The sequence below is a fragment of the Leptospira fainei serovar Hurstbridge str. BUT 6 genome, from assembly GCF_000306235.2.
In the GTDB taxonomy this organism is placed as follows: Bacteria; Spirochaetota; Leptospiria; order Leptospirales; family Leptospiraceae; genus Leptospira_B; species Leptospira_B fainei.
In genome coordinates this window covers 1,381,677-1,497,019 of the sequence record NZ_AKWZ02000010.1, presented here as the reverse complement: position 1 = coordinate 1,497,019, position 115,343 = coordinate 1,381,677, and the positions used below count along the sequence as shown (strand labels likewise).

Sequence of the window (115,343 nt, the reverse complement as noted above, 5' to 3'; positions counted from 1 at the left end):
TACACCGCATCAATTATCCGAATTGATCAACCAGAAACTGAACCTCGGTTTTTTCTCCCTGGTCAATCGGTATAGAGTCGAAGAAGCAAAGCGTTTATTGGCCCAAACGGATAAGACGGTTTTGGAAATTGCATACGAAGTAGGTTTCAACAATCGGTCCTCCTTCAACGAATCGTTTCTAAAATTCGCAGGCGTCACTCCGATCGTCTATAGAAGAAAAAATAAATCGTAGGATATTATAACTACCGATAAAAAAAATCGAAAGACTTTATAACCTCCGTCGACTCGGACCTTCGATCCGAATATAATCCTCTTTATCAATCATCCAGATAAGGAAGGAAATGGATATGCAAACGCATACTCTTGAACTCGAAGACTCCAAAAACGAACCTCGTTCGAAATTACTTACGCTGATCTCTAAAGGATATTTGTTTTTAAATTTAGCGGTCTACTTCGCTTTTGCCGTTAGTTTCTTTATCGCACCGACGACACTCGCCAACCAGATCGGATTTTCGATACATTCGACCGCTGCACTTGCCGATTTCCGTGCGATGTACGGCGGCCTGTGCTTGGGAATAGGCATCCTGATCTTACTAGGGATACTCCGGCAAAAAACTCGAATTGCAGCGATTCAAATCTCCGTTTTCACGGCAGGCGGACTTCTTCTCGGCAGGCTGGTTACTTTACTTCTCGATGGTTCGGGAAATGAATACATTTATATTAGCATGTTAACTGAAGTATTCGGGGTCGCATTGGGATTCTTCCTTTTACGGAAGTGATTTGTAATGGATTCGGACGACCGAGCCGTCGTCCGAATCTCAGGTTATCGGATAATTTCGAACGAACTTTATAAGAGGAGAAACGCAGTTTCCAACTTAGATATATTTCAGTCGTATTTAACGGAACATCCGTACGGCTGAGACGTGGAAACGCTGATCTGTTTTCCCGTTAACGCTTCTCCAACCGCAGCCACAATATAATTTTTCGCTAAAGGAATATCTGACTGGTCAGTGGATGGTCTGTCATCAATTGCACCGTTATATAGTATTTTTCCCTCAGGGGAAATAAGCACCATCTGCGGAGTTGTCTTTGCTCCGTATGCCTTCCCCATTGTCCCATCCGGATCGAATAGAACTGCGGAAGGAACCGCTTGGGATTTTTTTAGATACTCTTTTTCTTCCTCAGGCGTAACATAACCCTGCTTTCCCGGTGCGGACGATATTACACTCAACCAAACCACTCCCTTTGCAGTTATTTCCTTCTGCAATTTCTGCATGTTTCCGGATCCATAATGCTTTTTAACGAAAGGACATCCCTGATTATGCCATTCAAGAACTAAAAACTTACCCTTAAACTCGGATAAATTACGCAGCTTTCCGGAGATATCCTTTTCCGAAAATTCCGGAGCAATGTCTCCGGGCTTGATTGCGTACAATGAATAAACGAATATCGAAAGTATCGAAAATAGAAAAAACGCCCGTTTCATTTTATAGCCTACCGATCAAATAGAATGGTTACTTTTAGACCTGAATCTCGTTAGGCGGGTTCGCCATTTATTCGGATCGCCACGACCTAAGAGTCGAAAATTCCATCAAAATGCTCAGACTCGACTTTTCCATCGTCGTTCTACGATCCGTTATTCCGATTCTTAATCGATACTTCCGACATTTTTTCAGCATTCTATCTTTCCCTATCCTATATTAATCATTGATCCGTTTTAAGAATCGTATACATATACCAAATCCACCCGAATATTTCGGAAAAAAATCGTTATTATACGACGGCACTTTAATTAACCAAGGATACTAGCATGCAGGATAATATTGAACTTTTTGTAAGAAGACTTCCCCATATATTCTTTATTCTTTTTTCGATACCGATCTTATTTTACTTATATACCGGCTATAAAGAACGCAAACGGTTAAAATTCTTCATTTCTTGGCAGGCGATTGTTTCTTACATATTGATTACCAGCGGATTCGTTTTAATTGTTCTTTCCGCTTATCTTTCCATCGACGACATATTGACGATCTTCCGGGAGCTCACTACCTTATTTGCCTTCATTTACGGCGTTTTTGCGACGATCCACGATTTCCATGAAAAGGATAATGAAACGGGCAAAAGGGTCGTCACTAATGTAGGAAAGATCGGGGTCATGGTTTTGACCGTGAACATCTTATTGTCGATGAGCACGGATTACGTCAACCAGGCTCTTGCAAATATCGATAAGGATCATTTGGATTCCAAAATTAAGATTCTCGAGCAGGAATACATAACGCAAACCGGGGAAATTAAAGGCGATACCTCTCTTTTACTTTCAAATTATCAGCAATATATCGAATTATCGCATCGAAAAGTCGGAGAGTTAGAAGCGGAAATCGAGAAGTTGAGAACGGAATCGCAAAACACCGCCCAGGCGTTGAAAGAAACGCAAGGAAGACTAGCTCAATCTTTACAGGAAAACCAAGAAAGAGTGAAAGAACTCGAAACGGTCAACGGTCAACTTACCGTTAAAACCCAGGACGCCGCCGTATATGCATCTAAATTTTCCGACGCCTCGCAAAAACTGGAAGATCGACAAAAGACGATAACCCAAATTAATGCCGACCTACAATCCAAAACGATCGAGATAGCTACTTTAACTCAGAGAGGAAACGTCTGCGGCGCCGATCTAATCGCTTCGAAAAAAACAATCGGTGATTTAAGCGGCCAAATTCAAAGCAAAATCGGAGATATAAATGCTTGCGGTGCGAAACTCTCCGAATCGTCGAAAACGATAACCGAATTAAAGAAGAACGTAGCCGACGCGAATCTTTCCTTAAATTCCAAAATCAACGAGTGGAATTTGTGCTCTTCCCAGCTTGCTGAATTAAAAGTTCAGATTTCCGAAAAAGCCAAATCCCTATCGGACGCGACTGCGCTCGCGAATCAAAGGGCCACCGACCTTCGAAACTGTCGTGCCACCATAGACAAGGAAGTGGGAGGAATAACGCAAAGGTTATCGGGAATAGAGGACTTTCTAAAAGCAAAATCGGCAACCCAGGAATCGAAACCATGATTTTAAAATAAATCACAATATTAGCAATAGGAAGAGCGGAATCGACCTCAATTAGAAATTTAAAATAATTGAATATATAAACACTTATTTATAAACGAAAATAGAATACGAGAAATCGATCAATACGGTCTCTCAATCGGTTTCTCAAATATGAAGTTTGCAAGGCCTCTGGCAGATTTCATATTTTAGAAAGAAACCGTTATTCACACATAGTCAGTCATTTACTATTCGGAACTCATACGAAAACTTCGGAATTTTGCACCGATTTTCGATCAAACGCATATCCCGATAAAAAATAAAACATCAACGAATCAAAGCGATGATCGACGCTTTTTTGTGGAAAATATATTATATAAGTAACGACCTACGATTTTTCCGGTTCGAAAATTATACTTTTATAGGAATTTCTGTATAGATAAATGAGATACCCTTCCGAGAAGACCAGGAAAATACTCATCGCTATAGGGAGAAAGCCTATCCCTCTCTGCAATATAAGCAGGTAAAAGACGATATTGGTGATGATTGGAGCTAAAATTAAGAGGGCTAAAGGCACTTTACGACGTAAAATTACCATTAATCCGGCTATCGTTTCGATTGCTCCGATCAAATACCAAAGATACCCCGTTCCGATTAAGGCTGCAATGAAGTTAGCTGCTTGAGGATTCATAGGCGGAATCGGCATGAAGGGATAGAATTTGCTTAACCCAAAAAGAAGGAATATCCCCCCAAATAATACGTGAACGCTGAAAGTGAAAAGTTTCATCAGAATCTCCTAATAAGTTGTCCAGACAACTATAATTTGATAGAAATGAATATTTTGTAAACTAAAAATTGTTCGGACAAGTAAATAGTTGATTTTTTCCGGTATGACTTAACATTCGTTTATGCTTATTTTAGAAGATCAATTAGGATTTAATCTAAATAGGGTCGCAGTATTGTTCAGACGGGAATTGATACGTGCATTAAAAGATTATCATCTTTCTCCCGAACAATGGCAAGTACTGGCGACGCTCTGGTCCAAAGGGCCTCTTACCCAAAGACAAATCATAGATGTTACCCTACAAGATGCCCCTTCCACATCGAAAATGATCCGGAGGATGATTCAGCGCGGATATGTCGATCTATCGATTTCAGAAGAAGATCGAAGAGTCACGCTGATCAAACTAACGAAACTCGGCGAATCTTATAAAAAGGAAGTTCCAAGAAAGCTCGTAAATCACTTCGAGTCGTTACTTAAAAATTATCCTCAAAAAAATAGGGAAATCCTCCTATTCCAATTGAAGGAATTGCGGAAAGTCTTAAACGACGAAATGGGAGAACAATAAATAATCGATGTTTTTTGCTTTTGCCGCTCAGCGACTTCCATCGCAAAAGAAACTAATCGTTCTGGGAAAGTCATTACCTGTGCGATAAAGATCATAAACATCTAGAACCGCTTCACGATCATTGCAAATAGGCTACTATTTCCGACACTCGTCGAAACATTCCGTAATTTTAAGTTAAAATAAAACGAATAAAGCCCGATTTCTTTACTTTAAACTTCTAAATCTGCGTATTAATTCTTCGTAAAATTCTTTTAACGCCGCCTCTTTGTTTTCTTTAACAATCGCATCATCGTCGATCCAACCCAGCGGCCTGGTGACGGATTTTTCCGATTCGGACTCAGCCGTTACATACAGATATTCGTTCCGAACGTCCCAAAGAGTACCCTGAAATGAGAAAACCGAATCTCGGTGAGAGCCCGGAACTAACCAAATTCCCACAAGCGTAAGATACAGCATGCTTAGATAGTTGGCGTCCTTTTTATAAACGTTCTTCGGTTTAACGACTAACACTGCATCCGCGCCGTAACGTGCCGCCAAGATCCGGATTTTCTTAATATTATCCAGGCTCCTGCTCCTCTCTTTATAATAGTTCCGAAATGATCCGCTATTGTTACCGTCCAAGTCATATACCGATTCGGTAATTAAAAACATCTGAGATATGATTCCTTCAGACTTTAGGATCTTTTCGGCGTCTAGAATCGTAGTTTTATTGTTACTATCGATTCTATAGTGATCGGATTGAGAATCCAAAATATATACACCGAGACGAAACGGAAACTTTAATTGGGGCTTGATGGAAAGATATTTTTTTATCTCCGAATCATCGATCACAATCTCGTGATTTTGAACGTTCGGAATCGGGCCCCGATCGAAGCCTGAGCTAGAACAGTAGAATACGGATGTAAATACAAGAATCGTAAATATGTTTTTTACAAGCTGACGCATACCGTATTAAGCGACATCACCGTAAATCGCCAAGAAAATTAAAGGCCCGAATCAAAGTAATTTCGAAAACGAGCTATGTCCGTAATTTTACGAAAACGATAGAACCGGAATCAACGGACAAATAACGCGATCTTCGGATGAAAATCGTAACCTGAAGATCAGTTTCATAAAATGCAAAAATTTTTATGTAGAACGCTTCCAACTCAGGATGCCGATACAAAACATCCAAATCAATAATAGAAAACTGGCCGGCATGTTTATAATCATGGAAAGTTCCGAGAAGCCGGTGTACCCGATTACGATTCCTGCAACGCAAGTAGGAACTCCACTTAGAAGAGCCAGGAATCCTACCCATTTCGGAAAAATTGAATCGAATAGCAACGCAAAACCAAATAAGAGCATGGTTAATCCGGTTACCAAACTAGTAATGCTAGCTAAGCCGATCTCGATTTGCCTTACGCCTAGCGTCGCATGAAATAAACTAGCTTGCTCGGTCGTTTCTGCGGAAGCCCAAGCATTCACCATCGCTTTCAATGCAATTCCATCTACCGCCTGCAACGCGCCGGCTAAAGCCAACACCGATATCGCCCAACCTGTTCCGATCTTTCCTAAAACGAGCGCAGACGGGTTGGAAAATAAGGTACTCAGAACTATCAACGAAGATATCATAAATACCACGCCCAGAAGTTGAACTAAATGACTCGCGACCCAATGATGATCGTTTGCATATTCGGTAAAGGCAGCTAAAGCATCGTTCGGATCCGCACCCATCGGATGCAAGTACGTTCCAATAAATAAAAAAAGAGCTCCGCAGATTGACGTAATCGCGATTGTGGTATTTGCAAATTTACTTTGCATTCAATTCTCCTTGCTGACTCGAAAACTTTCTTAGGATTTGTAAGAAGAAAGATTTTCGGTTAAAAAGACAACTACTTGAATTACGAATTTACAAAAAAATAAAAAAACATCGCAAGAACAGTCAGTATTTGTGGGACAAAATTGACTTACTCAGGTCGCCTCCCATTTATACAAAGACTCCATTCTTTATCGTAAGGCGTCGAGCATTAGTCCGGTAGTCAACATTGTAGGTAAAAAACGGGGATTCTCCCTTTTATCTTTCGGATAATAAACGTAAAAAGGAACGCTATTTCTTCCGTACGATTCCAAAGCCGCCGAAACTTTCGGATCTTCACTAGTCCAATCTCCCTTCAAAACTACGATCCCCTTAGTTCGAAACTCGTTCAAGACCGTTTCGGAAGAAAGAACCGTTCTTTCATTAAACTTGCAAGTGATGCACCAATCGGCCGTAAAATATAGAAAGACGCTATGTCTTTCTTTTAAATGAAATTCTAATCTTTCTTTGGAATATTCTTCGGTGGAAATTTTATCGTGTCCGGATTCTAAAGTAGGAATCGGCATAGCGGTGTTCCGGAAAAAATAAAAGCTACATAAAATGGATATCATCGCCAATCCCAGTATGCCCATTTTTATTATTTTCGAATCGGCAATTCTGAATATCCATATCATAAAAACCAATAGTAGAATTATAAGAAGCGCTAAACTTGAATCGTTTCGATTCGTGATTCCGCTAAAAACCCAGAACAGCCAGACTGCAGTCATTAGTAGCGGAAACGCAAGAAACTCTTTAAACGTCCGCATCCATTCTCCCGGCTTGGGTAAAAATTTCGCTAACCCGCTACTGTTCTGAAATATGAGGAACGGTAAGGACATTCCTGCGGCCATGGACGTGAACACGGATAGACCGTTTAAAATATTCTCGGAGAAAGCGTATGCTAACGCAGAACCCATAAAGGGAGCCGTGCATGGTGTAGCAACGAGGACGGTCAAAGCTCCCGAGAAAAATGCGCCAACCTTCCCCTTTTGATCAGCCAATCTTACTATCGGCCCACTTAGACCGACGGCAAAGTCAAAAGCGCCTAACATATTTAATCCGAGAAATACGAACACGAGGATCAGAAAAAAAACGAAGGAAGCATTCTGAAGTTGATACCCCCAACCCAAACTTTCTCCGCTGGATCGAAGAATCTCGAATCCGAAAAACAAAATCCAAAAAAAGGAAAGCACTCCGCCGAAGTAGAATAAGGACTCGATTCTCTTTGTTTGTTTATTCGAAGTTTGAGAAATCGCGAAAGCCTTCAAAAACAAAACCGGAAAAACACAAGGCATCAGATTCAATAGAATCCCGCCAAGGAATGCGAAAAATATCGCTTCGAGTAAATAGCCTACTTTCGATTCATTCGCCCGAATAGAATAGATCTGAGATCCTAAAGTTAAAACTCCCCGAATAGAATTCGGAGCTCCCGAAGCATATTCGGACGCAGGAATTTCGAATTCTATCAAATTTTTTGAATATTCTAAAGTTCTAGGTTTTTGATTCGATACGATCCGGGGATCCGCGGGGAAAAAATCGAATTTCTCCGGGAGATCGTTCCCTTTTATCCGAAACAGAAAACTATCTTTCTTTTTTCTGAAAGAAATCGCCAATCCCGCTTCGGGAGTATGCGGCAATTCCTTTAGGCTTCTTTGATATGCGAAGTATTTTCCGGATCCGGATTCAGGAAGGAATTTTTGTATTTTATGAATGATTAAAGTTCCAGATTCGGGAACACATTCTTCCTTACATACGAGCCAACGTAAGTTCGCTTCGATGCGAAACGATTGGTCGGATTTTGGAATTTTATAATCCGAAAATAGAACCGTCGGTTTCTCATACCCAAAATTAACCAGATCCCCCAATTCGATTCGCTCCGGCACCGGCCATTCCCAATCTGTAGCGATGCCGGACGGGTTCGATTTCCAATCCGTTCGTAAAGAGGACCCCGAGTCGCCGGGATTTTTCCAATAAACGTGCCAGCCCGGTTGTGCTTCGATGTAAAGAGCCAAGCGAAGAGTGTTTTCGGATCTTGATACCGCCTTCAATTCTATATAAGAATGGGCGCCCCGATATTCCTGGTTTTGCGCGAAAATTCCCGCAGAAAAAAACATGCAAAAGGTATAAATAAAAAAGGAAAACGGTAAGCTGATTCGATATCCGGACATTTTATATTAGACCGAATTAGAGATGGGGAAAATTGGAAAGATTATTCTGCTTTAAACTTTCGAACCGGGTGAAGCCGGAGTTAGCTTTAGTGGACCGTTTCCTTTAAATTAGCAACGAGTCCGTCCAATTTAATTAAGCCGGAAACTAGATCTTTTATCGCGGACTTAAAGATCTTTCTTTGATCGTCTTCCACATCAAGATTAGTAACGTCCGTTTTCATGGAGTCCACCGTATCGCAAATCAAAGAAAGAACTCCCGGAATGGGTTCGTTTCGATTCGTTAAAGAGATAATATATTCTATATTTGATTTATACATTGTTCGCATCCTTTTTAGAGTTCGCTTAAATTCCGCTTTTGCCGCCTAACGGATACAACCGACAAAAGGCAACGCTATATACATCCTAAACTGGAATTCCCATCAAGTTTAAATATGACCTTACTATTGAAAATCAATGACTCCTAACGCGAATTCTTTGGTTCAAAACTAATTGAGGAGAATTCAATATCTCTCTAAGGCCCTGGCCTTAGGGAGATATATTTACAAAAACCGAATTTTTTATCTTAGTCAAGTTGCTTCGTTCCCCCTTGAACAAAAAAGGATGGGTCCATTTCATCCTTTAGCTCCACTCCTGAAAGCCTTCTTTTTAACGCTTCTTCCAACAAATAACGGGTTTTAACCGAAGCCGCTTCAAATTCTAAACCTCCCGGACGAATATTGGAAACACAATTTCGTCGTTCGTCCGTTTTACCTATCGTCGGTTCATACGTTAAATATACTCCGAGGCTATCTGCCGAAGAGAGTCCCGGTCTTTCGCCGATGATAACGACTACAGCTTTCGCGCCTAGGCACTGTCCGATTTCGTCTCCGATTGCCACCCGACCCAAGCGAGTTAGCACCAAGGGTCCGAGCTTATAATCTTTCAATTTAGGTAGAAGTGATTCCAGAAACGGGAGTAGATTTGAATCGATCGCTTTAGCCGATAACCCATCCACACAAACAAGATCCAGGTCGTAAGATCCTTTCCTGCCTAAAAGTTCACCGTGCGACGGCTCCGATAAACTACGACCTAAATCGGGACGTAACAAATATTCCCCTCGATCTTTCGCCCGGCTTTCCGCCGGGACCGCCTCGATTCCGTATTTTTTTCCGATATGATCGAGTTCGATCAATAATTCTCCGAACTTAGGCTCGAGCAGTACGGCGTCCTTTGCTCTTGCATGGTCTAGCCTAAACTGCAGGAGATCCTTTGTGGAAAGAGATCCTCCCGATCGCGATAAGCCGATTCTTGCGGAGGTCATTTTTTTCCAGCTTTCAAAAGAAGGCATAACTCAATTTTTCCCGGTTAAAAACTCGTCTAACAATTTGAATCCGTTTTCTTCCTTCGGAAGAAAACCGGTAGCCGAAGAAAAGATCCCCGTCTCCAAAAGCCAAGACTCGAATTCCGGCGACGGCTTCAATCCTAATACCTGTCGTAAATACAGTGCGTCATGAAACGAAGTGCTTTGGTATGAGAGCATAACGTCATCCGCTCCCGGAACGCCCATTATGTAATTGCATCCTGCAACTCCTAATAGCGTTAATAAGGTATCCATATCATCTTGATCCGCATCCGCGTGATTAGTATAACAAACATCCACTCCCATCGGTAATCCCAATAGTTTGCCGCAAAAATGATCCTCCAGTCCCGCTCTAAGGATCTGTTTTCCGTTATACAAATATTCCGGACCGATAAAACCTACGACGGTATTCACCAATAACGGAGAAAATTCCCGAGCGACGGCATATGCTCTCGTTTCCAAAGTCTGCTGATCGATTCCGTGATGAGCTCCTGCGGATAAGCCGCTCCCTTGACCCGTCTCGAAGTACATCACGTTTTCGCCTAACGTTCCCCGTTTTAGGAACAAGGCCATTTCCCTCGCCTCCCGAATGAGTTCCAAATTTACCCCGAAACTTCGATTTAAAGCCTCGCTCCCTCCGATGGACTGAAACACGAGATCTAAAGGGGCCTTGCGCTTCATCGCCTCCATCGAAGTGGTTAAGTGAGCTAAAACACAGGACTGAGTCGGAATAGAATACTTCTGAATGATCGAATCAAGCATTTCTAATAACGCGATTGTTGTCGGAACATTATCGGTCGCCGGATTGATTCCTATCACGGCGTCCCCGCTTCCTAAGAGAAGTCCGTCCAAGATGCTGGCAGCGACTCCTTTGGGATCGTCGGTGGGATGGTTCGGTTGTAAACGCACGGAAAGTCTGCCAGGAAGCCCTATCGTATTTCGAAATTTCGTTATTACCAGGCATTTCTTTGCGGCAAGAATCAAATCCTGATTGGACATGAGCTTCGAAACTGCCGCCGCCATTTCAGGAGTAATCGCGTAACGCAGGCTTTCGAGCAATTGGGCATCCGTCGTTTCTTTCAATAAAAAATCCCTGAATTCCCCGACCGTTAAATGTGATATTTTGGAAAAGGATTTTCTATCATGGCGAGTAAAAATCAATCGAGTAACTTCGTCTATGTCGCCGGGAATGATTTCTGTATTCAAAAAATCTGATAAATATATATCCGCCAAGGCCATCTGTGCGGCAACTCTTTCCTCTTGAGTATTGGCGGCCAAACCCGCAAGCTCATCCCCGGAGCGGTAGGGACTCGCCTTCGCGAGAAGATTTTTAAGATCCGGGAAAAGATAAGTCTTCGTTCCTAGAACGGTTTTATAACCCATGAGTCGATCCTAACCCGAATCCTCGGGAAGGAATAGAACTTTTCTGGCCCAAAATATTCCACTAGTCAGAATTAATACAAAAGCGCCGAAAACCCATGGATGCTGCCAGATCATAACGAGTAGCACTAACACTGATAAAAGAAGTGCAATCATAGGGACCAAGGGAACTCCCGGAGCGACAAACGGACGATTCCTATCCGGTTGAGATCTTCTTAGAAGAAAAAAACTAACCATCGATCCCGAGTATAAGGTCACTGCTCCGAACGCCGATAGGACGATGAGTTCGGAGGTTTTTCCGGTTAATAGCGCGATCACTCCTAAACAGGAATTCAAAATCAGGGAGTTGGCAGGCGTATGAAATTTTGGATGAACTCGCGAAACCGCTTCCGGTAAAAATCCTGCCCTCCCAAATTCGAGCGTTGCCCGTCCACCCGCTAAAAGAATCCCGTGAAACGAAGCGATCAAACCGAAGAGACCGATCGTTATCAAAAGATGGAAGGCCCAGCTTTCTTCACCGTAGATTTTTCGTAACGCTAAAGGCAAAGGAGAATCGGAGGCGGGTCCTCCTGCCTGAGTATAAACGATCGCCTCCCATCCTCCGATTCCAATGGAGGATAAGAACACGAGTATACAAAGTAAAACTAATGTTCCTAAGGCCGACCCGAATCCGAGTAAGATATTTCGCTGCGGATTTTGCGCTTCTTCGGCTACGTTCGCAACGCCTTCGATTGCGAGAAAAAACCAGATTGCAAAGGGTAAGGAAGCAAGAACTCCCATCCACCCGTTGGGCAATGGATTTTGCGAAAGTTTCTCCCAGGAAAAATGAGGTAAGGTGAGCGCCGAAAAAAGTAAAAGTTCCCCCACTGCAAAAATCGTGATTCCTAATTCAAAACTAGCCGCTGCTTTTACTCCGCAAATATTTAATATCGTAAAAATAGTATAGATTGCGATCGCGATCGGAGTCGGAGAAACGTCCGGTAAAAAGAATGAAAAATATGCTCCTATGGCCGCCGCGATAGCGGGTGGAGCAAACAGAAATTCGGTCCATTGTCCCATTCCGACTATGTAACCCCAGCGATTTCCGGAAGCTTCCTTCGCATAGTCGAAGGCGCCACCGGCCTTGGGAATCATGCAAGCCAACTCGGCATAACTGAACGTGAACGTCACATAGAGAAGAACTACGATGCATGTTGCGATTCCCAGCCCGAGAGTTCCCCCGATCGGAAGTCCGAGATTCCAACCGAAATACATTCCGGAGATTACATAACCTACTCCAAGCCCCCAAAGTAGCCAAGGACCTAATCCTTTTTCTAAATTATTCTTCTCTTCCATTATAAAGTAATATAAGCAAGAAGCGTACCCGGGTCGGAAATCAATGCATTTCGCCGGCCCGCCCAGAACCAAGACGCTCCAACTACAGAATTTGAACGTTCCTTCTCTGAACGCTTCGCGACTTAGGCAGATCCGCGTGAATTAACGCTGAAAAATAGGCGAATATCGACCAAACCAAAGATTCTTCCGTCGATTTAAAACTCGACGTCTAAAGTAATACCAGGTAGCCGTTACTTATGCCCCAATACAGATCTCGTACTTCCACTCACGGACGCAATATGGCTGGAGCCAGAGCACTTTGGCGAGCCACAGGTATGAAAGATACCGATTTCGGTAAACCTATCATTGCGATCGCAAATTCCTTCACTCAGTTCGTTCCAGGACACGTTCACCTAAAAGATTTGGGACAGATGGTTGCGCGAGAAATCGAAAAGGCAGGCGGAGTCGCAAAGGAATTCAATACGATCGCAGTGGATGATGGAATCGCAATGGGGCATAGTGGAATGCTTTACTCATTGCCTAGCCGAGACCTGATTGCGGACTCGGTAGAATATATGGTCAATGCGCATACTGCCGATGCTCTTATCTGCATTTCCAACTGCGATAAAATTACTCCCGGAATGTTAATGGCTGCACTCCGCTTAAACATTCCCACAGTGTTCGTTTCGGGCGGTCCGATGGAGGCCGGAAAAGTGAATTGGGGCGGCGAAATTCGAAAATTGGATCTCATCGATGCCATGGTAGAAGCCGCTAATCCGAACGTAAGCGACGAAGATGTTGCCGCTGTGGAACGTTCTGCTTGTCCGACCTGCGGTTCTTGTTCGGGAATGTTCACAGCAAATTCAATGAATTGTCTGACCGAAGCTCTCGGCCTTTCTCTTCCGGGAAACGGATCGACATTGGCGACTCACTCGGATCGTCGAGAGCTATTCCTGAATGCAGGACGAATCGTCGTAAGTTTGGCTAAGCGATTCTATGAACAAGGTGATGAATCCGTTCTTCCTCGAAATATCGCGAACTATAAAGCCTTCCAAAATGCAATGAGCCTTGATGTCGCGATGGGTGGATCTACGAATACGGTTCTTCACATTCTTGCCGCGGCCAAAGAAGCGGAAATCGATTTTACGATGAAAGATATCGATCAAATTTCTCGAAGAGTTCCTTGTGTTTGCAAAGTCGCACCGGCCACGCAAAAATACCATATGGAAGACGTTCATCGTGCCGGCGGCGTTATGGCGATTCTCGCCGAGCTAGATCGAGTCGGATTAATGAATCGGGATGTGGCTACGATTCACAGCCCTACGTTAGGCGCCGCTTTAGAAGAATGGGATATTACTCGGCAAAAATCCGGATCCAAATCCCACGATTTATTTAGCGCAGCTCCTGGTGGAGTTCCTACTACTGAAGCCTTCTCTCAATCAAGGCGATGGCCGAGTTTGGATTTAGATCGCGAGAACGGTTGCATTCGGGACGTGGAACATGCCTATTCTAAAGACGGCGGACTTGCAGTGCTCTACGGAAATTTAGCTCCTGAAGGCTGCATAGTTAAAACTGCGGGCGTGGACGAATCAATTTGGAAATTTACGGGCCGAGCAAGGGTTATGGAAAGCCAAGAAGAGGCCGTCGCAAAGATTCTCGGAAACGAAGTAATTGAAGGCGACGTCGTTGTGATTCGTTACGAAGGCCCTAAAGGCGGTCCGGGAATGCAGGAAATGTTATATCCGACTTCCTATTTAAAATCCAAAGGCTTGGGCAAGGCCTGCGCTCTTTTAACGGACGGTCGTTTTTCCGGAGGAACTTCCGGACTATCTATCGGGCATGTTTCGCCGGAAGCGGCGGAAGGCGGAGTGATCGGATTGGTAGAAGAAGGCGATACGATTGAAATCGATATCCCGAACCGAATCATTCGATTAATGGTCGATGAAGAAGAATTATCGAATCGTAGAAACATAATGGACGAAAAGGGCCAGGATGCTTGGAAGCCTAAATCGCGGAAGCGGCATGTTTCTCCGGCACTACGGGCATACGCTGCAATGACGACTTCCGCTCATACCGGAGCCGTTCGGGACGTAAGTCAGGTAGAGCGAAAGGTCGCGAAGAGAGAGCCCCAACCTGCCGATGCAGTCCGATAAAAGGCTACGTTAAGCGAATCTTTCCCTTTCAATGGAAACGTATCAGGCCAAGCGCGTACTTTCTTCGCGAAAAGTCGGCAGCTCCTGGCCTCTATTGATAGAAACCGCAGATGGAGAATTTTTTCTTAAACTTTCCGGTGCAGGACAAGGATACGGAGCCTTGATCTCGGAAGTGATCTCGGCCGGAATCGCCGATCGACTCGGATTAAATGTTCCCAATCGAGCCTTTATCCAAGTGGATGGCACGCTCGTAAATTCAAACGAAGATCCGGAACTTACGTCGCTGCTAAATGCAAGCGCCGGTTTGAATTTAGGATTCGAATATATTCCGAATTCTAAAATTCTTCCTGAAGACCAGATAGAAAAATTCGAGGAAGACATAGCGATAGATATTTTCTGGTTCGACTGGCTGATAGAAAACCCGGATCGGACAAGAAATAATCCGAACATCCTGATTCGTAAGGAAAAGTATTGGTTGATCGATCATGGAGCGGCCTTAGGTTTTCAATACGATTTTTCAAACTTAACCGAAGATTTACCGAAACGCTTCTGGAGTCGTTCAAAGGATCACATCTTTTACGAAAGAATTCATATGGATTCGTTCGAAAGAGTTCATCGCGAAAATTCCAAGGTTCTCACGTTGGACGAGTTGGAAATCATAACCTGGGAAGTCCCTGCCGAATTTTTCAAGGATCGGAAGAACCCGAAATCCCTAAACGAGATCAATCGAAAACGGGAAATTTTTGCCGTTTATCTTTGGAAACGAATCAAAAGTCTAGAATCTAAGAGATCCATTACTGAGTTCTTTAAAGGATAAAAGCCCTTCCACAATCCCAAAAAAAGCTGGCAATCGGAAGAATTTCCACGTTTGATTTTAGTACTATGTCGAAAAAAATTTCCCTCCCCTCAGCAAGCTCCCCTAACGAGTACCTCGAGTTTCTGAAGAAAGAAATAGAAAATCCGAACTTTGAAAATTGGCTGGATGAAATTGCGGAGAAAGCCTTAGCGGGAGATAAAACGATATGGAGTTTTTTATACCAAGCCGTCAGGGACGCCGATTCGGGTAGACTTTCCTGGGGATTTCATAAGAGATTCCTTTCGGGAATTTTTCACGTCTTAGCGCGGATCGGAGATAGCCAAGCCTATCGCCTCTTAGTAAATTACGTTAAGTCACTTGATCGGACCATACCTATCGGCGCTCTCGAATTAATAAGCGATTTAGTTCCAACGTTTCGGGAAATCGACGTAAATGAAATCTTAAATATAGCTTCCAATCCCGACTCTTTAAAATCCGCATTCGGAGTTCTTGCTTTGTCTCAGCTAGTTCTAGAAAACCGTCTTCCTGCAGAAAAAACGGAAGAGGCAAAAAGGTTCCTGGAATCCTATCGGAACGATAATTATTTTCTAGACGATATCATCGAACGAACTCTCGAATTTATGGAAGCTCCCGATTCCAATCTACTTTCCTTCGTGGAAGAGTTAGCTGCCGGATGAAATAAAAAAGGCGGAGTGCTTATTACTCCGCCTTCTCGTCCTCGAACGAATTCGAAATTCCTCTTAAGAAGCGTATTGATCCATTAAGGATTTTGCAATCACTCTAAGAGCCATTACTTCTTCCGCACCTTCAAAGATGGAGAACACTCGGGCGTCCACAAAGTAACGCGAAACTGCGTATTCTTCCGCATACCCCATTCCGCCGTGGATTTGCATCGCTTCTCTGGTTACCCATTCCGCTACTTTGGAAGCGTAAAACTTAATTAAAGTCGCCTCCATTTGACCCTGATGTTTATCCAAAAGCTTAGCGACCGTATTCGTATATTGACGAGACGCTTGAACTATCATGGCCATGCGAGCGATCTTATACTTGGTTAGATTATATTCGAAAATAGGTTTCTGAAATACGTGACGTTCTTGCGCATAACGCAGCCCTGCTTCCAACGCTGCTTGCATGACTCCGTTGGCCCTTGCAGCAGTTTGAATGCGACCGCCGGCAAATCCTTCCATTTGGAAGTAAAAACCTTTTCCTCGACCGGCTTCGCCTCCGATCAGGTTTTCTTCGGGAACGAAATAGTCCTCGAAGGAAACTTCGAAGGAGTGCATCCCGCGGTAACCGATCGTTCCGATGGCCTTGCCGCTGATACGACCGCCGCCATCTTGTTTATAATCGAATTCATGGCCGTTAAAGCTCGGTTTTTCTGCGAGAAGTATGGAAAGACCTTTATGCTTCAATTCCGGATCGGTTTCGGTTCTAACAAGAATTAGTAAAAGATTCGCATAACCGGCGAAAGTACACCAAGTTTTAACTCCGTTAACCGACCAGCCTCCGTCCACTTTCTTCGCGACAACGGAAACGCCGGCTACGTCGGAGCCGTAATTCGGTTCGGTAACCATGATCCCGCCCATTTTTTCACCGGCAGCGATTAACGGTAACCACTTCTCTTTTTGAGCATCCGTTCCGCCTTTTAAAAGAGCTTTGGAGAGAATTTCAGGACGAGTAATTAGAGAACCTGCTATACCGAGAGATCCGCGAGACAGCTCTTCAGTTACGACCAACATGGAGATATTATCCGGATGATCGTTAGGTTGCAACCCGCCGTAATTTTCGGGAATACAAAGACCGAAGCATCCCATGTCTCTCAATCCCTGAATAATTTCTTCCGGAACGATATCGTCGTGACGATGTACATGTTCCGCCTTTGGAATGACGACTTCTTCAGCGAATTGTTTGAAAGTTTGTCGGAATAATTCGTGATCTTCGCTCAGGCCATAGGCACCGAAGTGTCCTAAAGAAACGATTAAATCCGTAATATGATTATAATTCTCGATGGCTGTCGCTTCATCCAAGAATTTGTTCGTGCTATCGTCGAAAAGTTTTGAAATCAATTCTTGGACGCTGATTCCATATTCGTTCGGACGAGCGCTCAGTTCGGAACGAATATGCGTAACGGTTTCGGCAGCAAATACGTACGCCATCAACCGCTCCAAATCCCCGGTACCGAGTGATTCATTCCAAGCGTAGTCGATGAAGTTTTCAGCAATTCTTTGCTCGGAGGTCAACCAAGCGATTTGGTATTGAACGAGCTGGTTTTGATCCATTTTAGAAACGGATACTTTTCCGTTGGAACTGCACTTTGCCGATAGTGCCTTTGTAACCTGCTCGATGACGGCCGCGGAACGCGCGAGAGCTTGTTTAGCCGTTGATGAATCCGTCGGAGATTTCGTAGCGATCATCTTTTCAACCTGCCAAAATATAGTAATTAGAGCTTTTATTTACTATAAAATGGAAAAGTTACGCTGTGTCATTTAAGTTTTTCCGACCTTGGCCCAAGGATCGGCTCAGTACTACAATGGGACAGAATCCGGAAGGCTGACAATCTGACAAATCGTTGGATAAGGAATGGAAGGAAAGAAAATTTACCGATCTTTCACTCTTGATTTTTCACAAGGGAAGCTCGGATTTTCAAGAGATTGCTTTTGATCTTTCGCTTCTGATCCTCGGAAAGCGTAATCTCGGATCGCTCTGCACGATCTAAAACTAGCGAGGCCTTCTCCACAAATTCTACGGCAGCTTCGCTTACCGATTCCCGTTTTAATTGTTTTTCTTTAAAATAATTCAGCGCTTGTTGAACGGATTTCAATTGTTCGGTCACAGTATCTATCTCTTTTAGGTTTGAATTCATTTCAGCCCCCTGCATCCGTCGCTATTCGTAAAGTACATCGATGTATTTCTTCTTAGCTTCGGCATGTTCTTTAAAATTCTTGGAGAAGAAATGATAACCGTCGGGCTTTAACAGAAAGAATAAATATTCCGTTTGCGTAGGAACTAATGCCGCTTCCAAAGCGGGAAGGCCCGGATTTGAGATCGGTCCCGGCGGATATCCTTTATTCAGATACGTATTATAGGGAGAAACGATTTTGAGATCCTTTTCAAAAATCCTTGGATGCGGTTTATCGAATAGATATTGAATCGTTGCACAAGATTCCAAAGGAATATCCTTCTTCATCCGATTCAAAAATACGCCCGCCATCAGAGGTCGTTCCTCGTTCTTCTTGGCTTCGCGCTCCACGACGGAAGCTAGCACTACGATTTCATGAAGTTTTTTAGGATCGAGTTCCTTTGCTTTCGGAAGCTTCTCCAATTTTGCAAAGAAACGTTTCAACATCATTCTAGCGATCTTATCAACGGGATAATTTACCGGGACGCTGTAGGTTTCGGGAAAAAGATAGCCTTCCGCAGTACTTGCAGGAATTTTAAATTCTCTTAATAACTCCGTTCTGGAAGTCGCGTTCAGGAAATCAGCCCTAGTTTTGATTAAATTCTTTTTAACAAGCAAGTCTCCGATCTGGCGATTATTATAGCCCTCCGGAACCGTAAAGGTAACCAGTTTGACTTTTCCTTCGGTAATAACTTGGAGAATTTTGCGAGAATCCATCCCGTCGTTGATTTCATAAAGACCCGCTTTTATTTTATTCGCGGACCGAGTGACCTTTATTAGAAATAGAAAATATTTTGAGGATTTAAGTAGGCCGTTTTTAGCTAGGGTTGCGGTAACTTCAGCCGGAGAGTCCCCGGGCTCGATACTTAAATCGATCTTTACCTGTCCGGCCCCCGTGGCTCCACCTTTCATTTCGTCGGCAATAAAGAAGGCCAAAACAGAGAGTAGAATCAAACCGAAGACAACTGCTCCGAGTTTTAGGAGAATTTTATTCATGGAATTCATATAGTACAGTCTCCGAAATTTCTATCGGCAAAAGTTCGGATTTTCGGAACCCTTCCCTTATCCGACTTATGCATTTTCCTTTCCCAAAAAAGGAACCGGTAATAATGATAATTGCCGCCCGATCCGCTCCCGAAAGAAGCAGGAATAATATCCTTCATGGCAGGCGGCACCAAGCTGATCCACTCTATAAACGAGAAAAGAGCCGTCTTCAGACGTTAGCACGCTACTTACTTTTTGAATATGGCCGGAAGTATCGCCTTTCTTCCAAAGACGTTTTCTAGACCGACTATAATACGTTCCGAGGCCGTCCGATCGAGTCAAAGCAAGACTTTCCGGGCTCGAAAACGCCTGCATGAGAATATTTCCGGCTTTATCCTCTGTTACCACCGGAATCAATCCGTCTACAAACCGCAGATGGATCGAATCGTCCAACGGAACTAATTTTGCCGCGGCGAAGCTAGGATGCAAAAAAAGAAAGGTGTCTTCATCGCAATCCACAAACTCGCGAGTCCCTTTCGGTAACTTCGAGCGACGGTCGCTCAGATTTTCTTCGGTAATCCTTTCCAATCCTGAAAGAACTCCCGGTTGAGCATCGGAATAAATTACGGTAACCATCTGATTCATCGTACATAAACTTGGACCGGATTCAAGTTGTCAAGGGAGGAATGATTTTGATTCAAATCTAGAATCCGATATTCTAAGTGTGGGAAAAGTTTGCCCCGAAAACTCGGGACAAACTTAAGATTCTTACGCAGCGTCTCGTTCTTTTCTATCGATGAAGCTGTCAAAGCGGACTTCATCGGCTATGATCTTGAGCCGAGACCTATTTTGTCCTTCCTGGTTTTTCCAGCGATCCTGTTTTAAATGACCGATGACTGTTACTTTCTTACCCTTCTTTAAATATTCGGAACAATTTTCCGCCGTTCTTTCCCACGCTTCTACGTCCAGGTATGAAACTTCAGCCTCTTCGCCTTCGCTTTTCTTGAAATTATGGTTCACAGCTAAAGTGAAATGAACGACGGATTTACCGCTAGCGACTTTTTTTAACTCCGGATCTGCGGTCAGGAAACCGTCGACTACCGTTATGGATAAATTTTTCATAATTTTTTCCCTCTAAGATTCGTAACTCACGGGTAAAAAAAGGGAAAAGCTGCGTGATTTTTTTTGCGATCAATCGGGAAAGAAGACATCCCTAGGCGAAACGGATTCACCCAGGGAAAAATTTCAGAAATTGGATTCTAGAACGGATATATAAGAACCCGGAATAAAATCTCCTTCCCATATCCAAGAAACTTCTCTAATAAATTCCTCTTCTTGCGGAAGAGAACTATTCACGGCGAACCATCCTATCGAAATTCCTACGAGAAGAATCGCCGCAGCAGCCAGCAAACGTCTCCCGGAAAATACCCTCAATTTATCGGTTTTCGATTCTTCTTGGTATCTTTGGATTACGCAAGACGCAATGGTCTTGGGCCAATTCGGATCGGATTTTCTCTTGAGAACTTCTTCCTTCATATCTAAATCATTCTTAATTATTCGCCCCATATCGTTCCTCCGTCCCTCCTTTCGGAATTTTGCATCCTTCGCAGCATTTCCTTGCCGCGGGCGGCTCTCGATTTAACTGTTCCCGCCGGAACACCGAGGGCCTCTGCAATTTGTTTTTCGGAATATCCGGAAAGATAATATTGGAGAACACTTCGATAAGATTCGGGTAGTTGCAAAACCCAAATCTTAGCTTTCTCCCAAGTCGGTAAATCCGCGATGTCGTCGGAATTGTCGGATACGATTTCTAATCTTCTTTCTTCTTCCGAACGCTTTCCGGCTTTTTCAGCTTTCGTTTCCTCACGACCGAGAATCTCATTCATTCGAATGGATTCGTTTCTAGCAATCGTATAGAGCCAGGTCGTGAGTTTTGAATCTCCTCGAAACTGACCTTTCTGAAGCGCCTTGTACGCTCTCAGATACGTTTCCTGAGCGACGTCATCGATCGCATATGCAAAGCGTTCGTACAAGTAGCGGGAGATCGCCGCTAAGACGATCTCCCGGGTGCTTTCTACGAATCGGGAAAATTCCTGTTCTCCCATAAACCCTCCGAAAGAAAAGGCGATCCCCTATTCTTTCTCTTTTTCGAATTTACTTTGGAACTTAGTAATTAGATCCGCCAGCTTATTTCTCTGCTCGGGAGTCAGAATCGCATGAAATTCAACGGCTTTCTTGAGGAAGTATGCGCGAAATTCGCCCATTTTCTTTTCATTTTCTTGGCCGTATTTATTCCATTTGTCGACATTCAGCTTATCTCCGCGCAATTCTTCGACGGCTTCCTTAGGTAGAAAGGGACCTTCTTGAAGTTTTAATTCTTTGCGTTTAGCAAGCACATCTACTTTGATTTTATCTAACGTTGCGGCTTGGGATTCGTTCAGATCCAACTCCGATTTCAACTTCTTTACGACGAATTCGGCCCTTTTTTCGGGCGAACGCCATTTGTGGTGACAACCCTGGGTCAAGACCGTAGCTAAGCCTAAGACCAGTAGAATTGTAGTAATTTTTGCAACTTTGCGAAACATCAGTTCATCTCCTCGTTACGACTCTGTGACCGAAATCGGAGAGTCGGGTTCCCAAAAAAATTAAACCGTGTCGATGATGAGAATATCTTCCTGCGAGATTTCGTATTTCGCGACGAGTTTTGTCACCATGCTGTTTAGAAGTTCGGAGGACTTCTTTTGATAATGAAACGCTTCCTCAATTTCCATAAAGAATTTTCGCGGCATCGGTAGTTCTTTTAATACGAAACTTATTTCTTGTACGATCTTTTCCGCGCTCTTACCGTATGGACATCCGATTAAACGAACACCTGTCCCGTACCCTTCTCGGGAAATCTTTTGGATGGAGAATGGAAACGCTTTCTTATCCACTAAGGAGTTCGAATTGATTCTAAGAGTGTTTAAGATCTTTTCGAGCAGAGAGCTTAGGTCGATCGGTTTTAAAAGATAGGCCGCCAATTGTCCGCTCGAAGCGGCATACAACACGTTTTCCTTCTCGTTACTTGCGGTTAGAAAAATCACAGGCTTGTTTCTGTTTTTTTCAGGCATATTAGCGACCAGACTTAGACCGGACATGAGAGGCATTTGGTTATCGAGAAGAATCAGGTCGTACGCTTCCTTCCTAAGCTTTAATTCGCCGGCGGCGCCGTCAACGACATGGTCTACGTCGAAATTGAATCTTTCCAGATAATGGATCAGCAAGTCCGCAGAAGTCTCATCGTCTTCCGCAAGCAGAACTTTATACGATCGATACGTCATAAAAGTCGGGTTCTCCTTGCTCCTTATTTTCAGCTACAAATCGAGAGCGAAATGTGCTTCGAATCCGCACCAAGGATTTTGAACGGTTTAAATTGTGAAGTCGATAAAAAAAAGACCGGTCAGGGGGAAGCGGCTTAATGGTCCCCGGACCGGTTTGTAATGAGGATGGATTCCGTTTGAGAATAAATCGGTCTTATCGACCTCTTTCCCAATAACCTTCCCGATATTGGTCAGTTAGATCGACCCATACATCGGAGGCTCCCTTGGAGTTTTTAGCCTCTTGGAGCTTTGTACTTTCATAAGGAGTTAGCGGAGCGGAGAACTGCCAACCACGGGAAGAGCAGGCATTACGACCGTTGCTCCACACTCCGCTATCGTCTGTGATCGCCCAATTGCCGTTACCGTCCTTACATGCGTAGCGGAAACCCGCACTGCAGTTATTATCATTCCAGCGACCGTCGCTCCGAATTTGCGCGCAATGCTCGTTGTTATTATAGTTATTCGGTTCTCCCACACCCCAGGACCAAAGCCCTAGTTTGGCAAAATCGGGATTAAATTGATCGATACCGAAAACGCTTATGCCGCAGGAAAGCATCTGGGGAATATTCGCATTCGTAAATGTACCAGTCTCTTTAGCGCCGTCATAAATGCCGAAATAATTCGTGCTGTCGTTATAGATTCTCGTCATGGAGGAATCATACGTGCTACGGCTCCAATTACAGTCAGGATATCCGCGAAAATCCTTAGGATGAATCGAATAATCACCGAAGAAAATTCTCTTAAAATAGTTATTCCAAGCTCCGGAATAGCAGTTGTTACTCATCAGTAGAATCCTACGGTTGGAAGCGACTAAGTCCTTTAATTTAGGCATATTGTCCGGAGAAGGTATGTCTCCGCAGGATCCGCTGCTGTATTGGTGCAGGTAAGGATCCAAGTAACTCCTTACAATTCCTAAAAATTGATCGGCTCGATTGTCTAGATAATCCTCAAAATATAAAACCAGGACCTCGTTTCTGTTTTGAGGTTGAGTGATCCAGTTTTGTATTTCCGCCAAACCGTTGCCTACAGGTCGATCGAATACGTTGCATCCTATCCCGCTCGCCTGGGCGTGGCAAAGTAAGAAGTCTTTAGCAAAATGCGCACCCAATACGTAGTGTACGTCTAACTCGATGAACCTTGCCCCTAGGCGGAGTTGATCGCCGATCGAATACTGTTGATTCGGAAAAGAATAGGAGAAGAACGGTCCTGCATAGGCCTTGCTATTATAAGAATTATGCGTTCCGTAAAAGAGGGCTTTATGCGCAGGCAGATTCGTTTCGATTTGAATTTGTCTTTGAATCGAGATTGCTTTTGCTTCCGGCGATTTTTCAAATAAGTCGATCGGATTTGGTACGACCGCTCCTCTGCTTGCGAACAAGCTATTGCCGGCGGTAAGAAGCAAGAATAGGGCCAGAAATATAGAAATTCTCTTCATCTAATTTTCACCTAAATTTTTGCCCATTCTACGGATCTGCCCGAGTTACCTCCCAATTATCACTTATTTCATACTTATATTCGGAATTTTTTATTTATAACGATCGCTATAAATTTCTAATCGTGTCTTATTTTAGGACTCGGATCAGAATCTCTTTCAGAGCTGACGAAGTCATAATTTGGTAATGAGATAATCCTGTTAGTTTCCAAACTCTAGTTTCCGGATTCGGTTTCTTCCTATAGACTCGCTCCGACAAGTAAACCAAACTCGGCTTCTCCACGATTCCGTCTCCGATCCAGTCAGACCAGTTGCCTTCTTCCTCGGTAACTAAGCTATATACCTGCGTGGCGTTAACGTCATCCAGTTCGTTAAAATACAGCTCCTGTTTGTATCTTGAAATTTGATTCGGATTTTTCCAATCCTCCTCTCTAATAATTCCGTGCGACAAATCTTTCATGGCATCGCTTCTCTGATTCCCGATAAAGCCGATTAGATTTACCGGAAATACCGGCAAAGATTCCGCTCCTAAGCCCAGCCAAAAACCGATTTTTTCTATATAGGATCCTCCGTCCGGAGAACTAATTAATAACGCATGTCGAATCCGATTCGATAAGGGAAACCCCTTCTGTCTAGCTAAGAATAATGCACTTCGGAAAATGAGTCCCCCCTGGCTGAAGGAAATAAAATCGAGTTTTCGCTCCGCGAATTCCGGAGAGGATAATAACTCCTCAAGTAACGTCAATAAGGCGACACCATTTTCGGAAATATGAGCGCCGGGATTAAAACGCACATAAATCGGATAGTAGCCTTCGCGAACCATAATCGCAGATGGAGTAACTTCCCCTTTTGCATTCCATAAACCTTCATCGCAGAATAACCCCGGGACGCAGACGATAACATTCTGTAATCCCGACTTCTTCCAATCTTGAACTACCTCATTGGCACCTACATCCGAGCCATTTAGCCGAAATGAAGGACGAATCAGGGAGGTCGTGAGAAAATCGGCGAATGAATCTCCTACGATACTGGAGATGGGAATATTTTCGAATAGAGTCTTCTTAACGACGGAATCGGCCCCGTCTAAGGATTCCAACGCCTTTTGCATTGCCATAGCAGTGGATTCGAGCGCTCTTGTTAGACCTTCTTCGGTCTTTTCGGCGGCTTGCTGCAACGAGTTCCCTGTCTTTTTCAAAAACGAGGCGAGTTCGGAATTTTCAATCAAAGGAGCGCCGGAAATCTCAGCCAAACGAACCGAAGTCCATTCAAAAGATTTCGCGAGGATAGAACGTACTCCCTCTAACGTTCCAACGGAAACATTTTGGGCGATGTTAACGGCTTTTTTTCCGAGCTGGAAACTAGGATTTGTTGGTTTGTATAAATCGTCTGCCGGCATACTCTTTCCGTCCGGCAATTAGATACAGAATTCAAGCAAAGATCCATTCTAATTTTGTGAAAATTTAGAATGATCCCGGCAAATCCAAAAAGAATCTAGTGTATTCACCCGGAACGCTTTCGAACGAGAGATATCCTCCATGCTCTTTTACGATGCTCAAACTAACGGATAATCCCAGGCCGGTTCCTTTGTCGGCTTCCTTCGTCGTGAAAAAAGTATTGAAAATGGACCGACCGATTTCAGGAGGAATTCCTAAACCGGTGTCTTCCACAGTAATTCTAACCAAGGGCTTATTCCCAAGGTCGACCATTTTGACCGAAACCGTCACTTGTTTATCCTCGTAGTATCCTTCCTTACGCTGATTTAAGGAATCGATGGAATTATTCGCTAGATTCAGAAGCACTTGCAGAATCTGCCCCTCCTTACATACGACAAGAGAAACATCTTCGGAGATATCCAAATTCAAAGTTATATTACTCATTTTAATCCGCTGCTCGACGATCGATCGCATTTTAATCAGAGTGTTCCTTATATCGACCTTTTCATACTGCCCTTTTTCTTTTCGGGCAAATCGAAGCAAATCCTTAACCATCACCGAAATTCGTTCGGCTTCATTATGAATCTTTGAAGCGATTCGCTTGATTTTATCTTGGTCCTGCTCTCCCATTTCAACGAGTTTAGAATACTCGATAATTGTCATAATCGGATTATTTATTTCGTGAGCCATCGCTCCGGCCAGGAAGCCCATTGCCTCTAACTTCTGGCTTTGACGTAGCTGCTCTTCGATATCGTATTTATCTTTCTCAGCCTGAAGCCGGGCTTCACATTCGTCTCTTTCCCTCAAGGCTCGTCGAAACGCCGGCACTAATTTTACAAGACGATCTTTCAATACGTAATCCGTCGCTCCCCTTGTAAGAGTTTGAATCGCAGCTTCCTCTCCGTATGTCCCCGAGACGAATATAAAAGGAGTCTCAGGACAACTTTCCTTTGCGAGAGACAAAGCAGAGAGACCGTCAAAATCCGGGAGAGAAAAATCCGAAAAAATAAAGTCCGGTTTCTCCTCGAAAATCGCTCTTAAGTACGTCGCCCTATCTTGAACATGTACAGGAATATATTCAATTCCTCCTTTTTTCAACTCGCGTTGAATCAATTCCAAATCCGTTGGCGAATCTTCTAAAAATAAAAATTTTAATGGTTTCATCTCAGGACACCGACTTGTTTAATATACACCAATATTGTCCTATTTCCGCTACAGTGATCACAAGTTTTTCAAATTCGACCGGTTTAACGATATAACTGTTCACACCTAATTTATAACTTTCTACTATATCCCTTTCTTCGGACGAGGAAGTAAGCATGACTACCGGAATCATTTTTAAATTGTCGTCGCCCTTCATAGTTCGAAGCACTTCGAGGCCGTCAACTTTAGGCATTTTTAAATCTAGTAATACGAATAAAGGGGATTCGTTTGCGATTCTTGCCGAATACTTTCCTTTGCAATATAGGAAATCTAAGGCCTCTTCCCCGTCTCTGACATGAATCACGTTATTAATCAGATTATTCTTTTTGAATCCGCGCATGGTAAGCTCCGCGTCATTCGGATTATCCTCTGCGTAAAGAATCTCAAAATTTCCGGAACCGCTCATAATTCAGCTCCTGACGGCAGCGTAAAATAAAACGTTGCCCCTCGATTCGTTTCTCCCTCTGCCCATACTCTTCCTCCATGTCTACTAACTATCCTTTCTACAATTGCCAAACCGATCCCCGTCCCTTCGAATTCCTCGGGAGAATGAAGTCTTTGAAATATTTTAAAAAGTTTATGCGAATACTGGCTATTAAAACCGACTCCATTGTCCTGAACGAAGTACGTATTTTCATTGCCACCGTTTACACCGCCGACTCTAACCATCGCATTCCGTACTTTCGAAGAGTATTTAGATGCGTTAGAGAGTAAGTTAAAGATAACTTGTTTGACCATGGACGTATCGCCCGTCGCATACGGTAAATCTTCCACTTTAATCTCCAGTTCGGAAATCGAGCCATTTTGTTTCATAGAGATGATGCAATCTTTCACAAGTCTATTCATGTCCAGACGATCCGTTTTCGGTTCGTTTTTCGATACTCTATAGAAAGCCAACAAATCATCGATTAATTGTCCCATGATTTTAGCGCTATCCATGATAACGCCTAGTATACGTCGACCCTCCGCGTCCAGTACTGCCGAATAATCTTCAGTCAATATTTTAGTGAACCCGTCTATTCCTCGAATTGGAGACCGCAAATCGTGGGAAACGGAGTAACTAAATGCCTCTAGCTCACGATTGGCAATTTCCGCCTTCTTTAGATTTTTATTAAGTTCATTATTAAGATCCTTAATCTGACGTTCCCAGTCGGATCGTTCCGTAACGTCGGATAAGAGAACAACGTTTCCCAACTTTTCGCCGCCTCGATCTTTCATCGTTCTGGAATTTATTTCTAAAATATGATTTTCCGAACCGATTTTCTTTCCTCCTTGAAGTAAAAATCTGCTTCTTTCCATTTCGAAGAAATTGGATTGCTTCCCGTTGTGATTGAAGAGTTCCGCATCGGTCTCCTTTGCGATCGAAAATCCATTACTTCGAATCCAGTCTTCCCAGCGGGTATTATTATTCGGAACATCGCCGACCAGCTCCATCACTCGAGCATTGTGTAAAAAAATTCTTTTTTCTTCGTCAAGCGCGACGACACCGTCCGCCATGCTATTCAATATCAGCTCGAGAAGGCCCTTTTTTTCAAACAGTACGCTTTCGGTGTCTTTTCGCTTAATTGATTCCGCCTTTAAAATTCTGAATAATAACGCAAGCAAGAGGAGATGAAATGCGATCGAGGTATAAATAATCCCTTGGCTTATCTGCACCTGAAGTTCGGAGTTTTTGCCGCGGACTTCGAATAACCTTTGCTCCAATCTTTTCATTAATTCAATGGTTCCTAATATTTCTCCCCAGGATTCCAAGCCATCACGACTCCGGGGTTTCAATATTTCATCCGAAAGTCCGGTCCACTTTTCCGCCATTGATTCGAGTTCTTGAATATTCTCGATTTGCTCCGGATTATCTGCGGTTAACACCCGCAAATCCTGAATTTTCGTCCGAACAATCTCACCCGATCGTCGGAAATCCTCAAGGTATATGACGTTATGCGTGTTTTGATAGCGAATGTTAGCAAGTTCCGAATCCTTCATACTGGAAGAAATCGATTCCAATTTGAGAATAACTTCCTGAGCATGACTTTCCCAGGACTTTGCATCCGCCAAGATTCGATTGCTGGATAACGCCGCCCCACCGATCGCGACGATCAACAAAGCAGCTACAGAAAAACCGAGGATTAACTTTCTCGAATAAGTTATATCAAACATACATAATTGAGCAACGAAGTATCTTACCTGAGAAGGTTCAATATTCAATCATATTCTTCAAAATTCGATGGAATTGGTGTTTTTTGCAACAGGAATCGTTAAAATAACATTCTTGACCCGAATCAAGATTCAAAGGAAAGAATATTCTTCATAGTTTTTATTGATTTCAAATCAATAATTATGTGATTCTTCGAAGTATCTTTTGAGACTTTAATGCGACATAGAAAGGACCCTTTCAATTCATCTAAGGGCAGATCGCATTGGACCGGGGTGCATTTCTAACGCATTAATTTTCCCGATCTTCAACTTTATGTTTTCCGGATAGACCGTTTAATACATCTCTTATTTTTAATATGATTTCGTTTTCAGGATCCAGAATTAGCGCCGCAACGGTCATTTTTAATGCCCTTTGGTAGTTTTTAAGGGCAACATAGGTTTGAGCCAAATTAATTAAATTTTTAAGATGTTCGGGTTCTCTTAAATACAATCTCTCCCCAAAATCCTGGGCTTTTCCCAGGTCTCCTGCCTTTCTAGCCGCAAAAGACGCCACATATAGTATTTCCTTATCGACCGGTTTTAGATTTAGATAATCTTCCGCATATAAAACCGCTTTCGGATAATTCTTCATTTTTATAAACAATCTAACGAAATTCTTTTTTACTTCAGGAATACGGCTGTCGATCATATCCGCCTCTTCCAAAAACGATAAAGCTTCCTTTATGTCCTTATTATTGGCTCTTTCCTTTGCTTGTCGTAAAAATTCCAAAACCCTTTCTCGTTGCGCTTTCTCATTGTCCTTAACATTCTGATCGGCTTCCTTAAACGATAATCTGATCATCGATAGGTCGTCCGTTAACATTCCATGCGAAGTGATCGCAAGGTAGATGGATTTTAGTTCCCCTTTCCCCTGCTCGACTTTTCTGAGAAATAATAGTTCGTCGTCGTTGATGATTCTCGAACCGTCCTGCTCGGTACCGATAAGGATATCGTCTCTACCGTCCGAGCCGGCGATGATCACATCCCCAGGTTCCAATTGGAAAGTCTTAACATATATCCGGCCGTCGAGTCCCGTCGTACCGAGTTTTCGAAACATCAAATCATCTTCGATGAAACTTGCAATGCCGTCGCGGTATAACACCGTCCATGGATGCTCTGCATTAATATAATATAATACGCCTGATTCGTCGTCGATGAGTCCCAATACGGTAGATACCAGCATGGAACCGTCGAAACTTTCGAACACCTTATGCAATTCAGTAAATGCGTTCTTTAACCAACGTTCCGGCGATAGCTCCCTCATAGAAGCCGCCATCCTCGTCCTTTCTATGATCGACTCGCAAACTGCGCCCAAAACGAGAGCGCCACCCGCTCCTTGCATCGATTTTCCCATCGCGTCCGCGTTTAGAAAAATCGTATAGGATCGATCGCGCAACCGAATATGATTCGAGATATTCAAATCACCGCCTATTTCATCTTCGAACCGCCTAAAGGTGAATTTTTTCTTTTGTTCAACAAAAAAATCCACTCTCACATTTTCGGAAACCGCCTTGTTCGATCCGAGAGGTTTGATCAAAAGGGACGTTAAGAAATAATCTCCGTCTTGCTGCTGCTTTAGCTCGCGCACTTCGCCTAAAGTTTGCTCTAGTTCGCTCGTCCTCTCCTTTACTTTTTCTTCCAATTCATCCGCGTATTGTTCTAAACGCTTTCTGCCTGCCTGAATACTCCGAGCCATTCGGTTGAACGATCTGGCCATAAATCCGATTTCGTCCTCCACGCGGGGAACCAGCCGGTAATTTAAGTTTCCTGAATTAACTTCCCGGAGGCCCGTTACAATCTCGTCCATAGGCAAAACAAGGGCATTCCTGAAGAAAAACTGAAAACCGACAACGACTACAAGTACCATGCCGACTAAGGAAATCACTAAAACCATCGCCGGCTTGTTTTGGAAAACCCTGTAATCCCGATAGTCGTAGCCCACCTCGTAAATTTTTCCGTTTCTCGGATTCGAGAAATAATAAGCGAGATAAAATTGCGGTGTAGGATCTCCCGGTTTGAATAGCCGAGTTCCTCGATAAACTCTTTTTCCTTCCTCATGAATCGGAGAGAGGAAAGAGAATACGATTTTAGAGATTTCCGCTTCGCTCTTTCCTTCCTGTATAGCCGCCGAGGCCTTGTTGCGCACGATCGCCAAAGTTTCCGAAACCCCGATCGTTTCGGAGGAAAACAATTTCCGGATAGCCTGAGAGTCTCTGCGATCCGACAGATGAGAAAATTTACTTCTTATAATATTCAGCTTCTCATTTGTGCTGCGAAAATAAGTCGCGATATCGGAATCGGAAGAGCCCGGTTTCGATCTCAAAAATGCGCGTAAACCTTCGGCATACGCGGAAAATTCTCCCGGAGCGGATTTTAAAATGGAATCGATACGAGTCGACCTTTCCGAAGAAGAGCCCGAACCTACGTTTATCAACTGATTTCGAATTCTGAAAAATTTAGTCTCTAGATTATCTTCCGAATTGAATCGCGGGTCTTTCGATCCTTTTTCAATTTCGAATTTACCCGAATCGGGATCGAATGAAAGGACGTATGCCAATCCTTGAGGAGATCGGTTATTCATCACCGTTAAAACGGTATCTTTATTTTTACTCTCGTCGTATGCTTCTTCATACCCTTCCAAAATGGAATAACCGGCTAACAGATAGCAGACGGCAAAGGTCGCCAAAGAAATTCCCACAATCCTGCTCAAAATCGTCGTTCGTTCCTTGGTTGCGTTCACATAAACGATAAGAATCAAGAACATCCCGATTACCATTCCGGCATCAAAGGATTGTTGATAAGTGGCTCGGGAAACGGAACCGTCGCGACTCATCGCGTTGAGTATACCCGGCAAGACCGTGATTACGATATAAGCCAACAGAATGTATATTACGGATCGTCTTTCTTTCCCTTTCTCGACAACCGCTTTCCACAAGGCGATCACCAGATAGGAGACATCGTAAAAAAGGATAATGATCGAAAAATATTTATAAAATCCGTGTGTTTCAAAATCCCAATAATGACTCCCAGCTACGAAAGTGCGAGTAGCCCCCAGTGATATCGTGACATACCAAACGGTTACCGCTAACACACCCAAATGAAGTAAAGCATAAAAGCTTAAACCTATTTTCAATCCCCTGGTTCTAGGTGCGGGAAAGTATATGAAGAAAGCGACAAGCTGGGTAAAACTGATCAAAGGACCCGCGACGACTATCCATCGATGGAAGATCGTACTTTCGTCATAGGAAATAAAACCCCAAATATAACCGATATGATGGAAAAATGAGGATAGGCAACACAGACCTAGATGGAAGGCCGCCTTGCTTCCGTCCTTAATCGTAAGAAAGAAAAAGGTGACATACAAACAGAAGAAGGCCGCAAGGATCGAACCGAACGCATAAAAGTTTAAAAAAATAGAATTCATTCTTACGAAATGCTCAGCCCATTAGATGGAAAAATTCGCGCAGAAAAATCAGATAATAAAATCGATTTTTCGATTAAAAAATAATTTGTTTCTGTCGGAACCGATTATCGACTTAGCGGACATAAAAATACAGTTCGTTTAGCATATCGGCAATATTTATCCTAAATTCGGTTGCGGACGATCTCCGATCCTCGAAATATAACGGCGGCATCGAACCGAAATATAAGCGAAAAACAAGCATCCACGCGTGAATTTCCAATGGGATTTTTTGGTTCATAAATATTGCCAATGAAGTTGACCTATTGAATTCGTCGGCAAAACTGTCGATGAACGACTTCAACCCGATGCTATTCAACACTTTCGTATTTTTACTCTTTTTTTTAGTCGTTTATGCAATCTTTTTGGTCTTGGGTGGTTTGGCCAAAAAATACCCTTTGGCTGCGAGAGGTCAAAATCTCTGGTTGCTAGCCGCATCCTATTTTTTTTACGGTTGGTGGGATTGGATTTTTCTTACCTTAATCATACTGAGCACCTTCGTAGATTATTCGGCTGCACTCGGAATTAACGGGGCACGAACTCAAACGCAAAAAAGGATATTTCTTTGGTTCTCGATCCTCGCCAATTTAGGTATCCTCTTCACGATGAAGTATTTCAACTTCTTTGCGGACAGCTTCATCCACGAGTGGAATACTCTCTCCGGCCTTTTGGGTTGGGATCCCGTTGGAGGAAGTAACTCGTTACTATTACGATCCATCGTATTGCCGGTAGGAATCAGTTTTTACACTTTCCAAACCATGTCTTATACGATCGACGTTTATAGAGGACAGATATCCGCAGAGAAAGACTTTTTTGATTTCGCGTTATTTGTTACTTACTTTCCGCAGCTTGTAGCCGGACCTATCGAACGCGCCGGCGACCTGATTCCTCAATTAAAGAAACCTAAATTTCCAAATTCCTCGATTTTATTGGAAGGAATTTGGGATATTCTGCTCGGTTATTTTCTGAAAGTTTATGTCGCGGATAATTTAGGACCTTTAGTCGATCAAGTTTACTTTCCAAACAAGGAAGCTTATTTAGCCCACTCCGATCACGCACTTGGAATGGGTGGCGGCCAAGTTCTTTCGGCCACTTTGGGATTTCTAATACAAATTTATTGCGACTTTGCCGGGTATTCTTTTATCGCATTGGGCGTATCCCGTTTCTTAGGAGTTCAATTAACCGTCAATTTCGAGACTCCGGAATATTCCGCGACTCCGATAGAGTTATGGACCCGATGGCACGTAACCTTAAATCGATGGTTTCGGGAATACGTTTATTTTCCGTTAGGCGGTAGTCGCACGACAAGAACAAAGCAAATTCGTAATATACTTCTCGTATTCGGTCTCTCGGGTCTTTGGCACGGCGCCAACTGGACGTTCATCACATGGGGACTCTTAAACGGTATTTTTACGGTGATCTATATGAGCATTTTATGGAATTTTCCTCCGATTGCGAATGCTCCCGAAAAACCGATTTGGATTCGAATCCCGATCGCGATCGGCAGCCGTATGCTTACTTTTTTACTATTTGCCTTAAGCGCCGTCGGCTTTCGCGCCTATGATACGAGTCACATGCTTTTGCTCTACTCCCAAATTTTTTCACCCTGGAATCTCACCGATCAAGTAAACGGAATATTGTCCGTCGGCCATTATTTCTGGGAGATGCTCAGAATCGCATTACCGCTCTTAATTATCGATTATTTCGTTTATACCCGAAAAGACAGATATTTCATTTTAAAGAAAGGGCCGATTTTACAAGCCCTGGTTTTCATTTTATTGTTCGGAACGATCATACTCAAGGGGATATTCGGGAAGGAGGTGATTTATTTTGCGTTCTAAACTCGCCGGATTACTGCTCGCCGTCCTTTTTTTCCTAGTATTGGAAGGTATCGTTCGCGTGCTTCCCAGCTACTATTTGGAAGAACCCGAAACATTCTTCGTAAACTATAAGAGAAATTCTATCGAGTCCGGTTTAGGTAAAGCCGACGTCATCATTTTAGGAGATTCCCGGAGTATGGCCTTATCAGGAAAGGCCAAGGAGAAAGTCGGGGATTACGAAGTATACAACCATAGCCTTCCGGCTATGGGTCCTCGATATTATAAATTTCTTATAGAAAAGTATTTACGGTTCGGAAACAAAAAACCGAAATTACTTTTGTTTGCCGCAAGCCACGTTCTCTATTCTCAAGGATACGGCTTCCCTCTTTATGATCCCTCCGGTCAAAAAACCGTTAAGAACGAAAGCTTATCGACTTACGCCAATCGCCGATGGAAAGAAGGTTGGCAAAATACTTTCTTTAAGCAACCGATAACCTCGACGCTGGATCCTTTAGACCCTCAGGCCGCAGATACGTTTCTCTGGGATTTTTTCGGACAAAGGTATTTACATCAGTTTTCGTTTACCGAGCTCGCCGGACAATTTCAAGGCGTCGAACGGATTTTTATCCTTTCCAAGGCTGCTCCAATCCTCTACTCGACCTATAAATTTAGGAAGTCCGTAATCAACGCTACTACTCTTTCCAATTGGAAAGCGGAACGTGATTCCTCCGAATGGATCAAAACTTGCTCTTCCTGCAACGCGATCGAGACCGGACAATGCTTACCCGCCGGATCCCAACTGCAGGACAATTTCAGGATTCAGGAATGGCTGGATACTTATTACGGAAAATATAATATTTCCAATCGAATGAATCCGCTTCAAACCTTTCAATCGAGAGAATATGTGAAGCATATATTACAAAAATCTATTGATTCTCAAAATATCGTTTCTCCTCACGATTATAGTTCTCTCGTAGAATTGATGGATTTTTGCGAAAAAGAAGGAATTCTTTTCGGATTTCTCTATATGCCCGGAATCCAAGAGCTGGAGAATACGAAAAATTCTAAAGCTATCCATGCGGAAGTGGAAGCCTTAATAAAAGGAAGAAAGAACGCCGAATTCTTTTCATTTCCCGATGTCGGTTATCCGAAAGAGCTTTTCGTAGATTTGATTCATTTCGATTGCAGAGGAGAAGAACGTTTAAACAAGGAATTTCACGGGTTAGTACTGCCTAAAGTATACAAATTTCTCGAAGAGCGTTCGTCACATTCATCCCTTTAGGGCTTTGTCGAAGAATGCTTGATAAATAGGCTTGTCGTTTCGAAAATCGACAACCGTCTTCCTTGCCATCGAAAGAAATCCCCCGAAAAAACCGTAACGGCATTTTTTATGTCGGATGAAATCCGGTTCGCTTCTATTTCTATCAAAACCTTGCGAAGTAGCGCCGCACAATACGATTTTTAGTCGCACTCTAACAAAAGAAAGACGGCAATCTCGGCAAAACATGATTTTTTGCTTGCTATAAAAAATTCAAATCGGCACACAAGGTTTCGGTACTCACATGGAAATTACGGTTCAAGACGACATTCATATCATCAAGATCTCCGGATCCATCCTCCAATCGGACAGCGAGGAACTGGACCGTAACCTTAGCGATCACAATTTCGACCCCTCCCCCAAAGTCATTATCGATCTTACGGAAGTAAGTCATATTTGCTCGACCGCTCTTGGGATTTTAGTTTCTTATAAGAAAAAATTCAATTCTGCGGAAGGGGATATTATTATCGTCGTGAACGATGAGGATCTGCTCCAGCTCTTTGAAATTACGATGCTTGATAAAGTGTTTAAAGTCGTTCCGACGATCGACGATGCCTTTGATGAATTCAAATTGGGAAATTGAAATCCCTCGTAATCGCATCCAATAACGCGCACAAAATTCGAGAAATTCGGTCAATATTAAGCCCTCTAGGAATCGAATTAAAGACGCCTAGAGAGCTGGGCGTCGAATGCAATCCGGACGAGACCGGATCGACATTCGAAGAAAACGCCTTACTAAAAGCGAGAGAATTGTATTCTCTCTGTAGGCTTCCATCCTTAGCGGACGATTCGGGTATCTGCGTCGAGGCCCTAGGCGGAGAACCCGGAGTCTATTCCGCAAGATTCGGAGGAGAAGGATTGGACGACGAAGGAAGAGCCCGACTCCTTTTGGAAAGAATGCACGGTAAAGAAAACCGCGAGGCGAAATATGTTTGCGTTATTGCTCTTGTCGACGGCAACTCCGAAATGACGTTCGAGGGAGAATGCAGAGGACGAATCGCGGAAGATTACGATACAACCGGGTTCGGGTTCGGTTACGATCCGGTATTTTATTTTCTTCCCTTCCAAGCTCGTTTTTCACAAATAAGCGAGGAGAAGAAAAATACGGTCTCACATCGTAAAGCCGCCTTGGATAAGCTAGTCTCTTATTTGAAAGCGAATCGCTGATTTTCGTAAATTATTAATTCGATTCCGCCAAAACAGGACCACCAGCGAGTCGTTTGTAGAATTCCACTCCTTCCCGCTCCAGGAATTCTTCGTAGGTTCCTTTAAAGTCACGAATACCTTCCGTAGTCACTTCCAACACCCGAGTCGCAATCGATGAAACGAATTCGCGGTCATGAGAAACGAATAGTACGGTCCCTTCGAACTTGGTCAACGCGTAGTTCAGCGATTCTATCGATTCAAGGTCAAGGTGATTGGTAGGCTCGTCTAACGCGAGAAGATTGTCCTGTGCCAGAATCATCCTACCCAGAATGATTCTGGACTTTTCTCCTCCGGAAAGAACTTGAGTAGGCTTCTTTGCCATTTCTCCGCTAAAAAGCATTCTTCCTAAAATGGCTCGAATCTCTTCCATTTCGGTTCCCGGAGGAGCGTACCGATACAGCCACTCTACGATCGTATCCGCATCCTGTCCGATTCCTTCGCGATGATCTTGAGGAAATACGGAAGCTTCTACCGATTCCCCGAAAACTACCGTTCCGGAGTCCGGTTCGATTTCCTTCATTAAGGTTTTTAAAAGCGTCGTTTTACCGACGCCGTTGGTACCGATAATGGCGATCTTTTCACCTTTTGTAATATTGATGGTGAAGTTCTTAAAAATAACCCTGTCCTCGTAGCCCTTGGAAATTTCATCGGCGATAATCACATCTTTACCGAGAGGGCGTTTCATCTTAAAGACGATATAAGGGAACTGTCTCGAAGACGGGCGAATTTCCACCATATTATCTTTGATCTTTTCGATCATCTTTTGGCGGGAAGTAGCCTGCTTCGATTTAGCGGCGTTGGCGCTAAATCGGCTCACAAACTCTTGCAGCTCGGCGATTTTTTCCTTAGCGCGTTTATTATCGGCAACGCTTCTCTCTCGAGACGCTTGCGCTGCCTCCATATATTCGTCGTAATTTCCCGGATATACGGTCATCGTCTGATAATCCAAATCGGCAATATGAGTAGCTATCGAGTTAATGAAGTGACGGTCGTGAGAAATCACAACGACAACGCCCTTATAATTTAAAAGAAACGATTCCAGCCAATGAATGGTTTTGATGTCCAAGTGGTTGGTAGGCTCGTCCAAGAGAAGTACATCAGGTTTTTGGAATAGAACCTGTGCCAATAGTACCCGAAGTTTAAATCCTCCGGTTAGGAAAGAAAGGGTTTGGCCGTGGATGTTAGTCGGAATCCCAAGGCCTTCGAGTAATTCACCCGCGACACTTTCGGCTTCGTATCCGCCCATCTCACCGAAGGATTCTTCCAGTTCGGAAACTCGTATTCCATCCTCGTCCGACATTTCAGGCTTGGAATAAATTTCGTCCCGCTCCTTAGCGATCTCCCACAGCTCTTTATTACCCATCATTACCGTATTCAGTACGGTTTCATTTTCGTATTCGTAATGATCCTGTTTAAGATAACCGACCTTAACGCCCACATCTATCGCGATGGAACCGGCTGCCGCTTGTTCCAAGCCGGCTAGAATTTTCATGAAAGTCGATTTACCCGATCCGTTAGCTCCGATTAAGCCGTAACGACACCCCTCTTTGAACTTCAAGGTTACGTTTTCAAAGAGGACCTTCTTACCAAAATTTAGAGAAAGACCTGAGACGCTGATCATAAAACCTACCTATCCGTTTAGGCAACTTCCGAAGAAGAAAGGGGGATAATACCAGAGTTCCAAGACCCCTCGAATTTGCCAACTAAAACCGATCCGTTAGAATCATCGCTTCCGATTACGCAAAAATTAACGCCGACTTCGAAGATGTAAGCGCGGAATTCGTAATATTCTTCGCCGCATTCTTACGTTTTCGGAAATTCAAGAATTCGTACTTTGATAAACGACTTAAATGAATTTTCGTCGGCGGATTTTTCTCGGATAATCGACTTTTGTAGGAAATCAAAGCCGAGCTTCGAAGCGGATTCGAGCGTGCTAAAGGGGAGATCCGTTCTTAAAATTGCGGAATAACAACACGATTCGTTCCTATTTTTGTAGTTCCTCTTCCGGATCGATAGCTTTTACCTTGAATTTCCATTTTCCATTGAGATAGTGAATTACGAATGAAAATTGCAGTCATAGGTAGCGGAATAGCAGGTCTCAGTGCTTGTTGGTATTTGGGAAAAGAGCACGAAGTCACATTAATCGAAAAACATTCTCTTATCGGAATGGACGCTCACGGAACCGATTTGGATTGGAACGGTAAATCGATTAGAATCGATGTTCCTTTTCGAGCTTTTAAAAAGAATTATTATCCATGCCTCTTAGATTTATTTAAGGAGGCGGACATCGCTGTTAGACCTGTAGACTATTCGTTTTCCTTAAACTACGGAGACGGGACTACGTATTTCGGATTCTCCACCTTTGCATTAGGAGGAAATTTTTTTCCGATACCTTACGTAGCCTGCTTCTCCAATTCCAAATCTCGGAGAATATTTTCCGATGCGATGAGATTTTACGAGGAATCGGGAACTCAATTAGAAACGTTGAATGAAGAACAGTTAACGATCTCCGAATTTTTGCATAAATTCCGGTATTCTCGAGATTTCGAAGACCAATATTTAATACCTATGTTCTCGACCATTAATACTTGCACTTCCGAAAGCGCCAAGAATTATCCTGCGGAAGCCGTGATTCGATATCATTCGAAAGGTCTAAAATTTTTACGATTTTTAACTGCGGAAAAAGGTACTCGAGATATCACGAATCGGTTGGCTTCACGAGCTTCTAAAATACTTTTAAATTCCGAACCGAAACAAATCATATTAAACGGAAATAAAGTGCGATTACTTTTCGATAACCATGAAGAGTATTTCGATCGAGTCGTGATTGCGGCTCCTGCGAATCAGGCGATTTCAATGCTTCCCGACGAACATTCAAGGGAGAAAGAATTGCTTTCTTCGTTTAAATACGAGTCCTCAGAAGTCGTAACGCATTCGGATCCTAAGTTCATGCCGAAACAAAAAAGGCATTGGGCGCCTATGTGCTTCGCTCTTTCCAAGGACGGTTCGAGAGCGACTGCGACGATTTTATTGAATAAGGTCTTGCCCGAAATGGGCGGCAAACCTGTTTTCCAAACTTGGAATCCCTTAATCGAACCTCAGCCCAATTCTATTTTAAGTCGTTCGAAATTCGAGCGGCCGGTCATCGATTTGGCTTCAAAGGAAATGATAAGAGAATTGAAAGCACTACAGGATATGCCCGGAAGAAAAGTATGGCTTTGCGGTTCTTACGCACGCTATGGAATTCCGCTATTGGAAGCCGGAGTTTCCACGGCCTTAGACGTAAAGAATTGGGTCGAATCGTCTAACGTAAAAACCTAAGGCTCTACCGCTTTTTCAAACTATAGATCGCATAACGAAAAAACTTTCGTCTTTTATCCGAGCGAAGAAAGTCGGCAAAATCATTATATCGTTTAACAATTTGCTTAGGCACTTTCGAATTTTCGAAACGGATATTTTTTCGAATAAACTCCGCAAATCCGTCAAAAACGAATTCGTCGATGTATTCGAACGATTCTTCCTGAAAGCCGATCGAAAAATACAAATTCTTCAAAGTCTCAGTAGTCATTCTATTTGAAGACGGAATTCCCGCCAATGAGCAGACGATTTTGCGGAATAAGTCATTCCACCAATTTAATGGTTCGTCGTTCAAGATGATTTCCGCGGAAGTAAAGATTCCGTTCGAGCGGAGAATTCGAAACGTCTCTTGCGTAAATCGCTTTCGATCAGGAAAGAAATAAGCGCTATCTAGGCAAATGATTTTATCGTAGCTAGCCGCGGGGATTCTATTTAAGAGTTCGATATTCTCGAGACGAATATCGAGCACAAGATTTCTCGACTCGAGCATCCGTTGAGCAAACTGAAACTGTTCGGCGGAGGAATTAATCGCGGTTATTTGCTCGGGTAAAACGCCGAATTTCCGATTCCAAACTAAAAGTTGATCTCCGCAACCGAATCCTAAATCCAAGAGACGATCGGAAGAAGAAAGTTTTGCCGTCTGCCCGGTCAGGATCGCCAAATCCGAGCAGGCGGTAGGATAATCTAAAGTATCCTTCCAGTATCCTAGATTTGCCCAAGAGGTTCCGCCAGATCCGTTTAAATAAAGGTGCGTTAACGTATTCGGGGCCGCATCGACTTTGCGATGGAAGAAGGAACTCATACTTGTAGAAGCATCCGACTTTCCGGCATTAAGCAAAGCTTTTTAACGATCGATCCTCCCGAAAAAGGACTTTCCCTTTGTTCCAACATAATGGAAACTACCACAGACCTGCCATGAACAAAGAACGTATATTTCGAACAATTTCCTTTTTATTGAATTATGCAAAAGAGAATTGGAAATCCATAGTAAAATACGGAACCGTCATAGGACTTATTGTCGCCGCATTTTTGATCGGCGGTTCTTACGTCGTTTGGTTAACCAAACAAGACGACGTGATTCGCAACTTGGAAACGTTCCAGAAGGAAGTCTCTAACGCGTATGATCCGAACCAAAGTAAACCGATTCGGATTCTGGATAAAAACGGTAAGTTGATCGGGGAATTTTCGCGTCGAAAATTCAAACCGATTCGGACGGATAATCTAAATAATCACGGAAACATAATATGGGCGCTTTTAAGTTCGGAAGATCAGGATTTTTACGAACACGGAGGAGTCAATTATACTGCGTTGATAAGGGCTATCGTCGTTAATCTAACTACTTTTCGCAAACAAGGCGGTTCGACGATCACGCAACAGCTTGCCAAACTCACGCTGGATCTGGGAGCCAGAAATATATTCAATAAGCTCACCGAATTTTACTGCACATTCTATCTTGAGAATCGCTTCGATAAAAAAACGATCCTCGCAATGTATTTAAATCGAATCTTTTTAGGAGAGGGAAATACCGGAGTAGAGGAAGCCTCGCGATATTATTTTAATAAACCGGCTTATGAGCTCACGCCGGCAGAAGCCGCTCTGTTAGTCGGAACGATTCCGGCTCCTTCTAATTATAATGCCGTCAGAAATCCGAAAATAGCGTTTAAACGTCAACGTATGGTAATGTTTTTAATGGCGGAAAACAAGGCCTTGAACCCTAACCCGAACTCGATTGAAAAGGATTTCGAACGAAAAATAGATTCAAATATTAGAAAATTCAAAACTTTCTATAAAGTGGAAGAAACGAAAGAAGAAGAGGATAAACTGACCGTCACTTCCGAAATCGGCAAATACGGCTTCGATAAAGACTTTAATATAAATCTCGCACCCGATTTCAATTTCAGCGTCCGTCAGTTCGTGATCGAAAATTTTTCGGAGATGGATCTTGAAACGAGAGGGCTAAACATCTATACGACATTGGATTACGATAAGCAAGAAGCCGCCGAAAAAGCCCTGCGCGAAGGAATCGAAGGAGTTCGAAAAAAACTCTCCGATGAAAAAGCGGCATATTTAAAAGTCGGTAAAAACGAAGAAGCGGCGATACAAAAGAAAATCGTTGAGAATATGAACGGAAGCCTGATTTCGATTAATCCGTCCAACGGTTACGTCGAAGCCTTGGTTGGCAGTTACAAAATATCGAATATCTTCAGGATGAATCGCGCCGTTTCCGCCGTTCGGCAGCCCGGCTCGGTAATCAAGGCTTTAGTATATCTTCTCGCTTTTGAAAAAAGGGTTATCACTCCGACGTCCGTAGTAACCGACGAAGAAATCAAAATCAGAGGCTACTCTCCGAAAAATTGGTATGCGGGATACAGAGGAGAAATGCAAGCAAGGGTGGCTTTCGCCCAATCGGTGAATACGGTTGCCGTAAAATTATTAAGCGAAGTCGGTGTGGGAACTTTTCTGGAAACCCTCGGAAAAATTCTGAGTTTGGATCAATCCGAATTGAATAAACGCTTTCAACCTAATTTATCTCTCGCGTTGGGTTCCGGAGAGCTTTCACCCAAGGAACTTGCGACCATTTATGCAACTATCGCCAATCTGGGTAAAAAAGTGAAACCGATCGAGATTTTACGAATAGCCGATTATGAAGGATCGGAACTTTTTTCCTTGCCTCCCGCGAATGCAAGCGAAGCCGAACAAATACTCGATCCTGTGGCATGTGCAATGGTTTTGAATCTATTGGAAGCAGTCGTTTCGGAGGAAGGAACGATGAAAATCGGTCTTAAAGGAGAAGATCGGTTTCCGATGGGCGGAAAAACTGGTACAGTTCAGTCTCCGAAGGAAGCAAGAAAACGTTGGGGAAATCGCAAAGGAGTTCGGGATGCATGGTTTGCGGGAGTGAATCCGAACTTAGTCACGACCGTCTGGATCGGAAACGATGCCGGAGCTCCGTTTCCAGGATCCGGTTCCGGGATCAGTGGTTCGGTCTGGTATAAGTACGTATCTTACATAGCTCGTACGATCGGTTTCGGTGAAACTTTGATCCCGCCGTTTAACGGCGATTTTGTGAAGGTGGATATTTGCGCCGATACCGGCGGCCTGCTTTCGGGAGAAAGCGATTGCCCTCATCCTTTGTACGGGCAATACTTCTATATAGGAGACCAGCCTGCTTCCACTGCGGCAATTCCGATTAAGGAAAGCGGAGAAACTACAGGCGCTCGATCAAACGAAGCTTTATCCGGCGAAGATTCCGTAGAGTTGGAATTGCCCGAAACTAAGGAAGATCGAACGGACGATCAGTGAGCTTTTGAATACGATCCCCGGTTAGATAAAGTTCATACGGAGACCAGAGAAAAATCCAAGGCGCATCATCACCTATTATCTCCAGAGCCTTTTTATCGAAACTTGTCAGATCCATCATATCTGTTCGTCTCACTTCGGTTAATAAATCCTCCATCCCCTTATTGAAATAAAAGGATCGGTTTCCGCCGTTTCCGAAGCGATCACCCGCAAAGAGCGGATCTATAAAATTCCACGCCCCCGGCAGATCCGCGTACCAAAAAAGAAGGGTCAAATCCCCCTTTCCATCTCCGTTTTCCTTATACAAAGGGGCCTTTTCCATCGGACGGATTTTCACTTTCAACCCGATGTCGCGAAGATAACGGACTAACGCAGATCCGTTCGCTTGATTTTCCTCGTCTCCGCGCATCCGAAAATCCAATTCTTTCTCCAAAATTTTCGGATAACAGGCGGATTTCTCAAGATAATATTTAGCTTTCTGAATATTATAAGGATATAATTCTTTCGCTTCTCGACCTATAAATCCATCGGCGATCGATTGAGGAAACGGGCCGACGGAGACTTCTCCTTTGTCTTCCAGAAGGACTCTCAAAATCGTCCTCTTATCGATCGCGTAATTTACCGCTTTTCTAAAGTGTCGATCAAAGCAGGGTTCTTTTCCGTTAATTGCAATGTATTGAACTCCTCCACCCTTTCGAATCAAGATCGAATCTTCTTTGACGTTTCCATTTCTGAGCAAAAAATTCGGAAGACGCATTAAGTCCAATTGACCTTTCGTATACAGAAAGATCCCAGTCGTCGCTTGAGGAAGAATTCTGAACAAAAGTTCCGGCGCAATTGTCCCGGTTCGATTTTCATTCGCCGTTAAACGTAAAAAATTATTTCGCTTCCATTCTTTTAAGGAAAAATCACCGCATCCTTGCTCAGGGGGACCGCAATAAATCGCAGCCTGCGGAAGCGAAAGTTTTTCGAGCGCTTCCCTTAAACCTCCTTTGAAAAATAAATTCACCGTATACGAATTCTTTACGATTCCTCCCGTTAAAAAGGAATACGCACTTCGTCTCGGCCCCGGGGTATTTCGCAAACGATTTAAGGAAGCAAGTACGACGTTCGCATCGATCGATTTTCCATCCGCCGAGTTTCTCGGATGAATCGTTATTTCGAGAACACGAATCCCAACGGAAGGGCTCGGTAAGACTCGATAGGTTTTTACAAGCGCAGGAATAATTCTTCCGAGATGATCGACGGAAAATAAGCTTGGATAGAGATACTTTAGAATGATTCGAGAGGATAAGTCCGTTGATCGAATCGGATCCAAAGAAATCGGATCCGAAGGTAATGAGAATATAAGTTCGTCCCGCCTATCGGAGCCTTTTCCGCAATCGTAAAAAAGGAGGGACAAAACAAGGAAAGCTAGGGAAAAGGGTTGAGGAGGAAAAAACATTCCGGACCTATGAACGTCTATAGACGCCTCTTGGGGTATTCCTTCAAGTACAAATACAGATTACTGACCGGTATTGTCCTATCTTTCCTCGTTTCGATTCTGAACGGGGCTTCCCTGACTAGTATCATTCCTATTTTCGACGCAATCGGAAAAGGAGGCAAAACCGACTTCGAGATTTCTCTAACTAAGAAGGACAAACTCTTATTAGAACGAAAGTCCTCCGGAGAAATTCTGACAGGCTTAGATCAAGTCGAGGGTTATCTTGCTTCGGCTAAAGTTGAAACCAACGAGTATTTGCATTCTCTTTCGAAAGACCAGCTGGTCCTATTATTTTGCTGGATCATTTTCCCTGTCTATGTGGCAAAACTGATCTTTCTAGCCGGAGCCGTATACTGTATCAATTCCGCCGGATATTTAGCCGTTCGAGACCTCCGCGAGGGGCTATATTCTAAAGCCCAGGAGCTCCCACTCAATCAATTTGTTCAGGAAAAGACCGGAATCTTCATGAGTCGAATCATCAACGATGTCGAGGTTCTAGCAAAATTGATTAGTTCGGATTTAAAAGACGCAATTACCGATTTCTTTTATATCGTAACTCACTTAGCTTTTTTACTTTTTTTAAGCTGGAAAATGTTCTTAGCGGTAATCATCGTCGTTCCGTTGGTAATGGGTCCGGTCTCCGCCTTCGCCGATCGGATTCGACGCGCGACAAGAAATCAACAGGAAAGATTATCTTCGCTAAACGGGCACTTGCAGGAAGTCATCTCCGGCATTCGCGTTATACGAGCCTTTTCCATGGAAAAGACGGAAGCTTCTAGATTCTGGGAGATTAACAAAGATTTATCCGAGAAAACGTTCAAAGGACATTTCTATCATCAGATTGGTCCGTCTCTCGTCGAGTTATCCAGTTCCATAGTAGCCGTTATCTTTCTGAGTTTTGGGGCCTATCTAATGGAAGAAGAGGATTTCTCCCTCGGAAAGTTCATGGTATTTTTCCTTACCTTAGTTTTCCTTACGCGGCCCTTTAAACAAATGGGAATGCTTTCCAACTCGATTCAAAGCGCCGTCGCAGCAGGAGAAAGGGTCTTCGACTTGCTTGATAGCGAAACGGACATTCAGCAGCCGAAAAATCCTATCGTCCCAAAACGCTTGGTAAAAGAATTTAAATTCGAAAACGTTAGTTATTCTTATCCGGGCGCAAAAAATCCGGCTTTATCCAATTTAGATTTGGTAATTCCAAGAGGAGCAACGATCGCACTCGTGGGAGCCTCGGGTGCGGGAAAATCCACGATCGTAGATTTAGTTCCTCGATTGATCGACCCTACGGAAGGAGTGATTAGTTGGGACGGTACCGACTTAAGAAAATTGGATTTAGCGACGTTACGCAAGAAAATCTCCATCGTAAACCAACAAGTATTTCTCTTCAACGGAAGTATTCGAGAGAATATATGTTACGGAAGCTTGAACGTTACGGAAGAAAAGCTAAGAGAGGCGGCCGATCTTGCCTTCGCGACAGAATTCATCCTTTCTTTCGAAGACGGATTCGAAACTACCGTCGGTGAGAGAGGAGTCATGCTTTCGGGGGGCCAGCGACAAAGAATCTCGATCGCCAGAGCTCTATTAAATAATCCTGAAATTCTAATTTTAGACGAAGCTACTTCTGCCTTGGACACGGAATCGGAAAGAGTTGTACAGCAAGCTTTGGAATCTCTTTATAAAAACAGAACCGTTGTGATAATCGCTCATCGTTTATCAACGGTTCAAATCGCCGATACCATATTTGCCATGGAAAACGGCCGCATCGTCGAATCCGGAAGTCACACCGAATTGATGCAAACGGACGGAAAATATAAAAAACTCTACGAAATGCAATTTGCGGAATCCCCGGTTTAAAGTTAGAAAATCGAAATGTTTCTTTCCGTCGTCAGGATCATTTGTTTTCCGATACTTTACCTACTCAGCTTCGTTTATCGATTACTATTCCTCTTAGATCGCAAGCGTAAGAAACCGCAAGAATTGCGGAATGCCGTCGTGATAAGCGTCGGAAATTTTAGCACGGGCGGCACGGGAAAAACTCCTTTTACCCTGCACCTCGTAAAACTTTTACATCGTAATTATCCGAAAATTCCGTTAGTGATCCTAAGTAGAGGATACGGAGGCTCCGAATCGGAGAGCCAACGGGTCACGTTAAAATCTCTTCCGCAGGAAGTCGGGGACGAGCCGCTGCTCCTGAAACAAAACCTTCCGTTCGCGGAAGTCTATACGGGAAAGAATCGAATTTCTTCCTACGATTTATATAGGAAGGAACTCCAGCTTACCGAGGACCAAAAAGTTTTTGTGATTTTAGACGATGGATTTCAGCATCACGCAATCGTTCGAGATCTGGATTTAGTATTGCTGGATTGTACAAAAATTCAAGCCGATCGGTTTTTGCTACCGGCGGGTTTATTGAGAGAACCGTATTCTTCGATCAGCAGAGCGGATATTTTAATCGCATCTAAATATGAAGATAATCTTCGAAATGATTTGGAAAAATGGTGCAAAAAATATCTTCCCAAGGAAATTATAAAATTCTCGTTTATTCCGAAAGGGTTTAGCGCGATCGGGTCCTCCGATCAGACGGAACAAAAACCGAATTCCATCCTCCAGAATAAAACGGTTCTTGCTTTCTCCGGAATAGGAAATCCTGAGCCTTTCTTCGAATCTTTGAAGACAATTGGTGCGTTAGTAAGTCCAATTCGCTTTCCGGACCATTATCCGTATTCAAACGCCGACATCGAGGAATTATCGAAAAAGGCCAAAGAGAAAGATTTCTTGATATGCACCGAAAAAGATGCCGTAAAATTAACTCCTTTTTTTGTAACGAAAAAGGATCCTCGCTGGCTATATCTCAAACTGGATACAAAGATAGAAAACGAATCGCTCCTGATGAGTAAAATTAGTAATTTATAAAAACTGAATATATCATATCTTGTAAAATCGAAAGTAGATTCCTAAAAAATTCATTCGACCTCTATAACAATCGCTACAGCGCTTGTCGAAAATCGATCAGGAAAATGATTTTCTCTCATTTTTGTCAAAAAATTTCCACACATTTCGAAGTAAATTTGATCTTTCCCCTTATGCATCCGAACGATCGAAAGAAAACGATTGTCTTAGCTCAAATTCATGATCTATACTAACAAAACTCCGTATGAAAATCTTGTGCACAAAGGCAGCGATTTGCTTATGTTTGCTTTTTCCTTGCACTTTTATAATTGCAGAACAACAATCCGTCTTCCTTCGTAACGGAAAAGTTTTGAAAGGAGAAGTAATCGATCAGACTGCGACGACTATTCAACTTAAACTGGCGGACGGAAACGTAATCGAAATTGTTAAATCCTCGATTCTTAGAATTAGTTTCAGAGACGCAACTCCACCGCCCAAACAGCCGGAAAAAGTCGATCCTTCTCCTAACGAATTGGAAACGGCTCAGAAGCTTCAGGAAGAAAATGCCGCCAAGCTCGCCGAAGATGCAAAACGAAACGCGCTTGCGGAAGAGAAAAAGGCAAGAAGACAGAAAGAAATCGACGATGCAAAGCGTCATAGTTTAGAATTCTATGCAGGATACGGGCAAGGATCTTACCATTATCAAACTTTAGATTATTACGAAAGATTTTCGAACTTCGTCGCTTTAACCAACAACGGAACCGGACCGATATTCGGAACTCCCCAAACAAAAGGGAAAACTCCTTTCAACGCATCTTTACGTTATTCATTGAATCGATTCGTCCTCGAAGCGGGAGGGATTAGCTTTCAAAACACCGTGACACAGACAACTCCCGGTATGGTCAATACTGCGGGTCCCAGCACGCCGAACCAACCTCTTTTAGCGCAAGGTACGTTTCCTGAAACATACAAACAAATATACGCGCAGATTTCGTTCAGCCCTTATCCGCATCCGAAATACGACGTCCGACCGATTCTCGGTTATCAAAGTATTTGGCAGAAGTCTGCCGATACTTCCACATTAGCGTTTTCACCCGCGATTTCCGGAAGCAATAATCTAACGGAAAAAAGAGATATGATTATCGCAGACCGTCTTCACGGCCCGTCGTTCGGAATCGCATTCGATACGAAACTTGGCGAGAAGTGGGAAACAAGAATTGAAATTCAATCTTATTCCTTAAAGGGAAACTCTCAAGGAAATTTTAATAATTATTTTATGCTTTCAGGGTCCAATAATTATTCCTATTCCGACTCGTTTCGGCTCCTAAATGAGTGGTCGGCAAAGGGTTCTTCAATTTCAGGAAAACTAATATACAAATGGAAATATGGAATTCGACTTTGGGTGGGTTTTCAATCCACCAAAATACAGTACGCGCTGACAAGCACTCGCGTGGAAATTACCCAAAATAATCCTGAATCGCCGGACCAATTGTTCTTACAGCAAATTCTCGTGAACTCGATCACTCAAGGATTTGCAGGCGCGAGTACTACCTCGGCGATCTTTTTCGGAGTCGGATACTCCTTTGACTTCAAAAAATAATCCGGATGCACGCGTAGCAAAAGCCCCTTATTTTTTCTCGAAACCGCTAAGCATGCCCGCAGCTGGAGCAATCCAGTCTACGAAGTAGAGGAATTTTCCGAAATTGCATCGTCTTGGTTTCGACTTGAATCATATGTCCAAATAATCCGTCTTCTCCAATATTATGAAAACCTAATAAGAATTTTACGGCTTCGGTGGCCTGTATGCTGCCGATGATCCCTGCAACGCTCCCGATTACCCCCGCCTCCGAGCAGGAAGGCACAGCCTCTGTAGGTGGCTCGGCTTCATAGACGCATCGAAAGCAGGCATCCTGATTCGGTCGAATTCCCATAACCATCCCTTCAAATCGCAAAACGCCGGCGGTTATAAGCGGAATCTTTAGACGAACACAAGTATCGTTGATTAAGAATTTAGTATCGAAATTATCCGATCCTTCCAAGACTAAATCGGAACCGGCAAGCGCAGCTTCTGCATTCTCCGCGGTTAGCCGAATCGTTTCTCCCTGAATTCCTATATAAGGATTCAGTTCTTGCGCATGTTGCTGACCGGTTGTCGCTTTCGATCTGCCGATATCGGAATGGTGATAGATGATCTGCCTTTGAAGATTGGTCGTATCGATCGTATCCGAATCGAAGACCTTTATATTTCCGACTCCCGAAGCGGCCAGATATAACAAAGCCGGAGATCCAAGACCTCCGGCTCCGACGATGCATATTTTAGAAGACTTAAGTTTCTCTTGCCCCGCCCTTCTTACTTCGTCGAGCAGGATATTCCGAGAATAGCGGCTGAGTTCTTCCGGACTTAGCAACCGAAAGAATTCTTAGCGTTTCAACTTTTTATTAATCACATTCAGGATGTCCGCAACGAATTCGTCCGAGCGGCGGTTTTTGTCCGCAAATTCCAAAGCTTCCTTAGTTGCGTCTTCGGCTTTTTCATTTTTAGTGGTAATATTCAAAAGACCTGCAAGCGCAGTGTAAACTATATCACCGTTTTCCGAGCTGATAATCTTGTTCTTTAGAGCGATGGTCGCATCGCCGGGTTCTGCGATTTCTCCCAGTGCGATAGCGGCCGGGACTGCGATTTTCGCATCGTTCGTACGGTTCAGGAGATTGATAAGTTCAGGTATAGCGGTTTTCTCTTTCTTGCTGCCAAGATAAAGCGCCGACTCGATCTTTTCTTGGTCGGAGCCGCTGGATAGGGCCTTAATATGTTCTTCAGTCGATTTTTCAGCAAAAAGAGATGAAGCAAAAACGAAAGTAAAAGTAGCGGCAACGGCGAGAATACGGATTTTCATGGATTCCTCCTGTAACCCGAGAATCTTCTCTTCCTTGGGCATATCGTCAACCGAAATTAATACTCTTCTTGCAAACACGGAGACGGGAAAAAGGGTTCGATCCAGGGTTCTTTGGGCGATATCAAAACGTACAAAAGGGGTCGAAAGAATCGCTCGCATGTTTAAAGATGGAATTCCCGCGATATGGAACTAAAGATTCCTAGACTTCAACCTAGAGAACTTCTATTCAAACTGAAGGAAGAGTTCTTTCCACCCAGAATTTTAGACAGGTACGTCTTTTCCGAGTTTTTCAAAACTTTCGGCGGGACCTGTATTATGATTACCGCGTTGATTTTTTTAAATATGGTCAACACGAATCTAAAAGATTTTTCCGGAACGAAGGCCCCAAAATTTCATATTTGGTTATATCTCGCATATAGCCTGCCAGAAATCATCGCAAGCTATTCGATTAATATGTCCGTCCTTTTCGCGGTTTCGTTTACGATCGGCCAATTTTCCGCCAACAAGGAAATCGTGGCAATGATGTCCGCGGGAGTCTCTTTTCATAGGATAGTCGCTCCGATCGTAGCCTTCGGATTTCTTCTATGGTTCATCGTATTCCTAGGAACGCAATTCATCGTGCGACCGATGAACAAACTTGCGAAAGAGGAACAGAAGATGATTACCGAGGGAACGGGGACATTAACGAACATGGTCTATCAATTCCATTTCAAAGGAAAAGAAGGCTTTTATTATATTTATTTTTACGATCCGGTCAAAGACGAGATCAAGGGAGGCTTTAATTACGTTAAGCTTACTCGAGAACAGGCTCCGGAATACGTACTTTCTTCCTTAAAAGCCAAATATAACCCGCAGGCGGATATTTGGAAACTCACGGAAGTGGAAGAGACAAGGTTCGACGACGACCTAAAAGTAAAGTCTTTCGAGAGGTTTCCGGAGAAAGAATATTATCTTCCCGAAAAACCCGAATATTTTAAAGTTCCGAAAGGTTCCGTCAAAGAGATGAATATATTCGAACTTTCGGAAGAAAAGGACAATCGTGTTCGAAAAGGAATCGGTTACGGCGACGTTAATATCGAAGAACATTCCCTTTTTGCCAGTCCCTTTCTTGCGGTTATTGTTACGTTAGTAGGATGTGTTGCAGGATTCTTTACAAAAAGAGTGGCCGGGGTCGCCTCATTGGGAGTCACTTTAGTCGTGATACTCGTCTATTTCGTAATGAGTTCCGCGTTCACTTCCGTAGGAGAAAACGGGGTGATCCCGGCTTGGTTTGCAGTTTGGGTTACGCCCGCGATCTTCCTAGGCGTACTTTACGGAATCTATCGAAGAATGAGAATCTAATTCTTCCGGCACCAAATCAAGTGTTAGTATTTTAGCGAGAAATCAAATCTCCTTTTTACTTTAGCCGCGAGGACGATTTCAGCGATTTCGTCCGATTTCCTTGAAATAATCGGAGAAGAAGTCGAGTTTAGCGATTAAAAATACTTAAACCACTTCGAATGCCGTTTTGAAGTCTTTTATGGTTCGACCTGTTCGGATTTTTTTTTCAAAAATTGATTCAATAACAAAAAAAATTCATTGGTTGGAAAAGGTTTTACCGATACTGAGTACAGATAAGCCTGTGGGGAAGCCGCATTGATGAGACATAAAGGCATGGAGGAGAGAAGAATCGGAAGGTAATCCGAATTCCTCCCTGCACAAGTCCCGGCAGAACCGAAAGGAGGGTAAAGAACATGGACGTTCAGCTAACAAATCTGGTCTCTTCGGCTGAGAAGCTTCTCCGCGATAAGAGATCTTCCGTTCCAGGAAGGACCGGTACGCCCTCGGAAACCCAAAACACAGCGGATAAAACAGAGTTTTCCAGTAGCCTGACTTCCCGTTACCTAAAAGTTCAAGAGACCCTAACAGGTCTGCAGCAAGAACTTTCTCGGGAACAGATGAAACTTGGAATCCTGAATGAAGGAAACACGCCGAAAGAAGATCTGATACATATTCTTTTTGGAGAAACTCCTCTCTTTCGGGAACTTGCGGAAAATCCTGATCTCGACCTGAATACAGTCAAAGATAAGGTTCTAAAAAATAAGGACGAACTGACTGATGCGATTCGAAAATTCGAGGTTGAGTCCGAAAACGTTTTATCGTTGGGTATGCTGAAGAGCCCGGAGAATTTCCGGAAATCCGTAGAGGATCTTTCCACGAAAGATATTCGGATGAAACAGCTTTCCGAGAAGACGATCGAAAGATTGATTCAGGACTAGTATTTCTCCCGAATCATTCGCTTTTTAAAGCCCGGCTTTTTGCCGGGCATATCCTTCTTTATTTTCAACAAGCAAACTAAATCCGCCACTACTTCGCTTAACGACCAATAAAACGGTTTATTTACGCTATGGAAGGAATTCCATCTAAATGCGATTAAACGGACATTAGCATAGAAAAAGATTTGCGGTGGATTCGATTGCTTTCGATTCTTTGTCCCAAGTGAGACGAGACATCACTAAGGCTATACTCGCGATTTTGATCTGCCTTGCTATTCCTATCTCGGGACAGGAAGGTGACGGAGTTCGCTATGTCCTGATTACTTCAGGCGTTTTAAATGTGAGAGAATCGCCGGAGTCCGGAAAAATTCTCTTTACCCTCAATAAAGGCGCAAAAGTAAAACTTCTATCCGATGCATCCTCGTTAGATTGGGCGAAAGTAAAAGTAGAAGACGGACGAACAGGTTTTGTTTCCAGAAAGTATTTAGGTTCGACTCCGCCTGAAACTTTGGATTCGTACAAACTGATCGGCCTAGTTTGGTCCGGATACGATCCTAAAGAGTTACCGATTTTCGTCCCCCTCGCATTCTTTAGTAAGAACGGCTGGCAGGCCGCGAAGGATGAATACGAATTTGATTACAAATTCCGAAGCGGGGTCGACGCGAATTTACCGTCTGTTGCTCTGATTGCGGGAAATAAAGGGCCCGGTTTTGCCGCTACGAATCCGACTACGTACGGATGCCAACAATTGCCGGCAATAAAAGTAAAACCGACATCTCTTTTAGATCCGAAAATTTCTTACCTTGTTCATTCCGCGGATATGGCGTTAAATTCGATCCCCCTCCATGAACTTTCGCAAACTGACTCCGATTATGAACTCTTTCGCTCCTTAGCCGAAACTACCTGGAAAGCTCGCGGCTATCCCGAAACCCAATGGCTTCGATCCAAAATTCAAGAAGTCTACGAATTTAAGACTTCTAAAAAAGAGACCTTTATTTCGGGCAGAATCGCCTTCTCCGAGGGAATCGCCGAAAGACGATATTTGTATTTACTCGCTAGAAAATCGGGGACCGATCGAGCGCTGATCGCTTACGAAAAATCGGATAAACTTTCCCAGGAACTAGGGGCTTACGGCGGTTATTTTCACCTTGTAGGCGTAGTTTATCGGGAAGAAGATCCGGTTCCGGTGCTCATTTTCACCGATATAGGTTACGACTCTTCGATCAAAAGCCTTTACGAGCTTAGGAATGGAACGTTGCAGCTTATTCTCCGGGGCGCCGGGGACGCATGTTAGATTCCAAATCTTAATATACGCTTATAACATTCCTTTTTTCTAATGGTCCTCGATTCGAGTCTTGGAAACGGAGCCTCTCTTTCGAATCGATTGCATGATTCGAAAGAGAGTTTGGGATCTCTACTTAGCTACGTACGCGTAGTCGGTATATCCTTTTTCTCCGGGGGTATAGAAGGTTGCCGCGTCGGGTTCCGCCAAAGGAAGTTCCTTCTCTAAGCGATCCACCAAATCCGGATTGGAGATATATGGTCTTCCGAAGGCGATTAAATCACCGGCGCCACTCGTTAAATCCGTTTCACTACGGGCTAAGTCATATCCGCCGGAGAGAATGAAAGTGCCGGTGGCATTTTCTGCTTTGTAAGCCTCTCTGATTTTACGAACAGTAGAAGGTTCAGGTTTCGGAGCGCCCATCGAGGAATGATCGACGATATGAATGTAAGTCAAACCGATCCTTCCAAATGCTTTTGCCAATTCTTCGTACTGGTCTTCGAGACCCTCAAAGCTCTGCATATCGTTAAATACTCCGTACGGTGAAATACGAATTCCGACTTTGTCAGCGCCGATCGCTTTAGCGACTGCAGTCGCTACTTCAATCGCGAAGCGATTTCGATTAGCAGCCGAGCCGCCATAGTCGTCCGTACGATGATTAGAAGACGGATTTAAAAACTGATCGATTAAATAACCGTTAGCGCCATGCAATTCGACTCCGTCAAAACCTGCGCGAATCGCATTCTCAGATGACTTTACATATTCCTGAATCGTTTTTTGAACATCGGATCGGCTCATTTCGCGAGGAACACCGTATTCCTTGTTTCCTTCGCTATCCGTCCAAACGGTCCCCTTCACTCCGATTGCGGACGCTCCGACGAGTTCAGCGCCAGAAGGAAGATTCACCGGATGTCCAACACGGCCGGTATGCATTATTTGTATGAAAATGCGACCACCCTTTTTATGAACGGCGTCAGTGACTTTTTTCCAACCGGTCACTTGCTCATCCGAAAAAATTCCGGGTATTCGCGCGTATCCGAGACCATTGGCTGAAGGAGAAGTTCCTTCGGTGACGATCAGCCCTGCATTTGCTCTTTGCGAATAATATTCCGCCATTAAATCATTGGGAATATTTTCAATTGCTCGGGACCGAGTCATTGGGCTCATTACGACTCGATTTTTCAATTCGATCGTTCCGAGTTTATAAGGTGTAAAAAGTCGATGTGTACTCATAATTAATGGTTAGACCGAAAACTTTAATAATAAAGTATTTTTTTGAAAAAGAATTCCTTCGAGAAGCGAAATTATTCCACGTCCCGCATGAGTTTAATTTCGGTTTGTGAAATAGCGATCATGTCCCGACTGATGGACAAGAATGCATTCAATTGGTCCGTAGTATAACGATCCAATGCATCGCTAGCCGATTTTCCCAAAGAAGCATAATATGATTCGAATTCTTTGGCCCTTTTTTGGCTTGGAACCACTAATACTTTTCTTCTGTCCGAAGGATCAAATTCCCGTTTCGCTAGGTTTGCCTTTTCCAATCGATCGATTACCCCGGTAATTGCCCCGGTCGTAAGTCCGCTCAATTCGGCCAATTTTCCTGCGGTCATTGGACCATAGATTTGAAGGAAATCGCCGCATTCCATATCGGTGCTGTTGATTCCTACCTTTTCGGCAACCGTTTGACTGATAATGACTGAAAGCGCGCTCATCTCTCGAATGGCCATCATTACCGAATCTAAAATTTCCTTCCGGGTGAGTTTTTTACTTGATGAATCCGCCATATACCTTAGACCTTCATTATCTTAGTAACTAAGTATTTTTTCTACTAAGATTTTTAATCTCTGAGGGTTAGAATCGGAACGGTGTCCAAAGAGTCAAGACCGATCAAACCCATTTTTTTCACAGGAGAGAAACGTATGAATAATCGAATTTTAGAACAGTATCCCCTTGATATGGAGGGAATTACGAAAGTGGAAATTCTCGGGCATGGGGGAGACGTATTCGTGATAGCAAGTGAAGCTCCTCCGGAATTCATAGCGGAGATAGAGGGGAAGATCCGATACCGAATCTCGAGAAAGGGAAATATTCTTAAAATCACCGCAATCTCTCCGGGTTTTCTTTCGGCAACAGGAACAATTCGATTCCAAGTGAAAATACCATCCGAATTGGACGTTAAGATAGTCGGTCGATCCGCTCCGATTCGCCTCAAAGGTCGGTTTTCATCCGTTACGGCAGCAAGTACCGAAGGAGATATGCGTGTAGAAAACGCCTCAGGGAAATTTACGTTAAGCTCTTCTAAGGGAGATATCGTCATGAGTAAAGTCGAAGGCAAGACGACCGCGTCCACAGCCAACGGCGATATACTTGCAAGCGGACTAATCGGCGACCATCTACTCGCATCTCCTTCCGGAACATTAACTTTACTTAATGGGTTAGGAAGATTCAGACTCTGTTCGGAATATTTCCTAAGTGCGAGCGAGATTACTTTGACGCCTGGATCGGAGAATTATTTCACCACAGGAGGTCCGCTTCGTTTAACCAATCTATTCCCCTCCGGCGGTTGCATGCTTCTCGCTAACGCACCTAAAGACAAAATTCGAAGCGACCTTCCTAATTTCAGAATCATCGAACAAGGAAAGCATCTGAAAGCTAGGGCGATCGGCTCTAACCCTTCCGTGCTCCATGCTCATTCTAAAGAGGAAATCCTCATTACTTCGGCGTCCCATAGCACATTCGGAGAAATATTATCCGCCAGCGCGTAAAAAGTCCGAAAACTTCCACGGACGGAATTCCCCCGACAGATATCTCAAAGAGAGGTCCTTTTTTACTCGGAACGATCTTAATGGTAAGGAGTTGATCCTATCCGAGTTTATAGTTAACCATAGGGATAAATTCCTAGTGCGCTTCTTCCCAGTTAGCTCCGAATTTGCCGGAAACCTTAATGGGCACGCTTAAAGGAAGCGCGTTCTCCATCAATTCCTTCGCGCTCTTTAAGAATTCGTCCTTTTCCTTCCTATGAACTTCGAATACCAATTCGTCATGTACCTGAAGTAATAGTTTGGATTTCCAACCCTGATCCGCAATTCGTTTATGGATATGCATCATCGCGATCTTGATCATATCAGCACAAGTACCTTGGATCGGAGTATTAATTGCTACGCGGCGAGCAGCCTCTTTCGACATTCGGTTGGTCGAATTAATATCCGGAACGGGGCGACGGCGTCCTTTTAAAGTTTCCACATAGCCTTTCTCTTCGCAAAAAGCGATCGTTTCATCCATGTATTTTTGGACGCCCGGATACTGAGTTAAATATCTTTCTATAAAGCCTTTAGCTTCGTCTCTCGGGACTCTTAAATTTCTACTCAACCCGTAAGGAGTAACGCCGTAAATTACGGAAAAGTTAACTACCTTCGCCTTATCCCTCATTTCCGGAGTGACATCGGTTTCGGAAACCCCGTACAAGGCCGATGCCGTTCGCTTATGAATGTCGATCCCCTTTTTATATGCGTCCACCATTGCAGGGTCGCCGGAAACGTGAGCCATGATTCTCAACTCGATTTGAGAATAGTCCAAGCTCAATAGTTCAAAATCCTTATGCCCGCTGATAAATCCCTTACGAATCAAACGACCTTCCTTTTCTCGAATGGGTATATTCTGAAGATTAGGATCGGTGGAAGACAGTCTTCCCGTTGCAGCAATCGTCATATTGTAATTGGTATGAATCCGCCCGTCTTTAGCAGACACCATAGTCGGCAGAGTTTCAACGTAAGTGGAGATCAGCTTCGTATATTTTCGATAATCCAAAAGTTTTTCTATGATCGGATGCTCGCCCAAAAGTTCTTCCAAAACTTCGTGATCCGTGGAATATCCGGTTTGGGTTTTCTTAACAACTTTCAATTTCAGATCCTCGAAGAGGACTTTTTGCAATTCCTTCGTCGAAGCGATATTGAATTCCCGACCGGCATATTTATGAATATGCCTAACCAGATCTTTCACTTCCCGCTGAAAATCCTTGGAAAGTTCGGCGAAATATTGCGCATCGATCGCAATCCCGGCCTTTTCCATATCCGCAAGAACTCGAATCAAAGGAAGATCGATTTCCTTGAAGACTGACTCCATTCCGGAATCTTTTACGGGCTTTCGCAATGCATTATATAATCTTAAAGTTATATCCGCATCCTCGGAAGCATATTCGGAAACCTTTTCCAATTCGACTTCCCAAAGATTCTTCTTATTTTTCCCGGTTCCCACCAGATCGGAATAATGAATGGTTTGATAGTTTAACAACTCCTTGGCTAAGTCGTCCATGTTATGATGTCTGGACTCGGGTTGCAAAATATAGGACGCGAGCATCGTATCAAAGACGATATTCGCGACTTCGAAACCGTGATTTTCCAAAACGATCAGATCGTACTTAATATTTTGTCCGACTTTCGGAATGGATGGGTCGGATAGAACAGGTCCGAGAATTTCGCGAACCTTTTCCAATTCCAAGAGTTGATCGCTAAACAGACCTTGTGAATGAGTGACAGGAATATAAAATCCTGTTCCATCTTGATTCGATACCGAAATCCCCAGAAGTTCGGCGTCGAAAGGATTTTGGGACGTCGTTTCGGTATCGACCGCCAAAATCGGAGATTTCTTCCAGGCTCTTGCGATCTTGGAAAGATCTTCGATACTTTCGATTCGTTTATAGATTCCTTTCTTACCGGCGGCCTTTCCATCCGAAGTTTCCGTTTCATCGGGAGGCGGTTCTTTTCCGGCGGCCTTAGCCAAATCCCGCGAAAGAACATTATAACCCTGCGATTTTAAATATCGAATCGCCTCATCGGAATTATATTCGGGAATTTTTAACTGCTCTTCGCCGACGCCTAAATCCAAATCTCTTTTGATCGTGGCCAGATCCCTCGAAAGAAAGGCGTTCTGTTTGTGTTCCAATAATTTCGTTTTTACGGAACCGTTTCGAATCTCCTCTATATTCTTATAAATACCCTCTAGATTTTTGTATTCCTGAAGAAGTTTGGAGGCGCCTTTATCCCCGATCCCCTTTACTCCCGGAATGTTATCGGAAGTATCCCCCACGATTCCCATATAATCGGGAATCTGCTTTACGTCCACGCCCAATTCTTCCTTTACCCAGGAAGAGTCGATCTCGACGAATTCGGTTACGCCCTTCTTCCCTCGGAGCATTTTAATATTCTTTTTTTCTAATAATTGATAAAGATCCTTATCTCCGGAGAAAATTAGGATCTCCTTGGCCTTCGATTTATAGGTTTCCGTTAAAGTTCCGATCACATCGTCAGCTTCATGGCCTTTAACTAGTAATATCTTAAATCCTAGCTTCTCCAGCGTTTCCATGATTTCGTGCAATTGCGGGCGTAAATCCTCCGGCATCGGCTTACGATTGGCCTTATAATCGGCAAACGTCGTTCCCCGTTCCAGAGGCCCCCCGGGGTCGAAAGTCATGGCAACATGAGTCGGAGTATAATCCTCGAAAAGCTTGAACAGCATTCTAAAAAAACCGAAAACCGCCCCGCTGGGTTGACCGGTCTTGGAATTCGTAAGATGAGTCGCGGCGAAAGCGTAATAGGCTCGAAACGCAAACGCGTGTCCATCGATAATCAATAATCTCTTCATGCAGCCTCTCCCGATTTTCCTTTTACAGGATTGGAATACAAATCTTCACCCAGAAAACTATAGTAGGCAAGCTCAGTTCGCTTTACGGTATTCTTTACAGAAAACTTTTTAACAAATTCCTTGTTAAACGACCCGAATACTTTTCGTAATTTGGAATCCTCAAGCAGAATCTTATATGCTTTGGCCAGAAAATTAGCGTCTCCCACCGGCGCGACGAAGGCCCCCTTTTCGGGTGTCAGCATTTCCGAAATCCCGCCTCCATTCGTAGCGACGATCGGAAGTCCTGCGGCCATCGCGTCCAAGACGGAGGTTCCCAATCCTTCTTCCTTGGAGGTGAGAGTAAAAATATCGAATAACGAAAGGAACTCCGGAATATCCTCGCGAAAGCCGGTAAAGACGACCTTATCGAGCAATCCTTTTTGTCGCGCCAAATCCTCCAGCTCTCGTCTAAGGCTGCCTTCTCCGACGATAAATGCCTTAAATTTTTGTTCAGTTTGAATTAATGCCAACGCATTCAAAAGGGTTTTTTGGTCCTTATGATCGACTAACGCAGCGATATTGCCTATTACCAATTCATCTTTTTGTAAATGAAATTCCTTTCTAAGAAAAGATGAGTTTGAATGTTTCCTAGAAGCGGGATTTAATTCGATACCGCTATAGACCGTAACGATCTTTGCCGGGTCAACTCCCCCTTGAATCAACACGTCGCGAATTTTATTCGAGACTGCAAGAAACAGGTCCACGCGCGGAGAAACATATTTGCGTTTACTAAACCAGTTCCTACGAATCTTAAAATCGACGCGACGGGAAACAATCAAGCGTACTTGCGGAAGCTTTGCCTTTGCTATCCAAGCGATGGAGTGAGCTTTTGCAGTATGAGCATGAATAATTCGAACTCCTTTTGCCCGAACCAAATCGCGAAGAGCATTTACGGAAGCGAAGTCCCATTCGCCTTTCAAAGGAAGAGTCACCGTAGGAAGTCCTGCTTCCTTAGCTTTCGCTTCCAATGCCGACCCGGGACGGCAAAGAATGAGCTGGGAAATTTTACGCTTTTTCAGACCTTCGGCGAGAAGAAAGAGCTGCCTTTCTCCGCCTCGCCAACCTGTTTCGGTATCTATATGTAGGATCACGCGATCTACGTTGGGTTCTAACCTCGAATTCTGCAAGGAGTTATACATCGTATTGCATCCTTAAAAAGTCCTCGACAAGGATATTCTGTTTTAGCGATTATATATCTACTATAACGGAGTAACTGCAAAATGTGTGAACTCTTAGGAATGAGCGCGAATGTTCCGACCGATATTTGCTTTAGCTTCACCGGCTTGATCCAACGAGGCGGAAAGACAGGACCTCATAAAGACGGATGGGGGATCGCATTCTATGAAGGAAAAGGTTGCCGCTTATTTCACGATCCGAATCCGAGTGTGGATTCTAAAGTAGCCGAATTACTTCAAAAATATCCGATCAAAAGCAATATCGTAATTTCGCATATCCGAAAAGCCAATCGAGGAAAAGTCGAGCTAAAGAACACGCATCCGTTCGCGAGAGAACTTTGGGGAAGTTATTGGACCTTTGCGCATAACGGACAATTAAAGGGAATCAAAAAGGAACCTCTAAAGGAATTTAGACCCGTCGGAACAACGGATAGCGAACATGCATTCTGCCGGCTACTTTCCGAACTAAAAAGAAAATTCAAGGATAGACCGAAAGATGAAAGGCGACTCATTTCAGAAATCGAGAAACTGCTCTCCATATTAGGGAAGAAAGGTGTTTCAAACGTCTTACTATCGGATTCCAAATATCTATATGCGTTTTGTTCCACAAAACTCGCTTACATTACCCGCCATGCACCGTTCGGAAAAGCCCGCCTCATAGATGCGGACATGACGGTCGATTTTCGAAAGCATACCGGTCCGAAAGATATAGTAACCGTACTTGCAACTCAACCTCTTACAAAGAACGAAACTTGGCATGATTTGAAAGCGGGCGAATTTCAAGTCTGGAAAGAAGGTCGTTTATTCTATCAAAAACCCTAAACTTTATTATAGAAATGTGAAGAAGAATAAGGCCCATATCAAAGCTAATATGACGTTACTCGCTGCAAACAAACCCAAGCGCCAAAAAATATGATTGAACGTTAAATGAACGAAACTGTGCAAAATTCGCGAGATCACATAGACCCAGGCCAAAATAAGATTCGTAAGATTCACGGAATTCGCAACGTATAGAATCGTGCAAATCACGTAAAATAGCATCGGCGCTTCCAACAAATTCATGTAATTTCGGTTCGGAATGGACACCCAAGGAGGAACTCGCTTGGATTCTCCGTATTTAAAATCTTCCGCAGTGACCTTCCCGGCAAAGGCCGCCCTAAACCGTCTGATAGGAATCAGCAAAACGACGAAAAAAGTAAGAAAACCTAAGGCTCCCATCGGAAATAGAATTAGATGATTTTGCATGTCCTCGTTTCCGGAGTAAGCTGCTAATGCCGCTTTCTCCTAATTCACCTCTTATAACCATAGTTGTAGCAATTGATACAGCGTCGTCATCTGAAAATTATTCTATGTAAGGATGTATTTTTTTTCTCCAATCCAAAAAAAACGGGTCCTTCGATTCGCAGATCTGCATATGATCTTTCGGGTACAATTTAAAAAGAAGGTTCCGTCATCGGAAGATTAAAACTCTATCCGATTTCTGAACAAAATTCAAAATAAAGCGACATCATTCAGTGAAAAATCGGGCAAAAATAACTTTCCCATTCGTTTAATAAAATGAAGGCAGAATCAAAGATGCGTTTGACAATCGGGAAGGTCGCTTTAAACATCTTAGCTTTCCTTACGTTCGGAATCGCTTCGATAAAAGAGCACTGAACGATAGGCAGAAAAAACCGTTAGAGTCCGCAATGCAAAATGAATATCTTATTTGAAACTTTAGTTGCGAGTCGGTCTAAGCGTAATTTTTAATCGGAAACGAATAAATCTCATGAGGTGAATGTCATGCGTCGTTTAAGTTACTTAATTATAGGAATACTTCTATTCTTATCAGCGTGTAATCTAATGCACAAGAGCGATAACAATCAAAACACAATGTTTCTGCTTTTAGCCGCGTTACTGAATAGCAATACTTGTCAGAATCAATCGGGGCTTGTGATTTGCATTCCTCCCGGAGTTACGAAGTAATCGCGAGAATACTATGAAGATAAAAATCATCACAGCCCTTGCCGTTATTTTTTTAGCTCTTAGCTTTTCCGTCCATTTAACCCGACAAAACCGATCTTCGGGAATCACGATAAGCATTCCGGATTTGAATCAATTGGACGCTGTCTTGAAAACGATGGCTACTGAAGAACCGCATTTTGCGACTTCGCAATCTTCATGGAAAATCGTGCTTGATGGACCCGCAAATGTGGAAGCGACTACAGCTTCGGACTGGGAAGCCGTGCGGCAATCCGCGACCTGGGCAAACGGAAATTCGACGATGGCTGATCGTATCATTATGGCCCTAAAAAACACCGGAGTCTTGAATAATTCCGGAAGTTTTCAATCCACTACCAACCTGAACGGAGTTCCGTTCAAAATAAAATTGCAAACTGGAGCCGCGTGCGGTACTGCCTGCCAAAATATTTCCTCTTCCGCGTATACCGGTACGAAGAATTTCTTGAATCGATTCAAAATCTGGAGAGCAAGCGACGGGTTGGACGCTCTAGAATTACTTTTCGATGATGTAAGGACTCCGAATACTACGAACGGCGTTTTATTAACGTATCGAATCGGAGTTTTAAATTCAACTTTATCAGATAATCCTAATTTGTTGGTGGAAAGCTATATTTATGGCGCCTCCCCCAGTCGTAGGCAAACGTACTCGTGGGCCGCTCCTTTCTGGCTTTCCGGAACAAATGCCGCGACTACTTCGGATCGAGGTCGAGTGATTTTGGAAGAAATGACACTAGGATTGCAAGGCGGCGGGATGGCGACCGGAATCTGCGTAAGAATCGCTGCAAGAACCGTCTCGATGACTACCGTCTGCGGAACTAATAACCATTATTATGCGCTTGCTTATGGTCAGAAGACTGTGAGCAATTTTGAAACCACGGCTCTATCCGGTGTTGCAATCAATAGCATGACGACCAATGGCACCATCTGCGGTTTCGATGTTCTGAAATTCGGGATCTTTAATGGGGGCGGATTTATCATGGATAACCTTACTTCCGGCACGATTCCGACCGGATATCCGGAACCTTCTAGTGGCGGCGGTTACCCAGGAGTTCAAACGCTTTTTAATAAACTTGGTACGGCACCTAACGGTACCGGAAGTTTCGACGATACGCAAAAGGCTACGATAGATACCGGTATGGGAAGTTCGATCAGTCTTCATCCTTCCGGCGAAACGGTTCCATTTTAGTTCCATAAAGAATGTTTAAATTACCTCGAGTATTTACGGGCGCGGGCATAATATTGCTCGCGTTTCTATTTCTTGTCTGCTCTAAGATCCGAACGTTTGCGGAAGAAAGAGGAATCTGTTCCGATTATAATTACGAACTACCGGAATCGTTTCCCTCTCCTGCTCATCCGCCGGATGTGTGCGTGACACCGAAAACGGTGGAACTAGGAAGGTTTCTATTTTACGATACAAACCTCTCGAAGGGACAGAATCAATCCTGCGCAAGCTGTCATAAGCAAAGTCTAGGTTTTTCCGACGGCCTAGCACGCGCGATCGGATCGACCGGCCGAGTTCATCCTCGCAATTCGATTGCGATCGCTAACGTCGGCTATTTTTCTCCTTATACATGGTCTAATCCGACTTTGAGAAGGTTAGATAATCAAACTCTCATTCCATTCTTCTCCGAAAATACTGCGACCACAATCGAAGAACTTGCGATCAGCGGGATCGAGCACGTAGTCGCGGCCCGATTGCAGTCGGATCCGAAATACGTCGCCATGTTTCTCGCGGCATTCGGAGAAAACAAAATCGATGTGATTCATATTGCACGCGCGATTGCGGCATTCGAAACTACGATGATTTCTTACCAATCTCCCTTCGATAGAAATGTTATGACTCCCTCCGCGATTCGAGGTAAACAGATCTTCGAATCCGAAGTAGGAGGTTGTTTTCATTGTCACGGTGGAAAAAATTTGAATATCGACGATGCAGTCGGCAATCTTACATTTCAGAACATAGGATTGTATAATGTTCGGAACAAAGGGGACTATCCGGATCAAGCTTTACACGGGGCCGCCGCTACATTACAAACTCAAGGTATTTATCAAACAACAGGGAAGGAAATCGATCGCGGAAAATTTCGAACCCCATCTTTAAGAAACGTCGCCGTCACCGCTCCGTATATGCACGATGGAAGTATCAAAACCATTCGTGAAGTCATAGAAGTGTTCGACAATGGTGGAAGAAATATCGCCTCCGGCCCCTTTTCAGGGGATGGCAGAAAAAACCCTCACAAAGATCCTAGAATTCGCCCGCTCAATTTAACCGAAGCGCAAAAAACGGACCTGATCGAATTTTTAAAGTCTCTTACTGATGATTGTTATCTGACAGATCCGAGATTGAGCGACCCGAATCAACCGGCGCCGATTCAACCCCATTATTGTCGGAAAATCCGGACAATCCGGTAATGCCACGAAGCCTAAATACGGAATCGGTTTTTGAATCAGAGAGAGAAATCACTTGCAAGACTACATGCGGAAAAGCTAAGATGAAATTCGATTTCATGCACGTTTATTCTGCCAAAACGGTCCCTTTTTTTATTCTATCATTCTTGTGCGTCGCCGGACAGCTTTCTTCCCAATCGACCGACATAGATACGGAAATCAATGCGCTACTTTCGACATTAGATTCTTGTAAAGGTTGCGTATTTATCCGCAACGGTTCGGAGCATACGGTTCAAGAAGCCAAAGCTCATCTTCTGAGAAAGTACGAAGCGACCAAGGGAAGAATCAAAACGACGGAGGACTTCATAGTAGGATTAGCCAGTAAATCCTCCATTACCGGAACCCCGTATAAGATTCGGTTTCCAGACGGCAAAGAAGTGGAATCGGAAAAGTGGCTAACTGAACAATTGGCGAAATTAAGAAAGCCCGTATCTCCCGGTAAAAAGAACAAGTAAATCAATCGACGGATTGTAATTAAAAAGTAATCAGCCTCTCACGGAATAGTTACAAAGTTTTCGTACTATCGAAAGCGATGTTCTCCGAAGTATATCCGAAAACTTTCATAAATAGGCATCCTTTGCGGATACTAGTCGTTACCGAAACCTTTCCGCCAGAAATCAACGGGGTTTCCAAGACGCTTTATAGAATGTTAAGCGACTTATTGCAGAGGGGACACGAAATCATATTAGTACGTCCTCGCCAAAACTCGAACGATATGGCGACCGCTAACGGCAACTACCGGGAAGTTCTTGTGCGAGGGGCGAAAATTCCGTTTTACGAAGATCTTCGATTCGGCTTTCCGGAGAAACGACTTCTTAGAAGATTGATGCAATTTGAAAAACCCGATCTCGTTCACGTAGTCACCGAAGGTCCGTTAGGTCTATCCGCAGTGAGAGCGGCAAGACATTTAAAGTTGCCGGTGGTAAGCGATTTCAGAACTAATTTCCATTCGTATGCGAGATATTATAAAGTCGGCTTTATCGGTAAACTCGTTCATTCTTACTTACGTAGTCTGCATAATTTAACTCACGCAACACTCGCGCCGACGGCGCAAATTGTGAAGCAACTCACGGCTTCCGGTTATAACAACGTGAAAGTTGTCGCTCGAGGAATCGACACCGCATTATTCCATCCTGCCCGCAAAGATTCTAAATTACGGAAAGAATGGGGTCTCTCACAATCCGATCTTGCCGTCCTCTATGTCGGAAGGTTGGCCCCGGAAAAGAATCTAGATCTTTTGGTAAAATCATTCCGTACGCTTCAAGCGAAAGAACCTAAGGCTAAGTTGATATTGGTTGGAGACGGCCCATCTCGGGAAAAGCTACGCGTTGAGAATCCGGATTTCTTTTTTTCCGGAATGAGAAAGGGAGAGGACTTAGCTCGGCATTATGCAACGGGTGATTTATTTTTATTTCCCAGCTTAACCGAGACATTCGGAAATGTCGTTATGGAAGCGATGGCTTCGGGTCTTCCGATCGTCGCTTACGATTATGCGGCTGCAAAAGAATATCTTTCTCACGGAAAGTCCGCGCTGCTCCCTGCGTTTGATAAAGAAGATGAATTTGCGGAACACGCGTGCATCCTCGCAGAAAACCGAACTCTCGCAAAAAAAATAGGAGCTCGAGCCCGCAAGGCCGCAGAAGCCTGCAGCTGGGAAGATGTTGCCGATGCCCTTGAATCAGTTTATGCGGAATTTAAAAAACCGAAGCACAAGAAAATCAAAGCTCGAAAAAGCGCAAAATTGAAGGTTGCGATAGGCCGCGCGTAATTGGAATTTCCTAGGAATTATATTAAAAATTCTTTTTTTTACTTGTACTTTCTTTTTAATTCATATAATGACGGGCATTCCACGGCAAGGAGTTAGAAGCCTATGCTGAAGTTCCCTGGACACAAACCCGAACGAAACCTTTCCGTCTCTAAACGAGAAAAATACTTACCTCTCTCAAAAATTTCGCACAAAATATCTCACCCCCGACAAAAGCGCTTCCGACAAAGAAATCGGGAAAAAAGGCAGACTAACAACCTATAGTCAGCTTACTATGGTTTCCCATGGAAAACATAGACGCTAAAACGATTAGTCTTTGGGTTATGGCGATGCTGTATACGATAGCCGGCATTCTCCATTTTATTATACCCAAGTTTTACTTGCGAATCATGCCTCCGTGGATCCCTTATCACAAGCTGATAATACAACTCAGCGGTGTTGCGGAAATTCTATTGGGATTAGGATTATTCTTTCCTCAGACCAAATCATTATCTGCCTGGGGAATTATTCTTTTGCTCATCGCCGTATTTCCCGCAAACGTATACCATTATCAATCACGGACCAAACGGGATCCGCCGACCACCCTTCTTATTCTTAGGCTACCGCTTCAACTGGTCCTAATTTATTGGGCTTACATATACACGTAATTTTGTTCTTGCATCGGAATTAACGATTTGTTCCGATGCATCTACACTTTCCGGGAGGAAGCTGGGTGAAATTCCCGCGCTGACCCGCAACTGTAATCTTCGCCTTCGTATCGTTTTACGAAATGACGGCGAAGTAAGCCAGATCTTCCCCGCGATTTATTGACCTCGAGGTTTAGGTTCGTCGCATCTCGCCTTAACGCACACCGTGCATTTAGCGAAGGGCCCCCGAAAGTAGATTCGGGGATGCTCTAGAAAAGATCTCGACCTAGCCTAGGAAAACATGCCGCGTAGGCTCGACTTTCCGAATGCCGCGTTTTGAGCTTTTTCAAAATATCACATTTTTATAATGTGATGAGACTCCTCCGAATACAAAGGAGGACGTCGCTTGGTTGTTTCAAGATTTTATAAAATCTCATTCTTTCTCGTATTCTTTTTTTTCGCTCCAAAAGTCGATGCACAAAAAGCTTCAAAAAATGATGCCCCAAACGTACAGGAATTCGGCCCATCGGAAGCGAAGGAGGCAAAAGGAAAATCCGATTCGATAGAAGTGCGGGCAAAATCCTCGGGAAAATCCGCGAGCGAAGGTAGAATCGGTTCCGACAGGTTAAAAGCGAGACCGATTTATGCTACAGGAGAAATTGCGGAAGCAATTCCAGGAGTCATCGTAACTCAACATAGCGGCGGAGGGAAGGCGAATCAATATTTTTTGAGAGGTTTCAATCTAGATCATGGAACGGACTTCTCTACAAGCCTGAACGGAGTTCCGATCAATAACCCTAGTCACGCGCATGGCCAAGGCTATACCGACTTAAATTTTATCATCCCCGAACTAATTCAAGAAATACATTATAAAAAAGGAGTATATTACGTGGACGAAGGGGACTTCTCCTCCGCCGGCGCAATGCAATTATCTTATTTCAAGAGCCTGACAAAGGGGATAGCGAAGATCGAAGGCGGAACTTTGGGATTCGGGCGATTTGTCGTTGCTAAGTCCGAAGCTATCGGGAGCGGAACTTTATTATATTCTTTAGAATATTCGCATTCAGACGGCCCCTGGAGCATTCCCGACAATTATAAAAAGTTAAACTCTCTAATTTCATATTCGAAAGGTGACGAAAAAAAGGGGATTTCAATTCAAATACTCGGGCATAAAGGCTCATGGCACGCAACGAATCAAATTCCCGAGCGATCCTTACAAAAAGGGAAATCCTGGGTCGATCCGAATAGCGGAGGACTTGATCGGTATGATTCCGTCGATCCGACGGACGGAGGTAAAACCCAAAGAGCTAACGTGATGTTCGAAGCCCATAGAACTGGGATCGACTCGGAGGCAAAAATCATATTGTACGGAGTATATTATGATTTTAATCTATTCTCAAACTTTACCTATTTTTTAGACGACCATGTCCGAGGTGACCAGGTGGATCAAGTCGATCGAAGATCCTTCGCAGGCGGAAAGGCTTTCTATAAACAACGCTCCCTAGTTTCGAGAATTAAAATTGAAAACACATTGGGAATTCAGGTTAGGAGGGATTATATTTTAAACGATCTTTATCATACCGAATCTAGATCAAGATTAGAATCGAGAAGCATAGACCGAATCGTAGAATCCTCGATTTCTCCGTATTTCGAAAATCAAATACGCTGGTCGGAAAAGATTCGGTCTTTTATTGGCGTTCGAGGAGAGACTTTCCTGTTTGATGTCCAGGATAGAATACAGAATGTCGGAATCGAACGAAAAGTATCGATAGCGAATCCGAAAAGCGGACTCACTATCGGGCCTTGGCTTAATACGGAAGTATACATAAACGCAGGTTATGGATTTCACAGTAACGATGCAAGAGGGCTCCTAAATAAGACCTCGCCGAGTACGCCGTTAGTTAGGACTCGCGGAGGAGAGCTTGGACTCAAAACGGCGGCAATAAACCATCTTATGGCTACATTAGCTTTCTGGAGATTGGATCTCGATTCAGAGCTCGTCTATATAGGAGATTCGGGAACTACGGAGGCGAGTCGACCGAGCACGAGAAGCGGAATGGAATGGTCCAACGTGTATTCGCCTTACACTTGGCTGACAATCGACGCGGACATTTCCGTTTCCATGGCTCGGTATAGAAATAGCAATCCGAGCGGAGATCATGTACCGCAAGCAATACAAACGGTCTTCGCTTCCGGAATCAGTTTTGAAAAAGAAGGCTATATAGCTGCGATTCGAGTCCGTTATTTCGGGCCTCGGCCCTTGATCGAAGACGATTCGATTCGTTCATCCGCTAGCACTATTTGGAATCTGCGGCTCGGAAAAAAAATCCGGGATTCTTGGTCCGTCAATTTAGAAGTTTTTAATTTAATGAATTCACTCGCAAGTCAAATTCAGTATTACTATCCGACTCGTTTAAAAAACGAACCTCCGGGCCCCAACGACGGTGGATATAACGATATACTGACTCATCCGGTTCCTCCCAGAAACATTAGAATATCATTAAGTATAAACTTTTAACCGACGGGGATCCCGTAATATTCGGGAGACCCGAACCGAGAAACATTGATTAAGAGAATTGATCGATTTGGAGATCAAAATGATTATAATCGAATATACGTCCGATTAAAATAGAAATCCTAAGTCCGTCGCTTTTTTACCGAAGACCCAAAAAAATCCTATGCAAAATTTCTAAGCCCGGTATAGGCTGGAAGCACGGACAGTTTATATAGGAACGTAAGTGTATCGCACTTGCGGAAGACGGTGAGATTCCGTCACGGTACCCGCCGCTGTAAGAGGGACGAAAGGAGCAATAAGTCACTGGGGAAACCTGGGAAGGCGCTCTAAGTAGGATGAACTCAAGTCAGAAGACACCCTATCAAAACCCTGAGTGAGGAATCTGCTTCGGAATTAAGGCAGACTCCCGCGAAAAACACATAATAACTAGCGCAATGTAAGAGCGAGAGCTTTTCTCGCCCCTTATTCTGCACCTAACAACGATTATATGTAATCTAAGGAGATTTTTATGCCAGCGATTTCTATAGGAAGAAATCAAATTCAAAGGATTTCGGCGCTTCTGCGACCCTTATTCATTATCGGAATAGCGGTGATATCCATATTTCTGGTATATTTGATTGGATTGGAATCAATGCCAGCCGTTCATGATACCTTTCATGATCTTCGACACAGCGCCGGATTTCCATGCCATTGACGAGATGGGATATATTGCTTTCCTTTTGTCAAAAAGGCTGCAAGTCCGGGCTTCTCGCCGGAATCCTTTGGGGATTGCTGTTTCTTTTCTTTACGAGTCCTCTAATTTGGGAAGCGGAGACTTACGAAGAGAAAGGTAGTCACCATCACATTCAGGAAACATTACATTCTCGTAATCATGCGGTCGGTCAATTCGATCTAAAAGAAAATCTAAAATTGCAGCTCATTCCGACAGTTGTAGGTTGCGTCCTTCTTGGGGGAGCCTTCGGAATGATCTCTTCTTTGTTTCTTGGAGTAGGTTTTTCTTTCGGTTTCCTTTCCCGAAATTTCTTCCAATCTCCGATTCGGTCCGCATTCTTAACCGCCCTCGTCGGATTTCTAATATTTCATGGAATCCCATCCATCGGCAATCCGCCGGAACTCCCCGGGGGAAACGGAAGCGAAGAAAGTTTTGCCTCACGCCAACTCTGGTGGATTCAATCCGTCGCTTGTTCCTTTACCGGAGTTTTAATTTACCTTATAATATCTTCCGGGAAGTCCGCAAGAATCGTTAAGGTATTCGGATTTTTAATCGGGCTTTCCGTAGCCTTCCTGCCTTTCTTGAACTTGATAAACACCGAGGCACTAAACTCTCCGGTTCCTATCGAATTACGTTCACGTTTTATATATTATAGTCTAACGATAAACTTTATCTTTTGGTTAAGTTTATCGATGCAAGTTTTCTTACGATTAGCCAAAGATAAGACGATCGACGCATACAGAATACGCGACAGAGAAATGCTTATACAATGAGTTCTTCCCGTTCGGATAAGTTAGGTCTTTTAATCGTAGGACACGGAAGTCGTGAAACGCGATCAAATTATGAATTCGAACGTTTCGTTAGTGAATATTCCGTTCAAAGACCCGATTTGGAAATTCGACACTCATATATCGAACTTGCTCGGCCGGAATTTAAAATAGCGCTGCGAGAATTCGCTCAAATAAATTCCACCATTCTGATTCTTCCCCTGTTCTTATTTTCCGCCGGACACACCAAAAACGATATTCCTATCGTTCTGGACGAAGTTAGGAGAGAATTTCCGACCGTAAGATTAATACCTGCAAACTGCGTAGGCGTCCATCCCGCTATGCTGGAACTCCTACATACCCGCGCTTCGGAGAGCATAATTAAGAAAGACGGGATTCCTAAAAAAAGAGGAGTGATAATAGTTAGCCGAGGATCCTCCGACGCGGATGCAAATTCAGAATTCTATAAACTAGTTCGTTTATTCGAAGAAAGTAATGAATATAGTTTCGTAATACCCTCTTTTATCGGAATTACTAAACCGCTTTTATCGGACAGCCTGGAAGTTGCGGCAAAGCTACGACCCGAAGAATTACTGATCTTACCGTATTTTCTCTTCGGAGGAAGACTTATAAAATCGATCCAGGAAAAGGTGGAATCCTTTACGGATAAATTTCCCTGGATCAAATCTATCATTGCGCCTCATTTTGGGTCGGACCCGGCCATTTTCAAAGTTCTAAACGATAGAATTCAGGAAGCGATTGCCGGAACCGGAATCCTTCCTTGTGCAACCTGCGAGTATAGGGAACGGCTTCCGGGTTTAGCAAGTAAAGTCGGGGGCTTAAAAGCTTTGCTATGGAGCGTCCGGCATATGGAGACTCATTCCCAGGCCGCTCCGCACGAATTCCCGCACAGAAATATCCAAAAACATATATTAGTTTGCGATAATATAGATTGTTCCGCTAAAGGAAGTGTTCCATTAATCGCAAAGTTACGATCCGAAATAAAGAGAGCGGGTAAACAAAAGGATTTTCGAGTCACTCGAGCCTCCTGCCTAGGTCGTTGCGGCGAAGGTCCCTCGCTTGTCGTCTATCCCGACGGAATTTGGTATCAGGGTGTTCGAGAAATGGATGCCCCTGAAATAGTTAGAGATCATTTGTTAAACGATCGAATCGTTTCGAGATTAGTCGATACGATAATGCAATAGGAGAAATATAAATGGCGTGTCATGAAATCGCGGCTCTGCGACTCGGAATGATGAATGTATTGGGAATCGAAGACGAAGTCACTCGTATTCACGAAGCAAATGAAATCGGTCAAAATCTACTAGCCCAGCCTGGACCGATTCAAAGTCTTTCGAAAGCGAGCAATTTAACGTCTCTTCTTCAATTCTACGAGAATAGTCTTACGGAACTAGAGCAAAAGATATCCGTTCTGGACCCTTCGGATCCTAAGCTTTCGTATTATCGATCTCTTTTAATTCTTACCAAAAAAGTGGAACTCGAATTGAAAAACACATTCCATAATATGAATACGATCTTCAACGATTTGGAAGAGATGCACGACTTCGTTCACGAGATCTATCCCGGGTAAGGTCGATTTATGGCTTCCGTTCCAAAGACAACCACTCTCATTGATAGAAAGACAATCGACGAACACTATAGTTTGTATACGTTTGTTCTCTCCGAGAATGAATCGCTAAACTCCGTCGGCGGCCAATATATAATCATAAATTCCGGCAAAACTTCCGCAGACGGGAAACAATTAAAAAGAGCATATACGATTCTTTCCGCAGACTCGGAACATTCGACCTTTCAACTATTAATTCGAAAAGTCGATTCGGGAAATGTAACCGCTCATTTGCAAAATCTTGCGATCGGAACCGAGTTGGAATTCTCCGGTCCTTGGGGAAAATTTGCCGGAAATACGAATTGGCCTAAATCTGGTTCGGCGCTACTAATCGCAACCGATAGCGGCATTACTTCATCCTTATCCTTGCTTTCTTGTTCTAAATTTCGCGACCGGATTAATTTTACCAAGCTTGTATGGCTACTATCATCCGCCGAAAAACAGGATTTGGTCGCGTGGGTTCGTCGGGAAATTTCTTCTAAGAACGTAAACGTCGAATTTATTCCGGTTCGACCTACCGGAGACATGTGGCAACCGAGTGCTGCGCTTTCGTTTATCCGATGGGCTTTAAGAGATCGGAATTCGTTTTCTAGTTTTTTCTTGAGCGGAAACGGAACGATATTAAATGAAATTAAAATACTCCTGGAAGAAACCGGAGCGGATTCGGAATTCATCGGCGTTGAACCTTTTTTTCGTTCGGAATCATTAAATGAAAATGGAATTCGTCTCGGCGCTTGAACGACAGAGTAAAAATGAATGGCGGCAAAAGAATTAAGAGAGGGATTTACGACTGGCGCTTGTTCCGCTGCGGCCGCAAAAGCTGCAACGAGAGCGTTAATCAAGAAAGCGCCTATTCTAGAAATCGAAACGACTCTTCCGAACAAGCGAAAAGTCACTTTCCCTTTGAAGCGTTGCGAGTTGAACGAAGATATGGCGATCTGTAGCATCATCAAAGACGCTGGCGACGATCCTGATTGCACGCATGGCGCCGAATTGACCGCAGAAGTTCGTTTAACGCATTCCAACGAAGTCATCTTAAAAGGCGGGGAAGGAGTCGCAACAGTTACAAAAGCAGGACTCGGTCTCGAAGTAGGATCTCCCGCAATCAATCCCGTACCAAGAAAGAATATTACGGAAATGATATTAGAGGAATTAATCGGAACATCCTTTTCGGGCGCCGAAGTAACCATCAGCGTTCCCGGCGGCCAGGAAATGGCTAAAAAAACCATGAACGAACGGTTGGGTTTAATTGGCGGAATATCTATCCTCGGAACAACGGGAATCGTAAAACCTTATTCGACGGCGGCATACAAAGCTAGCGTTATTCAAGCGATATCGGTCGCGAAGGAATTGGGGTCCGACACAGTCGTACTCACGACCGGCGGTAAGTCCGAAAAATTCGCAATGGATCTTCTCCATGAACTAAACGAATCTTCGTTTATACAAGTCGGAGACTTTATCGGGACAGGAATCAAAAGTGCGGTTAAGGAATCTATGGCGCAGGTCATAGTCGTGGGAATGATCGGCAAGCTTTCAAAGATGGCGGACGGAGTCATGATGACACATCGAGGGGGATCCTCCGTCAACACGAAACTTCTGGCCGAGATCGCACGATCGAAAGGAGTGCCTGAGAAAGTTTGTATCGAAACGGAAGCGGCAAATACTGCGAGACATGTGTTGGAGCTGTGGAAAGAAACCGGTAACACCGGAATACTATCAACGATTTGCCGAAAAGTCTCCGAGAATTGCACGAAGCACGCCGGCACGAATTTAAAGATATCCTGTTATCTCGTCGATTTTGACGGAGCTCCTCTCGGCGAGTATATTGCAAAATGAGAATATATTTAAAGGACTTATTATCACCACTATGAACGACATGCGACAAATGACAACCCTTGGACGAAATATAGAAGATAAATCGTTTCAAATCATCGACGAAGAGGCGGGCGCCCATTCTTTTCCTCCGCCCGATTGGGAAATCGTTCGCAGAATCATTCATGCGACCGCCGATTTTGAATTCAAAGACCTTACAAAAATACATCCGGAGGCAGTGTCATCAGGCATCACAGCATTGAAACGCGGCTGTTCGATTATTTGCGACGTGCAAATGATCTTAGCCGGTCTGAATCGGGAGCGGCTCGATGCTTACGGTTGCAAAACTCATAGCTTCATTTCCGATCCGGACGTAATTCAAAAAGCCAAAGAAAAAAATTCTACAAGAGCAATCGAATCGATTCGAAAAGCGTCTGATCTTGGCCTCTTAGACGGAAGTATCCTTGCTATCGGGAACGCGCCTACCGCTCTCTTGGAGATAGTCCGTTTGATCGAAAGTAATGAAGCGAAACCTTCCTTGATTATAGGAGTTCCCGTCGGCTTTGTGTCGGCAAGCGAATCAAAAGAATCGGTAATGGCTTTACAAGGCTCCATTCCCTATATCATAACTCGGGGTAGAAAAGGAGGCAGCACGATTGCCGTAGCGATCCTGCATGCCCTTCTATTATTATCCGCCAAAGGAAATCATGTATGAAAGCCGTCGTGGTAGTCGGAATCGGAGACGACGGATGCGTCGGCTTATCCAGTCAGGCTATGGGAGCAGTTGCGAGAGCAAACATACTCGCCGGAGGAGAAAGACATTTGGACTTTTTTCCCGAGTTTGACGGACAACGAATACCGTTAAAAGAAAACATTACTGCGACAATCGATCATATTGCCGAACTTTCCGGGGAAAATACCATCTGCATACTCGCTTCCGGTGATCCTCTATTTTACGGAATCGGAAATTTAGTAAGAAAAAAAATCGGAGTGGAGCACGTCGAATTCATTCCCGCACCGAGTTCTATGCAACGAGCCTTTGCGAAAATCGGAATCAATTGGGATGACGCTAAGATCATTTCCTTGCATGGACGCGACAAAACAGGATTCGTAAATAAATTAAAATTTCATAATAAAGTCGCCTGTTTTACCGACGGGTCGAACTCTCCCGCCTCAATCGCTCGAAATATGATGGAGTTCGGGGAAACGGATTGGATAGCCTACGTCTGCGAAAATCTAGGAGGAAAAGACGAGGTAGTTCGGAAATTTACGATTTCTGAATTAAGTACGATATCCGATATTTCCGATCTAAACGTGTTAATTCTTATTAGGGAAGACTTGGAATGGAAACGTCCTTCGGTCATTCCTTATAGAGAGGAAGACGAATATGCAAAGAGAATTCCTAAAAAAGGCTTAATCACCAAAAAGGAAGTGAGAATTCTATCCCTTGCCGCTATGGAAATTCGGACCGATTCCGTTATTTGGGATATCGGTGCAGGTTCGGGCTCCGTCTCGATAGAAGCTGCTTTTCTAGCTTCTGAAGGAAGAGCGTATGCTATCGAAATCGATCCGGAAGGGGTAGAAATTTGCCGGGAGAATAAACTTTCTCATACAGCCGATAACGTTTTCATAATTGAAGGTCGAGCGCCGGAAGCACTCTCTGACCTCCCGTCTCCGGATTGCGTATTCGTAGGCGGATCTAAGGGGAGTCTGGAAGAAATCATAAACATATCCTATCAAAGATTGAAGGAAGGCGGTAGACTCGTCGTAAATGCTGTCACATTGGATAACGTATCAGAGGCATACCAAGCTTTCAAGAATCTCGGGTCGGAAATGGAAGTAATTCTGCTCAGCGTCTCAAGAGGGCAAAAATTGGCGACGTATCTCCGCTACGAAGCCTTGAACCCCATTCATATCTTTAAAACTATTAAACGAAACATGGAATTATAATGAACCAAATCAAAACGTTAGGCAAATTATTCGGGGTCGGAGTCGGCCCGGGAGCGACCGATTTAATCACGTTAAGGGCAATCAATGTCCTAAACGATGCGGAAGTACTCGCAATTCCTAAAAGCAGCGAACACCTACCCTCTTTCGCATGGAGAGTTTGTTCCCCGCTTGTTAAGGAAAATCCCGAACAGGAAAAAATTTTTCTGCATTTCCCGATGAGCAAAGACCCCTCGGTTCTAGTACCCGCCTGGGACAAAGCTTTCAACGAAATCGGAACAAGATTGATGGACGGAAAAAAAGTCGCGTTCATTACTCAAGGCGATCCTTCCGTATACAGTTCCTGGAATTACCTTAGGGAGGAGGCTCCCGATCGATGGCCGGGAATCGAGATAGAAATCGTTCCGGCAGTCACTTCAGTAACCGCAATCCCCGCCGCATTACAAATTCCGTTAGCCGACGGACGCGAACGCTTTTGCGTCCTACCAGCAACTTACGGTTTGGAAGATCTGCCTAGACTTGTAGAAGACTTTGATTCGATCGTTTTAACCAAAGTCGGCCAAGTCATCCCTGAATTAGTAAGAATTTTAAAACTGCTCGGGCTCTTGGAAAACGCAACCTACGTTTCTTACGGAACTACCGATAAACAGAAAATCGTAACCGATTTGGAATCGATTCAAAACGAAAGCTGCGATTACTTCTCCATGGTTTTAATTTCCATCCGCAAACGAAAAGGAGTGCTTCGAGGAGAGATACATGAATCCGATTAGAAAGCCGTACGCCATCTATGCGATTACGAAACATGGGATTGTGATCGGCGAGCGACTTCGGAAATCTCTCGACGGCGCCGATCTCTTCGTATCGAAAAAATTCTCGGATCAGGCACCCGCAAATTCGTTAAGTCTATCTTTGCCGATGGATTCGACATTGCGGGAAACGTTCACTCAGTACGACTGCCACATTTTCATAATAAGTGTCGGAGCCGTAGTGAGAATGATCGCACCTCTATTACAAAATAAGAAAGTAGATCCGGCAGTCATATGCGTGGATGATAAAGGTCTATTCTCTATCTGCGTTCTTTCCGGTCACGTAGGCAGAGGCAATTTTTTTACTCAAATCGTTTCCAAGGAGTTAGAAAATACGCCTGTGATCACCACCGCCTCTGACGTAGCCGGAACCCTGACCGTTGATATCTTAGGAAGAGACTTAGGTTGGGTTTTGGAAGATCAGGATAGAAACGTTACCCGTGCCTGCGCTGCAGTCGTGAATGAAACCAAAGTAATATTCGTGCAGGAATGCGGAGAATCGGATTGGTGGCCAAAAGATAAACCTTTGCCTCCCGGCGTCGAATATTCCACTTCGCTCGAGACTGTTGATCCGAGCAAGTATGAAGTATTATTAATCGCTTCCGATCGATCGAACATAAGACAAACTCATCCGAACCACTATAATAATTCCGTAATATATAAACCCAAAAGCCTTGTATTAGGATTGGGTTGTGATCGTGATATATCCTTCGAAGATGTAAGATCCGGGATTATGACAACGTTGGAAGAGAACGGTTTAAGTTTGAAAAGTGTTCGTGCGATCGCGAGTATCGATCGAAAGTATAACGAGCAGGCCTTCCTTGAAGTGGCCGAAAAATATCAATGGGAATTTCTCACGTTCCCGGCGCCGGATTTGGATCGAGCTTCCGGCATTGTTTCACCCTCCTTGATGGCGATGAAGCATGTAGAAACCCGATCGGTTTGTGAAGCTGCGGCATTGCTCGGCGCAAGTACCGATTTGCTATTAGTCCCTAAAAGAAAATACAAGAGAACACCCGAGAGTAAAAATCTGACAGTAGCGGTTGCCAGAATTCCTTTTTTACCAAGAGAGGAAGTTTCGATTACGAAGGAGGTGATCCACTCATGACGCGAGGAAAACTAAATTTGGTCGGAATCGGTCCGGGAAGAGACGAACACATAACGCCGGCCGCACTCGAAGCGATCAACGAAGCTGAATATGTGATCGGTTACTCGACGTACATCGGCCTAGTCCGTCATCTATTAACGGGAAAACAAGTCACAAGAACGGGAATGACCGAAGAGATAGGGCGAGCCCAAGCTGCAGTTGAGGCTGCCGCTAACGGTAAGATCGTCGCTCTTATTTCATCCGGCGACGCGGGGGTTTATGGAATGGCCGGCTTAGTGTTTGAAGTACTGCGAAAAATCGGATGGAAGCGGGGGGATTCTCCCGAAGTTCGAATCTTTCCGGGAATCAGTGCGGATAATTCATGCGCCTCTCTCGTTGGAGCTCCTCTAGTACATGACTCTTGCCGAATTTCTCTTTCGGATCTACTCACTCCCTGGCCCATTATCGCAAAGCGAATCGATTCTGCCGCTAAAGGCGACTTCGTAATTTCATTGTATAATCCCGCTTCCGGACGAAGACAAAGACAGATTCTCGAAGCGACTCGTATTATCAGTCAATACAGACCGGGTAACACTCCCGTTGCGCTTATCAAAAGCGCTTATCGGAAACAACAAAACGTCGTCCTATCCGATTTGGATCATTTCCTAGATTTTGAAATCGGGATGAATACAACGGTTATCGTCGGATCATCCAATAGCTTTATTTATGAGGGATTTTTCATAACCCCACGAGGCTACTCGAATAAATATTCTTTGGAGAGTGGCGAGATACAGAACGGCCAGAGAAAAGGATTTTCATTAAGAACCGAAGGCGATTTATCAGAAAAATCAAGCGCTTCGAACGGCGATAGAACTTTAAATATTACTAAAATACCGAATGCATTCGTTCGAGCTAGTACTTCGGTTATAGAACCGGAAGAACCGACCGTGCAAGAAACTAAAGTCGAGCATTCTGGACAGGATTCCTCGGTAGTATCCGCGCTGAATGCTTTACGATTCGTTCAATCCGTTAAATCGCCCTCGACGAAAACGTCGACGCTAAAGGAAGAGATTAACGATTTCGGTAAGATCGGAAGGCTTGCCGGAGCCCTTTTATACGAATCGAACGGGGAATATTATTTAATCGGAAAGCTTAAACGACCTTGCCGATTCGAGGATTTCGGTTTTTCCCATATGGAAGACCAGACTCTCCACTGGGCCAAGCTTACCGTAACGGATTCGAAGCTTGCACAAGCGAATTTTTTTCAATTCATAGTTCCGTTAAAAACGACTCCCGAGGACCTTTATGATAGATTTGCGGTTTATCGTAATTCGTCGATTAGCGAAAGAATTACGACATTGCTGCAGGATTCAAGCGATAAGGTTATTTGGAATGAATCGGAATATTGGGATTTGAGTTGGCTATCGTCTCTACCGAAGCCGATTTGGACAATTGTTCGAGACGAACTATTAAAATGTTCATGAGAAATTTATTATGAAAGTTTACATCATCGGAGCAGGACCGGGCGATCCTGAACTAATAACGATAAAAGGGGCAAAACGGATCGAAACGAGTCCTATCGTACTCTACACCGGTTCTCTAGTTCCAGCAAAAGTGATCGGCATGGCAAATCCTGATGCAAAAATAATCGATTCTTCCGGTATGACATTGGATGAAATCATCCAAGTTTTAAAGGAAGCTTTCGAAAAAGACCAGGACGTGGCAAGAGTTCATACGGGCGATCCTGCGATTTTCGGATCGACGGCGGAGCAGATGCGAAGAATGGACGAATTAGGAATTCCTTATGAAATCATTCCCGGGGTTTCCTCTTTTACCGCGGCCGCGGCAGCTTTAAACAAGGAACTTACTCTTCCCGAAATATCGCAAACAGTCATTATCACTAGAGCGGAAGGTCGAACGCCGATGCCTCCAAAAGAAAAATTGGAAGTTTTAGCTCAATCGGGCGCAACTCTTGTCTTTTTCTTGAGCGCACTTCTGCTTAGAAAAATTACAGAGCGACTTATCCCTTATTACGGTGAAGATTGCCCCGTTGCCGTAGTTCAAAAGGCATCCTGGCCGGAGCAGAAAATCGTATTGGGAACGTTATCCGATATTTCGGAGAAAGCTAAAGCGGAAAAAATCAACGCAACAGCAATCGTCTTTGTCGGACGAGTTTTGGACTGCCACGACTTTGCGGATTCTCGATTGTATTCCCCCGATTTTTCCCATAAATTTAGGAAGAAAACGAAATCACCGAATCATGTTCCGATCGATTCATCTCTACCGGGTTAAGTATGGAAATTTCGGCTAAAGAACGTCGCGGATTAATGATCGTTAATACTGGCGAAGGTAAAGGGAAAACCACCGCAGCATTGGGAATGATATTCAGATCTCTCGGAAGAGGTATGCGCTGCGGGATAGTTCAGTTCATTAAGGGAAAGTGGGAAACGGGCGAGAGAAAATTCGCAAAAAAAATTCCAGGATTGGATTTTTATGTCATGGGACTCGGATTCACATGGGATAGCGAAGATCTGGATAAGGATAAAAAGGCGGCTCTCGCAGCTTGGGAATTATCAAAAAAAATGATATTAGGCGGAGAGCACGCGTTAGTCGTCCTAGATGAAATTACCTATGCCTTTCATTTCGGATGGATAAGCGTCCGGGAAGCCTCCGACGTATTCGAAGCGCGACCTACTCACGTTCATATTGTTCTAACGGGAAGAAATTGCCCGGAACTCCTACTTGAGCAGGCGGATCTCGTAAGCAAGATCGAAGCAGTCAAGCATCCGTTTCATAAAGGGATAAAAGCCCAGGCTGGAATCGACTTTTAAGAGGACAATTGGAAAAATTACCGAACATTCCCAGAATCCTGATTGCCGGCTCCGGCAGCGGCGTCGGAAAAACAACAACGGTGCTCGCGTTATCTCAAGCTTTCAAAAGACGAGGCATGAAGGTTTCGACGTTCAAGTGCGGACCCGATTATCTAGATCCGACATATCACACTCTAGTCGCCGGAGTCGCTTGTCAGAACTTAGACGGTTGGTTGATGGGTCGAGAAGCAGTATTAAAAACTTTTCAAGCAGCCAGTGCCGGAAGCGATATTGCGATAATAGAAGGAGTCATGGGTCTCTTCGACGGTGCATCGCCCATAGGAGAAGCGGGATCAAGCGCTGAAATCGCTAAATGGTTGGAGGCGCCAACCCTAATCGTATTAAATGCCGGCGGAATGGCTCGCACAGTCGCTGCCCTCGCCATAGGATTAAAGAATTTTGATGCGAATTTAGAAGTCAGCGGAGTGATTACCAATTTCATAGGTAGCCATGGGCATCGAGAAATTTTGAGCTCCGCGCTGGATCCTTTTCTTCCTTTGGTAGGAGGATTTCCCAAGTCTCCGAATTACTCCTTTCCGGAAAGACATTTGGGACTCCATAGCGCGCAAGAAGCCGGGATAGAAGATAGCAAGCTCGCTTATTGGGGTGATTTATGCGAAACTTGGTTTGATTTGGATAAAATCTGGGCGATTGCTTCTGAAAAACTGTACACGCCTATCACTCTTGAGTCGGAAACAGGTCGACCCAACAATTCATATAAATGCAGAATCGGATTTGCGAAAGATAATGCATTCCATTTCTATTATGAAGATAATTTGCGAAGATTGAAGATGGCCGGTGCGGAGTTAATTCCCTTCTCCCCGATTTCGGATTCTAAGCTTCCGCAAATAGACGGCATTTATATCGGAGGCGGTTATCCCGAACTGTTTGCCTCCGAACTATCGACTAATAAAACCCTTTTAATGGAAATTCATGAATTAGGAATGAAAGGGCTGCCAATATACGCGGAATGCGGTGGACTTATGTATTTGTCGGAAGAGATCGAAACCCTAAACGGTGATTCGTTTCCGATGGTCGGATTGATTCCGGCTAAAGTAAGAATGCATGAGAAATTACAGGCTCTAGGTTATACGGAAGTCAGTATCGAAGGGTCATCCGTGCTCGGTCCCGCTGGGACGAGATTTCGAGGTCATCAATTCCGTTATTCGAACTTAGAGATTAAGCAGGATAAAAACGTAAAACTACTTTATAAAATTCGAAAAAGAAAAGGCGAAACGACTTCTTTAGAAGGATATTCGGATCGAAACATATTAGGTTCTTATGTTCATGCACACTGGGCATCCAATCCGAGCATCCCTGAAAATTTCGTTGCTGCTTGTGCGAGAAAGTCATCTTGAAATCTCTCGAACTTGAACAATCTACAATTAAGACGGACGGAACTTGGTTAGATATCGACCTGCAAGAAATGCATTCGGCGTTAAGCTGGACGGTCTTAGGCGGAGGTTGGACACGAACGAGGAGCGCAACCTGGCTCAGAGTTTCGAATGAAGATCTCCCCCCTGGGTTAAACCCGACCGAGCATTATAGAAATCGACTTATCGAAACCGGACGAGAGATAAATAGCATAGGTTTTTTAACTAGCGCTTCTCTATTCGCTTATACGGAAAGAATTTGTAGATTTGAAAAACTATGGGTCCGCTGCGTCTCGACTGTCGGTTTAGGAAATGCGGTACGGGTCGGAGAACCCCATCTCTTCCATGAAAATTATGGCACAATCAATCTGCTCGTTCAAACCTCAGTTCCTTTAAATTTATCCGCATCTATCGAGGCCGTTTCAATTGCTACCGAAGCAAGAACACTCGCCATTTTGGAAGGAAACGTTCAAAGTATTTCAGGATTTCAACCTGCTACCGGAACCGGAACTGATTGCATCGGAATCGTATCTCCTGAGGCGAAGGAATGTCATATTTACGCGGGAAAACATACCGATATCGGCCATTTAATCGGAAGCTCTGCCTACCAAGCCGTGCAAGTCGGAGTAGAAAAATGGAAACTGGCAAACAAGGTAAGCACAGGTACAATGTGAAACGTTCTCTTTTTCTAATACGCCATCCACAGATCGATAATGACCAGAAGAATTGCTTTCCCGGAAACGATGGTCGACGACTCTCTCCGGACGGAAAAAAAGAGGCTCAAAGGATAGGCGCTGAACTTTTAGAATATATAAACGTAGATGAAACTCTCTTTATAGTAAGCGCCATGCAATGCTGCGTCGAAACTTGGAAAAGTATGGAGTTTGAATACAAGAATTCGGCGATGTTTTTAAACGAATTAGAGGAACTTAATTTCGGAATATGGAAAAACCGTTCTTTCGGAGAGATGCATCGTTCATATCCGGAAAATTTCCGTCGATTTGCCGAGTTCGATCCGACTCTTGCTTTTCCGGAAGGCGAAAAAATTTCTTCTTTTCTGAAAAGGGTTCATGGAGTTAAGGAAATAATCTTAAACGAGTTTTCCCTTAGATCTAATATCGTTCTGATATCGCACGGAGGAATTTTGTCCGTTCTTCTCTGCATTCTTTTAGAACTCGCACCGAGCGAATACATAAAGTTTCGATTATTTAGCGGCTCCTGCTCAATTTTAGAAATCTATAGTAACGGAACTGCTTCACTCATCGGCTTAAATAAATGGGGGAGACACTCGGAGGGAGAATGGCCGACATAAGCTTCATAACCGGCGGTTGCCGAAGCGGAAAAAGCCGATTTGCATTAGAAAATAGCAATGCACTTACTGGTAGCAAAATCTTTGTAGCAACCTGTCCCAAAATCGACGATGAAATGGACCAAAGAATCCAAAAGCATCGGGAAGAAAGAAAAGACCAAAATTGGGAAACGATAGAAGAACCTTTAGAATTATATAACGTATTTCGTAATCTTTCATCGAAGGAATCAAAAGTCGTATTGGTTGATTGCCTAAGCCTTTGGATCAATAACCTATTGTTCAAATACCAAAACGAGAATCGCGTCTTGGACGAATCCTTGATTCGGGAAGCGACAGTAAAATTTTTGAATGCTGCCCGCTCAAGTTTTCCAGGCAAAGTGATTTTTGTATCGAATGAAATCGGATTGGGCGTGGTTCCTGAATCACCCTTAATCAGAATTTATAGGGACTTACTGGGGACCTGCAACCAAATCGTCGCAGCGGAGGCGGACGAAGTCTTTCTTCTGATAAGCGGAATTCCGATTAAACTAAAGCAGGTGGAGGCTTAACCGAAATGGAAGAATCCAACTCACGAACTCATGGAGGCAACATCGATAGCCTCGCCAAACGACTCGCTTGTAGTCGCGAAGAGATCCTCGATTTTTCGGCCAACTTAAATCCTCTAGGATTTCCCGATTGGCTCCGCCCGTTAATTAATTCGCAAATCAGCAATCTCGCCTATTATCCGGATATCGGATACGAATCCGTCAAAAACGCCGTTGAAACCGGATGGGGAATCCCGGCGAACGAACTCGTTTTGGGAAACGGTGCATCCGAGCTTTTAACCTTCCTCCCTAAAATTATGGAATTTGAATACGCAATTCTGCCGGTTCCTAGTTATTCCGATTATGAAAGAGTCCTGCAAAAAAACTCGATCCGATTCGAATATCTTGAATCGCAAAAAGAAGCAAATTTCGATTTGGATTACGATCGGTTAGAAGCGCTTATTAAATCCGATTCCGAAAAAAATAAATTAATCATATTAGGACATCCGAATAATCCAACCGGTCGGCTCCTAAATAATACGAAGATTGAAAATTTAGCGAGAAGATATCCGGACACTTTCTGGATAATCGACGAATCCTTTCTAGATTTCTGCACGGGAGCCGAATCTTTTAGAAAGAACCGCCCCCGCAACATGGCGATCTTATGGTCCTTAACGAAAATATTATCGATTCCTGGATTGAGGGCGGGAATGTGCATTGCGGATTCGAACATTTGTGAAAGATTAACCGATTTACTTCCACCTTGGTCCTTAAATCGATTAGCGGCGTCAGTTATCGAGAAAGCCGCGGAAGATCCGAAATTTTTCGAACAATCTAGAAATTTACTCGATCGACTGAAAAAACCCTTCTTCGAACAATTGAATTCAATTTCACAGCTGACTGTTTTTCCTAGTGAAACGAACTTCTTTCTCATTAAATTATCTTCGCCAGAAGTTTCCGTTACCGATTTAAAGGAAAAATTATTAGAAAAATATAAAATATCAATTCGCGATTGCGAAAAGATTCCTGGACTTGGATCCGGCTTTTTCCGTCTTGCCATTCGGAATGAAGATGATAATCGCTTCTTAATTCAAGCGCTTCTGGAAATTCTCAAGTTGCCTTCCGTTTTTACCGCGTGTCTCCGCAAAAAGCCCGCTCTAATGATACAAGGAACCGCGTCGAACGTCGGAAAAAGTTTAATAACAGCCGCTTTCTGTCGAATATTGAGACAAGATGGAATTCGCGTCGCACCTTTTAAATCCCAAAACATGGCTTTGAATTCCTTCGTGACAGTCGATGGATTAGAGATCGGACGAGCTCAAGCTTTGCAGGCGCAAGCAGCTGGAGTTCCTGCGGATGTCAGAATGAATCCGGTTTTACTGAAACCTTCTAGCGAAAAGGATTCGCAAGTTATCCTTAACGGAAAGCCGCTAGCAGCGATGGATTTTCGCGACTATACCAATTTCAAGCCGAAAGCCTTCGAGCAGGTAATGCGATCCTACGATTCGCTTTCCGACGAATTCGAGGTAATCGTGTTAGAAGGAGCAGGTAGCGTTTCCGAAGTGAACCTAAAAGGAAACGACATCGTGAATATGAGAATGGCGCAATATGCTCAGGCCAAAGTGCTGTTGGTCGGGAACATAGATCACGGAGGAGTCTTTGGAGCTTTGGTGGGCTCCTTGGAGACAATGGCGGAATGGGAAAGAAAATTAGTTTCAGGATTTATAATAAATCGTTTCCGGGGAATTCCTGAACTATTGAATCCTGGAATTCAGTATTTGAAAACATATACGAATAAACCCGTATTTGGAATTATTCCGCATTTCGAAGGATTGGGTTTGCCGGAAGAAGATTCCTTAGAATTCAAGTCGGGAAATTTAAGCGATGAATCCCCCTTAAGAAATAGGATCGATATAGCTCTAATCGATACTCCGAGAATTTCCAATCATACCGACGCCGATGCTTTACGATTGGAGGAAGATGTTCGATTGAGAATCGTAAAATCCGCCCAAGAATTAGGCAGCCCGGATGTGCTAATCCTCCCGGGAAGTAAGAACGTTGCCTCCGATATGCATTACTTAAGAACTTCAGGGTTCTCGGAAAAAATCCTCAAAATGTCCCGGGACGGTGTTACGGAAATCGTCGGAATTTGCGGCGGTTATCAGATATTGGGAACAAAAATACACGATCCCTATAAAATCGAATCCGCGTCCGTAACTACTAACGGGCTCAGCCTGTTACCGATCGAAACTACATTAGAAAAAGAAAAAATTCTCAAGCAGGTAAGCGGAAAGCACTTGCCTTCCGAGAAGGAAGTTTACGGATACGAAATCCATCACGGAAACACCGAAGTAAAAGATTCGATTCCCACCGTAATCGTATCTCACGATGGAATCCATTTAGGACACTCTAATCAAAACGGAAGGGTCTGGGGAACTTACGTCCATGGCATTTTTGATGCCGACGAATTTCGTCGCTCCTTTCTCGATAAAATTAGACTTCGAAAGGGAATGCAAGTATTAGGCGGGATTACCGTAAAATACGAATTGGAATCGAGCTTAGAACGGCTTGCAATGGGAGTCCGAAATTCGGTAAATATAAATGAAATTTACCGATTACTTGGGTTAAAATGACATTCGAAATAGTAATCGTAGCCTCGGTTCTTGCGGATTTAATTTTCGGCGATCCTCGTTGGATGCCCCATCCGGTTCGGTGGATCGGAAAATTTTCAAGATTTATCGAAAAGTTTTCTCGGAGCCGTTTTCGCTCTCCCTTCTGGGCCGGAGTATTCGCTTCTTGTAGCGTTTATTTGTTTTCCTTCTCGATTCCCTATGCAATAGGTAAGGTGATCGCGAATTTCAGCTCGATTGCGGAGTCTATATTTTCTATTTTCATAATATATACTACCATCGCCCTTCGTGATTTATTGAACCACAGCAAAGCGGTCTATAATGCGTTACGGTCCGAGGACCTATCAATCGCGAGGGAAAAAGTGTCTTTAATCGTAGGAAGAGATACCCAAAATTTATCGCGCCCGGAAATCGTTCGTGCATGCGTGGAAAGCGTTGCGGAAAGTTTGGTCGACGGGGTGACTGCTCCTTTATTTTTCGCGATATTCGGAGGGCCGGCTTGGGCCGTTCTATATAAATCCGTAAATACGCTGGATTCTCTATTCGGTCACAAGAACCAATTGTACGAAAAATTCGGAACTTTCCCCGCTAGAGTCGATGACTGCGCCAATTTTCTACCGGCGCGACTGACCGCTCCGTTTGTGTCCTTGACCTCGGTTATTTTATTCATGAATCCCGTTCGATCTTTTCGAATTCTACTTCGAGACGGTAGGAAACATCCAAGCCCTAATTCCGGTTTGTCGGAGGCAGCCGTTGCAGGAGCATTGGGAATCAGATTAGGAGGAATAAACTATTATCAAGGAATCAAAAGTGAAAAACCCTTCTTAGGAGATGCAAAAGAATCCTTATCCTCCGTTCATATACTGCAGGCCAATCGAATCATTTTTATAACCTCGATTCTCTGCGGTATATTCTTCTTAGTTACACATCGCTTAATCGAAAGCATTTAGCGTATACGGAAAACAAAAATTGAACCCGAAAGATTCGATTTCTCTTTTTGTATTTCGGCACGCCGAAACTGACTGGAATGCGGAAGGTAGGCTTCAAGGCCAACTGAACACTTCTTTATCCACTAAAGGTCGAAACCAAATTAAATCCATTTTTGATAAATTAAGATATTACGAAATAGATATTTTATACAGTAGCGACTTATTGCGCGCTCTACAAACCGCGTCCCCTTTGGCTTCCGAATTAGAAATTCCCTTATTTTTCGATTCTCGTCTGCGAGAGGTCAATCTTGGCGCAGCGCAAGGGATGTTGATTTCCGAAATCGACGATAAATTCGGAAAGGATACCTGGTCGAATTGGAAAAGTTCGGAATCCAGATGGGAAACGCTAAATTTTCCCGACGGTGAACGAAAGAAAGACGTAGATCGGCGCATTTATTCATTTTTACGGGATTTATTCCGAACGCAAAATCGAAACCGAATTGCAATATGCACGCACGGATATTGGATTTATAGAATGTTCTATCTTTTGGAATCAAGATCGGAAGAAAATATTTTGAATTGCGAAGTTCACAAGATCCTTATCAACAAAGAGAATTTTCTAAAGCTCGAGTCATAAGCCGCCATTCGGATGCTCGGTTATCTTCATATCCCAAATTAATAAGCGAATATAAATCGAAAAATTAACGATTCAATATATCGATCGTAAGGTCGAAGCGGACCTAACATAGAACATAAATTAGGCGTTTCGATTTTTTTTCGGATCGACTTTGATCGGATTCCGATAAATCATTTTGTCTGGATTGTTATGCGAAGTAATTAAATTCTATCGAAAAATCATGGACTTTCGCAAGTTTTGAGATAATTTATTCGTGTGGGATCTTATCTAAGAATTGTCTCGATCGCAATTCTATTCGGAATTAGCGTGAGTCGATGCGACAAGCATTCCAATCATGGGCATGCTTTATCATTGATCCAGCCCATGACTTCGTGTCTTAACTCTCCGGCAATTACCAAAGGCGGCACGCCGGTCGCTGGTTCCTCTCCAGGTCATTATTTCTATTACTACACGGGTAACGGAACGACGGACTTGATTTCTTTCACTTCGAATCCCTCGGGGAGCGGCGCGGGTCTTTACATAGGAAATTCGAATTCTACCGTCACGGGGGGTAATTATGGCACGCCGTCCAATTTTACGGTATACGGACAGTCTGCGCCGTTTACACAATCGATTCAAACGGACAAGGGAAGTTTCAGGTGTTTTTTAATCGTTATTCCCTATGACCATTTATCTTTTTCCCTTAAGATTCAGTAAGAAGGCATTTAGTTTCCCTAAAGTCGATCCCGCCGCAATAAAAAGCCTGAATAAACGAAACAAAATGTTCAGAATTACAGGGTAAGGAAATTTCAGTCCGCGGATAAGATATTACCGGCTAAAATTAAGACGTCCGATTTAATATGGCCGGCAATTCCGGAAAGATTATATTTTTCTAATTCTCTTAACGTATCCAACGGATGATTTGTCCCTAACGTCCATTCCCCTTTCGTATTTTCGAGGACGTTTAAGAGATTCCAAAAACCGATCGATCACGGTTTTCGTAGGTATCTCCCATTCATGGCTAAAGACCGGCTCTTGCTCTCCGAGTATCGAACCTTGTCCCGGACCTTCGAAAGGTTATTCGCTCATTTTTTTCAATTCTTCGATTCCGGGTAAATTGGAAAGATCGGGAACGATTACGATTTCTATCCGGCGATTTGCCATACGGTTTTCCGCGGTCGTATTCGAAACTGCAGGTCTCGACGAACCCATCGAAGCGGCGCTAATTCTGTCGTCGGGCATTCCCGCCTTAACCATAGTATGTAAAACGTTCAGCGCTCTTGCGGACGCGAGTTCCCAATTCGTGTATCCCTTAATTCCTGTGGGAATGTCATCAGTGTGTCCCTCGACTTGAAATCGGCGACCTTCCAAAGAAGCTAAAATACCGGTAACTTCCTTAATCGCATCCGTACCTTTAGGCGAAAGACTCGCAGAACCGGGAGGAAATAGAATATCGGAAGATAAGACGACCACCATTCTACCGTCTACGATTCTAATTTTCAGCTTTCCGGCATCGATCATGCTCTTGAAGCTAGCAAGGAGATTCTTATACTCCATGACACGATGCTGGGTTTCCTCTTGCAGACGCTTCATATCGTCCATCGAACGAAGTAGGCCTAGTTTATCCTTTTCCATCGCCTCTAAATCCTTCGATTTACGCGAATATGCTTCTTGAAGGGAGTCATACTTAGATTGTGTGACGCAATATTGGGATGATAAAATGATAAATATCGGAATAAATAAGAAATTTCTTTTAGATTTCATGGCCTTTCCTTTAAATGCATTTGTGCGCCGAACTATAACGCACTATTAAACTATCGATCATTCCTTTAAATTTCTGAGACATTCTAATAGGAAATCGCGTTTGCGAGGGAAAAAATCTGGCAATAAACAAGCATAAGGGTTAGTCTGATCCGTAAGTATGCATCATTCTTTATTAGAACCGGTCCGAATCGGAATCTTTCCTTTTCTACTGATATTGGCGCTTTTTTTAAGTGTAGAATCTCCTGCGCAAACTACGCCGGCCGGGACGTCCGTGCATCCTAAGGAATCATTAACCGGCGGGCCTCCGACTTTAAAAAAACTAGTCGAAGACGTAAGAGCCACTTTAAAAGAGCGAGGCTATACGTTAGACAAAAAGTCTCAGTTTACCGGCTCCGTTTTCAAAGGAAGTTCGGTGATTTTTAAACTGCAATTTCCCGAAGGCAAAGATAGAAAAATAATTCGCAAGCTCGGAATCGGCCTTGCACACGAAATTCCCGACGAAGCGGTGATGGTCCAAATTTTCATTTCGGATTCTCAGGACCGAAAACTTTCTCCTTTATATACAGGACTTGCGGAGACGTCTTTTATTTATGAATGGGAGGCGAGGTATGGGGAAAACCACTTTTTGATAGAAATCCGTTTAGAAGAATCGGAGTCTAACGTTGCCAACTTCGAACTTTTATTCGGAAGCGAGCTATACACTCCTTCCGCGGCTTTCGGACGGGAAGAAAAGGACCAAAACCTCAATCTCCCTCAATCTCCCGGTACGAAGCAGCCCGGACTGGAAGGTCGGCCGCAGGGAACCAATGAAGTCCGAAACTACTTTGAAGTTTTCAAGAAAGAATTCTAACTAGATAGAGGTTCTGGATGAAAAACTCTTATTTTTCTCCAAGATAACGGCGTTGAAGCTTTAATAATTTGTTATTGAATTGCGAAAATCGGGTATTTGTTGTAGCGTAGACTATAGGCCCGAAAGCTACGACGGGTTTAACCGAGCGGGCTCGCAATCGAACGAGTACAAAAAAACAAAAACACTCGGGAAATATCCTCGAAAAAGAGGTCTGGATCAGTGAAGAAAAAGGATGGTAGCCCGGTCTACCCGATAAATGGAAATTTTAGAAACTCTCGGGAAAGAATTCTGGAGGGGGCAGCGATCGCGTTTGCTCGAAAGGGTTTCCACGGAACCTCGCTACGTGAAATCAGTAGAGAATGCGGATTAGAACAACCTAGTATTTATCACCATTTTCATTCGAAGGAAAACCTATTTCGGAAAGCTCTCGTCGCAACACACTTGATGATTTTAAACGGGATTCGGAGTCGAATCGTTAAAGAAAACGGGTTACGGGAAGAAGTGGTTTCCGTCTTCCAAGCGATCATAGATATCGCCCGAGAATTTCCCGAAAGAACTCGTCTACCGTTCAGTCTAGTTTATTCCGCCCCCGAAAATCTTGTTTTAGAATACACAAATCATTATGGAGCACAGTATAGAAAATTGTTAGAAGCTGCGGCAACCCGTAACCCCCCCAGCAAACGACCCGACTTAAAATTATCTTTATTAGTGGATCTACTTCATAGTCTTATACTTTCCATCGCGTCCGAACGCTTTTTTGAAGACCGAGTCAAAGGAATCGAAGAAAGAATCGATTTTATTTTATCGACCAATTAGTTTCCGATCAAAAAGAACCCGGGAAATTCGTCGATGCCGGGTAAAAAATCCTTCATTTTTTGGTCGTATCCCAGATCGATACGGTTTTTCTGGTCCGCATGAGCGCACCTGAAATCGTACCGATCGGTCAACTTCCTCCATTGGGAGTTGTCCCTAAAAAAATGCATGCACAGGTTATCCGTCCTGACAGGTTCGGAGATCCGATAAAATCCATTCAACCCGAAGAAATCGACGTCCCTGAAATTGCCCCCGATGAAGTTTTAGTCGCGGTAATGGCGGCAGGTATCAACTATAATAATGTTTGGGCCGCACTCGGATATCCCGTAAACGTAATCGGAGCCAGAAATAAAAAAGGGGAACCCGAACCCTTTCATATCGGCGGTTCGGACGCTTCAGGTATCGTATATAAAATCGGATCCGACGTAAAGAATGTGAAAGTAGGAGACGAAGTAGTCGTTCATTGCGGGATGTGGGATCGTAACGATCCTTGGGTTAAGTCAGGAAATGATCCTATGTTCGCTCCGTCCCAAATCATCTGGGGATACGAATCAAACTGGGGGTCCTTCGCACAATTTTGTAAGGTTCAAGATCATCAATGTTTACCTAGACCGAAACATCTTAGCTGGGAAGCTTCTGCAGCCTATATGCTGGTCGGCGCAACCGCTTACCGAATGCTTCACAACTGGAAACCGAACGACGTAAAACCAGGCGATGTCGTTCTTATTTGGGGAGGCGCCGGAGGCCTAGGCGCTATGGCGATTCAAATCGTAAAGGCCGCAGGTGGAGTTCCCATCGCAGTCGTATCTTCGGATGATAAAATTGATTTTTGTAAAAACCTAGGCGCTGCCGGCGTAATCAACAGAAATCATTTCAAACACTGGGGCGCCTTGACCTCTGAAATCAATAAGCCGGAAGTATTTGCGGAATGGACTAAAAACGCACGCGAATTCGGTAAGGCAATCTGGGACATAGCCGGAAAAGGGAAAAATCCAAAAATCGTCTTCGAACATCCTGGCGAATCCACTATTCCGACTTCCGTATTTGTTTGCGAGACGGGAGGAATGGTCGTAATTTGCGCCGGAACTACCGGTTTTAATGCCACTGTAGACCTTCGTTATCTTTGGATGAGGCAAAAACGATTGCAAGGATCCCACTTTGCGAACGACGAAAATTCCGCCGGACTCAATCAATTGGTCATCGATAAGAAAGTCGACCCTGTTCTCGCTCAAACATTTACGTTTGATGAAACAGCTAAGGCGCATCAGTTGATGAAGGAAAATAAGCATCCTGCCGGAAATATGAGTATTCTTGTGGGAGCCGCTAAGCCCGGATTAGGAATCAAGTAAGGAATCTTTTTCCACAGAATCAAAACTTTCTCGCGGAGGAAATCTGCGAGAAAGTTTTCGAAGCCGATGAAAAACCTAAATTATCCGCTTAAAAATCAACCATGAAGGCAATTCGTCTTTCTTCCTTTGGCAAGGAAAACCTCTCTCTCGTAGAAATACCGGATCCGGAAAAGCCGGGTCCCGGAGAGGTGTTGGTTCGATTCCGTGCAGCCTCCTTAAACTTCCGAGATTATTTGGTAATCGAAGGTAAATACAATCCTAAGTTCCCAGTCCCTATGATTCCTTGTAGTGACGGCGCCGGGGAAATAATAGAAATCGGCGAAAACGTTACAGATTTTAAAACCGGAGATAAAATCAACGCGACCTTTGCCCCCAATTGGATCAGCGGTCCTGCGACAAAGAAAGAACTTCGCACTACGTTAGGCGGTCCTTTGGATGGAACTCTACGAGAATACGCTATTTTACCGGCCACCGGTATCGTTCCGATGCCTTCGCATCTAAGTTTCGATGAAGCCGCCACACTTCCCTGTGCTGCATTAACCGCCTGGTCCTCCTTCTTCGTAGAAAACAAAGTTAAGCCGGGAGAATCGGTTTTAGTTCAAGGAACCGGCGGAGTTTCCTTGTTCGCGTTGCAATTTGCAAAGATGGTCGGTGCGACGGTCTACCTAACATCTTCTTCCGAGGAAAAGATATCTCGAGGAAAAGCATTGGGAGCCGACTATGGAATCAATTATAAGGAGCTTCCCAAATGGGGAGAAGTAATTCGAGACCTAACGGGGGGAGAAGGAGTCGATCATGTCGTCGAAGTAGGAGGTGCCGGAACGTTAGAGCAGTCCGTGAAAGCCGTTAAACTATTCGGTACGATTCATTTAATCGGTATTCTTGCCGGCTCCATTAAGGATTTGAATCTACTTCCGCTTGTCATGAATCAAATAAAAGTCCAAGGAATCGTAGTAGGGCATCGGAAGGCTTTCTTGGAGATGAATCGCGCGATTCAAAACGTCGGCCTTCGCCCGGTAATCGATTCTGTCTTTCCGATGGAGGAATTCCGACAAGCGTTGGATACTCTTAAAAACGGCGCCCATTTCGGTAAGATTGTCATTCGAATCTCATAGCGATCGTCCGTTTCAATTCAAACTTAGGTTCCGACTCCGATTCGATGAACGGAAATACGAAGAAGAGAAACCCGATCGAATATTCTTCAATTTAAAGATCATTCGCTAATTTTACTCGATGGAAGCGAGATTAAATATTCGGAACCCTTCACGAGATTCCGTTTCCATCTAAGACAAAAATTCAAGTCATACCCGAAAAGAGATACCGCGGAGTAAGAAAAACTTTCCGAGCAAATTAGAGATATTCGCCTCATTGCCTTTTTCGAAAATCCCCTCCCCATAAATTATAATTGAGAAATAAGTAAAAAGAACGGAAAGTAAGCGGGCAATCCCGGAGCTTTCACTCACCTAAAATGCTTTCAAATTGCCTTCTTTGCAAAACTTAAAATGCATTTTTATATAACAATTGTTCTTAAAATAAATTAATTTTATATCAAACGTATTATTTAAGAAGTTTTTTTCGAACGTTTTCTCTTGACAATCCCGACGATCAGTTTAGAGTAAAAAACCTCGCTCTATACCGAGTGATACATAGAAAAAGCGAACAAACACAAAGCGAATCTCAATCTGAGACAAAAGAGAATAGTGAAGAGAAAAGAGGTAACATTCCATGCGTAAACTAGGACTATCAGTATTGATCCTGTTTATTTTTAGCGGCTCGTTGTTCGCATCAGGCGGAGGATCATCTTCCAAACCACTCGCTGGGGCCTATCCGATTATCCTTTCCCACGGTCTTTTTGGCTGGGGAACCGATTCATCAGGCATAATCAGCATTATCAGCTATTGGGGAGGAATGGATACCTATCTTACCTCACAAGGCGCAACGGTGTATGCTCCTACAAAAACTGCGGCACAGTCTAACGAAACTCGCGGAGTAGAGTTAGCTAACAAAATCAACGTTTATATGGCAGCCAACGGGTTCTCGAAAGTTCATATCTTAGGTCACTCCCAAGGTGGACTGGATAGCCGTTATGCTATTTCTAATCTTGGTCTTTCTTCCAAAGTATCGACTTTAACCACTTTGAACACACCGCACCGAGGATCTCCAATTGCGGACATAGTTAATGCAGTTCTACCTGACTGGATTAAACCTTTCGTGAACGCGGTTTTGGGCGTTGTGGTACAATTAGTTTATGGCGGCGGACAACAAAACGCTCTTGCAGCATTGGGATCTTTGACGACCTCCGGAACAGCTGCATTCAATAGCCGTACACCTGATGCTTCTGCAGTGAGATATTATTCTTACGGATCTTATATCACTATTCCTGATCTTATCCAACACCCGTTAATGGGTATTCTCCAACCTGCTTGCGCTGCCGGCGGTTTGTTCAATGGACAAGGTGCAACTTGCGACGGTCTCGTTCCTTATTCTTCACTTAAATGGGGAACGTTTAACGGCGGTCCAAGTTATGGAATCTTGACTACGGGAGTGGACCACCTGGAAGCTTCCAACACTTTGAATTCAGGTAAGCCTTGGTATGATGTTGAGGGTTATTTCTTGAAAATGGCTCAAAACGCGAAATCTCACCAATAATCGTTTAGTTAGAATTCTCAAAATTGAAACCGGGAGTTTCCGAAAGGACTCTCGGTTTTTTTATTTTTACTTGGTTTTTCCCGTTTTACAATAAATCTTATCCGCTTATGCAAGAAGATTCCGCTAAATTTGCGATTCTCGGCTCAGGAAGCATCGGAACGTACATTGGAGCGCATTTAGTCAACGCTGGATTTCCCGTCGTCTTTGTGGGAAGAGAACGAAATCGAAAGGAAATCCAGTTGTTCGGTTTAGGAATTTCCGATTTTAGCGGAAAGTTTTTTTCCATCCCTCCCAATAAGATCGAGTATGCGACCGATCTAAAGGAAGTCCGAGGCGCTTCCATCTTCTTAGTGACCGTTAAAAGCAGAGATACGAAAGAATTAGGTCATGCCCTAAATAAACATTTGTCTTCCGCCGAAAAGGAAAAAGCGATCATAGTTAGCTTTCAAAATGGCGTAAAAAATAAGTCCTTACTTTACGAATCGATTCCGCACTTAGGAGAAAGAATTCTTGCCGGAATGGTTCCTTTCAACGTAATCGCAAAAGGAAAAGGACAGTTCCATCGAGGAACGAGCGGAGACTTGGTCGTTCAGGAAAATCAATACGGAAGAAAAATCGTAGATTATCTTAGAGTCGCCGGACTCTCTGCGGGAACTCATCCGAACATGGATGGAGTTCTTTGGGGAAAACTTCTCATTAATCTGAATAATAGCCTGAACGCTCTGTCCGGTATTCCGTTAAGAGAAGAACTTTCTCTGCGTGGATATCGTCGGATTCTTGCTGCAATGATTTCGGAAGGTTTTGAAGTCTTAAAACTTGCGGGATTACGACCTAGCAGGGCTGGGAAAATGATACCTCAGCTCGCACCGCTAATATTAAAATTACCTGATTGCCTCTTTTTCAAAGCCGCCGCCAGTATGGTAAAAATAGATCCCGAAGCTCGCTCTTCCATGTGGGAAGATCTAAATCAAGGACGACCGACCGAAATCGATACGTTAAACGGAGAGATATTAAAATTGGCGGACAAAGTCGGACACGGCGCTCCGATTAATAGGGCTATAGTGGCCCTAGTTCGCGAGGCCGAAAAAAATCCGAAATCCTTGCAATATACTCCTGAAACTCTCATCGCGAGACTTGGGTTAAAATGTTAAATTAAGGAAACTTAAACCCCTTCTTTTTGATTTAAGGATGGCCTAGCCGAAAAGAGACCGATGTCCTTTCTTACGTGAAGCTCTTCCCATTCCTTGAGAGTAATTCCTTCTTTTTCCGCAAGTGTAGAACGATATGAGTTCAAGAGTCGATACGTAAGAGGATATCCGATAATTGCGGAAGGCAGGCCCACTACGAAACCTCCCACAAACATAGGAAGTCCCATCTTATCCAATAAGAATACCGACCAATACCATAAGCCGGATAGGAAATCCATCGATTCGGATCTAGCCATCACTTCGTATATTACCTTAAAATCCAATTCGACAGAAGCTATTCCGAAGGCCATCAGCGCATACTTACCTAATATATAAAATAAGTAATAGAAAAACGGGAGAGTGACCGGATTCGTGATCCAAATCATTGCGATCGCGATCGGCAAATAAAAACGGATGCGAAAGATCCGTAAAATAACCCAAGTTGCAAAGCCCAGATACATCTGGATTCCGATTAAAGGAGTCATCGACCAAAGTAAGCCGATCGAAGTTCCTAGACTGACTTCATTTACCGGAGCATGCGACTCTTGAAATGGAAGTATAATTTGCTTATGTACGATTCGCGCCAAGGCGGCTAAATATTTCATTATTTTCCTACGTTATGGGAGTGAAGAAGCAGCTTTTGAATATTGCTCCCATGCTTTTGCATATTCTTTCTTTGCCGGAAACAGTTCGAAGGCTTTCTTTGCCGACACGGCTGCCGCTCGAGGATTTTTTTCCCATTCAAATTGTAATTTTGCTAATAAATAATACGTTTCCGCTTTTAGAATCAAATCTCTATAAGGAGTTTTTAAACCTTTCTCCAAATAATCTTTGGATGATTTTCGATCTCCCTGCAAAAGGGTAGTCAATCCCAGGCCGAAATAAGCGGAGCCATCCTGCTTCGCTTCCAACGCTTTTTTATACTCCGATATCGCTTCGGAACGCCGATTTTGACGAAGCAATAGATTCCCGGAATCCACCCGTAAGATGGATACGGCTTCAAAATCCTTTTGTGCTTCGGCTGCGTTTAAAGCTTTTTGAAAATTCGATTCGGCTTTAGCATACTGTTTTCGTTGCTGCTGAATCAACCCGATGCCCCGCTGACAATCGTAGGAATCCGGATTTTCCTTTAGACAAAGTTTATATTCTTTTTCGGCTTGATCATCGTCTTTTCTTAAATACTGAATCCAACCGCGGAGATAATGTATTTGATCCGTCTTTCCGGACTGCTCCGCGTGTGCTTTAGCCTTTTCGATCGACTCACCTATATGAGCGGAATCCAATAAATCCCTGATTTCGAGAATTGGAGGATCCTCTTTATCCGTACAGGACGAAAAAAGAAACGATAAGGAAAGAAGGAAGATTATTTGTAACTTGATCATGAGAGTCGTATTATTATCGTCTTTGTTCGTTTCCAAGCAGATCGCGCAAGAACTCATCTGAGATTCTATTCTTCCCGGTTTCTGTGGCAATCCCTAAATCGTGAACTTCATTTCGGAATGATTAAAGCTGGAGCCATTTTTTTTACGATGTCCCGACCTTCGGCGATCGCTTCTTTCCCTCTATGAAATTCCATCAATCCGATATAACGCAAACGAGGAGCGAGCAAAATATCCGGCGGATCGCCCGCCATCCGACTCCGAGTAATACGAATTTGCATGATATTTATGCTTTTCGATACCACTTCCATGATCCCGGGTTTTTCGTCTTTTTCTTCTTTAAGCCGCTCGTCCAAATCGCTTCCCCAAAATTTCGAAGTCCAGGATCGCCAGCGAGACGTCGACTCGGTAGAAATTTCTTTTTTATCTTCCTCTTCTCTCTTTTCCAAAAGATCCTGATTTAAATCGACGGCAATGACATAATCCGCCCCCATCGCTCTGCAGAGCGAAACTGGAACGGGATTTACTAAGCCTCCGTCAACAAGCCATCGAGCATCTTTTAAAACCGGCGTAAAAATACCCGGCAAAGAAATCGAAGCCCGAACGGCTTCAAAGATAGACCCATCTCGAATCCAAACCTCAATTCCGGTATCAAGATCCGTCGCAACGGCGCCGTAAGGAAGAGCTAATTCATGAATCTCGGCGTCTCTGAATTCTTGGGCAAAGAAATCGAATAGTTTCTTTCCTCGAATTAATCCCCCTCCGAACGTCCAATCCATAAACCCTAGGATATCCTTCCACTCAAGACTCTCGACCCAACTTTCGAGGGCAGGTAGCTTTCCGGCGGAATAAAACGCGCCGACTAACGAGCCGATCGAGGTCCCGCAAACTATATCCGGGCGTATTCCGAGATTCTCCAACTCTTGTATTACCCCGATATGCGACCAACCTCTGGCGGAACCGCTTCCGAGCGCTAGTCCAATTTTTCGATTTCCGTTATTTCCCATTACTGCCTCAAATCTCACCGAAAACTATCATACGGTGTCATCTTTCCACGGTTTTTTCCATAACTTATAGTATTAAAACTCTGAAAAAAAACGTCTTCTTACTAAGTGAAACTTTGCAAACAGCGAAGCGTATTATACCACCGTCTATTAAACGCAGATGGAGCAATCAATTGAAAATAGAATTCGAAAAATTTCGGATGTAAAAAGATTCTGAATATCTTCGGATAAAAACAGAATTTAGCAATAATTTCTTTCCTATCGATAAGAAACCTATATTCATGTTAGGTGGAGAAAGGTTGACTCATTCTCGATAGGGAACGGAGGATGGTTCTAGGTATCCTTACCTCATGCACATATCAAAGTACTTATTCTTTCTATTAGGACCGATCGGATTCCTAATTTTTCTTCTTACGCTGACTCCGTCGCACAAGGAAGAAAATATTCGTGCTTACCAAGGCAGTATCGATCTGCGGGGTATTCACGACGCTTCTTCAGGCCCCGTCGATCTATCCGGCGAATGGGAATTTTTTTGGAGCCAAGAAGCCGGGAAGGTTTTGGAGACATTCCGTAGCAAGATTACCGTACCTGGCGCGTGGAATCGAGAAACTGAAATTCATTCTTCCTATGAAAAAATCGGATACGGAACCTACCGGCTGCGAATTTTAATCCCGGACGTATGGGTCGGGAAAGTGTTAACGGTAGGACTCGGTTCCATCCAGACCTCTTATAGACTTTATATCGATGGAGCTATCCTGGGAGAATCAGGAGTTCCCTTGCCTTCCGCAAAGGAGACGATACCTAGAGTTCAACCCAAGTTTTTTTCGTTCATTGCACCTTCCAACGTAGTTTCCCTCGAGATTTTCGTTTCCAATAATTATTCCAGACAAGGAGGGATCATATCACCCGTTCGCATCGGTCCTGCGGAAGTCATGCAAGGCTATCGAACTCGGTCGATTTTTTCGGACATATTCGCATTCGCAAGCCTCTTAATCATGGGGCTCTATCATATTTCCTTATATCTTTATTTGCGATCCAGCAAGGCCCCTCTTTATTTCGGTTTTATGAGCTTAGTTATCAGCATTCGGACCTTAGTCACGAATGCGAAACTTCTCATGGAGTTTTTCCCTTCCCTGCCGCAGACCGCCATCCAAATGCTGGATCAAATTCCTTTAATCGTAAGTGTTCCATTCTATTTGTTGTTCTTTCGGACGACCTTCGAACCGTATGTTTCGAAAACATTCGTTAGGGCCGCGATTGTGGTTTCCACGGCCTTTACAGTAGCGACACTATTCGGATCCTTGGCCTTTAACAGCGAAAAGATAATGTATTTCCATATCTTCATGGGATTTAGTATATTATATGTTTTGTATGTTATCTATACGATCGATTTCGATAAGGAAAGTAATTCGGCGTATATTCTTTATGGAACCGGTCTATTATTCTTAGGAATCGGTATCGATTTATTTTATACCTACGTGCTGAAAGTCTCCGCGTACGAAGTTTCGCACTTTGCGCTAGTATTCTTCGTTTTCTTGCAATCTTTGGTAATCGCATCGGACAGATCATCCAAGTATAAGGAAGCGAAAATCCTTACCGAAGATCTTCAAACGATGAACTTGGAATTATTCGAGATGAAGGAAAAGCTTGTACAAAAGGTCGAAGATAGGACAAAAACTCTCAACGATACTCTGCAGCAAATCAATCGCGAATTGGAAATCGCACAAAACGTTCAGCGAAAGATTCTAACTCCTCCCGATCGGGAGATCTCCGGAATTCGGTTCGAATATGTGTACAAACCGTTGGAAAAAGTCGGCGGAGACTTCCTCGATATTTCGGAAGTTAAGCCCGGGAAAGTCAGAGTTCTATTAGCGGACGCCGTCGGACACGGTGTACAGGCCAGCTTGATGACTATGGCGCTGAAGACCGAATATGAGGAACTAAAGAAACTGGAATGCCCGACACAAGTTTTAAAAGAATTGAACGGAAGGTTTTTGCGAAAGTTCGATACGCTTGAAAGTATCTTTCCCTGCTTCGTTGCGGACATTTTTTTGGAAAGCAACGAACTTCTTTATGCATCCGCCGGACACCCCGATCAAGTTCTGATTAAACCGGACGGAACCTATGAACTCCTGCATAAGACGGGTCCTATTCTCGGCCTATTTGATGACTTGGAAATTCAGTTCAATACGTTCCCATTTCCCGTCGGTAGCCGCCTCCTTCTTTTCTCTGACGGACTTATAGAAAACCGGAGAAAGGAAAATCGCTGGAGCACTGTGGATTCAATCGCGATCAAAGCGACGTCTATGGCCTCTTCGAATTTACAGGAACTTTTGGAGGCGCTGGTGGTGATGGAGGAACGTTCTCGGGGAGACGAGCAACGATACGACGATATTACGATTATCGCAATCGAATCGACTCAGGATCGAGTAGCGCAATCCCCTCCCTTAATCGAAACTTCTCGTTAAACCGATTTTGAATTTCCCTCCTTCACTCAAGGAAAGGTTTTCCCTCTTACGGAACTTTTTATTTTATCCCCTGTTAAAATAAAAAGGACCTCCGAAGAGGTCCTGAATAAACGAATCGTTTAATTCGATTAACAAGATACGACTAATTCTCCGGAAGCCTTTACTTCCCCCGAATCATCTGCGGCTTCCACTGCTACGACCAGCAGCCTTTCTCCGTTTTCTTCCTTTTTGCGTTTTACTTTACCGTTGCAAGTCAATCTTTGTCCCGGCTTTGTCATCGCTTTAAACGTTACACCGAATTCCTTGATTTGTTTCTGATCGGCCCAAGCGGTGCAAAGACGTCCGATTTGAGCCATAACGAACATCCCGTGTGCGATGGTTCCGTCCAATCCGGTCTTACGCGCAAAATCCGGATCGTTATGAATCGGATTAAAGTCCCCGCTCGCACCCGCATAGCGGACCAAATTTGCGTGAGTAATAACGTCGGTTTTTAAGGGAGGGAGTTCCTGCCCGATTTCGAATTTATCAAATTCTATTTTGCTCATTGATTTTCTCCAATCACTGCTCGGGTTTACGAATGAAAATGGACATCTCCGCTTCGACTACCGTATCGCCTTTAGAGTCGCGAATCGTGGTCTTAAAAGTCATTGTATCCATTTTGCCGACGGTAACGTTAGTGCATTCGCCTTGAGACGAGACTTTTCCCGGATAAAGGGTTTTGACATACGTGTATTTTTCCTTTAAATGGAGAATACGAGACGTATCCACTCCCATATTTTCCATATCCTGCCAAATTTTAGGGTAACCCCAAAATTGAATCACAGTCGGATATGTCGGCGGAGCCGGGATATCCTCGTAGCCGGCCTTTTTTGCCGCCTCTACATTGAAATAAATTGGATTCGTTTCTCCGATCGCCTGGCAAAATTCGCGGATTTTTCCGCGCTCTACGTCGAACTCGTAGCGGTCCAGTTTCGTGCCGATCAGGTCTTTTGATATGCCTTTTTCTGCCATAATCCTTTCCTAATTTGGATCGTAATCCTCCGATAAGCGGAGGTGGTGCTTAACCGCCCTAATTTTTTACCTCGGAGTCTTCCGGTCTATTGCTTTTTCCTTTCCAGGCCTCGACCGTTCAGAACGAACGTTCACCGAATACTGTTAGCCTGATCGGTTTCGAGTTGTAAGACAAAGAGGATAAAGAATCGTGTACCTGTTTTCCGTTCATGATCTCGAATAAATATTATCAATCTTTCGGTCTTTTCCTACTAGGAATTTTACTTTGCATTCCGAACTGTCGAAAAATCATTTCGCAACCGTTCGGAGAAGAAAGCGTAAACCTCCCAGTCTGGGACGGTTTGAGGTCGCTCTCCAAGACCGGAAGCGTTTGTAAAGGCGACGCGGAAAACGAAATCAAAAAGATCGCTTTTCATTATAAGAAAAACCCCGCACGATATTCCAATCTGTCGAGTCAGGACCGTTGGAGAAATCTACAATTTACGATTCTACTAGATAAGGAAAATCTACTGAACGATTCGAGAGATAGCCTCTTTCTCTTTGAAGGAGGGGATTGTACCATCTCTTCGGAGTTTATAAGAAAGGAAGCGAGACTTGCATCCGAAAACGGCATTATCTTCTCGTTTTCTGCAACGATCCTTTCGGCAAAAGGAGAGAAGATTAAATCCTCTGGAAAATTGGAAATCAAACTCGGAAACGAAATCGTATTCAACGAAACGATATCGGGACAAGGAGATTATTGGGAAGAGTTTAGAATTCCGTTAACGGGAAATACCGCAAAACTATTAATCTCCGAGATGAAACCGAACTGGAGCTTCCGCTGGATTCCAGCCGAAAAGGATTCCTTCGCTTTTATCGGAGAACCGCTCTTATTTTCAAAAGTATCTTCACCCGGCGATTGGGGCCCTAAGGAAAATCTAATCCTGATCGTCGTGGATGCCTTGCGTCAGGATCGTCTCGGCTACGGCGGTTCGCCGGTTCCGACAAGCCCGGTGTTGGATCGCCTCGCGTCACAATCGATCGTGTTCGAAAAAGCTTTCGCTAATGGAAATTGGACGAAACCGTCCATGCTATCTTTTTTTACGTCCAAGATCGCTTCGGAACTCGGAATGGGAAATGCTTGGTTCTATTCCACTAACTTGCATAGAAAGATTTTTTATTCCAAGAATCCGGAGACCCTTGTGAACCATCTCAGGAGCGTCGGCTTTGTAACTGCAAGCTTGATGAATAACGTTTTCCTACTAGACTATACCGGTGTCGGAGTGGATTTGGGGTTTCACAGACTGTTTCAGCCCGGAAAAGACAAGGCGGATACGGAGCTTATACTTAAAGAATCCTTAAAGTTTCTGAGAGAGAATAAAGATCGCAGGTTTTTTCTTCACATAAATATTAATACCCCCCATTATCCGTATTTACCGGAACGAAAATATCTGGAAGCGTTGGAGAAATCCGTTCCCGCCGAAATATGGAAACAGTACGACCCTTACGTTCGAAAATACATGGCGGAAATCTTATATACGGACGAAGTAATCGGTAAAATTCTAGACGAAGCCAAGAGAACCGGAGTTTATGATAAGACCTGGATCGCAGTCGTCGCGGATCACGGCGAATTACAAGAGATGGAACATTACTATCACCATCATTTCGTAGCTGAAAATCTTCACGCCCATGGAGAAAGTCATTACGACGAGGAAATACGCGTTCCTTGGATTTTACATCCTCCAGAATCGTCGAAGTCTCGAATTAGGAAATGGAAATTCGAAAGACAGGTCTCCCTACTCTCTTTATTCCCCACGTTGGTTGGCGCCATGGGGTTTCCTTGTCCCGAATCTGCCTGCGCCGGATCCGACTACTCTCTGGCGATATTCGGGGAGAAAGGGCGGGATTTTGAAGAAGTCGTTTATACGGAAGGCAGATTTTCCGAATCGATCCGGACGGAAGAATTAAAGCTGATACGTAGGTATCCCGGTTATGAAATCGTACGTCGAACTAGAGAAGGCGCTCCGCATTCCATGCCGGAGGAACTTTACGATCTCGTCTCGGATCCTCATGAAATCAGAAATCTCGCACCGGAAAAATCCCGAATGCTGGACAAAGCGAGAGCACTTCTAGCTTCCAACAGTTTAAAAAAGAATTCATTCGTTTTAAAATTACCCGCCTCCGATAAAGCGAGCGTACGTAAGATCGATCTTTTCGTAGACGGAGGAATTTATCGTTTTTACTCGGACTCTTCCTTTGAAACACTTCGATCGGAACATCGAAATCTATCCTTAAAAGTATCTCAGGCGCCGGGAAAAGAGGTCATTTTAAGAATAGATACGGTTGAGCCGACGTTTCGGTTTAGACTTTCCTTATGGAAAGACGGTCAATTAGAGAATTATAAATCCGGAAAGTGGGGATTCTCTCAGGAAGCGGGAAATCAGGTTTACGCGATCTCTCCCGAAACCGTCGCATCTTCTAAACTCCCTTACGAATTTCGTTCTTCGACCGTGCCTTACATATACAACGACGCCGGATTATCCGGAAATTCCGATTCTCCGGATCAAGCAGCTTTGGGAAAAGAAGTCCGGAAAGTTCTGGAAAGCTGGGGTTATATTCACGAATAGATCGATTTCGGAAATCGACAAGATCCTCTAATAAAAAAAATCTTGGAGCACTTATACGAGGCCGTTAATAGGCCTCTAAAGTCGGCTTAACCTTCAATCTAAAACAATGGTAATGTCAACTCTTCGATTCTTAGCTCTCGATTCTTCGGACGAGTTGTCCGAAATCGGCTTGGATTTTCCGTATCCACGATAAGACATTCGAGCCTGATCGATACCGTGAGCGTCCCTAAGTTCCTGCAATACCGAAAGAGCTCTCTCTTGAGAAAGTTTTAAATTATATTCCTGGCTCCCCCGATCGTCCGTATGACCACTAATGCGAATTTCCTTGTTTGGGTATTTTTTAAGCGCCTCCGCGATCTTCGAAATTATTTCTTTGGAAGATTCCTGAAGATCGGAGCGATTCGTATCGAATAGAAGATTATCCAAGGAAAGCGTAACTCCTTCTTCGGATTTGCGTACCTCGACCGGGGCGCGATTTGCCGGCTGATCTTTAGCCGGGCTCTCTTCCCATTCGGGCCAATGCAATCCGTTTCCGCCGGCGCTAGGTTTCTTCCCAACCGGTTGCGAGGATTTTCCCCGCATCGGTCCGAGTATTTTTTTTACTTCTTCCGCAATTTGATCCTTATCCGGCTCGCTCAAACTTCTTTGCTTCGAATAAAGTCCATGAATATCGAAAGACATTTCTTGCGAGATACCATTCGGATAAAGAAACGTGTAAACTAATTGAATATGTTTATATTGGGGAACTCCCGCAGTAGCGTCGAAAAAAACCTCCCCTTTTGCAAATCCGTATATCTTATAAGGAACTCCGAGGACAGAAGCTCCCGAATCATGCAAGAGAGTATACGTATATTCTATCAATTGTGCGCGACCGTTCTCATTTGCGTAAGCCCAATCTTGGGTTCCTTTAAAGGAGTATTTAGCTTGTACCGGAATTTCTACTCTCGATTGTGAAAATTGAAAGTTCTCAGTTGCAGGCTTGGTCCATTCGCTTCCCTTTTCAACCGCATTCTCTGAAAAACTTGGGAGAGAGCGTAGATTCGGCATAATGTATTTGGCGGGAACCTTGTATTCGCCGAGATCCGTTAAGAGAAATCTGCTTTTGTAAGTTCTATCCTTATAAAAAGCGGAATCTACTTGCGGAAATTTAGTATAGGTGTCGAAGATTCCCGCCAGTTCACAACCTTCCGAATCGCATTTCTCGGTTCTTAATACGATTCTATTCTTATCCTCCCGACGAATAATTCTAGTACCTTGGCGAGCCTGAACTTTATGATATTCGTTTAGTTCTAAGTCGTCTCCGGCCTTAAGCTTCCATCGGAAAAGAGTCGCCTCTTCCGAAAAAATAGAAACGGGAACCACAATCAGTAATATTAACAAACCGCGAAACAAGGAAGCCATATTAATAATGTCGATGCTTCCTGAAAGAAACTTAGAGCGAATTCGCAAAAAAGACGTAAAACATTTGCTTTTCACCCGCCTCGATTCGGACATACGCGTTTCATTTTCGGGTGATTTGTTGAAATCCATTACCGGAACCAATCTTCGTATCCATCTAAATTTGCCTATTCTCGTCTTTTAGTTGAAAGGAATTCGGCTCTTCTTGCCCAATTGTGCTATGGCGGATCCTAATCTTGATTTCTTTAAATATCTTATCGAAGAAGGACGGGAACTGGTCTGCCTTCACTCTGCAGACGGTACATATCTTTATGTGAGTCCTTCCATCAAAACCATTGCCGGTTACGAACCGGAGGAACTGATCGGAAAAAAACCGAATGATTTTTTCCATTACGAAGATCAGGAATACATAAAAACGACCGGTCAAATTTCTTCTCTACAAGGAAGCGAGAATAATATGACTGAACATCGCTTTCTAAGGAAAGACGGCAATTTTGTTTGGTTGCAAACGTTGACTAGACCCATCAGAAATTCAAAGGGGGAAGTATTTCAATTGCATACAACGTCTCGCGATCTATCGCAAGAAATTTCCATCCGAAAGAAATTGAAGAAATCGGAAGAATTGCTTCAAGAAGCTTGCAAGCTCTCGCTGATGGGGGCTTGGGAATTGGATTTAACCACGATGATTTCAGAGTGGTCGCATTATGCCCATGAATTGTTGGAAATTTCCCATAACAATATGATGAGCTTCGATGATAGCTTACGTTTTTATCCGGAAGAAATCCGGACAATAATACAAAAATCGGTTTTTGAAAGCGCTAAATCCGGCGAATCATGGGATATAAAAGTTCCTGCAAGGACCGGAAAAAATAAGCCTATATGGATTCGAATTATCGGAAAACCGCAATCGGCTGACGGGAAAACCGAAAAAATTCGGGGAGTTTTCCAAGACGTCACGAAAGAAGTGGAAACTGAAGAGAAAAATAAAACTCTAATTAACCAACTGACTCGCCAAAATCATCAGCTGGAAGAATTTAACAGAATCATATCCCATAATCTCCGCTCACCCGTCGGAAACCTTCCTATATTGGTCGATCTGCTTCGGGAAAGTTCAAATCAAGAAGAAACGAACAAGTATCTTCATATGCTTCAAGAGCTTTCCACAAAAATGATGGGGATTTTAGACGATTTAGTGGATGTAGTAAAAGTTCAGCAAGCCAAGGACTTAAAGCCGGAGAAAATCATTTTTGATAAAATCTTGGATTCCGTTTCGGCCGGTTTTTTACCTGAAATTCAGAAGCGAAAGGCCGTTATATCCGCAGACTTTTCGAAATTGATATCATTCCGATACAACAAAGCGTACATGGAGAGTATCTTCTCCAACTTACTTTCTAATTCTCTTAAATACTCGATAGATGCCGTTCCTCCCGAAATTAAAATCGAAACCTCTGTATCGGCGGGAAAACATTTTTTAACTTGGAGCGACAACGGCTGCGGAATTGATATGAAAAGGAACGGTGCGAAAATCTTCCAATTACACAAAACATTTCATCCGAATGTCCGAGGTAAAGGGTTAGGCTTGTTCATGGTGAAAAGTCAAATTGAATCGATGGGAGGAGACATCGAGGTGCAAAGCATTCCAGGCGAGGGAACCAAATTTACGATCTGCTTCAACAAACATACCGACAATTGAATAAAAAAACTTGCCTCTTTATTACTGCCATATTTCCCTAGTACCGAATTCTTCGTTTCGTAACGGAGAAATTTTACCGAAGATTTATATGAGTCCGAGTCATCTTACATGTTCCAAATCCTTCACAATTCCCCTAGGAGAGGAACGGCCTATTGCCTCGGGGTCGTTGTCCTTGCTATAATCATCTTGCGGAGGCGCGTCTTTCTGCTCGTTTCCGTTCTATTACAAACGAGTATCGTAATCCTCCCTAATTTACTTTCGGCACAATCAAACGAATTCGACCCGATCAATTTAAGTATAGAGGAGGCGGTTCAGCTAAGTTTAGAGAAGAATCTAACTCTTATCGCTAAGAAATATGATGTGGATATCGCAAAGGCCGACGCGATTCAAGCCGGTCTTTATCGAAACCCTTCCTTTAACGCGCTATCGAGCTTGAACCCTTTCGGACCGAACTATAACCAGTCGACAACCGGTGGACCGAAACAGTTGGACCTCCTACTGAACCTTCCGCTGGATCTAAGCGGTAAAATAAGGAGCGGAAAAAAGTCGCGCAATCTCGAACGCAGATAACCGAGATTCTTCTCGAAGCCGCGCTGAGGGATATCGCTTATCAAACCCGCGTTGCATACGTGGATCTCATCTTAAAGGAAAGATTGCTGCAGCTTTTTCGAGACAGAGAGAGCAACTTAGAGCGGTTGGCAAGAACCATCCAGAACAGGATAGGAGGCTCGGGAATTCAGCCTCTCTTATTAACGCGCGCGCAACTTGCGGTCGATAGCGCCTTAGTGGACACGCAAATCGCCTTAGCCGATACCGAAGCTGCCCGACGTGCGCTGGCATTGCTTCTAGGAAAAGAGGGAGCTCCAAATTTAATTCCTGTTACGAAACTCCGGGACGTGGAATTGGAAGATCCGCCTCCGTATGAAAAAATCATAGATAGCATAAAGGAAAACTTTCCTAATCTAGTAGCGCTGCGTTTAGGTATTGGCCTAGCGGAAAAACAAATTACTTTGGCCGAAGCTCAGGTTTGGGACGATTTCACCATTTCAGGCGGGTGGACTAGACAATACGGAGTCGGAGTTTGGCCGAATTCCATACCGTTGACTTCCGGGTATCCTTTAGAAAACGGCCTTCCGGGGCAAAATTCCTGGGCATTCGGTTTTAACGTACCGATCCCTTCATTGAACCGAAATCAAGGAAGTATTCGAAAAGCGAAAGTAACTAAACAGCAAGCGGAAGTATATTATAAAAATGCGGAAATATCCCTCGAGAAGGATTTAAAAGGTCTTATCATCAGTCTGGCTCTGAATAAGAAGATCATTCAACAAATTGAATTAAGTCAATTACCAAAGGCTCAAAGAGTTTTGAATAACCAACAAAGGTTATTCGGAACGGGCGGCGCCAACCTTTTGGAATATTTCGATGCGATCAACGCTTACAATGCGACTTTATCCACGTATTATAAAGCAGTTGCCGATTATCGCAAGAATAAGGCTAGACTTGAAGCATATTTGAATCTTGGAATACGCTCATGAGTCGGCTAGGCATAGTTTTTATAGCGATAGTGCTGCTTGCCGCTACGTTTCTGGCGTGGGCTTGGTGGAAATTTTCCAATCCGGTAGTGACCAAACCTCCCGTTTTCTTTACGAATGAAGGCGATAAGATTCGCTTTTCTCCGGATTCCGAATTCGTGAAGGGAGTCCTTTCAGAGCCGGCAAAGAAAGCTCCGGGAGGAAGAAATGTCTTTCACGCCGTCGGTCAGATTTTATTATTAGTGGAGCCTTCGGGCGCGCTGATTGGCTCCCAAAAAACGTACGTCCATTTGGATCAAAAACTCTCCGCTCGACTGGGAATAGAAAAACCTGACGCACCAATTAACACTTCCTTCGGTATAGTAGAAATCCCTAAAGAACAGGCGGATCAGATGCGAGTCGGAAGTCGTTTGTTAATTTCGCTATACGGTCTTAGGAAAGCTTCCGCGGTCGGAAGAATTCTAAAGATTCAGACCGCAGAAAACTCCAGGAACTTTTCATCCTTACTTTTTAAAATCGATCAAGGACGGGACTGGTACCCCGGTGCAAATTGTGAAATTCATTTTCCTGAAATTTCAAGCGTGCCTTCGCGGATACCCGCTAGGTCCATCGTTCATTTTCGGAAATCCGATCACGTATTCATTGAATGGGAAAAGGGTCTTTATTCGCCTCGAGTAGTAACCGTTTTAGAGGAAGACGATACTGCATTCAACGTATTAGGCGTGAAACCCGGAGAACGGGTCGTAACAAAAGGAGCCATTTTACTCCAACCATTTTTGACCATTAAAGAACGTGAGGATCGAGGAAACTAATGAAACTGGATTCGCCAATTCATCGTTCAGTAATTTTCGCCTACGAAACCAAATGGCTTACGTTCGCACTTGCTGTAATCATCAGCGGGTTCGGAATTATCGCGTTTCAATTCTTAAATATAGACGCTTATCCTGACATTTCCGGGGTTCAAGTTCAGATTATCACGGAATTTCCGGGTAGAGCCACGGAAGAGGTCGAACAACAAGTGACTGTCCCGATGGAAAGGACGATGGCAGGCTTGCCGAAAATAGAAGTCATTCGCTCTCGGACGATTTTCGGACTTTCTTTAGTTCAGATCATTTTTGAAGAGGGAGTAAACGATTATTGGGCTCGGGAGCAGGTTTATCAAAAAATTTCCGAAGCGCCTTTACCTCCGGACGCAACATCCTCAATCGGTAGCTTGGCAACCGCTTACGGAGAAATCTACCGATACGAATTGGTCAAGACAGACGGTCATGATCCGATGGAGCTGCGTACTTATAATGATTGGGTGATCATTCCTGCGCTGCTGCGTGCCAAAGGAGTCGTAGAAATCGCGAATTTCGGCGGCTTAGGCAAGCAATATGCGATACATATCGAACCGGAAGACTTATTGCGTTACGGAGTAAAGCTCCAAGAAATCGTAAATGCGGTTCAGGGGAATAATAGTAACGGCGGAGGTTCCATCTTACAGAGAGGGAGTTCCTCCATCGTAATTCGGGGTTTGGGAAGGGTACAGAATTATAAAGAGCTGGAAAACGTCTTTATTAAAAACAGCTTCGGAACGGAGGTTTTCGTTCGAGATGTTGGCAAGGTAGTTTTAGATCATTTGCCGCGAACAGGCGTTTTCGGAAAGAACGGACAAGACGACAGTGTGGAAGGCATCGTAAAGATGCGGAGAGGCGAAAATCCGTCAGTCGTTCTACTTAAAATTCAGCAAGTCGTTAAGGAACTAAACGAAGACATTCTTCCTCCGAATATCCGAATACAACCGTTTTACGATCGTTCGACTCTAATTCGGGAAACCCTCAATACGGTAGCTCATAATACCTTACTCGGAATATTCTTCGTAGTTTTAACGTTATTTATTTTTTTGGGGAATTTACGGATGGCGTTACTCGTCGCGCTTACGATTCCGTTTTCTCTGCTATTTGCACTTTCTCTAATGTTCCTAGCGGATATACCGATCAGCCTCCTCTCCATAGGCTCGATCGATTTCGGAATCATCGTGGACGGCGCCGTGATCGTCTCGGAAAATATAATCAGAAGATTCTCGGAAGTCAGAAGAAGAGGAAGCAAAGAAATAGTTCCGTTAGAAGGATCAAAGGAAGTTCAAAAACCGATGATCTTTTCGATGTTGATCGTTATCATCGCTTACCTTCCTCTACTCTCCCTAACCCAAATAGAAGGGCTTTTATTCAGGCCGATGGCAATGACGCTTTGTTTTGCTTTGATAGGAGCTCTGATTTTTTCCCTATATCTTGTTCCTCCGCTTTCCTCGATTTTCTTTAAGAATGTGGATGCGAAACATCATGAAGGAGAGAGTCGCATATTCGTATTCCTGCAAAAAAAATACGATCAATTGCTTCCTAGGCTCGTAAATAGGAAACGTAGAGTTGCCACTACTTTCTTGGTATTTTTCTTCGGAATTCTCATCATTATAGTTCCGAATTTAGGAACGGAGTTCCTTCCGTATATGGACGAAGGAGTATTCTGGCTCAGGGCAAACTTTCCGGAAGGAATTTCCCTCAGGGAAACGTCGGAATACGCTTCCGAAATAAGAGGAATATTAAAGGAATTTAAAGAAGTTTCATACGTAACTTCCCAGACCGGAAGAAACGATGTCGGTAACGACCCTTTTCCGTTAAACCGAATCGAATTCATGATCGGACTGAAGGATAAGTCCGAATGGAAAGATTATAATACTAAACTTAAACTCGAGGATGCGATTCGAAAAAAGCTGAGAGCGAGATATCCTACGCTCCGGATGAATCTTACTCAGCCCATCATCGATTCAGTAACCGAAGATACTAATGGGACCTCCGCGGATCTAGCGGTCGATTTGCTAGGACCGGACCTAGAAGTCTTGAGAACGATAGCGATTTCAACCTCGGAAATTTTAAAATCCACTCGCGGAAGTGTAAACGTAAACTTAGAGCAGGAAGGCCCGCAACCTCAACTCCAGATTCGAATCGATAAGGAAAAAATCTCTCGATATCGAATATCTGCCGCGTCCGTAAATAACGTAGTGAATACCGCGATCGGCGGACTACCGGTTTCCGAGATTTATGAAGGTGAAAGAAAATTCGATATTCTAGTCAAGTACGCACCCGAGCATCGGAAATCTCCTCAAGCAATAGCCTTACTTCCAGTGTTCAATGAACAAGGAGAACCGATTCCATTAGGACAAATTTCCGAAATACGCGTGTTGGACGGAGAGACTATTATCGCTCGCGGCAGAGGAAGCCGCCGAATCACCGTTAGGACGGACATACGAAATAGGGCCCAAGGCGATTTTGTTTACGAAGCTCAATCCAAATTTCAAGATAAAATCAAAATGCCGAAAGGATATAAAGTCGAATGGCTGGGAATGTTCGAAAATCTCTCTCGAGCACGGAAGCATTTCGGCTTGTTAGTACCCGTTTCCCTCGGGATGATTTTCATAATTTTACTTTTTTTATTCCGATCAATTCCGTTAGCTTTGCTGGTTCTTCTATCCGTCCCGTTTGCAATGACCGGATCGTTACTCGCCCTATTTTTACGAGGGATGCATTTTTCCGTTTCGGCCGGCGTGGGATTTACGACTTTATTCGGAATCGCGTCTATGCATGGAATTCTTCTCGTGAGCAGAATTCGACATCTGCAAGAAGAAGGACATTCAGTGGAGAAAGCCGTATTGGAAGGAGCCGGCCTTAGGTTGAGACCGGTGCTTATGACCGCTTTCGTAGCCTTTATCGGATTATTGCCCGCGTCTTTATCGAACGGTATCGGTTCGGATATACAAAGGCCGATCGCTACAGTCATGGTTTGGGGAATCTTAAGTTCTGCCTTTCTAAGTCTATTCCTACTGCCCGTTTTCTATTCGATAGTCGGCGAGCGAATTAAAGTAAAATAGCGAAGTCTTACTCGGTCGGCTTCCATTCATTAAAGCGGAAAGACGAAGTCCGTTTCCAAACGGATTTCAATACGTTGCAATGAAAGCAGTTGACATGATGTCCGTTTTAGAAGCCTCTTAAACAAGTGATTCCTTTTCTCCAGGAAATAGTTTTCTTCGGAGCACTCTTTTGCCTACTTCTTGGAATAGGCGCCTTGCTCCGACCTGAACGAACCATTACTTTCAAAATTCTTTTTTTACTTTCTTTCGGTGTCTCCGTACAATTCTTCTATGTCTATTTTCTCTTAAAGGAGATTTATTTCGAACCTTCGTTTTTAAATCATCTTCATATTCCTTTCGCTTGGATCCTAGGGCCGG

General features: G+C 43.8%; 102 protein-coding genes, 1 pseudogene and 1 riboswitch (2 of these 104 cut by a window edge). Of the genes and pseudogenes, 62 read left to right on the top strand and 41 right to left on the bottom strand.

The annotated features are described in order from the left end of the window. Together LEP1GSC058_RS16090 and LEP1GSC058_RS16085 are read left to right on the top strand one after the other, a co-directional pair. Window positions 1-232, top strand: the end of a protein-coding gene (locus tag LEP1GSC058_RS16090) for a helix-turn-helix domain-containing protein (protein WP_016549446.1). The gene continues 863 nt to the left of window position 1, outside the view; the window shows 232 of its 1,095 coding nt (coding positions 864-1,095); the start codon falls outside the window, past its left edge; the stop codon is at window positions 230-232. Window positions 233-347: 115 nt separating this feature from the next. Further along, complete coding sequence (locus LEP1GSC058_RS16085) at window positions 348-779, top strand: DUF4345 family protein (RefSeq protein ID WP_016549901.1); 432 nt, start codon at window positions 348-350, stop codon at window positions 777-779. 107 nt (window positions 780-886) lie between these two features. Here the strand turns inward: LEP1GSC058_RS16085 and LEP1GSC058_RS16080 are convergent, their stop codons facing one another. Continuing rightward, complete coding sequence (locus LEP1GSC058_RS16080) at window positions 887-1,486, bottom strand: thioredoxin family protein (RefSeq protein ID WP_016549595.1); 600 nt, start codon at window positions 1,484-1,486, stop codon at window positions 887-889. A gap of 324 nt (window positions 1,487-1,810) precedes the next feature. Here LEP1GSC058_RS16080 and LEP1GSC058_RS16075 point away from each other — a divergent pair, with 324 nt between their 5' ends. After that, window positions 1,811-3,058 (top strand): coiled-coil domain-containing protein, encoded by a 1,248-nt coding sequence (locus tag LEP1GSC058_RS16075; protein ID WP_016550756.1) that lies wholly within the window; start codon window positions 1,811-1,813, stop codon window positions 3,056-3,058. Window positions 3,059-3,422: 364 nt separating this feature from the next. Here the strand turns inward: LEP1GSC058_RS16075 and LEP1GSC058_RS16070 are convergent, their stop codons facing one another. Further along, window positions 3,423-3,821 carry a DoxX family membrane protein gene (locus LEP1GSC058_RS16070; protein WP_016549960.1) on the bottom strand — a complete coding sequence of 133 codons (399 nt, stop codon included), beginning with the start codon at window positions 3,819-3,821 and terminating at the stop codon, window positions 3,423-3,425. A 121-nt stretch (window positions 3,822-3,942) separates the two neighbouring features. On the opposite strand from LEP1GSC058_RS16070, the gene LEP1GSC058_RS16065 reads away from it, so the two are divergent. Next, window positions 3,943-4,383, top strand: coding sequence for a MarR family winged helix-turn-helix transcriptional regulator (locus tag LEP1GSC058_RS16065; RefSeq protein WP_016550943.1), 441 nt, complete (start codon window positions 3,943-3,945; stop codon window positions 4,381-4,383). A 204-nt stretch (window positions 4,384-4,587) separates the two neighbouring features. Here LEP1GSC058_RS16065 and LEP1GSC058_RS16060 read toward each other — a convergent pair whose 3' ends face one another. From LEP1GSC058_RS16060 to eat, 7 genes are all read right to left on the bottom strand, one after another. Continuing rightward, window positions 4,588-5,328 carry a hypothetical protein gene (locus LEP1GSC058_RS16060; protein WP_016551026.1) on the bottom strand — a complete coding sequence of 247 codons (741 nt, stop codon included), beginning with the start codon at window positions 5,326-5,328 and terminating at the stop codon, window positions 4,588-4,590. Between the two features lie 183 nt (window positions 5,329-5,511). After that, on the bottom strand, window positions 5,512-6,186 hold the full coding sequence (locus LEP1GSC058_RS16055) for a membrane protein (RefSeq protein ID WP_016550014.1): 675 nt from the start codon (window positions 6,184-6,186) through the stop codon (window positions 5,512-5,514). Between the two features lie 186 nt (window positions 6,187-6,372). Then, window positions 6,373-8,334 (bottom strand): cytochrome c biogenesis protein CcdA, encoded by a 1,962-nt coding sequence (locus tag LEP1GSC058_RS16050; protein ID WP_232224716.1) that lies wholly within the window; start codon window positions 8,332-8,334, stop codon window positions 6,373-6,375. A 140-nt stretch (window positions 8,335-8,474) separates the two neighbouring features. Beyond that, window positions 8,475-8,705, bottom strand: a complete 231-nt coding sequence (locus tag LEP1GSC058_RS16045; protein WP_016550250.1) for a hypothetical protein — start codon at window positions 8,703-8,705, stop codon at window positions 8,475-8,477. A 245-nt stretch (window positions 8,706-8,950) separates the two neighbouring features. Then, window positions 8,951-9,715, bottom strand: coding sequence for an ethanolamine ammonia-lyase subunit EutC (gene eutC, locus LEP1GSC058_RS16040; RefSeq protein ID WP_016550864.1), 765 nt, complete (start codon window positions 9,713-9,715; stop codon window positions 8,951-8,953). 3 nt (window positions 9,716-9,718) lie between these two features. Beyond that, entirely contained in the window at window positions 9,719-11,110 is a 1,392-nt protein-coding gene (locus tag LEP1GSC058_RS16035; RefSeq protein ID WP_016549641.1) for an ethanolamine ammonia-lyase subunit EutB, read from the bottom strand. Between the two features lie 9 nt (window positions 11,111-11,119). Further along, entirely contained in the window at window positions 11,120-12,442 is a 1,323-nt protein-coding gene (gene eat, locus LEP1GSC058_RS16030) for an ethanolamine permease (RefSeq protein WP_016550223.1), read from the bottom strand. A gap of 236 nt (window positions 12,443-12,678) precedes the next feature. On the opposite strand from eat, the gene ilvD reads away from it, so the two are divergent. From ilvD to LEP1GSC058_RS16015, 3 genes are all read left to right on the top strand, one after another. After that, window positions 12,679-14,574, top strand: a complete 1,896-nt coding sequence (gene ilvD / locus LEP1GSC058_RS16025; protein ID WP_051133804.1) for a dihydroxy-acid dehydratase — start codon at window positions 12,679-12,681, stop codon at window positions 14,572-14,574. 31 nt (window positions 14,575-14,605) lie between these two features. Next, window positions 14,606-15,391, top strand: coding sequence for a HipA family kinase (locus tag LEP1GSC058_RS16020; protein ID WP_016550727.1), 786 nt, complete (start codon window positions 14,606-14,608; stop codon window positions 15,389-15,391). Between the two features lie 65 nt (window positions 15,392-15,456). Beyond that, the gene (locus LEP1GSC058_RS16015; RefSeq protein ID WP_016550669.1) at window positions 15,457-16,068 is read left to right on the top strand and encodes a hypothetical protein; all 612 of its coding nucleotides are present in this window, start codon (window positions 15,457-15,459) and stop codon (window positions 16,066-16,068) included. 63 nt (window positions 16,069-16,131) lie between these two features. On the opposite strand, the gene LEP1GSC058_RS16010 is transcribed toward LEP1GSC058_RS16015, so the two are convergent. The 15 genes from LEP1GSC058_RS16010 to LEP1GSC058_RS15940 all read right to left on the bottom strand — a co-directional run bounded on the left by LEP1GSC058_RS16010 (window position 16,132) and on the right by LEP1GSC058_RS15940 (window position 32,315). Then, entirely contained in the window at window positions 16,132-17,805 is a 1,674-nt protein-coding gene (locus LEP1GSC058_RS16010; protein ID WP_016549894.1) for an acyl-CoA dehydrogenase family protein, read from the bottom strand. A gap of 194 nt (window positions 17,806-17,999) precedes the next feature. Next, window positions 18,000-18,254: a hypothetical protein gene (locus LEP1GSC058_RS16005; protein WP_039948722.1), complete on the bottom strand. Its 255-nt coding sequence runs from the start codon at window positions 18,252-18,254 to the stop codon at window positions 18,000-18,002. A gap of 21 nt (window positions 18,255-18,275) precedes the next feature. Continuing rightward, window positions 18,276-19,295 carry an endolytic transglycosylase MltG gene (gene mltG, locus LEP1GSC058_RS16000; protein WP_016549645.1) on the bottom strand — a complete coding sequence of 340 codons (1,020 nt, stop codon included), beginning with the start codon at window positions 19,293-19,295 and terminating at the stop codon, window positions 18,276-18,278. Window positions 19,296-19,361: 66 nt separating this feature from the next. Beyond that, a complete protein-coding gene (locus LEP1GSC058_RS15995) occupies window positions 19,362-19,919 on the bottom strand; it encodes a phosphoribosyl-AMP cyclohydrolase (protein ID WP_198014411.1) in 558 nt (185 codons plus the stop codon). A 123-nt stretch (window positions 19,920-20,042) separates the two neighbouring features. After that, window positions 20,043-20,396 carry a single-stranded DNA-binding protein gene (locus LEP1GSC058_RS15990; protein ID WP_016549496.1) on the bottom strand — a complete coding sequence of 118 codons (354 nt, stop codon included), beginning with the start codon at window positions 20,394-20,396 and terminating at the stop codon, window positions 20,043-20,045. A gap of 123 nt (window positions 20,397-20,519) precedes the next feature. Next, entirely contained in the window at window positions 20,520-20,840 is a 321-nt protein-coding gene (locus LEP1GSC058_RS15985; protein WP_039948458.1) for a hypothetical protein, read from the bottom strand. Next, entirely contained in the window at window positions 20,828-21,379 is a 552-nt protein-coding gene (locus LEP1GSC058_RS15980; protein ID WP_016549984.1) for an RNA polymerase sigma factor, read from the bottom strand. The genes LEP1GSC058_RS15985 and LEP1GSC058_RS15980 overlap by 13 nt, the downstream gene beginning before the upstream one ends. Window positions 21,380-21,406: 27 nt before the next feature. Next, the gene (locus LEP1GSC058_RS15975) at window positions 21,407-21,859 is read right to left on the bottom strand and encodes a Spy/CpxP family protein refolding chaperone (RefSeq protein WP_016550959.1); all 453 of its coding nucleotides are present in this window, start codon (window positions 21,857-21,859) and stop codon (window positions 21,407-21,409) included. Between the two features lie 60 nt (window positions 21,860-21,919). Continuing rightward, window positions 21,920-22,594 (bottom strand): response regulator transcription factor, encoded by a 675-nt coding sequence (locus tag LEP1GSC058_RS15970; protein WP_016550059.1) that lies wholly within the window; start codon window positions 22,592-22,594, stop codon window positions 21,920-21,922. 193 nt (window positions 22,595-22,787) lie between these two features. Beyond that, window positions 22,788-24,068 carry a lectin-like protein gene (locus LEP1GSC058_RS15965; protein ID WP_016549511.1) on the bottom strand — a complete coding sequence of 427 codons (1,281 nt, stop codon included), beginning with the start codon at window positions 24,066-24,068 and terminating at the stop codon, window positions 22,788-22,790. 127 nt (window positions 24,069-24,195) lie between these two features. Further along, a complete protein-coding gene (locus LEP1GSC058_RS15960) occupies window positions 24,196-25,461 on the bottom strand; it encodes a lipase family protein (protein ID WP_016550880.1) in 1,266 nt (421 codons plus the stop codon). Between the two features lie 64 nt (window positions 25,462-25,525). Further along, entirely contained in the window at window positions 25,526-26,662 is a 1,137-nt protein-coding gene (gene lvrB / locus LEP1GSC058_RS15955) for a hybrid histidine kinase/response regulator LvrB (RefSeq protein WP_016549706.1), read from the bottom strand. 1 nt (window position 26,663) lies between these two features. Further along, window positions 26,664-27,107, bottom strand: a complete 444-nt coding sequence (locus tag LEP1GSC058_RS15950) for a response regulator (RefSeq protein ID WP_016550431.1) — start codon at window positions 27,105-27,107, stop codon at window positions 26,664-26,666. Then, the gene (locus LEP1GSC058_RS15945) at window positions 27,104-28,903 is read right to left on the bottom strand and encodes a sensor histidine kinase (RefSeq protein WP_232224715.1); all 1,800 of its coding nucleotides are present in this window, start codon (window positions 28,901-28,903) and stop codon (window positions 27,104-27,106) included. Before LEP1GSC058_RS15945 ends, LEP1GSC058_RS15950 begins: the two co-directional genes overlap by 4 nt. A 238-nt stretch (window positions 28,904-29,141) precedes the next feature. Then, window positions 29,142-32,315, bottom strand: coding sequence for a SpoIIE family protein phosphatase (locus LEP1GSC058_RS15940; RefSeq protein ID WP_016549745.1), 3,174 nt, complete (start codon window positions 32,313-32,315; stop codon window positions 29,142-29,144). Between the two features lie 326 nt (window positions 32,316-32,641). Between LEP1GSC058_RS15940 and LEP1GSC058_RS15930 the strand changes: the two genes are divergently transcribed. From LEP1GSC058_RS15930 to rdgB, 4 genes are all read left to right on the top strand, one after another. Beyond that, on the top strand, window positions 32,642-34,192 hold the full coding sequence (locus LEP1GSC058_RS15930; protein ID WP_016550536.1) for an MBOAT family O-acyltransferase: 1,551 nt from the start codon (window positions 32,642-32,644) through the stop codon (window positions 34,190-34,192). Next, window positions 34,182-35,453 carry a hypothetical protein gene (locus tag LEP1GSC058_RS15925; protein ID WP_016550938.1) on the top strand — a complete coding sequence of 424 codons (1,272 nt, stop codon included), beginning with the start codon at window positions 34,182-34,184 and terminating at the stop codon, window positions 35,451-35,453. The genes LEP1GSC058_RS15930 and LEP1GSC058_RS15925 overlap by 11 nt, the downstream gene beginning before the upstream one ends. A gap of 280 nt (window positions 35,454-35,733) precedes the next feature. After that, entirely contained in the window at window positions 35,734-36,072 is a 339-nt protein-coding gene (locus LEP1GSC058_RS15915) for an STAS domain-containing protein (RefSeq protein ID WP_010417441.1), read from the top strand. Beyond that, a complete protein-coding gene (gene rdgB, locus LEP1GSC058_RS15910) occupies window positions 36,069-36,656 on the top strand; it encodes an RdgB/HAM1 family non-canonical purine NTP pyrophosphatase (RefSeq protein WP_016550338.1) in 588 nt (195 codons plus the stop codon). The genes LEP1GSC058_RS15915 and rdgB overlap by 4 nt, the downstream gene beginning before the upstream one ends. A 13-nt stretch (window positions 36,657-36,669) precedes the next feature. On the opposite strand, the gene LEP1GSC058_RS15905 is transcribed toward rdgB, so the two are convergent. Beyond that, complete coding sequence (locus LEP1GSC058_RS15905) at window positions 36,670-38,316, bottom strand: ATP-binding cassette domain-containing protein (protein ID WP_016549376.1); 1,647 nt, start codon at window positions 38,314-38,316, stop codon at window positions 36,670-36,672. A 440-nt stretch (window positions 38,317-38,756) separates the two neighbouring features. On the opposite strand from LEP1GSC058_RS15905, the gene LEP1GSC058_RS15900 reads away from it, so the two are divergent. Beyond that, window positions 38,757-40,016 carry an FAD-dependent oxidoreductase gene (locus tag LEP1GSC058_RS15900; RefSeq protein ID WP_039948453.1) on the top strand — a complete coding sequence of 420 codons (1,260 nt, stop codon included), beginning with the start codon at window positions 38,757-38,759 and terminating at the stop codon, window positions 40,014-40,016. 4 nt (window positions 40,017-40,020) lie between these two features. On the opposite strand, the gene LEP1GSC058_RS15895 is transcribed toward LEP1GSC058_RS15900, so the two are convergent. After that, window positions 40,021-40,854, bottom strand: a complete 834-nt coding sequence (locus tag LEP1GSC058_RS15895; protein WP_016550678.1) for an SAM-dependent methyltransferase — start codon at window positions 40,852-40,854, stop codon at window positions 40,021-40,023. Between the two features lie 113 nt (window positions 40,855-40,967). Between LEP1GSC058_RS15895 and LEP1GSC058_RS15890 the strand changes: the two genes are divergently transcribed. Next, the gene (locus LEP1GSC058_RS15890; RefSeq protein WP_016550470.1) at window positions 40,968-43,355 is read left to right on the top strand and encodes a transglycosylase domain-containing protein; all 2,388 of its coding nucleotides are present in this window, start codon (window positions 40,968-40,970) and stop codon (window positions 43,353-43,355) included. Here LEP1GSC058_RS15890 and LEP1GSC058_RS15885 read toward each other — a convergent pair. Then, on the bottom strand, window positions 43,327-44,796 hold the full coding sequence (locus LEP1GSC058_RS15885; RefSeq protein WP_016550928.1) for an ABC transporter substrate-binding protein: 1,470 nt from the start codon (window positions 44,794-44,796) through the stop codon (window positions 43,327-43,329). The two genes, LEP1GSC058_RS15890 and LEP1GSC058_RS15885, sit on opposite strands and share 29 nt — an antisense overlap. A 9-nt stretch (window positions 44,797-44,805) precedes the next feature. Between LEP1GSC058_RS15885 and LEP1GSC058_RS15880 the strand changes: the two genes are divergently transcribed. The 3 genes from LEP1GSC058_RS15880 to LEP1GSC058_RS15870 all read left to right on the top strand — a co-directional run bounded on the left by LEP1GSC058_RS15880 (window position 44,806) and on the right by LEP1GSC058_RS15870 (window position 49,324). Then, entirely contained in the window at window positions 44,806-46,689 is a 1,884-nt protein-coding gene (locus tag LEP1GSC058_RS15880) for an ABC transporter ATP-binding protein (RefSeq protein WP_016549323.1), read from the top strand. Window positions 46,690-46,704: 15 nt separating this feature from the next. Next, entirely contained in the window at window positions 46,705-47,748 is a 1,044-nt protein-coding gene (gene lpxK / locus LEP1GSC058_RS15875) for a tetraacyldisaccharide 4'-kinase (protein WP_016550807.1), read from the top strand. A gap of 241 nt (window positions 47,749-47,989) precedes the next feature. After that, window positions 47,990-49,324, top strand: coding sequence for an LA_0442/LA_0875 N-terminal domain-containing protein (locus LEP1GSC058_RS15870; protein WP_084680419.1), 1,335 nt, complete (start codon window positions 47,990-47,992; stop codon window positions 49,322-49,324). 46 nt (window positions 49,325-49,370) lie between these two features. On the opposite strand, the gene LEP1GSC058_RS15865 is transcribed toward LEP1GSC058_RS15870, so the two are convergent. After that, window positions 49,371-50,132 (bottom strand): HesA/MoeB/ThiF family protein, encoded by a 762-nt coding sequence (locus tag LEP1GSC058_RS15865; RefSeq protein WP_016549898.1) that lies wholly within the window; start codon window positions 50,130-50,132, stop codon window positions 49,371-49,373. 12 nt (window positions 50,133-50,144) lie between these two features. After that, window positions 50,145-50,618 (bottom strand): hypothetical protein, encoded by a 474-nt coding sequence (locus LEP1GSC058_RS15860; protein WP_039948720.1) that lies wholly within the window; start codon window positions 50,616-50,618, stop codon window positions 50,145-50,147. Between the two features lie 183 nt (window positions 50,619-50,801). Between LEP1GSC058_RS15860 and LEP1GSC058_RS15855 the strand changes: the two genes are divergently transcribed. From LEP1GSC058_RS15855 to LEP1GSC058_RS15845, 3 genes are all read left to right on the top strand, one after another. Then, entirely contained in the window at window positions 50,802-51,959 is a 1,158-nt protein-coding gene (locus tag LEP1GSC058_RS15855; protein ID WP_016550213.1) for an LptF/LptG family permease, read from the top strand. Between the two features lie 392 nt (window positions 51,960-52,351). Continuing rightward, complete coding sequence (locus LEP1GSC058_RS15850; protein ID WP_016550930.1) at window positions 52,352-52,876, top strand: LIC10415 family protein; 525 nt, start codon at window positions 52,352-52,354, stop codon at window positions 52,874-52,876. A 187-nt stretch (window positions 52,877-53,063) separates the two neighbouring features. Continuing rightward, window positions 53,064-54,167 carry an SH3 domain-containing protein gene (locus LEP1GSC058_RS15845; RefSeq protein WP_016551025.1) on the top strand — a complete coding sequence of 368 codons (1,104 nt, stop codon included), beginning with the start codon at window positions 53,064-53,066 and terminating at the stop codon, window positions 54,165-54,167. A 120-nt stretch (window positions 54,168-54,287) separates the two neighbouring features. Here LEP1GSC058_RS15845 and LEP1GSC058_RS15840 read toward each other — a convergent pair whose 3' ends face one another. Together LEP1GSC058_RS15840 and LEP1GSC058_RS15835 are read right to left on the bottom strand one after the other, a co-directional pair. Beyond that, window positions 54,288-55,388 carry an alkene reductase gene (locus LEP1GSC058_RS15840; RefSeq protein WP_016549405.1) on the bottom strand — a complete coding sequence of 367 codons (1,101 nt, stop codon included), beginning with the start codon at window positions 55,386-55,388 and terminating at the stop codon, window positions 54,288-54,290. A gap of 71 nt (window positions 55,389-55,459) precedes the next feature. Beyond that, window positions 55,460-55,942 carry a MarR family winged helix-turn-helix transcriptional regulator gene (locus LEP1GSC058_RS15835; protein WP_016549956.1) on the bottom strand — a complete coding sequence of 161 codons (483 nt, stop codon included), beginning with the start codon at window positions 55,940-55,942 and terminating at the stop codon, window positions 55,460-55,462. Window positions 55,943-56,077: 135 nt separating this feature from the next. On the opposite strand from LEP1GSC058_RS15835, the gene LEP1GSC058_RS15830 reads away from it, so the two are divergent. Continuing rightward, window positions 56,078-56,923, top strand: coding sequence for a DUF4097 family beta strand repeat-containing protein (locus LEP1GSC058_RS15830; RefSeq protein ID WP_016551054.1), 846 nt, complete (start codon window positions 56,078-56,080; stop codon window positions 56,921-56,923). Between the two features lie 133 nt (window positions 56,924-57,056). Here LEP1GSC058_RS15830 and polA read toward each other — a convergent pair whose 3' ends face one another. Both polA and LEP1GSC058_RS15820 read right to left on the bottom strand, forming a co-directional pair. Next, a complete protein-coding gene (polA, locus tag LEP1GSC058_RS15825) occupies window positions 57,057-59,798 on the bottom strand; it encodes a DNA polymerase I (protein WP_016549820.1) in 2,742 nt (913 codons plus the stop codon). Next, on the bottom strand, window positions 59,795-60,928 hold the full coding sequence (locus LEP1GSC058_RS15820; RefSeq protein WP_039948717.1) for a glycosyltransferase: 1,134 nt from the start codon (window positions 60,926-60,928) through the stop codon (window positions 59,795-59,797). The genes polA and LEP1GSC058_RS15820 overlap by 4 nt, the downstream gene beginning before the upstream one ends. A gap of 129 nt (window positions 60,929-61,057) precedes the next feature. Here LEP1GSC058_RS15820 and LEP1GSC058_RS15815 point away from each other — a divergent pair, with 129 nt between their 5' ends. After that, complete coding sequence (locus LEP1GSC058_RS15815) at window positions 61,058-61,834, top strand: class II glutamine amidotransferase (protein WP_016549512.1); 777 nt, start codon at window positions 61,058-61,060, stop codon at window positions 61,832-61,834. Window positions 61,835-61,840: 6 nt separating this feature from the next. On the opposite strand, the gene LEP1GSC058_RS15810 is transcribed toward LEP1GSC058_RS15815, so the two are convergent. Next, window positions 61,841-62,257 carry an MAPEG family protein gene (locus LEP1GSC058_RS15810; protein ID WP_016550241.1) on the bottom strand — a complete coding sequence of 139 codons (417 nt, stop codon included), beginning with the start codon at window positions 62,255-62,257 and terminating at the stop codon, window positions 61,841-61,843. A 733-nt stretch (window positions 62,258-62,990) separates the two neighbouring features. On the opposite strand from LEP1GSC058_RS15810, the gene LEP1GSC058_RS15805 reads away from it, so the two are divergent. From LEP1GSC058_RS15805 to LEP1GSC058_RS15675, 27 genes are all read left to right on the top strand, one after another. Continuing rightward, a complete protein-coding gene (locus tag LEP1GSC058_RS15805) occupies window positions 62,991-64,199 on the top strand; it encodes an LIC_12337 family protein (protein ID WP_016550826.1) in 1,209 nt (402 codons plus the stop codon). Between the two features lie 11 nt (window positions 64,200-64,210). Further along, on the top strand, window positions 64,211-65,425 hold the full coding sequence (locus LEP1GSC058_RS15800) for an MbnH family di-heme enzyme (protein WP_016549684.1): 1,215 nt from the start codon (window positions 64,211-64,213) through the stop codon (window positions 65,423-65,425). Beyond that, a complete protein-coding gene (locus LEP1GSC058_RS15795) occupies window positions 65,425-65,916 on the top strand; it encodes a YfeK family protein (RefSeq protein WP_232224713.1) in 492 nt (163 codons plus the stop codon). Before LEP1GSC058_RS15800 ends, LEP1GSC058_RS15795 begins: the two co-directional genes overlap by 1 nt. A gap of 77 nt (window positions 65,917-65,993) precedes the next feature. Continuing rightward, window positions 65,994-67,229, top strand: a complete 1,236-nt coding sequence (locus LEP1GSC058_RS15790; protein WP_039948450.1) for a glycosyltransferase family 4 protein — start codon at window positions 65,994-65,996, stop codon at window positions 67,227-67,229. A gap of 281 nt (window positions 67,230-67,510) precedes the next feature. Next, window positions 67,511-67,873, top strand: a complete 363-nt coding sequence (locus LEP1GSC058_RS15785; protein WP_016550010.1) for a DoxX family protein — start codon at window positions 67,511-67,513, stop codon at window positions 67,871-67,873. Window positions 67,874-68,258: 385 nt separating this feature from the next. Further along, window positions 68,259-70,370 carry a TonB-dependent receptor gene (locus tag LEP1GSC058_RS15780; RefSeq protein ID WP_016551012.1) on the top strand — a complete coding sequence of 704 codons (2,112 nt, stop codon included), beginning with the start codon at window positions 68,259-68,261 and terminating at the stop codon, window positions 70,368-70,370. 235 nt (window positions 70,371-70,605) lie between these two features. Further along, a riboswitch (cobalamin riboswitch) is annotated at window positions 70,606-70,722 on the top strand. A 153-nt stretch (window positions 70,723-70,875) separates the two neighbouring features. Next, window positions 70,876-71,061 (top strand): CbtB domain-containing protein, encoded by a 186-nt coding sequence (locus tag LEP1GSC058_RS15775; protein WP_016550795.1) that lies wholly within the window; start codon window positions 70,876-70,878, stop codon window positions 71,059-71,061. After that, the gene (locus tag LEP1GSC058_RS15770; protein ID WP_039948449.1) at window positions 71,052-71,852 is read left to right on the top strand and encodes a CbtA family protein; all 801 of its coding nucleotides are present in this window, start codon (window positions 71,052-71,054) and stop codon (window positions 71,850-71,852) included. Before LEP1GSC058_RS15775 ends, LEP1GSC058_RS15770 begins: the two co-directional genes overlap by 10 nt. Next, the gene (locus tag LEP1GSC058_RS15765; RefSeq protein WP_016550859.1) at window positions 71,849-73,051 is read left to right on the top strand and encodes a CbiX/SirB N-terminal domain-containing protein; all 1,203 of its coding nucleotides are present in this window, start codon (window positions 71,849-71,851) and stop codon (window positions 73,049-73,051) included. Before LEP1GSC058_RS15770 ends, LEP1GSC058_RS15765 begins: the two co-directional genes overlap by 4 nt. Before the next feature lie 11 nt (window positions 73,052-73,062). Further along, window positions 73,063-73,437, top strand: coding sequence for a DUF3209 family protein (locus LEP1GSC058_RS15760; RefSeq protein WP_016550313.1), 375 nt, complete (start codon window positions 73,063-73,065; stop codon window positions 73,435-73,437). A gap of 9 nt (window positions 73,438-73,446) precedes the next feature. After that, window positions 73,447-74,211 (top strand): FAD-dependent oxidoreductase, encoded by a 765-nt coding sequence (locus tag LEP1GSC058_RS15755; protein WP_039948448.1) that lies wholly within the window; start codon window positions 73,447-73,449, stop codon window positions 74,209-74,211. Window positions 74,212-74,229: 18 nt separating this feature from the next. Continuing rightward, entirely contained in the window at window positions 74,230-75,309 is a 1,080-nt protein-coding gene (locus LEP1GSC058_RS15750; RefSeq protein ID WP_016549765.1) for a cobalt-precorrin-5B (C(1))-methyltransferase, read from the top strand. A 31-nt stretch (window positions 75,310-75,340) separates the two neighbouring features. Further along, window positions 75,341-76,000, top strand: coding sequence for a precorrin-8X methylmutase (locus LEP1GSC058_RS15745; protein ID WP_039948713.1), 660 nt, complete (start codon window positions 75,341-75,343; stop codon window positions 75,998-76,000). Beyond that, complete coding sequence (locus LEP1GSC058_RS15740; protein WP_016549993.1) at window positions 75,997-77,235, top strand: bifunctional cobalt-precorrin-7 (C(5))-methyltransferase/cobalt-precorrin-6B (C(15))-methyltransferase; 1,239 nt, start codon at window positions 75,997-75,999, stop codon at window positions 77,233-77,235. Before LEP1GSC058_RS15745 ends, LEP1GSC058_RS15740 begins: the two co-directional genes overlap by 4 nt. Next, window positions 77,235-78,002 carry a precorrin-2 C(20)-methyltransferase gene (gene cobI / locus LEP1GSC058_RS15735; protein WP_016549381.1) on the top strand — a complete coding sequence of 256 codons (768 nt, stop codon included), beginning with the start codon at window positions 77,235-77,237 and terminating at the stop codon, window positions 78,000-78,002. Before LEP1GSC058_RS15740 ends, cobI begins: the two co-directional genes overlap by 1 nt. Further along, entirely contained in the window at window positions 77,989-79,146 is a 1,158-nt protein-coding gene (locus LEP1GSC058_RS15730; protein ID WP_016549401.1) for a cobalt-precorrin 5A hydrolase, read from the top strand. Before cobI ends, LEP1GSC058_RS15730 begins: the two co-directional genes overlap by 14 nt. Then, on the top strand, window positions 79,143-80,609 hold the full coding sequence (cobJ, locus tag LEP1GSC058_RS15725; protein WP_016550435.1) for a precorrin-3B C(17)-methyltransferase: 1,467 nt from the start codon (window positions 79,143-79,145) through the stop codon (window positions 80,607-80,609). Before LEP1GSC058_RS15730 ends, cobJ begins: the two co-directional genes overlap by 4 nt. A 10-nt stretch (window positions 80,610-80,619) precedes the next feature. After that, the gene (cobM, locus tag LEP1GSC058_RS15720; protein ID WP_016549673.1) at window positions 80,620-81,417 is read left to right on the top strand and encodes a precorrin-4 C(11)-methyltransferase; all 798 of its coding nucleotides are present in this window, start codon (window positions 80,620-80,622) and stop codon (window positions 81,415-81,417) included. A 2-nt stretch (window positions 81,418-81,419) separates the two neighbouring features. Then, window positions 81,420-81,956: a cob(I)yrinic acid a,c-diamide adenosyltransferase gene (gene cobO, locus LEP1GSC058_RS15715; protein WP_016550623.1), complete on the top strand. Its 537-nt coding sequence runs from the start codon at window positions 81,420-81,422 to the stop codon at window positions 81,954-81,956. An 8-nt stretch (window positions 81,957-81,964) separates the two neighbouring features. Continuing rightward, complete coding sequence (locus tag LEP1GSC058_RS15710) at window positions 81,965-83,353, top strand: cobyrinate a,c-diamide synthase (protein ID WP_016550883.1); 1,389 nt, start codon at window positions 81,965-81,967, stop codon at window positions 83,351-83,353. Beyond that, the gene (locus tag LEP1GSC058_RS15705; RefSeq protein ID WP_016549440.1) at window positions 83,350-84,042 is read left to right on the top strand and encodes an adenosylcobinamide amidohydrolase; all 693 of its coding nucleotides are present in this window, start codon (window positions 83,350-83,352) and stop codon (window positions 84,040-84,042) included. Before LEP1GSC058_RS15710 ends, LEP1GSC058_RS15705 begins: the two co-directional genes overlap by 4 nt. Further along, window positions 84,003-84,680 carry a histidine phosphatase family protein gene (locus LEP1GSC058_RS15700; protein ID WP_156860695.1) on the top strand — a complete coding sequence of 226 codons (678 nt, stop codon included), beginning with the start codon at window positions 84,003-84,005 and terminating at the stop codon, window positions 84,678-84,680. Before LEP1GSC058_RS15705 ends, LEP1GSC058_RS15700 begins: the two co-directional genes overlap by 40 nt. Further along, on the top strand, window positions 84,668-85,225 hold the full coding sequence (gene cobU / locus LEP1GSC058_RS15695; protein ID WP_016550184.1) for a bifunctional adenosylcobinamide kinase/adenosylcobinamide-phosphate guanylyltransferase: 558 nt from the start codon (window positions 84,668-84,670) through the stop codon (window positions 85,223-85,225). Before LEP1GSC058_RS15700 ends, cobU begins: the two co-directional genes overlap by 13 nt. A 5-nt stretch (window positions 85,226-85,230) precedes the next feature. Then, window positions 85,231-87,834: a cobyric acid synthase gene (locus tag LEP1GSC058_RS15690; RefSeq protein ID WP_016550140.1), complete on the top strand. Its 2,604-nt coding sequence runs from the start codon at window positions 85,231-85,233 to the stop codon at window positions 87,832-87,834. After that, complete coding sequence (cbiB, locus tag LEP1GSC058_RS15685; protein ID WP_016550884.1) at window positions 87,831-88,781, top strand: adenosylcobinamide-phosphate synthase CbiB; 951 nt, start codon at window positions 87,831-87,833, stop codon at window positions 88,779-88,781. The genes LEP1GSC058_RS15690 and cbiB overlap by 4 nt, the downstream gene beginning before the upstream one ends. Before the next feature lie 19 nt (window positions 88,782-88,800). Next, a complete protein-coding gene (locus LEP1GSC058_RS15680; RefSeq protein ID WP_016550888.1) occupies window positions 88,801-89,397 on the top strand; it encodes a histidine phosphatase family protein in 597 nt (198 codons plus the stop codon). Window positions 89,398-89,703: 306 nt separating this feature from the next. Next, the gene (locus LEP1GSC058_RS15675; RefSeq protein ID WP_232224712.1) at window positions 89,704-90,093 is read left to right on the top strand and encodes a hypothetical protein; all 390 of its coding nucleotides are present in this window, start codon (window positions 89,704-89,706) and stop codon (window positions 90,091-90,093) included. Between the two features lie 360 nt (window positions 90,094-90,453). Here LEP1GSC058_RS15675 and LEP1GSC058_RS15670 read toward each other — a convergent pair whose 3' ends face one another. Continuing rightward, on the bottom strand, window positions 90,454-91,140 hold the full coding sequence (locus LEP1GSC058_RS15670; protein WP_016550508.1) for an OmpA/MotB family protein: 687 nt from the start codon (window positions 91,138-91,140) through the stop codon (window positions 90,454-90,456). A gap of 157 nt (window positions 91,141-91,297) precedes the next feature. Here LEP1GSC058_RS15670 and LEP1GSC058_RS15665 point away from each other — a divergent pair, with 157 nt between their 5' ends. The 6 genes from LEP1GSC058_RS15665 to LEP1GSC058_RS15640 all read left to right on the top strand — a co-directional run bounded on the left by LEP1GSC058_RS15665 (window position 91,298) and on the right by LEP1GSC058_RS15640 (window position 97,952). Next, window positions 91,298-91,990 (top strand): hypothetical protein, encoded by a 693-nt coding sequence (locus LEP1GSC058_RS15665; RefSeq protein ID WP_016550567.1) that lies wholly within the window; start codon window positions 91,298-91,300, stop codon window positions 91,988-91,990. Between the two features lie 219 nt (window positions 91,991-92,209). Beyond that, window positions 92,210-92,806: a TetR/AcrR family transcriptional regulator gene (locus tag LEP1GSC058_RS15660; protein WP_016549924.1), complete on the top strand. Its 597-nt coding sequence runs from the start codon at window positions 92,210-92,212 to the stop codon at window positions 92,804-92,806. Between the two features lie 98 nt (window positions 92,807-92,904). Continuing rightward, window positions 92,905-94,152, top strand: a complete 1,248-nt coding sequence (gene ccrA, locus LEP1GSC058_RS15655; RefSeq protein WP_039948711.1) for a crotonyl-CoA carboxylase/reductase — start codon at window positions 92,905-92,907, stop codon at window positions 94,150-94,152. Window positions 94,153-94,253: 101 nt separating this feature from the next. Further along, window positions 94,254-95,267, top strand: coding sequence for a zinc-dependent alcohol dehydrogenase family protein (locus LEP1GSC058_RS15650; RefSeq protein WP_016550143.1), 1,014 nt, complete (start codon window positions 94,254-94,256; stop codon window positions 95,265-95,267). Between the two features lie 610 nt (window positions 95,268-95,877). Next, a complete protein-coding gene (locus LEP1GSC058_RS15645) occupies window positions 95,878-96,801 on the top strand; it encodes an esterase/lipase family protein (RefSeq protein WP_016550513.1) in 924 nt (307 codons plus the stop codon). A 107-nt stretch (window positions 96,802-96,908) separates the two neighbouring features. Beyond that, window positions 96,909-97,952 (top strand): 2-dehydropantoate 2-reductase, encoded by a 1,044-nt coding sequence (locus tag LEP1GSC058_RS15640; RefSeq protein WP_039948710.1) that lies wholly within the window; start codon window positions 96,909-96,911, stop codon window positions 97,950-97,952. Between the two features lie 11 nt (window positions 97,953-97,963). On the opposite strand, the gene LEP1GSC058_RS15635 is transcribed toward LEP1GSC058_RS15640, so the two are convergent. From LEP1GSC058_RS15635 to rssA, 3 genes are read right to left on the bottom strand one after another with little or no spacing between them, the layout of a single operon-like run. Then, entirely contained in the window at window positions 97,964-98,593 is a 630-nt protein-coding gene (locus LEP1GSC058_RS15635) for a DUF2062 domain-containing protein (protein WP_016550302.1), read from the bottom strand. Between the two features lie 12 nt (window positions 98,594-98,605). Further along, window positions 98,606-99,460 (bottom strand): tetratricopeptide repeat protein, encoded by an 855-nt coding sequence (locus LEP1GSC058_RS15630; RefSeq protein ID WP_016549944.1) that lies wholly within the window; start codon window positions 99,458-99,460, stop codon window positions 98,606-98,608. 17 nt (window positions 99,461-99,477) lie between these two features. After that, window positions 99,478-100,374 (bottom strand): patatin-like phospholipase RssA, encoded by an 897-nt coding sequence (rssA, locus tag LEP1GSC058_RS15625; protein ID WP_016549793.1) that lies wholly within the window; start codon window positions 100,372-100,374, stop codon window positions 99,478-99,480. A 347-nt stretch (window positions 100,375-100,721) separates the two neighbouring features. On the opposite strand from rssA, the gene LEP1GSC058_RS15620 reads away from it, so the two are divergent. Next, window positions 100,722-102,839, top strand: coding sequence for a PP2C family protein-serine/threonine phosphatase (locus LEP1GSC058_RS15620; protein ID WP_016550683.1), 2,118 nt, complete (start codon window positions 100,722-100,724; stop codon window positions 102,837-102,839). Between the two features lie 128 nt (window positions 102,840-102,967). Here LEP1GSC058_RS15620 and LEP1GSC058_RS15615 read toward each other — a convergent pair whose 3' ends face one another. Both LEP1GSC058_RS15615 and LEP1GSC058_RS15610 read right to left on the bottom strand, forming a co-directional pair. Next, window positions 102,968-103,384 (bottom strand): MaoC family dehydratase, encoded by a 417-nt coding sequence (locus LEP1GSC058_RS15615; RefSeq protein ID WP_016549726.1) that lies wholly within the window; start codon window positions 103,382-103,384, stop codon window positions 102,968-102,970. Window positions 103,385-103,397: 13 nt separating this feature from the next. Next, window positions 103,398-103,850, bottom strand: coding sequence for an FAS1-like dehydratase domain-containing protein (locus LEP1GSC058_RS15610; RefSeq protein ID WP_016550475.1), 453 nt, complete (start codon window positions 103,848-103,850; stop codon window positions 103,398-103,400). Window positions 103,851-104,059: 209 nt separating this feature from the next. Here LEP1GSC058_RS15610 and LEP1GSC058_RS15605 point away from each other — a divergent pair, with 209 nt between their 5' ends. Then, window positions 104,060-106,456 (top strand): sulfatase, encoded by a 2,397-nt coding sequence (locus tag LEP1GSC058_RS15605; protein ID WP_016550521.1) that lies wholly within the window; start codon window positions 104,060-104,062, stop codon window positions 106,454-106,456. Window positions 106,457-106,549: 93 nt separating this feature from the next. On the opposite strand, the gene LEP1GSC058_RS15600 is transcribed toward LEP1GSC058_RS15605, so the two are convergent. After that, window positions 106,550-107,857, bottom strand: a complete 1,308-nt coding sequence (locus LEP1GSC058_RS15600; protein ID WP_016549534.1) for an OmpA family protein — start codon at window positions 107,855-107,857, stop codon at window positions 106,550-106,552. 202 nt (window positions 107,858-108,059) lie between these two features. Here LEP1GSC058_RS15600 and LEP1GSC058_RS15595 point away from each other — a divergent pair, with 202 nt between their 5' ends. The 6 genes and pseudogenes from LEP1GSC058_RS15595 to LEP1GSC058_RS15570 all read left to right on the top strand — a co-directional run. Further along, entirely contained in the window at window positions 108,060-109,547 is a 1,488-nt protein-coding gene (locus LEP1GSC058_RS15595; RefSeq protein WP_016549760.1) for a PAS domain S-box protein, read from the top strand. A 108-nt stretch (window positions 109,548-109,655) separates the two neighbouring features. Beyond that, window positions 109,656-110,338, top strand: a pseudogene (locus LEP1GSC058_RS15590) (TolC family protein); the annotation flags it as partial. After that, on the top strand, window positions 110,333-111,082 hold the full coding sequence (locus LEP1GSC058_RS15585; RefSeq protein ID WP_408605705.1) for a TolC family protein: 750 nt from the start codon (window positions 110,333-110,335) through the stop codon (window positions 111,080-111,082). The pseudogene LEP1GSC058_RS15590 and the gene LEP1GSC058_RS15585, both read left to right, overlap by 6 nt. Further along, complete coding sequence (locus LEP1GSC058_RS15580; RefSeq protein ID WP_016549782.1) at window positions 111,079-111,891, top strand: efflux RND transporter periplasmic adaptor subunit; 813 nt, start codon at window positions 111,079-111,081, stop codon at window positions 111,889-111,891. The genes LEP1GSC058_RS15585 and LEP1GSC058_RS15580 overlap by 4 nt, the downstream gene beginning before the upstream one ends. After that, complete coding sequence (locus tag LEP1GSC058_RS15575; protein ID WP_016550228.1) at window positions 111,891-114,986, top strand: efflux RND transporter permease subunit; 3,096 nt, start codon at window positions 111,891-111,893, stop codon at window positions 114,984-114,986. The genes LEP1GSC058_RS15580 and LEP1GSC058_RS15575 overlap by 1 nt, the downstream gene beginning before the upstream one ends. 125 nt (window positions 114,987-115,111) lie before the next feature. Beyond that, on the top strand, window positions 115,112-115,343 hold the beginning of the coding sequence (locus LEP1GSC058_RS15570; protein ID WP_016549471.1) for a helix-turn-helix domain-containing protein. The gene runs 851 nt beyond the window's last position; 232 of the gene's 1,083 nt are visible here — the first part of the coding sequence; it begins with the start codon at window positions 115,112-115,114; its stop codon lies off the right edge, out of view.

Excerpts from the sequence above, each read along its gene's own strand:
- LEP1GSC058_RS15980 (WP_016549984.1), bottom strand. The coding sequence starts at position 21,379 with ATGGGAGAACAGGAATTTTCCCGATTCGTAGAAAGCACCCGGGAGATC.
- LEP1GSC058_RS16065 (WP_016550943.1), top strand. The coding sequence starts at position 3,943 with ATGCTTATTTTAGAAGATCAATTAGGATTTAATCTAAATAGGGTCGCA.
- LEP1GSC058_RS15895 (WP_016550678.1), bottom strand. The coding sequence starts at position 40,854 with ATGAGTTCCTTCTTCCATCGCAAAGTCGATGCGGCCCCGAATACGTTA.
- LEP1GSC058_RS15765 (WP_016550859.1), top strand. The coding sequence starts at position 71,849 with ATGAGTTCTTCCCGTTCGGATAAGTTAGGTCTTTTAATCGTAGGACAC.
- LEP1GSC058_RS16075 (WP_016550756.1), top strand. The coding sequence starts at position 1,811 with ATGCAGGATAATATTGAACTTTTTGTAAGAAGACTTCCCCATATATTC.
- LEP1GSC058_RS15690 (WP_016550140.1), top strand. The coding sequence starts at position 85,231 with ATGGAAGAATCCAACTCACGAACTCATGGAGGCAACATCGATAGCCTC.
- lpxK (WP_016550807.1), top strand. The coding sequence starts at position 46,705 with ATGTTTCTTTCCGTCGTCAGGATCATTTGTTTTCCGATACTTTACCTA.
- LEP1GSC058_RS15635 (WP_016550302.1), bottom strand. The coding sequence starts at position 98,593 with ATGAAATATTTAGCCGCCTTGGCGCGAATCGTACATAAGCAAATTATA.
- LEP1GSC058_RS15870 (WP_084680419.1), top strand. The coding sequence starts at position 47,990 with ATGAAAATCTTGTGCACAAAGGCAGCGATTTGCTTATGTTTGCTTTTT.
- LEP1GSC058_RS15800 (WP_016549684.1), top strand. The coding sequence starts at position 64,211 with ATGTTTAAATTACCTCGAGTATTTACGGGCGCGGGCATAATATTGCTC.
- LEP1GSC058_RS16060 (WP_016551026.1), bottom strand. The coding sequence starts at position 5,328 with ATGCGTCAGCTTGTAAAAAACATATTTACGATTCTTGTATTTACATCC.
- LEP1GSC058_RS15880 (WP_016549323.1), top strand. The coding sequence starts at position 44,806 with ATGAACGTCTATAGACGCCTCTTGGGGTATTCCTTCAAGTACAAATAC.
- mltG (WP_016549645.1), bottom strand. The coding sequence starts at position 19,295 with ATGAATTCCATGAATAAAATTCTCCTAAAACTCGGAGCAGTTGTCTTC.
- LEP1GSC058_RS15835 (WP_016549956.1), bottom strand. The coding sequence starts at position 55,942 with ATGGCGGATTCATCAAGTAAAAAACTCACCCGGAAGGAAATTTTAGAT.
- LEP1GSC058_RS15650 (WP_016550143.1), top strand. The coding sequence starts at position 94,254 with ATGAAGGCAATTCGTCTTTCTTCCTTTGGCAAGGAAAACCTCTCTCTC.
- LEP1GSC058_RS15930 (WP_016550536.1), top strand. The coding sequence starts at position 32,642 with ATGAACGACTTCAACCCGATGCTATTCAACACTTTCGTATTTTTACTC.
- LEP1GSC058_RS15965 (WP_016549511.1), bottom strand. The coding sequence starts at position 24,068 with ATGAAGAGAATTTCTATATTTCTGGCCCTATTCTTGCTTCTTACCGCC.
- LEP1GSC058_RS15985 (WP_039948458.1), bottom strand. The coding sequence starts at position 20,840 with ATGGGGCGAATAATTAAGAATGATTTAGATATGAAGGAAGAAGTTCTC.
- LEP1GSC058_RS15670 (WP_016550508.1), bottom strand. The coding sequence starts at position 91,140 with ATGAAATCTAAAAGAAATTTCTTATTTATTCCGATATTTATCATTTTA.
- LEP1GSC058_RS15840 (WP_016549405.1), bottom strand. The coding sequence starts at position 55,388 with ATGAGTACACATCGACTTTTTACACCTTATAAACTCGGAACGATCGAA.
- LEP1GSC058_RS15975 (WP_016550959.1), bottom strand. The coding sequence starts at position 21,859 with ATGTTTCGCAAAGTTGCAAAAATTACTACAATTCTACTGGTCTTAGGC.
- LEP1GSC058_RS15810 (WP_016550241.1), bottom strand. The coding sequence starts at position 62,257 with ATGCAAAATCATCTAATTCTATTTCCGATGGGAGCCTTAGGTTTTCTT.
- LEP1GSC058_RS15915 (WP_010417441.1), top strand. The coding sequence starts at position 35,734 with ATGGAAATTACGGTTCAAGACGACATTCATATCATCAAGATCTCCGGA.
- LEP1GSC058_RS15830 (WP_016551054.1), top strand. The coding sequence starts at position 56,078 with ATGAATAATCGAATTTTAGAACAGTATCCCCTTGATATGGAGGGAATT.
- LEP1GSC058_RS15775 (WP_016550795.1), top strand. The coding sequence starts at position 70,876 with ATGCCAGCGATTTCTATAGGAAGAAATCAAATTCAAAGGATTTCGGCG.
- LEP1GSC058_RS16020 (WP_016550727.1), top strand. The coding sequence starts at position 14,606 with ATGGAAACGTATCAGGCCAAGCGCGTACTTTCTTCGCGAAAAGTCGGC.
- LEP1GSC058_RS16070 (WP_016549960.1), bottom strand. The coding sequence starts at position 3,821 with ATGAAACTTTTCACTTTCAGCGTTCACGTATTATTTGGGGGGATATTC.
- LEP1GSC058_RS15990 (WP_016549496.1), bottom strand. The coding sequence starts at position 20,396 with ATGAAAAATTTATCCATAACGGTAGTCGACGGTTTCCTGACCGCAGAT.
- LEP1GSC058_RS15755 (WP_039948448.1), top strand. The coding sequence starts at position 73,447 with ATGGCTTCCGTTCCAAAGACAACCACTCTCATTGATAGAAAGACAATC.
- LEP1GSC058_RS16055 (WP_016550014.1), bottom strand. The coding sequence starts at position 6,186 with ATGCAAAGTAAATTTGCAAATACCACAATCGCGATTACGTCAATCTGC.
- cobM (WP_016549673.1), top strand. The coding sequence starts at position 80,620 with ATGAAAGTTTACATCATCGGAGCAGGACCGGGCGATCCTGAACTAATA.
- LEP1GSC058_RS15740 (WP_016549993.1), top strand. The coding sequence starts at position 75,997 with ATGAAAGCCGTCGTGGTAGTCGGAATCGGAGACGACGGATGCGTCGGC.
- LEP1GSC058_RS15605 (WP_016550521.1), top strand. The coding sequence starts at position 104,060 with ATGATCTCGAATAAATATTATCAATCTTTCGGTCTTTTCCTACTAGGA.
- rssA (WP_016549793.1), bottom strand. The coding sequence starts at position 100,374 with ATGGGAAATAACGGAAATCGAAAAATTGGACTAGCGCTCGGAAGCGGT.
- LEP1GSC058_RS15815 (WP_016549512.1), top strand. The coding sequence starts at position 61,058 with ATGTGTGAACTCTTAGGAATGAGCGCGAATGTTCCGACCGATATTTGC.
- LEP1GSC058_RS16080 (WP_016549595.1), bottom strand. The coding sequence starts at position 1,486 with ATGAAACGGGCGTTTTTTCTATTTTCGATACTTTCGATATTCGTTTAT.
- LEP1GSC058_RS15700 (WP_156860695.1), top strand. The coding sequence starts at position 84,003 with ATGGAAACTGGCAAACAAGGTAAGCACAGGTACAATGTGAAACGTTCT.
- eat (WP_016550223.1), bottom strand. The coding sequence starts at position 12,442 with ATGGAAGAGAAGAATAATTTAGAAAAAGGATTAGGTCCTTGGCTACTT.
- LEP1GSC058_RS15960 (WP_016550880.1), bottom strand. The coding sequence starts at position 25,461 with ATGCCGGCAGACGATTTATACAAACCAACAAATCCTAGTTTCCAGCTC.
- LEP1GSC058_RS15790 (WP_039948450.1), top strand. The coding sequence starts at position 65,994 with ATGTTCTCCGAAGTATATCCGAAAACTTTCATAAATAGGCATCCTTTG.
- LEP1GSC058_RS15900 (WP_039948453.1), top strand. The coding sequence starts at position 38,757 with ATGAAAATTGCAGTCATAGGTAGCGGAATAGCAGGTCTCAGTGCTTGT.
- LEP1GSC058_RS15730 (WP_016549401.1), top strand. The coding sequence starts at position 77,989 with ATGAATCCGATTAGAAAGCCGTACGCCATCTATGCGATTACGAAACAT.
- LEP1GSC058_RS15620 (WP_016550683.1), top strand. The coding sequence starts at position 100,722 with ATGCACATATCAAAGTACTTATTCTTTCTATTAGGACCGATCGGATTC.
- cobO (WP_016550623.1), top strand. The coding sequence starts at position 81,420 with ATGGAAATTTCGGCTAAAGAACGTCGCGGATTAATGATCGTTAATACT.
- LEP1GSC058_RS15940 (WP_016549745.1), bottom strand. The coding sequence starts at position 32,315 with ATGAATTCTATTTTTTTAAACTTTTATGCGTTCGGTTCGATCCTTGCG.
- ccrA (WP_039948711.1), top strand. The coding sequence starts at position 92,905 with ATGAGCGCACCTGAAATCGTACCGATCGGTCAACTTCCTCCATTGGGA.
- LEP1GSC058_RS15905 (WP_016549376.1), bottom strand. The coding sequence starts at position 38,316 with ATGATCAGCGTCTCAGGTCTTTCTCTAAATTTTGGTAAGAAGGTCCTC.
- LEP1GSC058_RS15665 (WP_016550567.1), top strand. The coding sequence starts at position 91,298 with ATGCATCATTCTTTATTAGAACCGGTCCGAATCGGAATCTTTCCTTTT.
- ilvD (WP_051133804.1), top strand. The coding sequence starts at position 12,679 with ATGCCCCAATACAGATCTCGTACTTCCACTCACGGACGCAATATGGCT.
- LEP1GSC058_RS15745 (WP_039948713.1), top strand. The coding sequence starts at position 75,341 with ATGAACGACATGCGACAAATGACAACCCTTGGACGAAATATAGAAGAT.
- LEP1GSC058_RS16050 (WP_232224716.1), bottom strand. The coding sequence starts at position 8,334 with ATGTTTTTTTCTGCGGGAATTTTCGCGCAAAACCAGGAATATCGGGGC.
- cobJ (WP_016550435.1), top strand. The coding sequence starts at position 79,143 with ATGACGCGAGGAAAACTAAATTTGGTCGGAATCGGTCCGGGAAGAGAC.
- eutC (WP_016550864.1), bottom strand. The coding sequence starts at position 9,715 with ATGCCTTCTTTTGAAAGCTGGAAAAAAATGACCTCCGCAAGAATCGGC.
- cobU (WP_016550184.1), top strand. The coding sequence starts at position 84,668 with ATGGCCGACATAAGCTTCATAACCGGCGGTTGCCGAAGCGGAAAAAGC.
- LEP1GSC058_RS15760 (WP_016550313.1), top strand. The coding sequence starts at position 73,063 with ATGGCGTGTCATGAAATCGCGGCTCTGCGACTCGGAATGATGAATGTA.
- LEP1GSC058_RS15885 (WP_016550928.1), bottom strand. The coding sequence starts at position 44,796 with ATGTTTTTTCCTCCTCAACCCTTTTCCCTAGCTTTCCTTGTTTTGTCC.
- LEP1GSC058_RS15785 (WP_016550010.1), top strand. The coding sequence starts at position 67,511 with ATGGAAAACATAGACGCTAAAACGATTAGTCTTTGGGTTATGGCGATG.
- LEP1GSC058_RS15890 (WP_016550470.1), top strand. The coding sequence starts at position 40,968 with ATGAACAAAGAACGTATATTTCGAACAATTTCCTTTTTATTGAATTAT.
- LEP1GSC058_RS15750 (WP_016549765.1), top strand. The coding sequence starts at position 74,230 with ATGGCGGCAAAAGAATTAAGAGAGGGATTTACGACTGGCGCTTGTTCC.
- LEP1GSC058_RS15575 (WP_016550228.1), top strand. The coding sequence starts at position 111,891 with ATGAAACTGGATTCGCCAATTCATCGTTCAGTAATTTTCGCCTACGAA.
- LEP1GSC058_RS16005 (WP_039948722.1), bottom strand. The coding sequence starts at position 18,254 with ATGAATTCAAACCTAAAAGAGATAGATACTGTGACCGAACAATTGAAA.
- cobI (WP_016549381.1), top strand. The coding sequence starts at position 77,235 with ATGAACCAAATCAAAACGTTAGGCAAATTATTCGGGGTCGGAGTCGGC.
- LEP1GSC058_RS15970 (WP_016550059.1), bottom strand. The coding sequence starts at position 22,594 with ATGACGTATCGATCGTATAAAGTTCTGCTTGCGGAAGACGATGAGACT.
- LEP1GSC058_RS16085 (WP_016549901.1), top strand. The coding sequence starts at position 348 with ATGCAAACGCATACTCTTGAACTCGAAGACTCCAAAAACGAACCTCGT.
- LEP1GSC058_RS15805 (WP_016550826.1), top strand. The coding sequence starts at position 62,991 with ATGAAGATAAAAATCATCACAGCCCTTGCCGTTATTTTTTTAGCTCTT.
- LEP1GSC058_RS15950 (WP_016550431.1), bottom strand. The coding sequence starts at position 27,107 with ATGAGCGGTTCCGGAAATTTTGAGATTCTTTACGCAGAGGATAATCCG.
- LEP1GSC058_RS16045 (WP_016550250.1), bottom strand. The coding sequence starts at position 8,705 with ATGTATAAATCAAATATAGAATATATTATCTCTTTAACGAATCGAAAC.
- LEP1GSC058_RS16010 (WP_016549894.1), bottom strand. The coding sequence starts at position 17,805 with ATGATCGCTACGAAATCTCCGACGGATTCATCAACGGCTAAACAAGCT.
- LEP1GSC058_RS15850 (WP_016550930.1), top strand. The coding sequence starts at position 52,352 with ATGGACGTTCAGCTAACAAATCTGGTCTCTTCGGCTGAGAAGCTTCTC.
- cbiB (WP_016550884.1), top strand. The coding sequence starts at position 87,831 with ATGACATTCGAAATAGTAATCGTAGCCTCGGTTCTTGCGGATTTAATT.
- LEP1GSC058_RS16035 (WP_016549641.1), bottom strand. The coding sequence starts at position 11,110 with ATGGGTTATAAAACCGTTCTAGGAACGAAGACTTATCTTTTCCCGGAT.
- LEP1GSC058_RS15640 (WP_039948710.1), top strand. The coding sequence starts at position 96,909 with ATGCAAGAAGATTCCGCTAAATTTGCGATTCTCGGCTCAGGAAGCATC.
- LEP1GSC058_RS15580 (WP_016549782.1), top strand. The coding sequence starts at position 111,079 with ATGAGTCGGCTAGGCATAGTTTTTATAGCGATAGTGCTGCTTGCCGCT.
- LEP1GSC058_RS15860 (WP_039948720.1), bottom strand. The coding sequence starts at position 50,618 with ATGAAAATCCGTATTCTCGCCGTTGCCGCTACTTTTACTTTCGTTTTT.
- lvrB (WP_016549706.1), bottom strand. The coding sequence starts at position 26,662 with ATGAAACCATTAAAATTTTTATTTTTAGAAGATTCGCCAACGGATTTG.
- LEP1GSC058_RS15995 (WP_198014411.1), bottom strand. The coding sequence starts at position 19,919 with ATGAATCAGATGGTTACCGTAATTTATTCCGATGCTCAACCGGGAGTT.
- LEP1GSC058_RS15615 (WP_016549726.1), bottom strand. The coding sequence starts at position 103,384 with ATGAGCAAAATAGAATTTGATAAATTCGAAATCGGGCAGGAACTCCCT.
- LEP1GSC058_RS15770 (WP_039948449.1), top strand. The coding sequence starts at position 71,052 with ATGCCATTGACGAGATGGGATATATTGCTTTCCTTTTGTCAAAAAGGC.
- LEP1GSC058_RS15645 (WP_016550513.1), top strand. The coding sequence starts at position 95,878 with ATGCGTAAACTAGGACTATCAGTATTGATCCTGTTTATTTTTAGCGGC.
- LEP1GSC058_RS15795 (WP_232224713.1), top strand. The coding sequence starts at position 65,425 with ATGCCACGAAGCCTAAATACGGAATCGGTTTTTGAATCAGAGAGAGAA.
- LEP1GSC058_RS16015 (WP_016550669.1), top strand. The coding sequence starts at position 15,457 with ATGTCGAAAAAAATTTCCCTCCCCTCAGCAAGCTCCCCTAACGAGTAC.
- LEP1GSC058_RS15600 (WP_016549534.1), bottom strand. The coding sequence starts at position 107,857 with ATGGCTTCCTTGTTTCGCGGTTTGTTAATATTACTGATTGTGGTTCCC.
- polA (WP_016549820.1), bottom strand. The coding sequence starts at position 59,798 with ATGAAGAGATTATTGATTATCGATGGACACGCGTTTGCGTTTCGAGCC.
- LEP1GSC058_RS15610 (WP_016550475.1), bottom strand. The coding sequence starts at position 103,850 with ATGGCAGAAAAAGGCATATCAAAAGACCTGATCGGCACGAAACTGGAC.
- LEP1GSC058_RS15855 (WP_016550213.1), top strand. The coding sequence starts at position 50,802 with ATGGAACTAAAGATTCCTAGACTTCAACCTAGAGAACTTCTATTCAAA.